The following is a 115,343-nucleotide window of genomic DNA, read 5'->3' as shown; positions in this document are numbered from 1 at the left end:
GCGGCCGGTCATGCGTTGCCGCCGCTCGTGGTCGTGACGATCGGCATCGTCGCGGCGCTCGTGCTCGGTGCGCTGTTCGGCTGCGCGCATGGGCTGCTGATCACTAAAGGGCGCATCGAGCCGTTCATCGTCACGCTCGGCACGCTCGGGATTTTTCGCGCGGTGCTGACATGGCTCGCCGATGGCGGCGCGCTGACGCTCAATGATTCGCTATCCGATCTCTACGGTCCCGTCTATTACGCGAGCCTGTTCGGCGTGCCGGTGCCGATCTGGGTGTTTCTCGTGGTCGCGGCGGGCGGCGCGCTGATCCTCAATCGCACCGCGTTCGGCCGGCACGTGCAGGCGATCGGCTCGAACGAACAGGTCGCGCGGTATGCGGCGATTCGCGTCGATACGGTGAAGATCGTCACGTATGTGCTGCTCGGGATTTGCGTGGGCGTGGCCACGATGCTCTACGTGCCGCGCCTCGGCTCCGCCACGCCGACCACGGGACTGTTGTGGGAGCTCGAAGCGATCGCGTCGGTGGTGGTCGGCGGCACCGCGCTGAAGGGCGGCGAGGGACGCGTGATCGGCACCGTGATCGGCGCGATCCTGCTGTCGGTGATCGCGAACATCCTGAACCTGACCAGCATCATCAGCGTGTATCTGAACGCGGCGGTGCAGGGCGTGGTGATTATTTTCGTCGCGTTCGTGCAGCGTGGGCGGCGCTAGCCGCGCGCTTCCAGGCGGCGCGAGCGCAGTGAAAAAAGCGCGGTGAACAAATCGCAGCAAAGCAGGCACAGTAAAGCAGGCGCGGTAAACCAACGGCAGGTCCGAAAAATCGGGGCGAGCGAACGCCTCATGATTGGAGACACACACCATGAAGCAAGTCATTCGAGCGATCGGCGCCGGCGTGCTGGCGTTGGGGATACTGGGCACGAGCGGCGCGGCGCACGCCGACGACAAGGTCACGCTGGGCGTCGCGATTCCGACGGCCGATCACGGCTTCACCGGCGGCATCGTCTGGTGGGCGAACAAGGCGAAGGCGGATCTCGAGAAGGCGCATCCCGATCTGAAAGTGATCGTGAAAACGGCCGCCAACGCGCCCGAGCAGGCGAACCAGTTGCAGGATCTCGTGACGGTCAACAAGATCAACGCGCTCGTGATCTTCCCGTACGAATCGGCGACGCTGACACAGCCGGTCGAGCAGGTGAAGAAGAAAGGCGTCTACGTGACGGTGGTCGATCGCGGCCTGACGAACACGAGCGCGCAGGACGCCTACGTGGCCGGCGACAACACCGCGTTCGGCAAGATTCCGGCCGAGTACCTGGCGAAGGCACTTGATGGCAAGGGCAACGTCGTCGCGCTGCGCGGCATTCCGACCACGCTCGACAACGAGCGCTGGACCGCCTTCACCGGCGTGATGAAAAACTATCCGGACATCAAGATCCTCGACGCGAAGTACGCGAACTGGAATCGCGACGACGCGTTCAAGGTGATGCAGGACTACCTGACGCGCTTCAAGCACATCGACGCCGTGTGGGCCGCCGACGACGACATGGCGGTCGGCGTGTTGAAGGCGATCGATCAGGCGAAGCGCAACGACATCAAGATCGTGTTCGGCGGCGCGGGCTCGAAGGGCATGGTGAAGAACGTGATGGACGGCGCGCCGATGATCAAGGCCGACGTGTCGTACTCGCCGAAATTCATCTACGACGCGATCAAGCTGACGGCCGAAGCGCGGCTGAAGGGCGACAAGCTGCCGGCCACCACGATCATTCCGTCGGTGCTGATCACGAAGGAAAACGCCCAGCAGTTCTATTTCCCCGACTCGCCGTTCTGAGCGGCGCGCCGAGCATCGTCTAGCACGCGCGGGCGCGGCCCGCGCGCAAAGTTCGAGGAACCGTACGATGAAAACCATCAAAGGGCCGGCGATTTTTCTCGCGCAGTTCATGGGCGACGACGTGCCGTTCGACAACCTCGCGCATCTCGCGGATTGGGCCGCGGGTCTCGGCTTCAAGGGCATCCAGGTGCCGTGCGACCCGCGCCTGATCGATCTCGACAAGGCGGCCGCGAGCGACGCGTATTGCGACGAACTGCGCGAGACCGTCGACAAATCGGGCGTCGCGATCACCGAACTATCGACCCATCTGCAAGGGCAACTGGTCGCCGTGCATCCGGCTTACGACACGCTGTTCGACGGCTTCGCCGCGCCGCAGGTGCGCGGCAATCCGGCGGCGCGCACCGAATGGGCGATCGCGCAGATGAAGCTCGCGGCGCAGGCGTCGCGTCGTTTGGGCTTGAGCACGCACGTGTCGTTTTCGGGCGCGCTCGCGTGGCCGTATCTGTACCCGTGGCCGCAGCGGCCGGCCGGTCTCGTCGAAGCCGCGTTCGAAGAGCTCGCGCGCCGCTGGACGCCGATTCTCGATGCGTTCGACGCGGCCGGCGTCGACGTCTGCTACGAACTGCATCCGGGCGAAGACCTGCACGACGGCGTGACGTTCGAGCGTTTTCTCGCAGCGGTCAAACAGCATCCGCGCGCGAACATCCTGTACGACCCGAGCCACTTCGTGCTGCAACAGCTCGACTATCTCGCGTTCATCGACATCTATCACGAGCGCATCAAGGCGTTTCATGTGAAGGACGCGGAGTTTCGTCCGACCGGCAAGCAGGGCGTGTACGGCGGCTATAGCGGCTGGGTCGAGCGCGCGGGGCGCTTTCGCTCGCTCGGCGATGGGCAGATCGACTTCGGCGCGATCTTCTCGAAGATGGCGCAGTTCGATTTTCCGGGCTGGGCCGTGCTCGAATGGGAATGCGCGTTGAAGCATCCGCACGACGGCGCGCGCGAAGGCGCCGAGTTCATCCGCCGGCACATCATCCGCGTGGCCGAGCATGCATTCGATGACTTCGCCGGCAGCGGTGTCGATACCGCGCAGCTAAAGAGCGTGCTGGGCATCTGACCGATGGGCGGTACCTGTCGGTGCAACGGACGACGCAAAAGAGGGGAGCGCAAGCGATGCAGCGAAGAAGGCTCAGGCTGGGCATGGTCGGCGGCGGGCAGGGCGCGTTCATCGGCGCGGTGCATCGGATCGCGGCGCGGCTCGACGATCGTTTCGAACTGGTGGCGGGCGCGTTGTCGTCCGATCCCGAGCGCGCGCGGGCGAGCGCGCTCGAAGCGGGCGTCGCGCGCAGCTACGCGGACTGGCGCGAGATGGCGCGCGCCGAGGCCGCGCGCGACGACGGCATCGACGCGGTCGCGATCGTCACGCCAAACCATCTGCATGCGCCGGTCGCGACGGCGTTTCTCGAAGCGCAGATCCACGTGATCTGCGACAAGCCGCTCGCGGTTTCGCTCGCTGAAGGCGAAGCGCTCGCGAAGCTTGCGCAGTCAAAAAAGCGGCTGTTTGCGTTGACGCATACCTATTCGGGCTACCCGCTGGTGCGGCATGCGCGCGAGCTGGTCGAACATGGCGAGCTGGGCGAGATACGCGTCGTGCAGGTCGAGTATGCGCAGGACTGGCTCGCCGAGCCGGTCGAAACCGGCGGCGCGAACAAGCAGGCGGGCTGGCGTACCGATCCGGCGCTGGCTGGTCCGGCCGGGTGCCTCGGCGATATCGGCACGCACGCGTATCAGCTGGCCGCTTTCGTGACGGGAATGACGCCGCGGGCGCTGTGCGCGGAGTTGCACACGTTCGTGCCGGGACGTCGTATCGACGATCACGTGCAGGCGATGCTGCGTTATGCGAACGGCGCGCGCGGCATGTTGTGGGCGAGCCAGGTGGCGAGCGGCGCGGAAAACGCGCTGCGCTTGCGCGTGTATGGCACGAAGGCGGGACTCGCGTTCGATCAGGAGGAGCCGAACGCGTTGTGGTTCACGCCGTTGGGCGGTGCTGCCGAGCGCTTGACACGCGCTCGTGTGAAAAGTCCGGTTGCCGCGCATGCGACGCGCGTGCCGGCCGGGCATCCGGAAGGCTATCTGGAAGCGTTCGCGCAGTTGTACAAGGATGCGGCATTGCAGATCGATGCGCTGAACGAAGGTCGCGCGCTGCCGCCGGAAAGCCTGTTGTTGACGACGGTCGATGATGGCGTCGACGGTTTGCGGTTTATCGAGGCGGTGCTGAAAAGCAGTGCGGCGGATGGACGGTGGGTGGAGATCGCAAGGGCGTGAAGCGTTGAACTGAAGCGCAAGGCCGGCGAAGCTGCCGAAGCGTCAACCGCCCTTGCTTTTCTTGATCTGCGCTTCGAATGCGATATCGAACTTGCTGGCCTTGCGCGGTTTCTGCGGGCCATAGGCATCGACGAACTTGACGAAGTCGTCGAGTGTCAGCGGGTCGGACACTTTCTTGTCGACCCCGCCCGATTTGTCGACCAGATAGAACAGGCCGCCGGACAGACTGATCGCGGCGAAGCGCGGGTTGCCGGTACGCGTTTTCAGGCGCTCGACGGCGTGAATGGCTCGGGTAGTGCGCATGATGGGGCCGCGGGTGCTGATTGGGTAGAGCGCTACTTTAGCAGTTCAACTCCCGATGCAACGCCCGATACTCCTGCGCCAGCTTATGCCCCGGATCGAGATGAATGACGGGTGTCGCCAGCTGATGCGATTCACGGATCTTCACCGACGATGACAAGCGCGACCCCAGCACCGGCAACCCTTCGCCGATCAGTTCGTCGACGAGCTTCTGCGGCAGGCTCGCGCGAGGCTGGAACTGGTTGATGACGATGCCTTCCACCTCCAGCGCGGCGTTGTGATCCTGCTGGATCTCCTTGACGTTTTCGAGCAGCGTATAGAGCGCGCGACGCGAAAAGTCGTCGCAGTCGAACGGAATCAGGCAACGCTCGACGGCGATCAGCGCCGAGCGCGTGTAGAAGTTCAGAGCGGGCGGCGTGTCGATGTAAATCGCGTCGTACATGTCGAGCTCGTTCAGCGCGTCGCGCAGCTTATAGATCTTGTAGCGCGATTCGAGCTTGCCGTGCAGCGTGTCGAGGTCGGGATGGGCGGGCATCACGTCGAGATTCTCGAAGCGCGTCGGATGGACGAACGAGGTGGCTTCCACAGGCCTGAAGCTGAAGCCGAGCGCTGTTTCGAAGAAGCCGGCGACGGTGGGGTTGACCTCGCTCGCCTGCGCGCCGAGCAGGTACTGGGTCGAATTCGCCTGGGCGTCGAGGTCGATCACCAGCGTGCGCAATCCTTCGCTCGCGCTGATGGCCGCCAGGTTGCAGACGATGGTCGATTTGCCGACGCCACCTTTCTGATTGAATACAACGCGCCGCATGATCTCCCCTTGAACGGAAGCGATTACAAAGCGCCCAGCATACCTGAGTCGGGTGACGGCAAAGATTTTGACGGGTCGCGAGGCTCCGATGCAAGATTACTGGCTCAGATAGACAAACTTGCCATTCTTGATGGTGCCCATCACGCTCGCCCGCTGATCGAGACCGACGTGATCTTTCGGGCTCGTATTGACGACGCCGTTCGGCACCACCAGTTCATGCGCGTGCTCGAGTTCGTCGCGCAACGCGACGCGAAACGCCGGCGTGCCCGGCTGGGCGATCTTCAACGCGCGCGCGACGGCGTCCTGCAGGCGCGGGTATACGCCGGCCGCGTCGCCCGCGAACTGCGTGACGCTGCCGGGACCGTACTTCGCCTCGTACGCGTCGACGAATGCGAGCGCCGCCTTCTTCGACGGATGATCGGCGGGCAGCGTGCGCGCGACGACGACCGGCTGCGTCGGGAACAGCGTGCCTTCCACGTCTTTGCCGCCGAGCCTGATGAACTCCGGCGTCGCAATGCCGTGCGTCTGATAGATCGGCCCCTTGTAGCCGCGCTCGATCAGCGTGCGCTGCGGCAGCACCGTCGGCGTGCCCGCGCCGGCGATCAGGATCGCGTCGGGTCTGGCGGCCATCAGCTTCAGGATCTGGCCGGTCACGCTGGCGTCGGTGCGGTTGTAGCGCTCGGTGGCGACGAGCTGGATATGGCGCAGCGCCGCGAACTTGCTGAACTCGTTGAGCCAGCTTTCGCCATAGCCATCCGCGAAGCCGATGAAGCCGACCGTCTTCACGTTGTGGTTCGACATGTAGCGCGTCATCACATCGGCCATCGCGCGATCGGTCTGCGCCATCTTGTAGGCCCAGATTTTTTTGCCTTCCTGCGGCTCGACGACGCTTGCCGAGCCGATCAGCGTGATCATCGGCGTCTGGCTCCCGGCGACCGGATCGAGCGCGGCCATCGCGGCGGGCGTGATGTTCGGGCCGACGATCACGTCGACGTGGTCTTCGTTGATCAGCTTGCGGATGTTGCGCACCGCGTTGCCGGGGTCGGACGCGTCGTCGAGGAAGATGTAGTCGGCTTTCTGGCCGGCGATCGTCTGCGGCCACATCAGCATCGCGTTCTTGCTCGTGATGCCGATGACGGCGGCCGGCCCCGTATTCGACAGATCGACGCCGACTTTCAGGTCGGCGTGCGCCGCGCTGGCGACGAGCAGCGCCGCGGCCGCGAGGCCGCGCAGGGTGTTGCGTACTTTATTGTTATGCAACTTCATCGGAAGGTCTCCGTAGCGAGAGAGCGGTATGGAAGCGGTTCAAAGTTCGTAGGTTTCGTGTTCGCCCTTCAGCGCCTGCTCGATCAGCTTGCGGTTCAGGCTCGGCGACAGCAGCTCGACGAGCGTGTACACGTAGCTGCGCAGATACGCCCCCTGTTTCAGTGCGACGCGCGTCACGTTGCTGCCGAACAGATGGCCGACCGGCATCGCGCGCAATTGGCGGTCGCGCTCGGCGTTGAACGCGATGTCGGCCATGATGCCGACGCCGAGACCCAGCTCGACATAAGTCTTGATCACGTCGGCGTCGATCGCCTCGAGCACGATGTCCGGATGCAGACCGCGCAGGCGGAACGCCTCGTTGATCTTGGTGCGGCCGGCGAACGCGTTGTCGTAGGTGATCAGCGGGTACTGGGTCAGGTCGTCGATTGACAGCAGCTTGCGCTCGAGCAGCGGATGGTCCGGCTGCATCACCGCGACGTGGTGCCACTGGAAGCAGGGCAGCGACACCAGATCCTTGTAGTTCGAGATCGCCTCGGTTGCGATCGCGAGGTCGGCCTGGTCGTGCAGCACCATTTCGGCGACCTGGGTCGGGCTGCCTTGCAGAATTGAAAGGTGGACCTTCGGAAAGCGCTTCTTGAACTCGGCGATCGCCGCGGGCAGCGAGTAGCGCGCCTGCGTGTGGGTCGCGGCGATCGTCAGGTTGCCCTGATCCTGCGCCGCGAAGTCCTTGCCGACCCGCTTCAGGCTTTCCACTTCCTGCAGGATTTTTTCGACCGACTCCAATATGATGCGGCCCGGCTCCGTGAGTGAGCGCACGCGCTTGCCGTGGCGGGTGAAGATTTCGACGCCGAGTTCGTCCTCCAGCTCGATGATCGCCTTCGAGACGCCCGGCTGGCTCGTATACAGCGCCTTGGCGGCTTCGGTGAGGTTGAAGTTCTGCCGCACAGCCTCGCGAACGAAGCGGAATTGGTGCAGATTCATATATAACCTCGCCGCATATAAAAAGAATTTTTTAGTCGTTTGAAATATAAGGCGAGTTTATTACGATCTGTCCATCTTTTTCAATATGGATATCTGTATTTGTTATAAGCAAATGAGCTATGGGTCTAAACGCTTGCTTGCGACAGCTGACAAACACGGATATTCAAGCCGCGGCGGTACCGGACCGCCGTGTGTCAAGCAAGTTTCGAAAAATTGGGGTCCCCGAATGTACCAATACGATCAGTACGACCAGACCATCGTCGATGAACGGGTCGCGCAGTACGCCGATCAGGTTCGCCGCCGCTTGTCGGGCGAATTGAGCGAAGAGGAATTCCGTCCGCTGCGTCTGCAGAACGGCCTGTACTATCAGCGCCACGCGTACATGCACCGCATCGCGATTCCGTACGGCAACTTGCGCAGCGACCAGATGCGCGTGCTCGCGCAGATCGCGCGTGAACACGACCGCGGCTACGGCCATTTCTCGACGCGTTCGAACATCCAGTACAACTGGATCAAGCTCGAAGAAACGCCGGAGATTCTGCGCAAGCTCGCGTCGGTGCAGATGCACGGCATTCAGACCTCGGGCAACTGCATTCGCAACATCACCGCGGATCAATTCGCCGGCGTTGCGCCCGACGAAGTGGTCGATCCGCGTCCGTGGGCCGAAATCCTGCGTCAATGGTCGACGTTCCACCCCGAATTCGCGTGGCTGCCGCGCAAGTTCAAGATCGCCGTGTCGGGTTCGAAGGAAGACCGCGCGGCTGTGCAGATCCACGACATGGGCGTGTATCTGCGCAGGAACGAACAGGGCGAACTGGTGGCCGACATCCTCGCGGGTGGCGGTCTGGGCCGCACGCCGATCGTCGGCGCGGTGATCCGCCGCGATCTGCCGTGGCAGCACCTGCTGACCTATAGCGAAGCCGTGTTGCGTGTGTACAACCGCTACGGCCGCCGCGACAACATGTACAAGGCGCGTATCAAGATTCTGGTGAAGGCGCTGTCGCCGGAGAAGTTCGCCGCGCAGGTCGAAGAAGAGTGGCAGCACCTGAAGGACGGCCCGTCGACGCTCACGCAGGCCGAAGTCGATCGCGTGACGCAATACTTCGCGCCGCCCGCTTACGACAAACTGCCGGACACCGACACGTCGTTCGAAAAACATCTGCTCGAAAACCGTGCGTTCGCGCGCTGGGTCGAGCGTAACGTGCGTCCGCACAAGGTGGCGGGCTACGCGTCGGTCACGCTGTCGCTGAAGCCGACCACGGTCGCGCCGGGCGACGCGACCGATGTGCAGATGGAAGCGGTCGCCGACTGGGCCGACGAGTACTCGTTCGGCAAGGTTCGCGTGTCGCACGAACAGAACCTGATCCTCGCCGACGTCAAGAAGCGCGACCTGTTCGCGCTGTGGGAAAAGGCCAAGGCGCAGGGTTTCGCGACGCCGAACATCGGCCTGTTGACCGACATCATCTCGTGCCCGGGCGGTGACTTCTGCTCGCTCGCGAATGCGAAGTCGATTCCGATCGCGCTCGCGATCCAGGAACGCTTCAACGACCTCGACTACGTGTACGACCTCGGCGACGTGTCGCTGAACATCTCGGGCTGCATCAACGCGTGCGGTCACCATCACGTCGGCAACATCGGCATTCTGGGCGTCGACAAGGACGGCTCCGAGTGGTACCAGGTGACGCTCGGCGGCGAGCAGGGCACGGGAGCGACCGGCGCTCACCTTGGCCGTGTGATCGGCCCGTCGTTCTCGGCCGAGGAAATGCCCGACGTGATGACGAAGGTGATCGATACGTTCGTGGAAAACCGCCACGAAGGCGAACGTTTCATCGATACGTACACCCGCATCGGCATCGCGCCGTTCAAGGAGCGCGTGTACGCCGCGCGTCAACCGGCTCACGCGTAACCGCGAAAAGGATACTGAACAGATGGCTTCTATCATCAAGAACCGCGCGATCGTCAACGACGACTGGAGCGTCGTGCGTCCCGCGGAAGATGGCGCTTTGCCCGCGGTGAGCGAACTGCCGGCCGGCAAGGTGATCGTGCCGCTGGCGCTGTGGCAGGCCGAGCGCGACGCGCTCGTCGCCGCGCGTCAAGCCGCCGACATCGGCGTGTGGCTCGCGCCGGATAACGAACCGGCGGACATCGTCAGCGACTTCGACAAGCTCGCGCTGATCGCCGTGGACTTCCCGGTGTTCCGCGACGGCCGCGGCTACAGCATCGGCCGTTTGCTGCGCGAGCGCTATGGCTACACCGGCGAACTGCGCGCGATCGGCGACGTGCTGCGCGACCAGATCACCTTCATGTTCCGCTGCGGCTTCGACGCGTATGCACTGCGCGCCGACAAGGACATCAACGACGCGTTGAAAGCGTTCGACGACTTCAGCGTGCAGTACCAGGGCGCCGTGGACACGTCGCCGCTATTCCGCCGCCGTGCGACGCAGACTGGCGCCGCCAAGGTGCCGGCATGAGCGCCGCCCAATCGTTGAGCCCGGAGTTCGCAGCGAAGGTCGAGCGTCTCGACGCGCTGCTCGACTCGATCGCTGCGCGTCACGCGAACGTCAAGCTCGCGAGCAGCCTCGCGGCCGAAGACATGCTGCTCACGCACGCGATCCTGTCGCGCGGCGTGCAGATCGGCGTCTTCTCGCTGAACACGGGGCGTCTGCATGCGGAAACGCTGGGCATGCTGGATCGCGTGAAAGAGCGCTACGGCTACGACATCGAGCAGTTCCATCCGCAGGCGGCCGCGGTCGAGCAATATGTGAGCGAGCACGGCCTGAACGCATTCTATGAAAGCGTCGAGCTGCGCAAGCGCTGCTGCGAGATCCGCAAGGTCGAACCGCTCAATCGCGCGCTCGCCGACGTCAGCGCCTGGGTGACCGGGCAGCGTCGCGAGCAGTCGGTCACGCGTACCGAGCTGCACGAGGAAGAGCACGACGGCGCGCGCAACATCGCCAAGTTCAATCCGCTCGCGGACTGGACCGAAGCCGAAGTCTGGGATTATCTTAAAGCGTTCGATGTGCCGGTCAATCCGCTGCATGCGCGCGGTTATCCGAGTATCGGCTGCGAGCCTTGTACGCGCGCGATCCGCCCAGGCGAAGACAGCCGGGCGGGGCGCTGGTGGTGGGAGTCGCGCGATACGAAGGAATGCGGCTTGCATATCACGGCGATTACTCCGATTGCGGTCGAGCGCAACGAAAACGCGTCGGCCTGAGCGCCGCGTACCGAGCTTGCGGCGCACTACCGCCGAAACCGATCTGAATACTTTCGCCCGTGCGAGAAGCGCTTGCCGGGCGAACCAACGAAGGACCCGCTATGAGCACCACGCTCGATTCCACTGTCAACGCTCCGCTTGCCAACACGGTCAACCGGATGGATCACCTCGATTGGCTCGAGGCCGAGTCGATTCACATCCTGCGCGAACTGGTCGCCGAATGCAGCAAGCCGGCGCTGCTGTTTTCGGGCGGCAAGGATTCCGTCGTGGTGCTCGCGCTCGCACTGAAGGCGTTCGGCCTCGGTGCGAACCGCAAGACGCAGCTACCGTTCCCGCTCGTGCATATCGACACGGGCCACAATTACGACGAAGTGATCGACTTCCGCGATCGTCGCGCGCAACAGATCGGCGCGGAACTGGTGGTCGGCCACGTTGAAGATTCGATCAAGCGCGGCACCGTGCGTCTGCGTCGCGAAACGGATTCGCGCAATGCCGCGCAAGCGGTCACGCTGCTCGAGACGATCGAGCAATACGGCTACACGGCGATGATCGGCGGCGCGCGCCGAGACGAAGAAAAGGCCCGCGCGAAAGAGCGTATCTTCTCGTTCCGCGACGAATTCGGCCAGTGGGACCCGAAGGCCCAGCGCCCGGAACTGTGGAGCCTCTACAACGCTCGTCTGCACAAGGGCGAACACATGCGCGTATTCCCGATCTCGAACTGGACTGAGCTAGACGTGTGGCAGTACATCGCGCGTGAACAGCTCGAACTGCCGTCGATCTACTACGCGCACCAGCGCGAGATCGTGCGCCGCAACGGCCTGCTCGTGCCGGTCACGCCGCTCACGCCGATGCGCGAAGGCGAGACGAGCGAACAGACGCTCGTGCGCTTCCGCACGGTCGGCGACATCAGCTGCACGTGCCCGGTCGAAAGCGACGCGGACGACATCGAGAAAATCATCGCCGAAACGGCCGTCACTGAAATCACGGAACGCGGCGCGACGCGGATGGACGATCAGGTGTCGGAAGCGGCGATGGAGCAGCGCAAAAAGCAGGGTTATTTCTAAGCACGACAGAGGGACAAGGAAAATCATGAGCAGTATTCATCAACCAGAAGACCTCGGCGTGCTGCGTTTCATCACCGCGGGCAGCGTCGACGACGGCAAGAGCACGCTGATCGGCCGCCTGTTGTACGACAGCAAGGCCGTATTGAGCGACCAGCTGTCGGCGCTGTCGCGCGCGAAAAACAAGCGCACGGTCGGCGACGAAATCGATCTGTCGCTGCTGACAGACGGCCTCGAAGCCGAGCGCGAGCAGGGCATCACGATCGACGTCGCGTACCGCTACTTCGCGACCGCGAAGCGCAAGTTCATCATCGCCGATACGCCGGGCCACGAGCAGTACACGCGCAACATGGTGACGGGTGCGTCGACCGCGCATGCCGCGATCATCCTCGTCGACGCGACGCGCGTGACGTTCGAAAACGGCGTCGCGCAACTGCTGCCTCAAACCAAGCGTCATAGCGCGATCGTCAAGCTGCTCGGTCTGCAGCACGCGATCGTCGCGATCAACAAGATGGACCTCGTCGACTACAGCGAAGCACGCTTCAACGAGATCCGCGACGCGTACGTCGAGCTCGCGCGTCACCTCGGTCTGCAGGATGTGCGCTTTGTGCCGGTGTCGGCGCTGAAGGGCGACAACATCGTCACGGCGAGCGAGCGCATGCCGTGGTACGCAGGCGAGCCGCTGCTCGACGTGCTCGAAGCGCTGCCGGTCGAAACCGCGAGCGGCGAGGCGCTGCGCTTCCCGGTGCAGTGGGTTGCGCGTCAGGACGGCAGTCAGGCCGACGATTTCCGCGGCTACATGGGCCGTGTTGAATCGGGTGAAGTGAAGCTCGGCGACACGATCGTCGTGCTGCCCGCCAATCGCGAGGCGACCGTCGCCGAGATCATCGCGCCGGTGGTTGGCGGCACCGCCCAGGTGGACCGCGCGTTCGCCGGTCAGACGGTGACGATCCGTCTTGCGGAAGATGTCGACGTGTCGCGCGGCGACACCTTCGTGCTGCGCGAAGCGGCACCGGAACCGGCGAAGAAGCTCGAAGCGGACCTGTGCTGGTTCGACGACACGCCGCTGTCGACGCAGCGAAAGTATCTGCTGAAGCAGACCACCAGTACGGTGTTTGCGAAGATCGGCGCGATCAAGGAAGTGCTCGACGTGCATACGCTGTCGCAGGCGACCGATCGCAACGAACTGGCGATGAACGACATCGGTCGTGTCGCGTTGACGCTGCAGAAGCCGCTCGTGTGCGACGCGTACGACTCGCATCAGGGTACCGGTGCGTTCGTGCTGATCGACGAGGCGACGAACCACACGGTCGCGGCCGGCATGATCCGGGCGTTTTCCGCCTGAGCACGACATAAGCAAGGCAAGGGCGACGCAGGCGGCGCAACGCGCGGCCGCGTACGCTCCAATGAACAGGTTGATGCCAATGGGTAAGGTTTATCTGATCGGCGCGGGACCCGGTGCCGCGGACCTGATTACGGTACGCGGCGCGCGGCTGCTCGGCGCCGCCGACGTCGTGCTGCACGACGCGCTGGTCGAGCCGGCGATGCTCGACTACGCGCCCACGCGCGCGAAGCGCATTGCGGTCGGCAAGCGCTGCGGCCAGCTATCGACGGCCCAGCAGTTCATCAACAAGCAGATCGTCGATGCGGCTTTGGAGCACGACGTGGTCGTGCGTTTGAAAGGCGGCGATCCGATGCTGTTCGGCCGCGCCGACGAAGAGATGCGCGCGCTCGAAGCCGCGGGCATCGAGTATGAGGTCGTGCCGGGCATCACCGCCGCGCTGGCGAGCGCGGCAACGCTGAAGCGTTCGCTGACGCTGCGCGGCGTGTCGCGCAGCGTCGCGCTGGCGACGTTTAGCCGCGCGCCTGGTTCCGATGAGATCCGCGAGCAGGTCAACGCCGATTCGCTAGTGTTCTACATGGGGCGCGACAGCGGCGTCGAAATCGCGCAGCAACTGATCGACGCCGGCAAGCCCGCGACGACGCCCGTGGCGATCGTCGAGGCGTGCAGCACGCCGCGCGAACGCATGCTGACGTTGACGCTGGAAGATCTTGCGGCCGGCGAAGCGCAGCGCTGGGTCGATGCGTCGCAGCCGAGTCTGTTGATGATCGGCGAGGCGTTCGCAGAGCGGCAGATCGACGCGAAGTGCCCGTCGAGTGGGATGCTGGTCGCGGCCTGAATTTTCCCGGCAGGGCCGGCCTGGCAGCGGCGAATGAGCCAAGCAGAACGAAAAAATCAGACCTGCCGCAAGCAATACTGCGCGAGCGCATCCAGCACCGAATCATCCTCACCGACCGCCACCGCGCAGCGAATCTCGACACCGGGGTGCGCGGCGCGGCATTGATCGACGATCGCGGGCAAGTCCTCGCGGACATGTCCGCCTTGCCCGAAGAACACCGGCACCACGGTGATCGCATCGCAGCCTTGCGTGGCGAGTTGCGCGACGGCCGTCGGCAGATCGGGCTCCATCAGTTCGAGAAAGGCGAGCATAACCGCCTGAGCTTCGCCCGTCGCCGCGCGCGCGGCGCGCAGCTTGTCGGCGAGCCGCTCGAACGGCTCGCGCCAGCGCGCATCGCGCGCGCCGTGACCAAACAGAATCAGTCCGTGCATAGCCATCACGTCAGCTCCTGACGATGCCCCTCAACGCACTGGCGTTAGTGCCGGTCGACCCACTTCAACCCGACGAGTCCCAGCACCAGGTAGACGAGCCCCGGCGTCGCGGCGGTCAACGGCGCGGGCCACGTGTTGAGCGTGCCGATGTGCGAGAACAGCGTGTTGAACAGCTGGAAGCTCATACCGAGCATGATGCCGCCGAACACCTTCATGCCGACCACGCCCGCACGCGTATGCAGATATGCGAACGGCAGCGACAGCACCAGCATCACGAACACCGCGAACGGATACAGCACCTTGCGCCACAGCGCGATTTCATAGCGCTGCGTGTCCTGATGATTTTCGGTCAGATGCTGGATATAGCGGAACAGATTGAACATCGACATCCGGTCCGGCGACACCAGCAGCACCGACAGGATCTGCGGTGTCAGTTCCGAGCGCAGCGAATACTCGGGCAGCGTGACCTGATTCGCGCGATAGACCGGATTAAGCACATCGGCCGGCGTGCCGGGAGCCGGGGCCACGTCGAGCAGTTGCGTGTCGGTCACGCCGGTCAGCAGCCAGTGGCCCGGCGGCTGATAATGGCCGCTTTGCGCGATGCGAATGTTCGACAGACGGAACTTCGAATCGAACTCGTAGATGCGCACGTTGCTGATCGTCGCGTCGGGCTTCAGCTCGCCGACGTTGACGAAGCGCGTGACCTGCTCGCCGTCGGCGCGCTCGGTCAGCGTGTCCTTGACCCAAACGCCCGACTGGAAGTTGCTCGACACCGACGAGCCGAGCGCCTCGAGCCGTACCCGCTCGGACAGCTGATCCGTGTACGGGCCGACTACTTCGCCGATCAGATAGGTGAGGATGACGAGCGGAATGCCGATCTTCAGCAGCGAGCGCAGCGCCCGGTTGGTGGCGAGGCCCGACACGCGAAAGATCGTGTATTCGGAGTTCGCCGCCATCTGCGCGAACACGTAAATCGCGCTGATCAGCGCCGCGACCGGAATGATTTCGTAGAAACGCGACGGCGTTTGCAGAGCGACGCGCAGCACCGCGTACTGAAACTTGTAGTTGCCGTGACCGACCGAGTTCAGTTCATTGATCAGGTCGAAGAAAAAGAACAGACCTGAAAAGGCAAACAGAATGAACACGAACGTGAGATAGATCTGACGCGCGAAATACCTTTCATAAATGCGCATCGCTCAGGCTCCCTGCGAACGGCTGAACATGGCGCGCGTGAACAGCGGCCGGTTGCGCACGCGCAGCCAGAAGATGAACGCGACGATCCCAAGCACGATCACGTGCAGGATCACGAGTCCGACGCCGAACGACATCTTGCCCTGCTCGATCCATGCCTGCACGACGTTCAGCAGATTCGAATAGGTGAGGTAGATCAATACGGCCATCACGAGGTTGATGGTGCGGCTGCGCCGCGGGTTCTGGTGCGCGAGCGGAATCGCGAGCAGCATCAGGTTGATTGCGATCAACGGAAGACCCGCGCGCCACGCGAATTCGGCGAGGTTCTCTTTAGTGGGATTGCGCAGCAGCGTGAGCGTCGGCAAGCCGGTGGTGGTCGGCGTATTGACGACCGGCTGGCTCTGGATCTTCACGCCGTAGCGCTCGAACTCCATGATGCGGAAATCGGGGTGGCCCGGCTCGCCGTCGTAGCGGCGGCCGTTTTCCAGCACGACGAAACGGTCACCATTCTTGTGCGTCTCGATGTGGCCGTTCTTCGACACGACGACGTTGACCTTGCCGCCCTCGGTGCTCGTCACGAACACGTTCTCGACGTGCCCCTGGTCGGGCGACATCTTCTCGATGAAGAACACGCGGTGGGTGGTCGGCGATTCGCGGAACTGCCCCGGCGCGAGCAGCGAGACTTCGTCGCGCTGCTGGAAGCGCGCGCGGATCAGCTTGCTCTGCTGGTTCGACCAAGGCCAGCCAACGAACACGAAGAACATGATCAGGATGATGATCGGCGTGGCGAAAATGCCGATCGGCTTGATGAATTGCGCGAGACTGACGCCCGAGGACAGCCACACGACCATCTCGGAGTCCTTGTACCAGCGCGTGAGCACGAACAGGATCGACACGAACAGCGTCGCGACGAGCATGATGGCCAGATAGCCGATCACGGTGAGGCCGATCAGGACCAGCACGTCGCGCGGGTCGATCTCGCCCGAGGCCGCGAAGCCGACGATGCGGATCATCATCGTCGTCAGCACTAGCGTGAGGAGAACCATGAACACGGCGCCAGCCGTGTACGCGAGCTCGCGCTGGAGGGAGCGTTCAAAGATCATTATTGATGACGAGAGGGGGCGCTCACGGCGACGCGCGGGTTCGTTCCCGTCACGCCTCCGGTGCAGCCGCCGCGGGAAAAATAGCGGATAATTGCGGCTTTCATCCTAAGCCCAGATTTTATCCGAGGACAAGCGCGATGGACTTTAGCATAAAAGCCTGTGATTGGACCAAAGGCTCGACGAACGGTTTCCTGACCGGCAAATCCGATTGCATCGTGATCGGCGTGTTCGAGTCGCAAACGCTGTCGGGCGCCGCGCTGGAGATCGACGCGGCCACCAAGGGCCTGCTCACGCGCATCATCAAGGCGGGCGACATGGACGGCAAGGCGGGCACCACGCTGTTCCTGCACGAAGTGTCGGGTATCGGCGCGTCGCGCGTGCTGCTCGTCGGTCTCGGCAAACAGGACGCTTTCAGCCAGAAAGCTTACGGCGAGGCGGTCCGCGCCGCGTGGCGCGCGCTGCTCGGCACGAAGATCGTGCAGGTCACGTTCACGCTCGCGCAACTGCCGGTGCTCGAGCGCACCTCCGACTGGTGCGTGCGCGCCGCGATCCTCGCGCTGCGCGAGCTGACCTACCGCTTCACGCAGATGAAGAGTAAGGCGGACAACGCGCCACGCGCGTTGAAGCGCGTCGTGTTCAGCATCAACACCGGCGACGAGAAAGCCGCCAAGCTCGCCGCGAAGCAGGGCGCCGCGCTCGCCAACGGCATGGACCTGACGCGCGACCTCGGCAATCTGCCGAGCAACGTCTGCACGCCGACCCATCTGGCGAACACCGCGAAGAAGCTCGCGAAAGACTGGAAGCTGAAAGTCGAGGTACTCGGCGAGAAGCAGTGCGAAGCGCTGAAGATGGGCTCGTTCCTGTCGGTCACCGCGGGCGCGGTCGAGCCGGCGCAGTTCATCGTGCTGCAGTACCAGGGCGGCGCCGCGAAGGCCGCGCCGGTCGTGCTGGTCGGCAAGGGCGTTACGTTCGACACGGGCGGCATCTCGCTGAAGCCGGGCGAGGGCATGGACGAGATGAAGTACGACATGTGCGGCGCGGGCTCGGTGCTCGGCACGCTGCGCGCGGTCGCCGAGATGGGCCTGAAGATCAACGTGGTCGGCATCATCCCGGCCGTCGAGAACATGCCGTCGGGCACGGCCACCAAGCCGGGCGACATCGTCACGAGCATGAAGGGCATCACGATCGAGGTGCTGAACACCGACGCCGAGGGCCGCCTGATTCTGTGCGACGCGCTCACCTACGCGGAGCGCTTCAAGCCGGCCGCGGTCATCGACATCGCGACGCTGACGGGCGCCTGCATCATCGCGCTCGGCCATCACAACAGCGGCCTGTTCTCGAAGAACGACGCGCTCGCGGGCGAGCTGCTCGACGCGTCGCGTGAAGCGGCCGACCCGGCATGGCGTCTGCCGCTCGACGACGAGTACCAGGAGCAGCTGAAGTCGAACTTCGCGGACGTCGCGAATATCGGGGGGCGTCCGGCGGGCAGCGTGACGGCCGCGTGCTTCCTGTCGCGTTTCACGGATTCGTACCCGTGGGCGCATCTGGACATCGCGGGCACCGCGTGGAAGAGCGGCACCGCGAAGGGCGCGACGGGCCGTCCGGTGCCGCTGCTCGCGCAGTTCCTGATCGACCGCGCCGGCCAATGACGCGCTGCGGTAAGCGCGCGCACGGCGCGCGGCAAGCGGGGCGGAGCGGCCGATGACGAGAATCGACTTTCACTCGAACGTCGGCGATTCGCTGCTGTACGCCTGCCGCCTCGCGCGCAAGGCATATCTGGCGGGCCAGCCGCTCGTCGTGCTGGCCGAGTCCGCGCGTCTGCTCGCCTTCGACGAAATGCTGTGGACCTTCTCGCCGCTCGACTTCGTGCCGCACTGTATGGCAGCCACGCCGCTTGCCGCCGACACGCCCGTCGTGCTGGCCACGAATCTCGACGACGTGCCGCATCATCAGGTGCTGCTCAATCTGGGCGCAACGGTGCCGGCGCAGTTCGCGCGCTTCGAAAGATTGCTCGAAGTGGTCGGTAACGCACATGAAGAACTCGCCGCGGGCCGCGAGCGCTATCGCTTCTATCGCGATCGCGGCTATGCTTTGAATAACTACAAGCAGGGCGGCTAGTTCGTTGCGCTGCGCGTCATTGCCGCGAGGAACGCGGCATGCGGACCGCCTGCCCTGTCTTCGACTCACGGAGAGCGCACGTGTCCGATCCCCACGACAATTCGATTCCGGTCCTGAACGAGGTCCTCGTGCCGGGCCGCGCGCGCGAGACGCACGAGGCGTCGGCCGATGCCGCCGCGCCCGCGCCCCAGCCCGGCGCCGAACCCGCAACCCCACCCGCCGCGCAACCGGCGGCGGCGCGCGAACCTGCTTCCCGCACGGAACCCGCGTTCGTGCCGACGCCCGCGCACCAAGCCGACCCGACGCTGGCGCCCGAGCCGCTACTCGCGCCCCAACCGGTGCCCACGCCCGAGCAACTGAGTTCGCCGGAGCCCGTGCTCGTGCCGGAGCCGATGCCGACGCGAGAAGCCGCGCATGCGGCGGAGCATGAGCCTCTCGCGCAGACCGAGCTTCATCAGCCGCGCGTGGCCGATCACACGCACCCGAAGAAGCACGCACGGCCGCATCACGGCGTTCATGTGCGACATGGGCATGATGACTTGCAAGAGGACGTGGAGGTGTCGCCCGGCGTGTTCGATCGAACCGAGCCCTTCATACCGCTCGAAGCCGGCGCGACCGTGCCGCCGGATATCGGCCATGACGGCGCGAACGGAGCCGCGCCCGCGCAGCCCACATTCGATGCCGACGCGATCGCCGCACGTTTGCACGGACGCTTCCAGGGTTTTCTGACGGGCGAGGGGCGCGGCATCATCGAGGCGCGCTGCCGCGATGCGGTGCAGCAGCACACAAGCCTGCTCGTGAGTCAGATCACGCGTGAGGTCGCGCAGTCGCTCGAAGTCGCGATGACCGATTGGGTACGCGAAGCGGTGGAAGAAGAAATTGCGCGGCGCTCGAATTGATGCCGCGCTGACGGCAGACGTCCGTTATTTGAGCGTCAGCACCCAGGCCGCCAGTGTGGCCGCCTGATCGGGCGTCAGTTGCGTGTTCGCGGGCATCGGCACGGTTCCCCATACGCCGGTGCCGCCATCGAGGATCTTGTGCTTCAGATAGGTGGCGGCGTCGTTGCGTCCCGCATAGCGGGCTGCAACGTCGTGCAGCGCCGGTCCCATGAACGGGCGCGTGACCGAGTGGCAGCTCATGCAGTTCTTCTGCTGTGCGAGCGCGAGGCCGGCCGCTTCGGCACGGGCTGCGGGACTGGCGGCGCTCAATGCGGCGGCGAGCGCAACAGCGGCTGCTACGGCCGCGTACGACATCGATTTCATTATGGTCTCCGCCAGTGCAGATGCCCGGCTCGTGGTGCACGCATTATAAGAGCAAAGGGGCGCACGGCTTTTCGTGCGCCCCTTCGCGTTTTTTGCATAGCGCGGCCGGCGGGTTCATCGGTCGAGCCGGCCACGCCCGCCGCGGTGATCAGCCCGTCACCGCCCCCCGGTTCGCCGGCTGCGCAAGCGCGAAATACTTCGCCATCACGCCGCGTGTGTAGCGCGGCCTCGGCGCCTGCCATGCGGCGCGGCGGCGCTGCAGTTCGGCGTCGTCGATGTTCAATTGCAGCAGCAGCCTGTGCGCGTCGATCGTGATCGAATCGCCTTCCTGCACGAGCGCGATCGTGCCGCCGACGAACGCTTCCGGTGCGACGTGCCCGACCACCATGCCCCACGTGCCGCCCGAGAAGCGGCCGTCGGTGATGAGCCCGACCGACTCGCCGAGCCCCTTGCCGATGATCGCCGAGGTCGGCGCAAGCATTTCCGGCATACCGGGGCCGCCCTTCGGGCCAAGATAGCGCAGCACGACGACGTCGCCGGCGACGATCCTGTCGGCGAGGATTGCCTCGAGCGCGCTTTGCTCGTCGTCGAACACGCGCGCGGGACCCGTGATGACCGGGTTCTTCAGCCCCGTAATCTTGGCGACCGCGCCGTCTTCGGCGAGATTGCCTTTCAGGATCGCGAGGTGCCCTTCGGCGTACAGTGCCTTATCGATCGGGAAGATCACCTGCTGATCGCTGCGCGGTTTGGCTGGCACGTCCTTCAGTTCCTCGGCGATCGTTTTGCCGGTGATCGTCATGCAATCGCCGTGCAGAAGTCCGGCGTCGAGCAGGATCTTCAGCACCTGCGGGATGCCGCCCGCCTTGTGCAGATCGGTGGCGACATACTGGCCCGACGGTTTCAGGTTGCAGATCACCGGCACTTTCTTGCGTATGCGCTCGAAGTCCTCGATCGTCCATTCGACCTCGGCCGCGTGCGCGATCGCCAGATAGTGCAGCACCGCGTTGGTCGAGCCGCCGGTCGCCATGATCAACGCGACCGCGTTTTCGATCGACCGCTTCGTGATGATGTCGCGCGGCTTCAGATCCTGCTTGACCGCTTCGACGAGCACGCGCGCCGATTCGGCGGCCGAGTCGACCTTCTCCTGATCGGGGTTCGCCATCGTCGACGAATACAGCAGCGACATGCCGAGCGCCTCGAACGACGAGCTCATCGTATTGGCCGTGTACATGCCGCCGCACGAACCGGTCGACGGACACGCGTTCTTCTCGATGCCCTCGAAATCTTCCTGCGACATGCGGCCCGCCGTGAATTCGCCGACCGCCTCGAACGACGACACGATCGTCAGATCGGTGCCTTTCCAGTTACCCGGTCGGATCGTGCCGCCGTACACGTAGATCCCCGGCACGTTCATGCGCGCGAGGCCGATCATGCCGCCCGGCATGTTCTTGTCGCAGCCGCCGATCACGACCACGCCGTCCATCCATTGCCCCTGCACGCAGGTCTCGATGCAGTCGGCGATCACCTCGCGCGATACGAGCGAGTACTTCATGCCCTCGGTGCCCATCGACATGCCGTCCGAGATCGTCGGTGTGCCGAAGGTCTGCGGGTTCGCGTCGGCGTGCCTGATCGCGGTGACGGCCGCGTCGGCGAGAGGCTGCAGGCCGGCGTTGCACGGCGTGATCGTCGAGTGGCCGTTGGCGACGCCGATCATCGGTTTGTCGAAATCCTCCTTCTGGTAGCCGAGCGCGTAGTACATCGAGCGATTCGGTGAACGCGCGATGCCTTGCGTGATGTTCTTCGAACGACGGTTGTAGGCCATGGGAAGCTCCATGTCTGGCTGTTCTGATGAATGCGCGCGGTGGCGTTCGCGCGCGCACCCGTTCAGTGTAGTTCCGCCGGACCGTGCGAACCGGCGGTTTTGCGTGACACGCGTCGTGTGTATTATTCGCGGTTGTTCAGGTCGTAAAATATATTAATCATGCTGCCGACGATTCCCGACCTGCGCCAGTTGCGCTATTTCGTCACCGTCGCCGAGGAAAAACACTTCGGGCGCGCCGCCGCGCGTCTGTCGATGACGCAGCCGCCGCTGTCGCAGGCGATCCGCGCGCTCGAGGAGACGCTCGGCGTCGAGCTGTTCGCGCGCACCAAGCGCTCGGTCGAGTTGACGGCGGTCGGCGCCGATCTGCTGCCGGAGGTGCAGCGGCTGTTAGCGGCCGCGGAAGGGCTGAGGCCGCTCGCGCAGAGCCTCGCGCGTGGCGAGGCGGGTGTGCTGTCGCTCGCGTTCGTCTCGACCGCCGATTACGGCCTGCTGCCGCTGCTGCTGCGCGATTTCGGCGCGCGGCATCCGCGCGTGCGGCTCGAACTGACCGAGGCGACCAGCGACGTGCAGGTCGAGGAACTGGTGGCCGGGCGTATCGACGCCGGTCTGGTGATCGCGCCGCTGCCGTCCCGGCATGCGGCGCGGCTGTCGTGGCTGCCGATCGCGTGCGAGCCGCTCGTGATCGCGATGTCGACGGAGATGGCGCAGCGGGTGCCGGGCGGCATGAACGCCAACGGCAACGCCAATGAAGACGCCGCCGCCGAATGGCTCGACACGCCCGTCAGTCTGCGCGATCTCGCCGACGCGCCGCTCGTGATCTTCCCAAGGCGTCTCGCGCCAGGCTTTTATGACATCATTATGGATTGCTACGGCGTCGCGGGCCTCGCGCCGCGGATCGGCCAGGAGGCGATCCAGATGCAGACCATCGTGAGTCTCGTGTCGGCCGGCATGGGCGTCGCACTGGTGCCGCAATCGTTGCGTAACCTGCGCCGCACCGGCGTCGTATACCGGCCGCTGTCCGAGTCGGTGCCCGCGATCGAGACGGGCCTCGTCTGGCGCACCGACGAGGTCAGTCCGGTGCTGGCGGGCTTCATCGATATCGTGCGCACGCATGCGGCGAACGTGGCGTCGCGCGTGTGATCCGCTGTAAAAACTGCTTCCGAACCTGAACTGCCCATAACTACACGATGCTCATTCACCCCAATTTCGACCCTGTCGCCATTCATCTGGGGCCGCTCGCCGTGCGCTGGTACGGCTTGATGTACCTCGTCGCGTTCGTCGCGGCGATCGTCGTCGCCCGGCTGCGTCTGCGTCTGCCGTACGTCGCCGCGCAAGGCTGGAGCGCGAAGGATATCGACGACATGCTGTTCTTCGGCGTGTTGGGCACGATCCTCGGCGGCCGGCTCGGCTATGTACTGTTCTACAAGGCGAGCTTTTATTTCGCGCATCCGCTCGACATCTTCAAGGTGTGGGAAGGCGGCATGTCGTTTCACGGCGGCTTTCTCGGCGTGACGCTTGCGATGATGCTGTTCGCGTATCAGCGCAAGCGCTCGTGGCTGCAAGTCACCGACTTCGTCGCGCCGATGGTGCCCACGGGCCTCGCGGCGGGGCGTCTCGGCAACTTCATCAACGGCGAGCTGTGGGGCCGCGTGACCGAGCCGTCCGCGCCGTGGGCGATGCTGTTTGGCGCCGCGCCTGACGACGCCGCGTGGCTCGCCGCGCATCCGCAACTGGCCGCGCAATGGCATCTGAACGAAGTGTTCGCGCAATATCACATGCTGCCGCGGCATCCGTCGGAACTGTACGAGATCGCTCTCGAAGGTGTGGCGCTGTTCTTCGTGCTGATCTTCTTCTCGCGCAAGCCGAAGCCGCTCGGCGCGATTTCCGCGATGTTCCTGATCGGCTACGGCCTCGCGCGCTTCACGGTCGAATTCGCACGCGAGCCGGACGACTTCCTCGGCCTGCTCGCGATGGGGCTGTCGATGGGTCAATGGCTGTCGCTGCCGATGATCCTCGCGGGCATTGGCCTGATGGTGTGGGCGTATCGCCGTGGGCGTCGCGAGCCGGCGCAGGCGGTTGGCGCGAACTGAGCCGCGCTCCGGTAGCGTGGCGAGCGCCGCATGAAAAAACGCCACGGCATCGACAGATGCCGTGGCGTTTCCCTTTGAGCTTGCGTTCGCGCTTGCGCGTCACTTCATCTGCACCGACCCCGACACGTTGACGGTCACCGTCGACGTGCCGCCTTCGAGCGACAGCGGCGAGCTCTTCGCGTCGGCACCCATCGCGCGCGCGCTCATCATCATCATCGGACGCGGCATCGCGCCGCTGTGATTCACGTTGACCTCGCGAATCGAATAGCCGCTAAAGCCGAACGCCTGCGAGGACGACGCGGCCTGCTCGCGAAACGATTTGATCGCCTCGCCGCTGAGCCGCTGCTCGGCCGCGCGCTGCGCTTCCGGCGACAGCGAGAAACGCACGTTGCCCACCTGCATGATCGATGCCATCTGTCCGGCGAGCTTCGATGCCGCGGCGAAGTCGCGCGATTCGAGCACGACTTCCGTACGGCCGCGCCACGCCGAGATGCGTCCGTCCCGGTCCGTCGACGGAAAGATCGAGAACGCGCCCGAGCGCGCGGTCACGCCGCTGACGCCGCGAGCTTTCTGCAACGCCGCGTCGGCGCGTTCGTTCAGCGTCGACGTCAGCGACGACGGCTCGCTCGCCTCCTGCTCGTAAAACAGCGTGATCTCGACCTCGTCCTGCGGCACTTCCGCGCTCGCCTGCGCATTCAGCGACAGCACACCCGAAGGCTGCTGCATCATGCTCTGCGCTCGCGCTGGAGCCGCGTTCAGCGCGAGCGCCACAGGCGCGCCAAAGGCGAGCGCGAGTGCGAGGGCCCGTGCGGTTCTTTTCGTCATGGCTGGACTCCTGGTTTGAACAGGTTGTGCACGTTCGATGCGAGCACCGCGTGGCGGCGCACGGTTTGACGGATGCGTTGGCGAATGGCTTCGAGTGCTGGAGAGCGGTCGGATTGAGCCCACGCTTTCGTCGACCGATTAGGCGCGCTCGACTGGCGCTTGGTTCCCCAATTAGTGTTTTGCCGCCGGATCGGCTGATGACCCGCGCGCGCACGACACGTGCCGCGCCGCGAGTTCACCTTTAAACGAGCCGTTTAGTGATGAATCGCCATTCGGCGTCGGTCACCGGCGTGATCGACAGACGGTTGCCTTTGGCGAGCACGCGCATGTTCTGCAATTCGGCATGCTCGCGCAGCGCGGCAAGCGGAATCAGCGCAATTTTCTTCTTGAACACGACGTCGACGAGCAGCCAGCGCGGCGTTTCCGGCGACGATTTCGCGTCGTAGTACGGACTCTTTTTATCGAACTGGCTCGGGTCCGGATACGCGGTCGACGAGACCTCCGCGATGCCCGCGATGCCGGGCTCCGGACAGCTCGAATGATAGAAGAGCACACCGTCGCCGATCTGCATCACGTCGCGCATGAAGTTGCGCGCCTGATAGTTGCGCACGCCGGTCCACGGCAAGGTGCGATGCGGTGCGTTGGCGAGGTCGTCGATGCTTGCTTCGTCCGGTTCGGACTTCATCAGCCAGTAGCGCATGAATCGGAGTCAGCGTGTGAGATTGAACGACGCGCAACAACAGCAGGCGCGTGCGGAAAAGCCCCTGAAAAAGGCGCTCAAACGAAAAAACGACGACCAAAGAAAAACGGCATCGAACCGAAGTCCGATGCCGTTCCAGATAAGGTCCCCGCCTTAGCCGCTAGGCCGGCATCCTGAACCGAGGGTTCAGAATTGGTCGCAGTTAGCAACACTTCGGGTACATCAGACTGAGTGACGCGCACGCCCGTGCTACAAATTTCCGCAACCGTGCACATGGCATTGGTTCAAGGAATATATGACCTTGGCGAACCAGGCAGGGAAGCTAAACCGATGAAGCTACAACACATACCTTTGAACTTGCGACCGGTTCGAAACCGGCCCACTACTAACTAACCCAATACTGCTTACTGCACGCTGTACTGCTCAATCACAGTACCTAGCTGTTCGTTCATTTGCTGCATTGTACGCCGGATTTCTTCAGCGGGAAATGCTTCTCCGTGTCGCACGCTGCTTTGCAATTTAAGCAGTTCCGATGCCAGCGACAGCGCAGCCATCACCGCGATGCGATCCGTGCCCCGGACGTTGCTGTTACCGCGGATTTTCTTCATCTCCGCGTCGACGCGCGCGACCGCCTCGAGCAGCGCGCCTTCCGTTTCCGGCGAACAGGCGAGACGATAGGGTACTTCGAGAATCGATACCTCGATCTGCTTGGTGGTCATGCGCTTTCTCCGTGTCGGCTCACGTCGCTTTCCGCTTCCTCGTGTTCGGGCTGGGCGGGCTCGAGCAGATCGAGCTGGTTATCCGGTTCGCTGCTCGCGCGTGCGCGCGGCAATTTTTCGAGAATCGCATTCAGGCGCACCTGAGCGTCGTCGATCTTGGCGGACAGTGCGTCGCGTTCGGCCTGCAGTGTGTCGCGCTCTTCGCGCAATTGCGCGAGCTCCGCGTGCGTGGCTTGTACCTCGGCACGCGTTTGCGCGAGTTGCTCTTCTAGCGCGAGCCGCGCTTCGTTGTGGCGCTGGCTGATCGCAATCAGTTTGCCGATGTTCTGGGAGAGTGATTCGAGTTCGGTGAGCATGTGCTGCGTCCTCTAAAGACATCGCATTTTAGCGCGGAATATTACAGGTTCCGACAATTGTCTCGTTTCGAGACGTAACAGCATCGCTTCATGCACGTTCGTTGCATGTCGTGTCGTCGACCATAAGATAAAAAACCGGCAATCCATCGGACAATAACCTGCATTCAGCAGAACGGATTGCGCTCCGAATGACCTCTCTTGACGCTCCGCGAGGCCGCTCCTAAACTTCCCGCACTCTGGTGCCCGCGCGCGCTTATCGGCGCGCGCAGTTAAACGGGAAGCAGGGCGCGCGCGGTGCCAAAACCGGATGCGCGAACCTGCGCTGCCCCCGCAACGGTAAGCGACCGCATGTGATGTGCTCATGCAGGTCGGTCCTGATCGCAAGGTTGGAAGTTCAACGTGCGAGTGTGCCACTGCGCGTCACGCGTGGGAAGGCGGGATCGATGTGTCGTAGCCCGGATACCGGCCAGAAAAGAGGGACGTCCCCGCGAAAACGTTAAACAAGGGACGCCTCGTGACGCGTCGGCCTGCGGGGAAGCAGGCCGCGCACGCTAGCCACAGGAATGTCATCCCATGTTGTCCCCCATCGCCCGCGCGATGCTCTTCGCGTTCGCGAGCCTGCCGCTCGTCGTGCATGCGCAAAGCGCCGAGCCCGCGTCTTCATCGTCCGCTTTGGATGCAACCGCTGCGAATGCCGCAAACGTCATCAACAACGCCGCCAATATCACCTCAGCCGATGCCGCGGACACCGCGCTGTCGCCGATCGTCGTGACCGCGCAACGCGGACCGCAAGCGCTGACCGAGGCGATCCCGCAGACCACGCGGTTCGATCAGCAGGACATCGCCGACACGAGCGCGACCGATCTGCCCGGCCTGCTGCAATTCGCGCCCGGCGCGCAAATCTCGCGTACGGGTGGCCCCGGTTCGACCACGAGCCTCTTTTTGCGCGGCGCGTCGGCGACGCAATCGTTGCTGCTGATCGACGGCGTGCGCGTCGATTCAGTGAGCCTCGGCTCCGCTCAGCTCGCGCAGATTCCGCTCGATCAGGTCGATCACGTCGAAGTGGTGAACGGCAACGTGTCGGCGTTGTACGGCTCGGGCGCGATCGGCGGCGTCGTGCAGGTGTTCACGAAAGACGGCGGCGATCATCCGCCGCGGTTCAATTTTTCGGTCGGCTACGGCAGCTATCACACGCAGACGCAAACGGCCGGCGTGAACGGTGCGCTCGATCAGGACGGCCGCACGACTTTCAGCATCGCGCTTGCGCGCACCAAAGACGACGGATTTTCGTCGCTCAATCCGCTCGAGGCGCCGAACGCGAATCCGAACCCGAACGGCAATCTGAACGAAAGCATCACCGCGTCGCTGCGTCACACGTTCAACGACAAGTGGGACGCGGGCGTCAGATACTTCCAGTCGAACAACAACAACAGCTACGACAATGCGTACGGCGAGCCCACCGATCTGAACAACCTCTACAGCAAGGTGCGTCAGGTGTCGGTATTCGCGAACGGCAAGTTGACCGACTGGTGGACCACCCACTTCACGCTCGCGGAGGGCGACGACCGCAGCGTATCGAACACCAATGGCATCGACAACGGCCGCTTCAATACCGACAATCGCCAGTACACGTGGCAGAACGATTTCGCGCTCGCCGCGAACCAGAAGCTGCAACTCGGCTACGAGCATCTCGACCAGACGCTCGACTCCGACACGTTCGCCGCGCCCGAGCGTCACGTCGATTCGGTCTTCGCGGGCTACAGCGCGCGCTTCGGCCGCAACCAGATTCAGGCCAACGTGCGACGCGACCAGTACTCCGATTTCGGTGGAGCGAACAGTTACTATCTCGGCTACGGTTTCGACATCACGTCGCACTGGAAGGCAACCGCAAGCTATTCGGATGCGTTCCGCGCGCCCAGCTTCGACGATCTGTACTATCCGATCAGCGGCAATCCGTCGATCCAGCCCGAGCGCAGTCATTCTGTCGAAGCCGGTTTGCAGTACGCGACCGATGCGCTCGGCGTAATGCGGTTGAACGCCTTCCAGACGCGTTATACGAATCTGATCGACTACGTGCAGACGATCCCCGGCATCTATCTCGCCGAGAACGTCGGCCATGCGAAGGTGCAGGGACTCGAAGGATCGTGGAGCGGTCATGTCGGCAAGACCGACGTGCGCGCAACGGTGACGCTGCAGAATCCGGTCGATCTCGACAACGGCACCGACCTCGTGCGGCGCGCGCGACGGTTCGCGTCGTTCGCGGTGAATCGCGGCATCGGTGGATGGCGCGTTGGCGGCGAGTGGATCGTCAGCGGTCCGCGCACGGACAGCACTGGCAACCTCGGCGGTTATGGCATCGTGAATCTGTCGGCGCGCTACAACATCACCAAAGCGTGGTACGTCAGCGCACAAATCGACAATCTGTTGAACAAGGATTATGAAACGGCCTACTCGTACAACTCGCCGCGACGCGGTGCGTATCTCACGCTCGGCTGGCAGCAGCAATGACGCGCGCGCCGGATTGGCCGCGTGCGTGAGCGCCCGCGGATGAGTCGCGCGTCCACTTCGCTGTCCGCCGCGATGGCGACGCCGCGCCCGATGAGCGCGAAGCGCGCGGCCGCGATCTGGCTCGGCCTCGCGCTCGCCGCCGTCACGGTGCTCGGCGCGTCGCTGGTGCTCGGCAGCGTGCCGCTCGCGCCGTCGCGCGTGCTGGCGGCGCTCGCGCCTACACACACGTTCGGCGGCACGGGCAGCGACGATCTCGCCGGCGAAATCGTGCGCACGTTGCGTTTGCCGCGCGCACTCGCGGGCTTCGCGTGCGGCGCGTTGCTCGCGCTTGCCGGCGCGCTGCTGCAGGTGCTGCTGCGCAATCCGCTGGCCGAGCCGTACGTGCTCGGCGTGTCGGGCGGCGCGGCGACGTTCGCGCTCGTCGCGATGATCGCGGGCGGCGCATGGTGGATCGTCGATGCGAGCGCGTTCGCGGGCGCGTTCGTGTCGATCCTGCTGGTGCTCGGCCTCGCGCGTCGCGAGCTATGGCGCGGCGAGCCGCAGGACACGTCGCCGCGTTTGCTGCTGACCGGCGCGGTGATCGCGGCCGGGTGGGGCGCGTTGATCACGCTGCTGCTCAATCTCGCGCCCGATAGCCGCCTGCGCGGCATGCTGTTCTGGCTCACCGGCGACCTCAACGGCGGCGCGCTGCCGTGGACCGCGCTGATTGCGCTCGCGCTCGTGTTGCTCGCGATCGTCCCGGCCGCGCCGCGTCTGAACGTGCTGCTGCGCGGCGACGCCGCCGCGCAGGCGTTGGGCGTCGCGGTGATGCCGCTGCGTTTGCGCGTGTACCTGGTCGCGTCGCTGGCGGCGGCCGCGGCGGTGACGACCGCCGGCACGATCGGCTTCGTCGGTCTCGTCGTGCCGCACGTGCTGCGGCTCGCGTTCGGCAACGATCAGCGCATGCTGCTGCCGGCGGCCGCGCTCGGCGGCGGTGTCGCGGTGATGGGCGCGGATCTGATCGCGCGGACCGTGATCGCGCCTGCGCAATTGCCGGTCGGCGTGATCACGTCGCTGGTCGGCGTGCCGGTGTTCCTGTGGATGCTGCTCAAACGCCGCCGATGATACGAGCCAAACCCAGCCCCACCTGTTCGATGCTGAGCACGCAGCGCCTGACGTTGCGCGCCGGCGCGCGCACCTTGCTCGACGCGTTCACGCACACGTTCCATGCGGGCGAAATCTGGTGCATCGCCGGGCCGAACGGCGCGGGCAAGACCACCTTGCTATCGACGCTGGCGGGGCTGTTGCATCCGGCGGCGGGCCATGTCGAACTCGATGGCGTGCGCGTGGCCGACTGGCAGCCGCTGCCGCTCGCACGGCGCCGCGCGCTGATGCCGCAAAGCGCGGCCGATGCGTTCAACGCAAGCGTGCTCGACATCGTGCTGCTGAACCGCTTCCCGCATCTGGGCGGCTGGGGCTGGGAGCGCGACGAGGATCGCGCGGCCGCGCGGGCGGCGCTCGAACGGCTCGGCCTCGCGGACTTCGCGGCGCGCGACGTGCTGTCGCTGTCGGGCGGCGAGCGTCAGCGCGTTGCCCTCGCGGCGGTGCTGTGCCAGGACGCGCCGCTGTTGCTGCTCGACGAACCGTTGTCGCATCTCGACCTGCATCATCAGATCGACTGTCTCGAAGCGCTCGTCGCATGGACGCGCGAACCGCGGCGTAGCGTGCTGTTCTCCTGCCACGACCTGAACCTCGCGCGCCGCTTGGCGACGCACGCGTTGCTGCTCGACGGCGCGGGCGGCGCGTACGCCGGTCCGGTGCGCGACGTGCTGACGCCCGCGTTGACGAGCCGCGCGTTCGGCTATCCGCTGATTCTGATTCGCGACGGCGAGCACGAGGCGCTGATTCCCGCGCCGCGCGCGCGTCACGAATCGCCTGCCGGTCATGACGCACAGTCAGGCTGATTATTGACTCCTATTACCCCTATTCCTATTCGACCGCACCTATGACTCACATCCCACTCCCGACCGGTTTGCCCGAAGTCGCCCCGCTCGATCAAACGCTGTGCGCCGAGTTGCAACGGATCATCGATACGCGCACCAAACCGCCCGGCAGCCTCGGCCGGCTCGAAACGCTGGCGCGCCAGATGGGCCTGATCCAGCGCAGTACGCGTCCCACCGTGCAGCGTGCCGCGATGATCGTTTTCGCGGGCGATCATGGCATCGCCGCCGAGGGCGTGAGCCCGTATCCGCAAGCGGTGACCGCGCAGATGGTTGCGAATTTCATCGCGGGCGGCGCGGCGATCAACGCGCTCAGTCGTGTCGCGGGTCTCGAACTCGAAGTGGTCAACGCGGGCATCGCGACGCCGCTGTCATCGACGCACGGACTCGTCGACATTCCGGTCGGACCCGGCACGCGCAACTTCGCGCACGAAGCCGCGATGACGCACGCCGAAGCGCTCGCCGCGATGCAGGCGGGCGCCGCGCGCGTGCGTCATCACGCGGCGCTAGGCACGAACGTGATCGGCTTCGGCGAGATGGGCATCGCGAACACCTCGGCGGCCGCGTGTCTGATGAGCCGTCTGTGCGGCGTGCCGATCGACGACTGCGTCGGCCGCGGCACCGGTCTCGACAACGCCGGCCTCGCGAAGAAGCGCAACGTGCTCGCGTCGGCGCTCGCGCGTCATGCGGACGCAAGCGCGCCGCTCGACGTGCTCGCGACCTTTGGCGGCTTCGAGATCGCGATGATGGCGGGCGCGTATCTGGCCGCCGCCGAGGCGCGCATGACGATCCTCGTCGATGGCTTCATCGCGACATCCGCTTTGCTGGTGGCCGATGCGTTGTCGCCCGACGTGCGCGAGTACTGTGTGTTCGCGCATGCGTCGAACGAGGCCGGGCATCGGCGCATGCTCGATCATTTTGGCGCGCAGCCGCTGCTATCGCTCGACATGCGGCTCGGCGAGGGCACGGGCGCCGCGCTCGCGGTGCCGTTGCTGCGCGCGGCGGTGGCCTTCGTCAACGAGATGGCGAGCTTCGATTCGGCGGGCGTCGCGGATCGCGAACCGTGAAGCGCGCGAGCACACGCTTCGCGAGAACGCGAAGCTCGGCCTGCATCGCTGTGAACCTGCACTCGCCACGTCCATGAACCCGCTCTCGGAACTGCGCTATTTCTTCACGGCGCTCGGTTACTTCACGCGCGTGCCCGTGCCGCGCTGGGTCGGCTTCGAGCCGCATTATCTGAATGCCGCGGCGCGCTACTTTCCGCTCGTCGGCGTGTTGGTCGGCGGCTTCAGCGCGCTTGTCTATCTGGCCGCGCTGCGCGTATTTCCGGCGAGTGTCGCGGTGCTGCTGTCGATGGCCGCGTCGCTCGTCGTCACGGGCGCGTTTCACGAGGACGGTCTCGCCGATTGCATCGATGCGTTCGGTGGCGCCTATACGCGAGAAGATGCGCTGCGCATCATGCACGACTCGCGCATCGGTGCTTTCGGCGCCATCGCGCTGGTGATCGCTCTGACGATCAAGTGGCAAACGCTCGAGGCGTTGCCACCGCTGCGCGCCGCAAGTCTGATGCTTGCGGCGCATGGCGCGAGCCGCGCGTGCGCGATCAGTTACCTGGCCACGCTCGACTACGTGCGCGCGGCCGGCAAGGCCAAGCCGGTCGCGCAGCGTTTGAGCGGACCGGCGCTGCTGTGCGCCGTGCTGTTCGGGCTGCCGTGGCTGCTGTGGCCGAACGGCCCCGGCGCCCCCGACTGGCGTTTCGCTGCGCTCACGTGTGTCGTGCTGTTCGCGTTGCGCTTCGCGATGGGCCGTTATTTCGCCCGACGCATTGGCGGCTATACCGGCGATTGCCTCGGCTTCGCGCAGCAGATCTTCGAATTGAGCATCTATCTGGTGGGGCTTGCATGGATATCGTCCTGATTCGACATCCCGCTGTCGCGCTCGAGGCGGGTGTCTGTTACGGCCATAGCGACGTCGCGTTGGCGGAAGACGCCGAGCTCACATCCAATGCGCTGGCGGTAAAGCTCGCGAACTTGCAGGTGCCGGCGCCGCGCGTGTTGATCACGAGTCCGCTCACCCGCTGCGCCGCGCTCGCGGCCGAGATCGCGAACGACTTCGGCTGCGTGGTCAGCCACGACGAGCGTCTGAAGGAAATGGATTTTGGCGCCTGGGAAGCGCAGCGCTGGGACACGATCGATCGCGCGCTGCTCGACGACTGGGCCGCCAATTTCGAACATGCGCGCTCGCATGGCGGCGAGAGCGTCGCGCAATTCGTCGCGCGTGTGCGGGCGTGGTTCGATGCGTTCGCGCAGACGCGCGAGTTGTCGCCCGCGTACGTGGTCACGCATGCGGGCGTGATGCGCGCGATCGCGTCGTGGGTGCTGGAAGTGCCGCTCGCGCGTTGCCTGCAGTGGTCGCTCGATATGACCGGGATCGTGTGGTTGCGACGTAACGACGAGACGCTGCAGTGGTCGCTCGTGCGATGGAATGCGTGAGCCGCGTTGTCATGCTGAGAACCGCTCGGTTTTTGCACGACACGCGGCGCATTATGGCGCGGGCGGCTTTCTGCGCGAGCGCGCGAGTTCGAGGTCCTCGCAGAGTTGCCGCGCGCCTTGCGCGATGCGCGGTGCGGGGCGGTTGATCAGATCGCCGTCGATCGCAAACAGGTTGTGGTTCGCGACGGCCGCGAGACCCGGCCACGCGCGCCATGTGTCGAGTTGCGGCAGCGTCGTGTCGGGCCGCGTCGCGCCCGGTGCGGCCGTGACGATCGCCTCCGGGTTCGCCGCGAGCACCGCTTCGGTCGACACGGTCGGCACCAGCGGCTGCAGGTCCGCGAATACGTTGCGGCCGCCGCATAGCGCGATCACGTCGCTGATCATGTGCTCGCCGTTGAGCGTCATCAGCGGCCGGTCCCATACCTGATAAAACACGCTGACGATCGGGCGATTCGCATATCGCGCGCGCAGACGGGCGATGTCGTCGCGATAGGCGGCGGCCGCCGCGTCCGCGCTCGCTGATGTGCCGAGCAGCCGGCCGAACCTGGTCAGCGATACGGCGACGTCGTCGAGACGGCGCGGCTCGCTGAAAAAAAGCGGCACGTGTAGCTCGCGCAAGCGATCGAGCTGACGCTGCGCATTGCCATGCCGCCACACGACGATCAGGTCCGGTTTCAGCGCGACGATGCGTTCGAGGTCGAGCGCCTTGTTGTCGCCGACGCGCGGGAGTTGCTTCGCTTCGGGTGGATAGTCGCTGTACGACACCGCGCCGACCATCTTCGGGCCGCCGCCAGCGGCGTAAAGCAACTCGGTCACGTGCGGGGCGAGGCTGATCACGCGCTGCGCGGGCGCGGCGAGCGTGACGGTCGCGCCGCTGTCGTCGGTGACGGTGATCGCGGCGTGCGCGCCCAGCGCAGTCAGCGCGAACACTGCAACGCCGAACCGACGGAGGACGCGACGCGCGGGCGCGGCACAGGGGCTGGAGCGAGTCAAGCGGATCATCGGGCGAGGACGGGTCACGAAGCGTTGAGCGGCTGGGTTTGAAGGACAGTGTGCTAACCCGACCGCGCGACATCGAGCGCGTGAACCGCCTGTTGCAACTGCTGTTCGAAGCGGGTCCATTCGGCATCGTCGCCCGGTAATCCGAAGCGGACACTGGCCGATGGCACACCGGGCGATGGCGGAAAAAGACGCGTCCACACGCCGCGCCGCGCGAGCGCTTCATGCAGCGCGGCGGCGCGCGCATCGTCGGTCCATGCGAAGAGCGGCGTGCCGCGTGTCGCGAAGCCGTGCCCCTGCAACAGCCCGGCAAGCCGCGTGCTCTCGCCACTGAGCCGCTCACGCATGCGGGTCTGCCACGCGGCGTCGGCGAACGCGGCGCTCACTGCATGACGCGCGGGACCGCTGACCGTCCACGCGCCCAACCGGTCGCGAAGCGCGGCGAGCAATGCGGGCGCGCCCAGCACGAACCCGGCGCGCACCCCCGCGAGTCCGAAGAACTTGCCGGGCGAGCGCAACACGACGAGCCCGTTCCGATGCGTGTGCGCCACCAGCGACGCGAACTGCGCGGCCGGCAGCGTATCGGCGAACGCTTCGTCGACGAGCAGGGTGCCGCCTCGCTCGCGTAACTGCGCGTGCCAGTGCAGCAGCCTCGCGGCGTCGACATGCGCGGCTGTCGGATTGTCGGGATTGACGATCGCGACGTGCGACAGCGCGGCGGGCAGCGTGTCGCTGTGCACGTCGAGCGGCGCGACCTCGTGTCCCGCGCGCGCGAACGCGGGCGCGTACTCGCCGTAAGTCAGCGGTGCGATGCCGACCGTCGCGCGCGGCAGCAACCCGGGCAGCGCGCGAATCGCCGCCTGGCTGCCGGCCACCGGCAGCACGTGCGCGGCATCGGGCGCGCCATAGTAGCGCGCGGCGCGTTCGGCGAAGCCGTCGCCTTCGTCGGGCAAACGGCGCCATGCGTCGGCGGGGAGCGGCGGCACCGGATAGCCGTGCGGATTGATGCCGGTCGACAGATCGAGCCACTGCGCGTACGGAATGCCGTAGCGCGTCGCCGCTTCGTGCAGGTTGCCGCCGTGCGCGATCGGGCCGCTTGCGGCGTATTCAAGCGGCGGTATCGGGTCGGTCATACGCTCATCCCACTCCAACGCGCGTCGTTCCGCTCAGCCATGAAACGGCACGCTCAATAACGCCAGCACGATCAGCACGGCCAGCCACAGAATCACCGTGCGTTCGACCAGCATCAACGCGGCGCCCACATGACGCGCCTCGGCGGGATGCCCGAAGCCCAGCGTCGGCCGATGCTCGAGTGCGCCGTGATACACGGCCGGCCCGCCGATCAGCACGTTCAGGCTGCCGGCGCCGGACGCCATCACCGGGCCCGCGTTCGGGCTCTCCCAGCGTGGCGCCTGTTCGCGCCAGCAGCGCCAGGCGGTCAGCGTGTCGCCAAGCAGCGCGTAGCTCGTGGCGGTCAGGCGCGCGGGAATCCAGTTCAGCACGTCGTCGATGCGCGCGGCGGCCCAGCCGAAGCGCAGATAGCGCGGCGTGCGATAACCCCACATCGCGTCGAGCGTATTGGCGAGGCGAAAGCCGAGCGCGCCTGGGCCGCCCGCGAGCGCGAACCAGAACAGCGCGCCGAAGATCGCGTCGTTGCCGTTTTCGAGCGCCGATTCGACCGCGGCGCGCGCGAGCGCGGCCTCGTCGGACTGGGCGGTGTCGCGCGAGACGATCCGCGCGGTCAACTCACGTGCCGTGGCGAGATCGCGTTGCCCAAGCGCTCGCGCGATCGGCTCGATGTGGTCGCGCAGGCTGCGCGCGCCGAGCGCGAACCACAGCAGCGCGACGTGCAGCGCGCAGGCCGCGAAAAGCGGCAGGACGACGACGAGCCACCACGCGATCAGCACCGGCGGCAGCACCGCGAGCACCCATGCGAGCAGACCTTTGAGCCGCAGACGCCTGTCGTGATTGAAGCGCGCCTCGATGCGCGCGGCCCAGTTACCGAAGCCGACGAGCGGATGCCGGCGGCTCGGTTCGCCGAGCCAGCGATCGACGGCGACGCCCGCGACCGCGAGCGTCGCGACGAGCGGCATCGTCAGCGGCGGCATCACGCGCGGCGCGCGCTTTTCAGCGCCAGCGGCAGACCCGCGACCATCAGCGTGGCCGCGCTGCTCAACGCGGCGATGCGCTGATTCAACCGCCCGAGTTCGTCGACGTAAAGACGCGTGGCTTCGCCGAGCGGCACGACGCCGAGGCCGATCTCGTTGCTGACGACGATGAGCTTGCCGCGCGCGCCGACGAGCGCCGCTTCGAGCGCGGCGGCCTGCGCGTAGTAGTGCGGCAGCGGCGGCGTGACGCCGTCGGCCGGACACAGCAGGTTCGCGAGCCACAGCGTCAGGCAGTCGATCAGCAGACACTGGCCCGGTGCGTCGTGCTGCGCGAGCGCGCCCGCGAGGTCGTCGTCCGATTCGACGAGCCCCCAATGCGCGGGCCGCCGCTCGCGATGATGCGCGATGCGCGCTTTGAATTCGGCGTCGTCGGTGATGCGGGCGGTGGCGATGTAGGTGACGGGGAGGGCGCTGTCGCTGGCGAGCCACTCGGCGTGCGCGCTCTTGCCCGAGCGGGCGCCGCCGAGGACGAAGGTGAGGTCGGGGGGAGTCATCATGCGATTGTACCGGCGCGATGGGATAATGCCGCTCGATTGCATCGCACTGCGCAGCGTGCGCCATGCGCTGCATGGCAACGCCACTGTCCACATTCCACCTGCATCCCCGACCCGAATGGCCGCTCTCCCCGACCCCCTGCCCGTGCCGCGCGGCACGCTGATGATCCAGGGCACCACGTCCGACGCGGGCAAGAGCACGCTGGTCGCGGGACTGTGCCGGCTCGCGCGGCGCGCGGGCGCGCGGGTTGCGCCGTTCAAGCCGCAGAACATGGCGCTGAACAGCGCGGTGAGCGTCGACGGCGGCGAGATCGGCCGCGCACAGGCATTGCAGGCGCTCGCCGCGGGCATCGACGCGCATACCGATCTGAATCCGGTGCTGCTGAAGCCGACCAGCGATCGCGGCGCTCAGGTGATCATCCACGGCAAGGCGCGCATCAATCTCGACGCGCGCGCGTATCACGACTACAAGCCGGTCGCGTTCGAGGCGGTGCTGGAGTCGTATGCGCGGCTGCGCGCGTCGTACGACACGATTTTCGTCGAAGGCGCGGGCAGTCCGGCCGAGATCAATCTGCGCGAGCGCGACATCGCGAACATGGGCTTCGCGGAGGCGGTCGATTGCCCGGTCGTGCTGGTCGCCGACATCGATCGCGGCGGCGTGTTCGCCCATCTGACCGGCACGCTCGCGTGTCTGTCCGACAGCGAGCAGGCGCGCGTGCGCGGCTTCATCATCAACCGTTTTCGTGGCGACATCGGCCTGCTAAAGCCCGGGCTGGACTGGCTCGAGGCGAGGACCGGCAAGCCGGTGCTCGGCGTCGTGCCTTACCTGCATGGCCTGACGCTCGACGCCGAGGACATGCTGCCGCCCGAACTGCGCGCGGCGGCAAGCGGCGATTCGCGCCGTCTGCTGCGCGTGGTCGTGCCGGTGCTGCCACACATCAGCAACCACACCGATTTCGACGCGTTGCGCGCGCATCCGCAGGTCGATTTTCACTACGTGCGCGCGGGCGCGCCGGCGCCGTCCGCCGATCTGATCATCCTGCCGGGTTCGAAGAACGTGCCGGACGACCTCGCGTTTTTGCGCGCGCAAGGCTGGGGCGACGTGCTCGCGCGGCATCTGCGCTACGGCGGCCGCGTGATCGGCATTTGCGGCGGCATGCAGATGCTCGGCCATGAGATCGCAGATCCGGATGGCGTCGAGGGCGCGCCGGGCACCTTCGCCGGCTTCGGCTGGCTCGACTATGCGACGGTGCTCACGCGCGACAAGACGCTGAAGAACGTGACCGGGCGCCTTGCGCTGCCCGGTGCGCCGGACGTCGCCGGCTACGAGATTCATATGGGCGAGACGGGCGGCCCGGCATTGGACACGCCGGCGCTGCGACTAGACAGTGCGGTCGCAGGCGAGGGCGGCGTCGACTGTGGCCGTCCCGATGGCGCGTTGTCCGCCGATGGCCAGATTCTCGCGACCTACGTGCATGGCCTGTTCGACACGCCGGCCGCCTGCGCGGCGCTGCTCGCGTGGGCGGGTTTGAGCGATGCCGAGGCGGTCGACTATCCGGCGCTGCGCGAGGCGTCGCTGGAGCGGCTGGCCGATACGCTTGCCGCGCACGTCGATATGGGCAGACTGTTCGCGGCGATGGGGTGACGCGTTACGCCGGGCTGACTCAGCGGATCGAATGCAACGGCCGCGCGGACCGTGCGCTTAGTACAACACCATCTGCGTGCAACGAAACAGTGCGATGGTCTTGCCATCCGCAGCGGTGACCGTCGCGTCCCAGACCTGCGTGCTGCGCCCAAGATGCACGCCCTTCGCGACCGCGCGGATCGTGCCCTGCGTCGCGGTGCCGAGGAAGTTGCTCTTCAGCTCGATCGTCGTGAAGTTGCGCGCGTTGTCGGGCAGATGCGCGAGGCACGCATAGCCGCAGGCGGTGTCGGCGAGGCCGATCACGGTGGCCGCGTGCAGGAAGCCGTTCGGCGCGAGCAGCGCCTCGCGCACGGTCAGCTCGGCGAGCAGCGTGCCCTGGTCCACGGTCAGCACGCGCAGGCCCAGCAGGTCCGGCAGCTTGCCCTTCTGGCGCTCCTGCAGGCGTTCGACGGTGTATTCCGGGCGCAGTTTGCTCATCAGATTCAGGTCCTTGTTAAAAAAAACGGTGCGTCGGAGCGGCCGATTCGCGATGCGGGGGCTTCGGCCGCGCTGGATTTGTCGATATTATCAACGGCTGGACCGGGGGCGTACCTGAAAGGACCGGGGGCGTACCTGAAAGCCGAACTTCGAACGGCAGCGACTGTGGAGCCCGCCGGCGCCGGTCACAGTGGATCGGCGGGAACAGAGCAATAACGCGGCAAACCGGCTGGCAGCGTCCAGCCTTCTTTCCGGGAGATTTCATGTCGGTGATCGTGGTGGCGAATCCGAAGGGCGGCGTGGGCAAGAGCACGCTATCGACCAATCTGGCCGGCTATTTCGCCGCGGAGGGCGAATGGGTCGCGCTGGCCGACCTCGACAAGCAGCACTCCGCGCAGGCGTGGCTCGATTTACGACCCGCCACGTTGCCGGTCATCGAGACCTGGGAGGTCAATCCGGATACGCCGGCCAAGCCGCCGAAGGGCCTCGAGCACGCGGTCGTCGACACGCCAGCCGGCCTGCACGGCAATCGCCTGAACCTCGCGCTCGATCTCGCCGACAAGGTGATCGTGCCGTTGCAGCCGTCGTTGTTCGATATTCTTGCGACCCAGGAATTTCTCGAGCGGCTCGCGAAGGAAAAGGCGGTCAGGAAGGGTGCGATCGAGATCGGCGTGGTCGGCATGCGCGTCGATGCGCGCACGCGCTCGGCCGAGCAGCTGCATCGCTTCGTCGAAGGACTGAAGCTGCCGGTGCTCGGCTTTCTGCGCGACACGCAGAACTACGTGCAGCTCGCGGCGCACGGCCTGACGCTGTGGGACGTCGCGAAAAGCCGCGTCGAGAAGGACCTGGAGCAGTGGCAGCCGATCGTCGAGTGGACGAACGGCGCGGGGAAGAAGGGCTGAGGCGGGAGGTGACTACCCGCCATCAGTCCGGCCGCAAACCGGCCTCGCTCAGCTCCAGGCCTGCGTGGGCACGTGGTCGCGGCTGCCCTTGATCTTGTTGTTTTCATCGACGAATACGAGGTCCGGCTTCCAGCCCGCCTTCAGCTCCGCCTCGTCGACCACCGCAAACGCCGCGATGATGACCAGATCGCCCAGTTGCGCGCGACGCGCGGCCGAGCCGTTCAGCGAAATCATGCCGCTGCCGCGCTCACCCTTGATCGCGTAGGTCGAGAAGCGCTCGCCGTTGTTGATGTTCCAGATGTCGATGCGCTCGTTTTCGACGATGTTCGCCGCTTCTAGCAGGTCTTCGTCGATCGCGCACGAGCCCTCGTAGTGGAGCTCGCAGTGCGTGACCGCGACGCGGTGAATCTTCGACTTCAGCATATTGCGTTGCATGATCAATCCTGTGTGGCTGCGGTGGCGCCGACGGTTGCGACGTCAGATTTCGAGGTTGTCGATAAGCCGGGTCGTGCCGAGCTTCGCGGCGGCCAGCACGACGAGCGGTGCGTCAGCGTCCTGCGGGCCCGGAGCGATCAGGTTCGAGCGCTTGCGGACCGCGATGTAATCGGGATTCCAGCCGCGCGCCGCCAGCGTCGCCTTGGCCGCCTGTTCGAGCTTCGCGAAGTCGCGCTCGCCCGCGAGCACCGCGTCGCGCACGCGATTCAATTCGGCGGCCAGCATCGGCGCCTCGGCGCGCTCGACGGGCGACAGAAACCGGTTGCGCGAGCTGAGCGCGAGGCCGTCGGTGTCGCGCACGGTTTCGGCGGCGATGATGTCGGTCGGCAGCGCGAACTGGTGGCACATCTGGCGCACGATCATCAGCTGCTGGTAATCCTTCTTGCCAAACACCGCGACGCGCGGCTGCACGCACGACATCAGCTTCATCACCACGGTACAGACGCCGTGGAAGAAGCCGGGGCGGAATTCGCCCTCGAGGATGTCGCCGAGATCGTGCGGCGGATGCACGCGATACTCCTGCGGCTCCGGGTACATGTCCCGTTCGGTCGGCGCGAACAGCACGTAGACGCCTTCCTTCTGCAGCTTCTCGATGTCGGCTTCGAGCGTGCGCGGATATTTGTCGAAATCCTCGTTCGGGCCGAACTGCAGGCGGTTGACGAAGATGCTCGCCACCACCGGGTCGCCGTGTTGGCGCGCGAGGCGCATCAGCGACAGATGGCCGTCGTGCAGGTTGCCCATCGTCGGCACAAAGGCCGTCCGATTCTGGCCGCGCAACTGGTCGCGCAATTCATGGATCGAGCTGATGACTTTCATGATCGGACAGGGATAGGCTCGCGCGGCGCGCGAATCCGGTTGGCGCAAGACCTGCCGGAATCGCGCGGGCCATCGCCTCACCGGCAATGACGGGTTCGGAGCGCGGATTGTAGTGGATTTGGGCAGCGGGCGCACCGAAACGCGGTTGCGGTCCACAGCGGCGCGCCACGCGCTCGCCACGCACTTCCCGCTGAGGCCCGCCAGGCTTCGCTGCGACGGTTGGTAACGATTTTCCCACGGTCCAGCCGTCGTGCGTCCGTCATTCAGCACTCAGGCCGGCAGATACGCCAGCCGCACATAGATCGGCGCGAACGGCTCCGCCTGGGTGATTTCGACGAGCGATTCACGGCACAACTCGAGCACGGCGATGAAGTTCACGATGACGACCGGCACGCCGCGGCTCGTGTCGAACAGATCGGAAAACTCGATGAAGCGCGCGTTCTGCAACTGCCGCAGGATCATGCTCATGTGCTCGCGCACCGACAGCTCCTCACGTGAAATCTTGTGATGCTGGACCAGCTTCGCGCGCTTGATCACGTCGGCCCAGGCGGCGCGCAGGTCTTCGCTGTTCACGTCCGGGAAACGCGGCGTGACGCTCTGCTCGATGTAGACCTCGGCGCGCAGGAAATCGCGCCCGAGCTGCGGCAACTGGTCGATGCGTTGCGCGGCGAGCTTCATCTGCTCGTATTCGAGCAGGCGGCGCACCAGTTCGGCGCGCGGATCTTCGGCTTCCTCGCCGGTGTCGGCCTTCTTGACCGGCAGCAGCATGCGCGACTTGATCTCGATCAGCATCGCGGCCATCAGCAGATACTCGGACGCGAGTTCGAGATTGGTCTTGCGCAGTTGCTCGACGTAGCCGAGATATTGCCCGGTGACATCCGCCATCGGGATGTCGAGCACGTTGAAGTTCTGCTTGCGGATCAGGTAGAGCAGCAGGTCGAGCGGCCCCTCGAAGGTCTCGAGGAACACCTCGAGCGCGTCCGGCGGGATGTACAGGTCGTTCGGCAGCTTGAACAGCGGCTCGCCATATAGGCGCGCGAAAGCGACGCCGTCGACCGTGTCGGGCGTCGAGTCGGTGGCGGGCGTGGACAGCGCGGCGTCGGACGGTGCCGGCGCAGGGCCGTAAACCGGACCGTGAGCCGGGCCGTGTAGCTCGTCAGCGTGACTCATCGTCGGCGCGACTGGGGGACTTAGAAGTTCTGGTAGTACGAGTAAGGCGTCTGCTGCACGCGCGAAGCCTTCTGCTCGGCGCGCTCTTCCAGATCGATCGGCTGTTTGTCCCACAGCAGTGCGCGGCCTTTGCGTTGCTCGGTCTCCAGATCGGGCTTCTGTTGCTTCAGCTGGTTCAGGAACTGGGTGATGTCCGATTGATACATGGCTCGACGTCCGTGGTGGGTAGGGTGGCGGCTCTTGGGCCGCTGCGGGGCGCCGCGAGGAGGGCACCGTCGTCCGCGATTTTAACGCATGCGCCGCGCGCGGTCGAACAACGCCGCGGGCGGATCATTTTTGAGACCAGGCGCGGGGCTCCGCCGGGGGCACGAGAGAGGCCGGCGAGGGTCGCGTTGTGGTCAAATAGCATGCCTCGATCGCTTGCGCGGCCGGGGGCGCGAGAATTCACTCATTGAGGCCGGAGGTCCTGTTTGGCGGGAGGTACGATCGACACGCCGCGTGCGTCGCGCGGCGAGACCGGCCAGGCGCGAGGGCGCGGGCACGCGCGTGAGCGCGAGGCGCTCGCGCGGCGCTGGCTGCGCGTGTCGCTCGCCTACGGCATCGGTCTGCTGATGCTGCTGCTGGCCGCGGGCCACGCCCACGCGGCGCGCACGGCGCCGAGCTACAAGATCGAGGTAATAGCCGAGCCGCGCTCGCTGCGCCGGTTGCTCGAACAGCACCTCGATATCTCCCGTTTCGCGAAGCGGTCCGACGTCACCGACGACCAGTTCTCGTTCCTGATCACCGCGACGCCGCAACAGGTGCGCGATCTCGCCGCGACGCAGGGCTATTTCTCGCCGCTGGTCAGCACCGACGTGCGCACCGTCGACGACGTGCGGCAAGTCACCGTGCGCGTCGAGGCGGGCCCGCAGACCAAGGTCACGTCGGTCGATCTGTCGTTTCGCGGCGCGGTGTTGACCGAGGACCCGTCGCGCGAAAACGCCACGCGCTTCGCGTTCTCGTTGCACGAGGGCCAGCCGTTCTCGCAGGGCGACTGGGACGACGCGAAGAACGCGTCGCTGCGCGAGCTGCAATCGCGCCGCTACCTCGCCGCGAAGATCTACCACTCCGAGGCGCTGGTCGATCCGCGCACGCACACGGCGAAGCTCTCGGTGATCTACGACAGCGGGCCGACCTTCACGATGGGCGAACTCGACGTGCAGGGCACGAAGCGCTACCCGGAGCGCATCGTCCGTAACGTCAATCCGATCTCGCCGGGCGACATCTACGACACACGCACCGTCGCCGAGCTGCAGCGACAACTGCAGAACACGCCGTACTTCGCGAGCGTCGCGATCGACCTCGACAACGACCCGACCAAGCCCGTGAACACGCCGGTACACGTGAAGGTGTCGGAGTTTCCGTACCACAGCTTCCGCGGCGGCGTCGGCTATTCGACCGACAACGGCGCGCTCGTGCAGGGCGGCTACACGTATCTGAACACGTTCGGCGCGGCGTGGCCGTTCACCGTCGAGGGACGCGCCGACCAGACGCAGCAATACGGGCAGATTCAGCTGTCGATGCCGCCGGGCCAGCGCGGGTGGACCAATAGCGTGCTCGCGTCGTACACGACCACCGACGTCTCCGACACGCGCATCTACAGCATCCGCGGCGGCGTGCAGCGCTCGCGCACGTCGCAGTTCCTCGACTACAGCTACTCGCTGCTGTTCTACGACGATAAGCTCGACCAGAATGCGGCGCCGCCGACCCGCGCGCACGCGTTGGTGCCGGCATGGTCGTGGACGCGGCGCGACACCGACGACCCGCTGTTCCCGCGCCGCGGCAACCTGGTCCACGTCGAGGCGGGCTTCGCGGTCAAGGGGCTGCTCGCCGACCAGTCGTTCATCCGCGGTTACGCGCGCGGCCAGCAGTATTTCCCGATCGGCGAGAACGACATCGTGCTGATCCGCGCGGAGCTCGGCGGCGTCTTCACCAGCGGCAGCTCGAGCGGCATTCCGGCGTCGCTGCTGTTCCGCGCGGGGGGCTCGAACTCGGTGCGCGGCTACGGCTTCCAGAGCATCGGCAACGACGTCGCTGGCTCGATTCTGCCGACCAAATACCTGCTGACGAGCGCGGCCGAATACCAGCACTGGTTCTCGCACAACTGGGGTGCGGCCGCGTTCTTCGACATCGGCACGGCGACCGATACCTGGGGCGAAAAAATCTTCTATCCGGGCGTCGGTGTCGGCGCGCGCTGGCGCAGCCCGGTCGGCCCGGTCAACCTCGATCTCGCCTACGGCATCCGCAACAACAGCGTGCGGCCGTATATCACGCTCGGCATCGCGTTCTGACGTCTCGACGACAACCCGCTACCTCATCCGCCACCTTATTCGCCACCGCATTCACGCATGACCACCGACGTCACCGACCCGCCCTCCGCGCAGCCGCCAGGCGCCACGCCGCCAGGACCGCCGGATGGCCAACAGCCGCCCGACACGCCGCCGCCGAAGCAGCGCTGGGGCCGGCTGCTGCTGAAAACGGTCGCTGGCACGGTGGTCATGCTGGTGCTGCTCGCCGCGCTCGCGCTCGGCCTGCTGTACGGCGCGCTGACGACCGAGCGCGGCACCGCCTATGCGTGGCACGCGGCCGTCAAGCTGCTCGGCGGCCGGCTTGCCGGCACGCTCGACGGCGGCACGCTCGCGCACGGCGTGCAGCTGCGCGACGTGCGCTGGCGCAGCCTCGACGGCAGCGGCACCGACATCGAGATCGACCGCGTCGCCGGCAGTTGGGCGCTCGCGCGCGAGCCGTGGCGGTTCACGATCGATTACCTGCACGTCGGCACGATCGAGGCGCGGATCGGCGCGTCGTCGAGCAGCAATGAGCCGCTGAACCTGCCGCAGGATCTGCAACTGCCGATGCAGCTGGAGATCCGCGACGTGCAGGTCGAGCGGCTACTGCTGCACCAGGGCGCATCGACGACGGAGCTGTCGCGCTTCGCGTTTCATGGACGCAGCGACGGGCGTCATCACGAGGCGGCGATCGATCGGCTCGATACGCCGTTCGGGGCGTTGACGGCTGCGGCGAAGCTCGATGGCGTGCGGCCGTTTCCGCTCACGGGCGAGGTCGGTTATTCGGGCAAGGTCCGCGATGAAGCGGTGCAGGTGGCCGGCCACCTGAGCGGCACGCTCGAACAGCTGGTCGCCGAACTCGATGCGGGCGGCATGAAGCTCAACGGCCACGCGCGGGTCGAGGCGGCGCCGTTCGCCGCGGTGCCGCTGCAACGCGCGACGCTGAGCTTCGATCATGTCAACCCGCAGGCTTTCGCGCCAGCTGCGCCGCTGGCCGATCTGGCGGTGCGCGCGGAGTTGCAGCCGGTGGAGCCAGGCGCGGCGGCGGCCGGCGGCGCCAGCGCGGCCGGACCTGCCGCCGGCAGCCATCCGCACCACGGCATCGGGGGCGACCACGCGCCGGCCGAACCGGCGACAGGTTTCGCCGTCGCCGGCCACATCTCGATCGTCAACGCGAAACCCGGCGCAATCGACCAGAAACTGCTGCCGCTGATCGACGCGAACGCGGACGTGCGCGTGGACGCCCGCGCGCAGAGCATCTCGAACCTGAACGTGCGGCTCGTGCGCAACGCGACGCTCACCGGCGGCGGCGCGCTGAGCGGCCGGCACGGCCAGCTCGATCTGAAGGTCGCGCGGCTCGACCTGAACGCGCTGCAGAGAACCGTGCGGCCGACGCAACTATCCGGTCCGATCGGTATCCGCCTGAACGACGACATCCAGACCCTGACGCTGGATCTCGCCGACCCCGCCGCCGCGCTGCGCGCCCAGGGCAAGATCACGTTCGACCCGGCGCGCATCAGCTTCAACGACGTGCGTATCACGTCGGGCCGCGGCCGCATCGACCTGTCCGGCGCGCTGAAGCACGATGCGAACTCGACTTATAACCTGAAGGCGCAGCTGACCGATTTCGATCCGCTGTCGCTGGCTTCGCAGATGCCGGCGCGCGTGCCGGTCGCGACATCCGGTGCGCCAGGGGCGAGTGGCGCGCAGCGCGAGCGGCACGCGCGGGCCGCGGCGCTCGTGGGTAGCACCGCTGGCGCGAAGAGCGCGGCGCCCGGCGATCAGGCCGCGGCCATCGCGAAGAACACCGCGCAAGCCGCGGTGCAGACCGAGGTGCTCGAGCGCAGGACGCCACCGCCCGCGCATCGCGCGACCCCCGCGCCACGCGCAGCCGCGCATGCAGCGGCGCACGCAGCCCCGCACGCAGCCCCGCCAGCGCGCAGGATCGAGGCGCGCGTGAACGCCACGCTGACGGCGGTCGGCGTGCTCGCGCCGGTCTTCACGACGCGCGCCGAATTCAAGCTCGGTCCGAGCGTCTACGACGACCTGCCGCTCACCGGCGGCGGCACGATCCAGCTGGCCGGCTCGCGAATCCTGCCGAGCCGCGCGAATCTTTCCGTGGCGGGCAACCAGGTGAATCTGCAAGGCAGCTTCGGCGCGGCCGGCGACCGGCTGCGCTTCGGCATCGACGCGCCGCAGCTCGATCGGCTCGGCTTCGGCCTCGCGGGCGCGGTCGCGGCCGACGGCGACCTTACCGGCTCGTTCGCGCATCCGAACGTCGCGCTGAATTACAAGGCCGACAGCGTCGTATTCGCGAGCAACCGCATCGGCCACGCGCAAGGCCATGCCGAGTTGCGCGACGGCGCGAACGGCGCGCTCGCGTTCACGACCGACGCGCGCAATGTCAGCGCGGGCGGTGTCGACCTCACCACGCTGAGCGCCCGCCTGTCCGGCACGCGCGCGAATCACACGCTCGAAGCCGCCGCGACCGGCAAGCTGCAGGAGCGTCCGCTCGACCTGACGCTCGCCGCCAACGGCAGGCTGACCGACACGCGCGACGGCTCGCGCTGGGACGGCACCGTCACGCGTCTGCAGAATCGCGGCACGCCGGCGGTCAATCTCGAAGCGCCGCTCGCGCTCAGCGCCGGGCCGGGGCATCTGACGCTCGGCGCGACGCGCCTGACGATCGAGGGCTCGGTGCTGACGCTGAAGTCGTTCGCGTTCGATCGCGGCCGCATCCAGTCGGCCGGCAGCCTGACCGACGTGTCGCTCGCGCGCTTGCAGGAACTGCGTCAGGAGATCACCGGCGAGCCGCCTGCCGCGCGCACCGACCTTGTGTTCGACGGCGACTGGGACTTTTCGCTCGGCGCGATGGCGAGCGGCCACATCGAACTGCGCCGGCGCAGCGGCGACGTGACGGTCGAGATCGGTCGCGGGCTCGCGTCGATGGGCATCGGCGACATCCGCGCGCGCGCCGAATTCACCGGCGGCGACCGGCTGAACGCAACCGTGCATGCGCAGGCGAGCCGCGTCGGCGTGATCGACGCCGACGCGCACACCCCGCTCGTGATGCGCGACGGCATGCTGAGCTTCGATCCGCAAAGCGCGCTGTCGGGCAACGTCAACGCGAACGTGCCGTCGCTGCGCACGACGGGCGGCCTGCTCGGCCCGAGCTATCTGCTCGAGGGCCGTCTCGCGCTGAAGCTCGCGCTCGGCGGCACGGTCGCGAAGCCGAACTTGACCGGCGCGCTGACCGGCGACGGTTTGTCCGCGACGGTCGTGAGCCAGGGCGTGCAACTGAAGGACGGCGTCGTGCGCATCGCGTTGTCGCAGAACGTGGTGGACTTCCAGCAGGTCGAGTTCCACGGCGCGAGCGGCACGCTGCGCGCGACCGGCCGCGTGCGCCTCGACGGTTCGGAGCCCGATCTGAGCGCGAGCATCGTCGCGGACAAGCTCGACGTGTTCGCGTCGCCGGACCGTCATCTGTCGCTGTCGGGCAGCGCGAACATCGCGAACGGCGGCGCGGAGCGCGGCCCCGTGATCGACGGCAAGTTCGTGGTCGACAGCGCGCTGTTCGATATGCCCGAGCAGGCTGCGCCGAGCCTCGGCGACGACGTCGTGATCATCCGTCCGGACGGCACACGCACGGGCGGCCGGCCGCGTCCGAGCGAAGGCCAGCAGCGGCCGGCGAGCCCGTTCGCGCCGCGCGCCAACATCGAGATCGGCCTCGGCAACAACTTCCGCTTCCGCAGCCAGGGCGCCGATCTCGGCCTCGCGGGAGCGATCACCGCGACGAGCGCGCCGAACACGCCGCTGCGCGCCGTCGGCAACGTCCGCGTCACGCCGGGTTCGACCTATACCGCGTTCGGCCGCAAGCTCGCGATCGAGAACGGCTTCTTCACGTTCAACGGTCCGGTCACGAATCCGGGCATCAACATCCTCGCGATGCGCCGCAACCAGCAGGTCGAGGCGGGCGTGCAGGTGACGGGCACGCTGCAGGCGCCGGTCGCTCGGCTCGTGTCGGAGCCGAGCGTACCGGACAACGAGAAACTCTCATGGCTGCTGTTCGGCCACGGCACCGACCAGGGCAATAACCTCGGCCAGCAGAGCACGATGACGACGGCGCTGGCGCTGCTCGGCAGCGCGACCGGCAAGCGGATCGCGCAGACCGTCGGGCTCGACGAGTTTTCGATCGGCCGCAGCGACGTCGGTCTGACCGATCCGCAGGTCGTGATGGTGTCGAAGGCGATCAACGAGTGGCTCGTGATCGGCTACGAGCAGGGGCTGCAGTCGGCCAGCAACGCGATCAAGGCGACGATCAATCTGACGCGGTACTGGTCGCTGGTCGTGTATGGAGGCACGTTCTATGGCACCGACGTGTTGTATACGCGGCGCTTCGATCGGATCAAGTGGTGATGTGGGCGGCGTAAAAAAGCATAACGGCACGCTTTGCAGCGTGCCGTTATCGTCATACTTGCTTGTCGAGGTGCGAGGTGCGAGGTGCGAGGTGCGAGGTGCGAGGTGCGAGGTCCGAGGTGCGAGGTGCGAGGTGCGAGGTGCGAGGCGTGAGGCGCCAGCGGGCGCCTCACGTCGGCGTTACTTCACGCGCATGCCGGGCTTCGCGCCGCTATGCGGCTCGAGCACGTAGAGGCCCGGTTCTGCCTTCTCGTCCACCGCCGATGCCGCCAGCACCATGCCCTCGGACATACCGAACTTCATCTTGCGCGGCGCCAGGTTCGCGACCATCACGGTCAGCTTGCCGATCAGCTGCTCGGGTTGATACGCCGACTTGATACCCGAAAACACGTTGCGGGTCTTCTCTTCGCCGACGTCGAGCGTCAGTTGCAGCAGCTTGTCGGAGCCTTCCACGGCCTTGCAGTCGACGATCTTCGCGATGCGCAGATCGACCTTCGCGAAATCGTCGATCGTGATGATGGCGGGCTCTTCTTCCTTCGCGGCGGGGGCCTTGGCGGTTTTCTTCGAGGTGGCCTTCGCGTCGGCCGGCGCGGCTTCCGGCGTGGCCTGCAGCGAGTCACGATTGGCCGCGAGCAGTGCCTCGATCTGCTTCGGATCGACGCGCGTCATCAGATGCTTGTACGCGTTGATCGGGCGCGCCGAGCTGAGCGGCACGGTGGCGTCGGCCCACACGAGAGGCTCGATGCCGAGGAAGGCCTCGACCGCTTCGGCGAGCTTCGGCAGCACCGGCTTCAGTGCCAGCGACAGCAGACGGAACGCCTCGATGCTGACGCTGCAGGTCTCGTGCAGCGCGACCGCGTTGGCCGGGTCTTTCGCCTGATCCCACGGCTTCGCGGTATCGACGTAGGCGTTGACCGAGTCGGCGAGCTCCATGGTCTGACGCAGCGCGCGGCTGTACTCGCGCGCCTCGTAGTGCGCGGCGATCTGCGGAAGCGCCGCGCGCAGCGTGCCGAGCAGCGGATGATGCATCGCGCTGTCCTGCACGCGGCCGTCGAAGCGCTTGATCAGGAAGCCGGCCGCGCGGCTCGCGATGTTCACGTATTTGCCGACCAGATCGCTGTTCACGCGCGCCTGGAAGTCGTCGAGGTTCAGGTCGAGGTCTTCCATCGTGCTGTTCAGCTTGGCCGCGAAGTAGTAGCGCAGCCATTCCGGGTTCAGGCCGGTGTCGATCACGCTTTGCGCGGTGATGAAGGTGCCGCGCGACTTCGACATCTTCGCGCCCTCGACCGTCAAAAAGCCGTGCGCGAACACGTTGGTCGGCGTGCGATGGCCGGAGAACTCGAGCATCGCGGGCCAGAACAGCGTGTGGAAATACAGGATGTCCTTGCCGATGAAGTGGTACTGCTCGGCCATCGAGCCCTTGCGGACCCACGCGTCGAAGTCGATGCCGCGTTTTTCGGCGAGGTTCCTGAAGCTCGCGTAATAGCCGATCGGCGCGTCGAGCCACACGTAGAAATACTTGCCGGGCGCGCCCGGAATCTCGAAGCCAAAGTACGGCGCGTCGCGCGAGATGTCCCAGTCGGCGAGTCTGGCTTCGCCGGCGTCGCCCAGCCACTCGCGCATCTTGTTGGTCGCTTCCGGCTGCGCGAGGCCGCCGACCCACGCGCGCAGGAAGTTCTCGCAGCGCGGATCGGACAGGCGGAAGAAGTAGTGTGTCGAAGTCTTGCGAATCGGCGTTGCGCCCGAGACGACCGAGTACGGATTGATGAGCTCGGTGGGTTGGTAGGTCGAGCCGCAGACTTCGCAGCTGTCGCCGTATTGATCTTTCGCGCCGCACTTCGGGCACTCGCCCTTGATGAAGCGGTCCGGCAGGAACATTTCCTTGACCGGGTCGTACGCCTGTTCGATCTCGCGCGCGTCGATCAGCCCCGCTTCCTTCAGCGCGAGGTACACGTTTTCGCTGAGCACGCGGTTTTCGTCGGAATCGGTCGAGTAGTAGTTGTCGAACGAAATGCCGAAGCTGTCGAAGTCGCGCCTGTGTTCCTGCCACACGCGATCGATCAGCTGTTTCGGTGTCAGGCCTTCCTTTTCCGCGCGCAGCATGACCGGCGTGCCGTGCGTGTCGTCGGCGCCGACGTAGTAGACCTCATGACCGTGCATTCGCAGCGCCCGGACCCAGATGTCCGTCTGGATATATTCGACCAGATGGCCGATATGAATCTGGCCGTTCGCATACGGAAGGGCCGACGTGACGAGAATCTGACGACGGCCGGAGAGCGCGCCTGCTGGGAGATCGGTGGCGGGTGCTGACATAGGGATCGAGGGTGCCTGCGATGGGACGAAACGGTGATTTTAGCAGGGCGCACGCCGCAGGCGGGCCGGGCGCGGCGGGCTGGACGAGGGCAGCAGAAGGGACGGGCGCTGGGGTGGCGGACGGCCAGCGACGCTTTGCGAAGCAAGTGCAAAACCGCGCGGGCAAAAAAAACCGGGGTCGCTAAACCCCGGAGCAACAACGACAAGAGGAGAATGGTGCCGTGACGGCTTCGCCAGCCACGTACCGTAAAGAGAGACCGCGGATTTTCGGCAGAGTTCGAAATTTTTTTCGAACCGTCGACAAACCAGTGCAGCGGCCCGCTCCGCCCGCCAGGCCTGCGCGGCTGAAAAGCCCGGCCAGCCCGGCCGCTCCTGCTCCTTGAGACCTGCCCTTATTGCGTCGCGTGTTGGGCGGTGGCGCGCAGATAGATTTCGACGCGACGGTTGGCCGCGCGGCCGGCTTCGGTGTTGTTATCGGCGATCGGCTGGTTCGGGCCCATGCCGGTGGCCGACAGGCGCTGCGGCGCGATGCCGCGTTGCGCCAGATAGCCGGTCACGCTCTGCGCGCGATTGACCGACAGCGTCTCGTTGTATTGCAGCGAGCCGGTGCTGTCCGTGTGGCCGACGACCGATGCGACCACTTCGGGATTCTGCTGCAGCGTCTGCGCGAGCTGGTCGAGCACCGGCGCGAACGACGGCCTGATCGCGTAACTGCTGGTGTCGAACGTGACCGAACTCGGGATGTTCAGCTTGAGCGAGCCGTCCGGCTGCTCGGTGATCTGCGTGCCGGTGCCCTTGGTCGCGCCCGACATGCGGTTGCGAATGTTGTCCCAGTTGTAGCCGGTGACGCCGCCGACCGCCGCGCCGGCAGCCGCGCCGATTGCCGCGCCCTTGCCACCGCCGAAGATCGCGCCGAGCGCCGCGCCGGTGCCGGCGCCCACGCCGGTGCCGACGGCGGTGTTCGTGCCCTGTTGGGTCGCGCAGCCTGCCATCAGCGAGCCGGCGACTGCGAATACGGCCATGCGAGTCATGATTTTTGCGTTCATCTTCGTTTCCTTTTTAGTGCGAATAAACCAGCGGGTGGCGATCAGCCTATGCAGCGAATATGACGGCCCTGCAGCGACCACCCAGAAAGTTCGGTGATGACTGCTGCGCCTTGCTCCGCGCGGTCCGACAGCGAAGAAGGGTCTTCGGGCACCGTCTGCCGTCAGACACTACAATAATGCCTGAACCGCGCAGCGATGCGACCCCACGGCGTCCCGGTGCCCCGAAGGGTGCCCGGCCCGTCCGGTTTTCGCAATCCTGCATAACAATTTCTTGCAAATTCCGCCGCGTGGCCGATCGGTCCATCTCGCCGCGCCGCACCTATTCCCCACGGAGTTTCAATGAGCATTGATCGGGCTTTGGTCGACGCCGCCATCGCGGCCATCGCTGACCCTAACACCGGCGCGCCGTACGCGGCCGCGAAGAGCATTCGCAACGTGGCCGTGGAGGGCGACGCGGTCAGCCTTCAGGTGACGCTCGGCTACCCGGCGAAAAGCCAGTTCGACGCGATCCGCCAGCAGTTCGCCGACGCGCTGCGCGCGGTGCCCGGCGTCGCGAACGTGCGCGTCGAGGTTTCGCAGCAGATCGCCGCGCACACCGTTCAGCGCGGCGTGAAGCTGCTGCCCGGCGTGAAGAACATCGTCGCGGTTGCCTCGGGCAAGGGCGGGGTCGGCAAGAGCACGACCGCGGTGAATCTCGCGCTCGCGCTCGCGAGCGAGGGCGCGTCGGTCGGCATTCTCGACGCCGATATCTACGGCCCGTCGCTGCCGACGATGCTCGGCATCGAGGGACGCCCCGAATCGCCCGACGAAAAATCGATGAATCCGATGACCGGCCATGGTGTGCAGGCCAACTCGATAGGTTTCCTGATCGAGGCGGACAACCCGATGGTGTGGCGCGGCCCGATGGTGACCTCGGCGCTCGAGCAACTGCTGCGCCAGACCAACTGGCACGAACTCGATTACCTGATCGTCGACATGCCGCCCGGCACCGGCGACATCCAGCTGACGCTCGCGCAGCGCGTTCCGGTCACGGGCGCCGTGATCGTCACGACGCCGCAGGACATCGCGCTGCTCGACGCGAAGAGGGGCCTCAAGATGTTCGAGAAGGTCGGCATCCCGATCCTCGGCATCGTCGAGAACATGGGCCTGCACATCTGCTCGAACTGCGGCCACGAGGAGCACATCTTCGGCGCCGGCGGCGGCGAGCGCATGGGCAAGGAATATGGCGTCGACGTGCTCGGCAGCCTGCCGCTCGACATCACGATCCGCGAGCAGGCCGACTCGGGCAAACCGACGGTCGTCGCGGACCCGAACGGGCGCATCGCGCAGATTTATCGCTCGATCGCGCGCAAGGTCGCGGTGCATATCGCCGAGCGCGCGCGCGACATGAGCTCGAAGTTTCCGAACATCGTCGTGCAGAACACCTGAGCGGCCGCTCGGACAAGGGATTAGGGGCGATCTCGATCCCTATTTTCATGGGCTCTCGCGGTATCATGTCGACTTCACAAGTCCGGCTCGGCGGCCGCAGGGGCGGCCGCCAGGCCGACAAGAGGATCGCATGGGAAAACGAATCGACGGGCACGCGGTACATGCGTTCATCGTCCTGACTGCCAGCTGTGTGCTGTTCAGCGGCTGTGGCGTCTTCCTGAGGCCACAGGAAAAGCGCGCCGACGCGCAACTGCTGCCCACCGTGGGCAATCAGGCGCACGGCCTCGTGACCTTTATCGAGCGCTCGGACGGCGTCCAGGTCACCTACAATCTCACCGGCTTGCCGCCCAATAGCGACCACGCGCTGCAGGTGCACGAGCGCGGCGACTGCAACGCCGCCGACGGCTCCAGCGCCGGTCCGGTATTTTCGCCGGCGGCCGAGCGGCTCAAGGCCGGCGCGCGCGTCGAGGGCGATCTCGGTAACATCCATGCGGACGCGAACGGCGTGGCCACCGGCTTCATCGTCGCGCCGGACGTGTCGCTCGACGGCATCCGCTCGGTGCTGCAGCGCGCGGTGCTGCTGCACCACGACGCGACCGATCCCTACGCGTACCCTCAGCATGGCGCGGGCGCGGCGATCGCCTGCGGCGTGATTCGTCAGCAGTGAACGGCGAGCGCGCTTTGGCCGCTCTGCCAACGGGCAGCGGCGGCAGCATCTCCGTGATCGCGTAAAATAGCGGCCTTCGCCGGCTGGGCGCCGAAGCGCCGGCCGGCCGTTTTTCATCTATCTTTCGTCACACCTGATATTCACGCCGAGCAGCGTTCACCTATGACCATCAAATCTGACAAGTGGATCCGGCGCATGGCCGAGTCGCACAATATGATCGAGCCGTTTGCGCCCGATCAGGTTCGCGTCTCCGAAGACGGCCGGAAGATTGTCAGCTTCGGCACGTCGAGCTACGGCTACGACATCCGCTGCGCCGACGAATTCAAGATCTTCACCAACATCAACTCGACGATCGTCGATCCGAAGAACTTCGACGAGAAGTCGTTTGTCGATTTCAAGGGCGACGTCTGCATCATCCCGCCGAATTCGTTCGCGCTCGCACGCACGGTCGAGTATTTCCGCATTCCGCGCAGCGTGCTGACCGTGTGTCTCGGCAAATCGACGTACGCGCGCTGCGGGATCATCGTCAACGTGACGCCGTTCGAGCCGGAATGGGAAGGGCACGTCACGCTCGAATTCTCGAATACGACACCTTTGCCTGCGAAAATCTACGCGAACGAAGGCGTCGCCCAGGTGCTGTTTTTCGAAAGCGACGAGATTTGTGAAACGTCGTACGCGGATCGCGGCGGCAAATACCAAGGTCAACACGGCGTCACGTTGCCGAAAACGTGACGTCGGCAGCGTCTTGACCGACCAGTTATTCGGGTGACCGCTGCGCTTTCCACGTAACGCAGCGGTCGTTTTCTTTTTGGAGAATCGCCCATGAAGTTCCGTTTTCCCGTCGTCATCATCGACGAAGATTTCCGCTCCGAGAACATCTCGGGTTCCGGCATCCGGGCTTTGGCCGAAGCCATCGAGAAAGAAGGCGCGGAAGTGCTCGGGTTGACGAGCTACGGCGATCTGACCTCGTTCGCGCAGCAGTCGAGCCGCGCGTCGTGCTTCATCCTGTCGATCGACGACGACGAACTGCTGCCGTACGTCGATAACGTGGTCGTCGAAGGCGAGACGCCCGAACTCGCGGCCGCGATCGTCGCGCTGCGCGCGTTCGTGACCGAAGTGCGCCGCCGCAACGCCGATATCCCGATCTTCCTGTACGGCGAAACGCGCACCTCGCGGCATCTGCCCAACGACATCCTGCGCGAACTGCACGGCTTCATCCACATGTTCGAGGACACGCCGGAGTTCGTCGCGCGCCATATCATCCGCGAGGCGAAGGTCTATCTCGACTCGCTGGCGCCGCCGTTCTTCAAGGAGCTGGTGCAGTACGCGGAAGAGGGTTCGTACTCGTGGCACTGCCCGGGTCACTCGGGCGGCGTCGCGTTCCTGAAGAGCCCGCTCGGCCAGATGTTCCACCAGTTCTTCGGCGAGAACATGCTGCGCGCCGACGTCTGCAACGCGGTCGACGAACTCGGCCAACTGCTCGACCACACGGGTCCGGTCGCAGCCTCGGAGCGCAACGCCGCGCGCATTTTCAGCGCCGACCACGTGTTCTTCGTGACCAACGGCACCTCCACGTCGAACAAGATCGTCTGGCACGGCACGGTCGCGCCCGGCGACATCGTGCTGGTCGACCGCAACTGCCACAAGTCGATCCTGCACGCGATCACGATGACCGGCGCGATTCCCGTGTTCCTGACGCCGACCCGCAACAACTTCGGCATCATCGGCCCGATTCCGCGCAGCGAGTTCGAACCGGAGAACATCCGCAAGAAGATCGAGGCGAACCCGTTCGCGCGCGAAGCGCTCGCGAAGAACCCGAACCTGAAGCCGCGCATTCTGACGATCACGCAAAGCACCTACGACGGCGTGATCTACAACGTCGAGATGATCAAGGAGATGTTGGGCGAATGGCTCGACACGCTGCACTTCGACGAAGCGTGGCTGCCGCACGCGGAATTCCACGAGTTCTATCAGGACATGCACGCGATCGGCGCGGGCCGCCCGCGCATCGGCGCGATGGTGTACGCGACGCACTCCACGCACAAGCTGCTCGCCGGCATCTCGCAGGCATCGCAGATCGTCGTGCAGGATTCGAAGAACAGCCGCTTCGACAAGCACCGCTTCAACGAGGCATATCTGATGCATACGTCGACGAGCCCGCAGTACGCGATCATCGCGTCGTGCGACGTGGCCGCCGCGATGATGGAAGCGCCGGGCGGCACCGCGCTCGTCGAGGAGTCGATCGCTGAAGCACTCGACTTCCGCCGCGCGATGACCAAGGTCGACACCGAATACGGCGACGACTGGTTCTTCAAGGTGTGGGGCCCGGACCAGTTCGCCGAGGAAGGCATCGGCTCGCGCGAGGACTGGATGCTGCGCCCTAACGACGCGTGGCACGGCTTCGGCCCGCTCGCCGAAGGCTTCAACATGCTCGACCCGATCAAGGCGACGATCGTCACGCCGGGTCTCGACATGGACGGCGGCTTCGGCGAAACCGGCATTCCGGCCGCGATCGTCACGAAGTACCTGGCCGAGCACGGCATCATCGTCGAGAAGACGGGCCTGTACTCGTTCTTCATCATGTTTACGATCGGCATCACGAAGGGCCGCTGGAACTCGATGGTGACCGAGCTGCAGCAGTTCAAGGACGACTACGACAACAACCAGCCGCTGTGGCGCGTGCTGCCCGAGTTCGTCGCGCATCATCCGATGTACGAGCGCGTCGGCTTGCGCGACCTGTGCCAGCAGATCCACAGCGTGTATCGCGCGAACGACATCGCGCGTCTGACGACCGAGATGTACCTGTCGAGCATGGAGCCGGCGATGAAGCCGTCCGACGCGTTCGCGAAGCTCGCGCACCGCGAGATCGACCGGGTTCCGATCGACGAACTGGAGGGCCGTGTCACGTCGATCCTGTTGACGCCGTATCCGCCGGGTATTCCGCTGCTGATCCCGGGCGAGCGTTTCAACCGGACCATCGTCAACTATCTGCGTTTCGCGCGCGAGTTCAACGAGCGCTTCCCGGGCTTCCACACGGACATCCACGGGCTGGTCGGCGAAATGGTCAACGGACGCATCGAATACTTCGTCGATTGCGTGCGCATTTGACGATGCGGCGGATGAAGTTCCTGACGGGCCTGCCAGCGATCGGCCGCTGGCGGCGCGGGGCCGGCGTGCTGGCCTTCGCGCTGGTGGCCGGCGCTGTGGTGTTCGGCGGCATCGTGAGTCCGGCCGCGCATGCCGAGGTGGCCGCCGCCGATCCCATCGACGCGTCGATGCGCGCGTGTCTCGCGCGCGCCGACATGTCGACGACGATGGGGCAGGTGCAGTGCATGGACAATGCGCGCATCGGCTGGAAGGCCGCGGTCGATAACGCGTACCAGCAGTTGCTCGCGAAGCTGCCGCCCGCGCGGCGCAGGCTGTGGGAAAAGAACCAGTCGAGCTGGCTCGCGTCGCACGATGCCGAGAAGCAGTTGCTCGCCGCGGTCTTCGCCACGACCCAGGGTTCGACGTACGTGCTTTCCGAAGCCGACATGCAGCTGCAGCCGGTGCGCGACCGCGCGCTCGTGCTGCGCAGCGCGCTCGCCGATGCGAGCGGACCGGTGCCGCGCCGGCCGCGCGCGTGCAACGCCGATGCGCGTTGCGAACACGCGATGTTCGACCTGAACCGCTACTACCGTGTGCTCGAATCGAAGATGCCCGCGCAATCGCGGCCGACGCTCGCGCACGCGCAACGCGCGTGGAGCGCGTATCTGAGGACGTCGACGCCGCTCGTCGACGAGCACGGGCGTATCGACATCATCGGCGCGCGCGTCGCGACGATCAAACGGCTCTCCGAAACGGCCGGCAACCACTGACGGCAGCGTCCCCCAAACAGAAAAACCCACGGCGGGCGCATCGAAGACGATGCGCTCGCCGCGGGTTCGTTCACCGCAAGCGGACCGGCACGGCCGCTAACGCAGCCTCAGTCGCGCGCCGACGAAGCCGCGCCGTGGCTGAGCCAGTCGAGTACGGCCGTCGCGTCGTCGTCGGCGCCTTCGCGCGCTTTCTCGACGGTCTCGGCTACGTCGTCGCTCGGCATCGCGCGCCGAATCGCCACACCGACAGCGAGAATGTCGATCATCACGAGGTGCAGGATGCGCGAGATCATCGACAGCTGCGACTCGCGAATCTCGATGTGGTCGGTTTCCAGCGCGACGGTCGCGCGCTTCGCGAGCGGTGTGTTGCTCGACGTGATCGCGATCACCTGCGCGCCGGCCTGCATCGCGACGTCGAGCACGCGCAGCAGCTCGGGCGCACGCCCCGACTTCGACACCGCGACGATCACGTCGCCCTTGCCGAGCAGCGCTGCCGAGGCCGCCTGCATGTACAGGTCACCGTACGCGATGGTCGGAATGCCGAAGCGGAAGAACTTGTAGTGCGCGTCCTGCGCGACGATGTTCGAATTGCCGAGCCCGTAGAACTCGATGCGCCGAGCGCCGTTCAGCAGGTCGATGGCGCGTTCCACGTGCTCGAAGTTCAGATGCTCGCGCAATTGCAGAATCGCGGACACGGTGTTGTCGAGCACCTTCGCGCCGAAGTCGGTCGCGGTGTCGCCGAGATGCACCTGGCTGTGGCTGACCGGAATCGTGCCGGTCAAACCGGTCGCGAGCTTCAGCTTGAAATCCGACAACCCCTGGCAGCCGAGCGAACGGCAGAAGCGGATCACGGTCGGCTGACTGACGTCGGCCTTGCGCGCGATGTCGACGATCGGATCGTTGATGATCGAACGCGGATGGTTCAGCGCGAGTTCGGCGACGCGGCGCTCGGCCGGCGTCAACGCGTCGCGCATCTGGCGAATCCGCTCGAACACCGCCGACGAGCTGCCGCCCGCGCGGTTCGACAGCTGCTCCGCGAGAATCGCCGATACGCCGAGAAACGCCGGATATTCGGCGGTGATCACATAGGTCGGCACGTTCTGCAGATACGCTTCGAAGCGGCCCTTCGCCTCGAAGCGCTGGCGGAACGACGAGCGCACGAAGAACTCGCCGAGGCGTGGCACGACACCGCCGCCGATGTAGATGCCGCCGAGCGCGCCGAGCGTCACCGCGATATTGCCGGCGAAGGTGCCGAGAATGCCGCAGAACACGTCGACCGATTCGGCCGCGAGCGGCTCGCCATCGAGCGCGCGCTTGACGACCTCGGCCGTATCGACGCTGGCCGCCACGCGCTTCTTGTCGCGGCCCGCCAGCGCGCGATAGATGACCTCGATGCCCGGACCCGCGGCCACCCGTTCGAACGACACGTGCGACCACTTCTTGCGCGCGTACTGCAGCACGATATCTTCACGCTCGTCGGCGGCCGCGAACGTGGCGTGGCCGCCTTCGCTGCCGAGCGCGATCCAGCGGTCGTCGGCGGGGATCAGACCCGACACGCCCATCCCGGTGCCGGGCCCGAGCAGGCCGATCACGCTGTTCGGCCGGCGCTGGCCGCCGCCCACCTGCACGCGCTGCGCTTCGGTGAGGCCGGGCAGCGCCATCGCGAGCGCGGTGAAGTCGTTGACGACGAGTAGCGTGTCGAAGCCGAGCGCGCGGCGCGTCGCTTCGATCGAAAAGGTCCAGTCGTGATTGGTCATGCTCACCTGGTCGCCGTCGACCGGGTTCGCAATGGCGATCGCCGCGTGATTGACGCGGCCGATCTTCATGTCCTTCAAAAACTTGTTGATGACGTCGGCGACGCTCGGGTAGTCGGCGCAAGGATAGACCTGCACCGAGCCGATTTCGCCGGGGCCTGTCTCGAGCGCGAAACGCGCATTGGTGCCGCCGATGTCGGCCAGCAGTCTCGGTCCGTCGGCGTGCTGGCCCGCGCCCGGCACAGCTTTAGTTTGCACACCAGTAGACATCGAGTCTCACTCCCTTGTCGTTTGCCAGCTGCGAGATGGCATTTTTTTGTAGCGCAGCGGACGCGGCGTTGAGCACGTCCAGCTTGCGCGGTCCTGCGATCAGCAGAAACAGATGCTTCACGTCCTTCAGCGCGGACAGCGACCAGCTCACGCGCGCGTGCGGTGCCGCGCCCGGATGCACGGCGACGAAGCGCTCGCTCGTGGTGATCGCGTGATCCCATTCGGGCGCGTCCGCGAAGATCGACGCGGTGTGGCCGTCTTCGCCCATGCCCAGCACCGCGACGTCGGGCGCCGCGGCAAAGCGCGGGTCCGCGTTCAGCGCGGCGACGTGCGAGTGCAGATCCTGCGTGGTGTCGACGAGCGGCCAGAAGGTCGCGTGTTGCGCGGCGTTCTGCAGCAAGGTGGCGCGCGCGAGCTGCGCGTTGCTCGCGCTATCGGTCTGCGGCACCCAGCGGTCGTCGACCAACGTGATCGCGATACGGGTCCAGTCGAACGTTTGCGTCGACAACGTTTGCAGGAACGGACGCGGACTGCTGCCGCCGGACACGGCTAGCATGGCCGGGCGCGCGAGTGGGGTTGACGCGCCGGTGCCGGCCGCCTGTGCGGCAAGCGACGCATGTAACGCGTCGCCCACCGCTTTCGCCAGCGCGTCGGATTGGGCGCGCTGGTCGTCGAAAGCGTGAAGCTCGATCACTTCTCCTCCGTGCTGCATTCTTGTTAGGTCTGCGGAATCAGCCTGACTGCTCTCGCGCGATGCCTGCAAGGCGGGGTGGCCCGCAGACGCCTGACGCGATACCGGCGCGACTCCGTTCAGTTCGTCGGTGGTGTTGCCGGCGCCGCGCGCCCAGGTGTTCATCGCGCGCGGCACCGTCCGTCAATTCATCAAACTCAATTCTCTTCCTCGAGCCAGCAGGTGTCGTGCTGGGCGAGCATCGCGCTCGCCGCGGCCGGTCCCCACGTGCCCGCCGCGTACGGCTTGGGCGGCTTGGTCGAGGCCTTCCATTCGTTCAGGATCGGCTCGACCCAGCGCCACGCGGCTTCCTGTTCGTCACGCCGCACGAACAGCGCGAGGCGCCCGTTGATCACGTCGAGCAGCAGGCGCTGATACGCCTCCATCTGAGCTTCGCGGAAGAACTGGTCGAACGCGAGATTCAGGTGCACGCTCGCGAGGTTCATGCCCTCGCCGGGCTGCTTCGCGAGACAGTACAGACGGATCGTCTCGTTCGGCTGCAGACGCAGCACGAGGCGGTTCGCACCGGCGCGCAGCGCCGATGCGCCGAGCGCCGAATGGGGCACCGGGCGGAAATTCACGACGATCTCGGCGACGCGATCGGCGAGCCGCTTGCCCGTGCGCAGGAAAAACGGCACGCCGGCCCAGCGCCAGTTCTCGATCTCGACCTTCAGCGCGACGAAGGTTTCGGTCGAGCTATCCGGTTTCACGCCGTGCTCGGTCGCGTAGGCCGGCACCGCGTTGCCGCGGATCACGCCAGAATGATACTGGCCGCGCACCGCGACCTTGCCGATTTCGCGTGGATCGATCGGTTTGAGCGCGCGCAGCACGCGCAGCTTTTCGTCGCGCACCGAGTCGGAATCCATCGAGTGGGGCGGCTCCATCGCGACGATCGACAGCAACTGCAGCAGGTGGTTCTGCACCATGTCGCGCAGCGCGCCGGTATTGTCGTAGAAGTCGCCGCGCGCTTCGACGCCGAGTTCCTCTGCGATCGTGATCTGGATGCTCTCGACCCACTCGCGGCGCCACAGCGGCTCGAACAGCGCATTGCCGAAGCGCAGCGCGAGCAGGTTCTGCACCGGCTCCTTGCCGAGGTAATGGTCGATCCGGTAGATCTGTTCTTCCGCGAAGATTTCGCCGACCGCATCATTAATTGCGTTCGACGACTTCAGGTCGTAGCCGAGCGGCTTCTCGAGCACGATGCGCGCGTTGTGGTTCAGACCCACCGCGGCCAGCGCATGGCAGATCGGCACGAACAGCGACGGACCGGTCGCCAGATAGAACACGCGGATGCCGGGCAGGTCCTGAATCGCGTCGCGCAGTTGCGCGAAGTCGTCCGGGTTGCCGAGATCGATTTTCACGAACTCGATGCGCGCGAGGAAACTCGTCCACGCGACTTCGTCGAGGCCGTTCTTCGATACATACGGCTTGACGTGCGCGTCGACCCACTGCAGGTACTCGCCGCGATCCGCCACGTGCCGCGCCACCGCGACGATCTTGCCGCTGTCGGCGAGCATGCCGCCCGCGCGGTGCGCCTCGAACAGCGCGGGCAGGATCTTGCGCATCGACAGATCGCCGGTTCCGCCGAAGAGAACGAAAGTGAAGCTAGAGTCGGTTTGCATGAGTCTCCGTCGATGTCCTGAAGGGCCGCCGCGCTGATGGACACTGCACACGCAGCGTCCCGGAAGAGCGACCGTAGTCCGATAAAATATTTTTTGACACTGAATTGTAGTTTAACTACAATCCAAATCAAGAGGTAGCGTTAATTCGATGAAAAAAGCGTGCGCTGTAGAGGCGGAATACACGTTTTTGCGAATCGGCGGGCGTCCCCGGTCAAGCTACGGACAATGGGACAACGCCTTCCGGTGCGTATCAGGCACCTCGAGTCTGCAGCGCGATGCGGGCAGGCAAAAATCAAAAGAGGAGACAGTCAGTTGCATCCCGAATCACTCACCTCTTGAGCGTCCAGCGGCCGGACAACGGTCCGCCGGCACATGCCGTCGCGCATGCGCCCGACCGTGCTCGATCGCCCAGTGTTTTGCCTGTTTGAACCAACCACAGCACCCTGGCGACATCAGGGGCCATTCGTTTTTTTGTTCAGGTGTCTGGAGGAGATAAGCAATGAAATTTCGCGCGATCATGGGCGCTCTGTGCGCTGCGGGTCTGATGTCTGGCGTGTCGGCCGTGCAGGCGGCCGAGTCGGTCGAAGTGCTGCACTGGTGGACTTCGGGCGGCGAATCCAAGGCCGTCGGCGTCCTCAAGGACGACATGACGAAGCAGGGTTACACGTGGAAGGACTTCGCGGTCGCGGGCGGCGCTGGTGCTGCTGCCATGACGGCGCTGAAGACGCAGGTGATCTCGGGCAATGCGCCGAGCGCCGCGCAGATCAAGGGTCCGCTGATCCAGGACTGGGCTTCGCAGGGCGTGCTGGTGCCGATCGATTCGGTCGCGGGCGACTGGAAGAAGAACCTGCCGCCGCAAATCGACAAGATCATGCAAGCGGACGGCCACTACGTCGGCGCGCCGTTCTCGGTGCATCGCGTGAACTGGCTGTACATCAACAAAGCAGCGCTGGACAAGGCGGGCGGCAAAGTGCCGGCCACGTGGCCTGAGTTCTTCGCGGTGGCCGACAAGATGAAGGCCGCGGGCATTCAGCCGATCGCGATGGGCGGCCAGCCGTGGCAAGACCTGACGCTGTGGGAAGACGTCGTGCTGTCGCAGGGCGCGGACTTCTACAGGAAGGCGCTCGTCGACCTCGACGAGAAGACGCTGACTTCGGACAAGATGGTTGGCGTGTTCGACACGGTCCGCAAGATCCAGGGCTACTTCGACGCGGGCCGCACGGGCCGTGACTGGAACCTCGCAACGGCCATGGTCATCAACGGCAAGGCCGGCATGCAGTTCATGGGCGACTGGGCGAAGGGCGAGTTCACCAACGCCGGCAAGAAGTCGGGCACGGACTACATCTGCGCCGTGGTGCCGAACACGGACAAGGCCTATACGTTCAACGTCGACTCGTTCGTGTTCTTCCAGCAGAAGGGCCAGAAGGCCGCGACGCCGGGTCAGCTCGCGCTCGCGAAGACGATCATGTCGCCGGAGTTCCAGGAGCAGTTCAGCCTGTACAAGGGCTCGATCCCGGTGCGTCTCGGCGTGCCGATGGACAAGTTCGACGACTGCGCGAAGAAGTCGTACGCGGATGAGCAGACCGCGATCAAGGCCGGCGGTTATGTGCCGTCGCTCGCTCACGGCATGGCTCAGCCGGATGCCGCGGCAGGCGCAATCTCCGACGTCGTCACGAAGTTCATGAACTCGCAGCAAGATTCGAAGACCGCGGTTCAGGCACTCGCGAAGGCAGCGAAGACCAAGTAAGCGTCAGTACGAGGCGTTGCGCCCGGCGGCTTGCATCTGAAGCACCGGGCGCACCCTTCGGGCCGTGTCGGGTCGGACCTCGAGCTGCTCTCGTTGGCAGCGCAGTCCGGCGTCACGCGGCTCACCCTGGTTTCATGGAGTCACACCCAGGCCGTCGCGGTCCCGCGCCATGCGCGCACGGCAAGCCGGACGGTACAGTCTCAGCAGGAGTCGAGTAGTGACTGCTTCCATCAGCGGGAACGGGAAAACGGCCACCGCCACCCGCCGCACGTCGCCCATGGCGGCCCTTGCCGATCGCTGGATTCCGAAGCTGGTGCTCGCACCCAGCGTCGTCATCAGCCTGATCTTCGTGTATGGCTTTATCGCGATCACCGGCTATCTGTCGCTGTCTACTTCGCGGCTGATGCCTCGTTTCGAGTTCGCCGGTCTCGACCGCTATCGCGAGCTGTTCCAGAACGACGTGTTCTGGACCTCGGCCGCGAACCTCGGCTGGTTCGGCATCCCGTTCATCGGTTTCTGCATCGCTCTGGGTCTGTTGCTCGCGATCCTGCTCGATCAGCAGATCCGCAACGAAGGCGCGCTGCGCGCCGTGTTCCTGTATCCGATGGCGCTGTCGTTCATCGTGACCGGCACCGCGTGGCAATGGATTCTGACGCCGAGCATCGGGATCGAGAAAGTGTTTCACGACTGGGGCTGGACGAGCTTCTCGTTCAACTGGCTCGGCGATCCGGACAAGGCGATCTTCTGTATCGTGATCGCGGCGGTCTGGCAGTCCACCGGCTTCGTGATGGCGCTGTTTCTCGCCGGTTTGCGCGGCGTCGACAGCGAAATCTTCAAGGCCGCGCAGATGGACGGCGCGAGCCTGCCGACCATCTACCGCAAGATCGTGATTCCGAGCATGCGGCCGGTGTTCTTCTCCGTGCTGCTGATTCTTTGCCACATCACCATCAAGACGTTCGACCTGGTCGTCGCGCTGACCGCCGGCGGTCCGGGCACGTCGTCGTCGCTGCCGGCCATCTTCATGTACACGTTTTCGTTCAATCGCGGGCAGCTCGGCGTCGGCGCGGCATCGTCGATCATGATGCTCGCCACCGTGGTGGCCGTGCTCGTGCCGCTGATGTACCTGGAATCGAGGAGCACCCGCAATGCAGCCTAAGATGACGATTAGCCGTGCCGTCATTTACGCGGCCCTGGTCCTGTTCGCCCTGTACTTCCTGTTCCCGCTGTACGTGATGCTGTCGACGTCGTTCAAGGACATCGACCAGCTGCGCACCGGCAACCTGCTGACGCCGCCGACCAGCTGGACCGTCGCTCCGTGGCTCAAGGCATGGAGCGGCGCCTGCACGGGCGTGCGCTGCGACGGCATGCAGCCGTTCTTCATGAACTCGGTGCGGATGGTGATTCCCGCCGTGCTGATCTCGTCGATCATCGGCGCGTTCAACGGTTATGTGCTCACGCACTGGCGTTTCCGTGGCGCCGATCCGATCTTCACGATGCTGCTCGTCGGCTGTTTCATTCCGTTCCAGGCGATCCTGCTGCCGATGGCGCGCTTCGAAGGCTCCATCGGCCTGTCGAACACGGTGAGCGGCCTGGTGCTGGTGCACGTGATCTACGGTATCGCGTTCACCACGATGTTCTTCCGCAACTTCTACGTGAGCGTGCCGGCTGAACTCGTGAAGGCCGCGCGTATCGACGGCGCGGGTTTCTTCATGATCTTCACGAAGATCCTGCTGCCGGTGTCGCTGCCGATCTTCATGGTGTGTCTGATCTGGCAATTCACGCAGATCTGGAACGACTTCCTGTTCGGTATCGTGTTCTCCGGCGTCGATTCGATGCCGATCACCGTCGCGCTGAATAACCTCGTGAACACCTCGACCGGCGTGAAGGAATACAACGTGGACATGGCCGGCGCGATCATCGCGGCGCTGCCGACGCTGCTCGTCTACATCATCGCCGGACGTTACTTCGTGCGCGGCCTGACCGCGGGCGCGGTGAAGGGCTAAATCATCGTAGAGCGACGGCGTTTCACCGAACGCGTGCCGCCGTCACCTGACAAGACGTTTTCAAGCAGTACCAGAGACTAGAGGATTCACAGCATGGCAAGCCTTTCCATCCGTGACGTGTACAAGACCTACCCGAACGGGGTGCCGGTTCTGAAGGGTGTCAACATCGACATCGAAGACGGCCAGTTCCTGATTCTGGTTGGCGGCTCGGGCTGCGGTAAGTCGACGCTGCTCAATATGATTGCCGGTCTCGAAACCGTGACCAAGGGCGACATCCAGATCGACGGCAAGACCGTCAACAACCTGTCGCCGAAAGATCGCGACATCGCGATGGTGTTCCAGTCGTACGCGCTCTATCCGTCGATGACGGTGCGCGAGAACATCTCGTTCGGCCTGAACATCCGCAAGGTGCCGAAACCGGAGCAGACGCAGATCGTCGAGCGCGTGTCGAACACGCTGCAGATCAAGCATCTGCTCGATCGCAAGCCGGGCCAGCTGTCGGGCGGCCAGCGTCAGCGTGTCGCGATGGGCCGCGCTCTCGCGCGCGATCCGGTGATGTTCCTGTTCGACGAACCGCTGTCGAACCTCGACGCGAAGCTGCGTATCGAGATGCGTTCGGAAATCAAGCTGCTGCATCAGCGCCTCGGCACGACGATCGTCTACGTCACGCACGACCAGATCGAAGCGATGACGCTCGGCGACCGCATCGCGGTGATGAAGGACGGCATCGTCCAGCAGTTCGGCGCGCCGCAGGAAATCTACGACTCGCCGTCGAACCTGTTCGTGGCGGGCTTCATCGGCGCGCCGCCGATGAATTTCATCGAAGGCAAGCTGGTCGAGCAGGGCTCGGGCGTCGGCATCGAACTCGATACGGGCGTCGCGCGCAAGGTGCTGGTGCTGCCGTTCGATTCGGCGAAGGTGCGCTCGCACGTCGGCAACAACGTGATCCTCGGCCTGCGTCCGGAGCGCATCACCGACGCGCGCGGCGCGCATGGCGACGACTCGAAGCTGCAGCCGGTCGAAGTGAAGGTCGACGTGATCGAGCCGACGGGTCCGGACACGCTGGTGTTCGCGCAGATCAACGGCAAGCGCATCGTGAGCCGCGTACACCCGGCGTCGAACCCGCAACCGGAGTTGAACGCGACGCTGTTGTTCGATACGTCGAAGGCGGTGCTGTTCGATCCGGCGAATGAAGAGCGGATTGCATAAGCGCTGAATCCGTCGCGCAGAAAAGCCCCATGCGTTGAGTTGCGCACGGGGCTTTTGTTTTCGCAGCCGCTAAGCTGCCTTGGGCAAGCGCAAATCCGGATGACTGCGCGCAAGCTCGCCGACCCAATCGATGAACGCGCGCAACCGTGAACTCAGATTGCGGCGATGCGCATACAGAATCGACAGCGGCGTGCCGGGGCTCGTGTAGTTGCCGAGAATTTCCGTGAGCGCGCCTTGCTCGATCAGCTCGGCGACCATGAAGCGCGACGGCTGGATGATGCCGTGGCCCAGCACGCCCGCGGTGATGTACACGGAGCCGTCGTTCACGGCGAGCGTGCCTTGCATCGCGACGCGCTGAATTTCGCCGTCCACTTCGTATTCGAACGGGAAGGTCCTGCCGCTGCGCGCGGACACGTAGTTGACGGCGCGATGCTCGCCCAGCTCCGCCAGTGTGGTCGGCGTGCCGAACTTGCGCAGATACGCGGGCGATGCGCAGGTGACGATGCGCGCAAGCCCGATGCGCTTTGCGACGAGGCTCGATTCTTCGAGCGTGCCCATGCGGATCACGCAATCGACACCGTCCTGGATCAGATCGATGTTGCGATCCGCGAGACCGAGGCGCACGTCGATCGCGGGGTATTGTTCGTAGAAGTTATCGAGCGCGGGCAGCAACAGCGAGCGCGCGAGCGTGCCGGACGTATCGACGCGGATCGTGCCGGCCGGATTCTCGCGCTTGTTCGATAGCGACGATTCGGCATCGGCGACGTCGGCGAGAATGCGCACGCAGCGCTCGTAGAACGATGCGCCGTCTTCGGTCACGCTGACCTGGCGCGTCGAGCGGTTCAGGAGCCGCACGCCGACGTGTTCCTCGAGCGCCTGGATCGTACGGCTGACCTTCGCGCGCGGCAGATCCAGCGATTCCGAAACCTTGGTGAAGCTGTTCGCTTCGACCACGCGCGTGAAGATCTCCATCGCTTCAAAGCGGTCCATGGTGTGCCTTGTGAGTGGTGAGCCGAAAGAAGGGCGGGGCAGGCTTGCGACACGACAGGAAGTCTACAGCCAGCTAAACGGGTTGTCTGCCGGCGCGCCTCGTTCGCGCGAACCTGCCGCCGCCGCTCGCGGCTCAGTCCCGCTCCGGCGCGCCCAGTGGAAATAGCGGCCGATACGGCCGCGCCTCGTCGACCGCGCGTGCGAACGAGGGCCGCGCGAGCAGCCGCTGCCGGTACGCGCGCACGTGCGCGAACGCGGGGTCGATCGGATGCGTCCAGTCGGCGTAGAAGAGGGACGGGGCGGCGCCGCAGTCGGCGAGGCTGAAGCTGTGGCCGGCGGCCCATTCGCGTTCGGCCATGTGCCGGTCGAGCCATGCGTACGCGGTGTCGAGCAGCGCGCGCGCATCGGCGACGCCGCGCGTGTCGCGCTCGGTCTCGGCGCGCAGACTATCGAAGACGATCTTCTGCTGCGGCGTCGATATGTAGTTGTCGAAGAAGCGGTCCATCGCGCGCACGTCGAGCGCGGCGCGCGGATCGGCCGGCAACAGCGCGACGGGCCCCGGATAATGCAGGCCCAGGTATTCGATGATGATGCTCGCCTCCATCACCGTGCGCCCGCCGTCGACCAGCACCGGGAAGCGCTTGATCGGCCACAGCGCGGCGAATTCGGCCATGACGAGCGGGTCGTCGTGCGCGAGCACGCGCATCTCGAACGGCGTGCCGTTTTCGTACAGCGCGGTCAGGGCCTTCTGGCAGTAAGACGAGAACGGATGGGCATAAAGTTGCAGGGGCATCGCGATCACCTTGGACGGTTGCGCAGCACGAGTGCACGGCGACGCCGATGGTCACCGCGCGACGGCCAGGCTGGCCGTTTACCCCACGACGAACGACGGCCGAAAAAATCGACCTCAGACCTTCACGTTCGCCCCATGCGGCGGCAACGACCCCGGCTGCAACAGCACGACCACCGCGCCGGCGCCGCCGTCGTGCGGACGCGCCTGACAGAACGCGATAACTTCGGATTTTTGCACGAGCCACGCGCGCACCTTGCCCTTCAGCACCGGCTCCTTGCCGATCGACCCCAATCCCTTGCCGTGAATCACGCGCAGGCAGCGCAGGCCACGCTTGACCGATTCGCGGATGAATTCGGCGAGCGCCTCGCGTGCTTCCTCGCGCCGCATGCCGTGCAGGTCGATCTGCGACTGCACGATCCAGTCGCCGCGCCGCAGCTTGCGCACGACGTCGCGGCTCACGCCGGGGCGGCAATACGACAGCGTTTCGTCCGTTTCGAGCAGCACTTCGGGGTCGAACTCGTCGGAGATCGCTTCGTGAAGCACCGCTTCCTCGTCGAGCAGCGTCTGCACCGGCAGAGGCGGAGGGGGATTGCGCGTGAGCGTCGCGCGCGGCGGAATCGCGAGCGGCGCAACTTCGCCGATCTCGCGACGGAACAGATCGGCATCGGCGGCCGCTTCGCGCTGCGCGGCTCGCGCCGCCGCCTGTTTGCGCGCGCGCCGCTCGGCGTCGCCCTTCAACGCTTCGCGCAACGCGCCAAGTCCGGCGAGCCCCGACGCGCGATCGAGCTTCGGCGCGACGGCGGGCACGGCCGCTGCGGGCGCGGAACGCGCGGCGGCTTGCGGGCGTTTCGGTTCGTTCGGATGGGGCTGATTCTTCGGCATATCGGCAAACAGGCGGAAAGGTCGATCGGTGGTACGAGGCTGGGCGGCAAAAACGACGAAGGCCGCGGGCATTGCAGCCGCGGCCTTCGTGAGCCGATCACGGCTGCGCTGCGCGCCACCGTCATTTTACTGTCGCGCCTGCTGTCGCGACCTGGCGTCGCCATACGGCAGCGCGCTGCGGATCAGCGCTCCGCTTCCGCGCTCATCGCGTGCTCGCCGGCCATCTCGTTGATGGTCTCGAGATAGCGCTGCGCGTCGAGCGCGGCCATACAGCCGGTGCCCGCGCTCGTGATCGCCTGGCGATAGATGTAGTCCTGCACGTCGCCGGCGGCGAAGACGCCCGGCACGCTCGTCGCGGTCGCGAAACCGTTCAGACCGCCCTTCGTGATGATGTAGCCGTTCTTCATCTCGAGCTGGCCTTCGAAGATGTCCGTGTTCGGCTTGTGGCCGATCGCGACGAACACGCCCTGCAGCGCGATGTCGGTGGTCTCGCCAGTCTGCGTGTGCTTGATGCGCAGGCCGGTCACGCCGGAGGTGTCGCCGGTCACTTCGTCGAGCACGTGGTTCCATTTGATCTCGACGACGCCTTCCTTTTCCTTCGCGAGCAGACGGTCGATCAGGATCGGCTCGGCGCGGAACTTGTCACGGCGATGGATCACCGTCACCTTCTTCGCGATGCCGGCGAGATACAGCGCCTCTTCGACGGCCGTATTGCCGCCGCCGATCACGGCGACGTGCTGCTGACGATAGAAGAAGCCGTCGCAGGTCGCGCAGGCCGACACGCCCTTGCCCATGAACGCCTCTTCCGACGGCAGGCCGAGATACTGCGCCGATGCGCCGGTCGAAATGATCAGCGAGTCGCACGTGTATTCGCCCGAATCGCCGATCAGGCGAATCGGCTTCTCGTCAAGCTTCGCCGTGTGGATGTGGTCGAAGATGATCTCGGTATTGAAGCGCTCGGCGTGCTCGAGGAAGCGCGCCATCAGTTCCGGGCCTTGTACGCCGTTGGCGTCGGCGGGCCAGTTTTCGACGTCGGTCGTGGTCATCAGCTGGCCGCCTTGCGCCAGGCCGGTGACCAGCACCGGCGCGAGGTTGGCGCGCGCTGCGTAAACCGCCGCCGTGTAGCCGGCGGGACCGGAACCGAGAATCAGAACTTTGGCGTGTTTCGTTGCAGTTGCGGGCATGATCGAATCCTTGTACGGCGCGCGGCTCGCCGCTGCGTAGCCGTGCGTTTTGAACTGAAACTGTAGATGGGTATCAGCCCGGCATTATAAAGGGCGGGGCACACGGCTGCGCCATCAAGCTTTCTGATCGCTGCGATAGCGTGGCCGGAAGGGGCGCGGCGCGGGCAGGCGGCGCAATACGACGAATTCAGCGCGCCTCGCGCATGCATCTGTGGCCAAACAGCCAGGTTACCGTCATTTACAGCCTCGCGCGGGGCACAGCGTTTACAATAGCCCGGATCGAAGTTTCCGGTAGCCGGGATCGGGCCCGAAGCCGCGCGCGGCGAGGCTCGAGCCGCGTTCCCGGCGGCAGTTTCAGCCTGAACCGGCTACCCCAGGCAACAGGATCAATGGCAAAAGCTCCTTATACCGCGAGCGCGCAGGCATTGCCGCACCGCATGTCGCGCCTCTTCACCGAAATCCGCTGGATTCTGCAGGTGGCCCTCGGCGTCTTCCTTCTGATGTCGCTCGTCAGCTACAGCAGGCACGATCCGAGCTGGACCCACGCCGCGCAGGTCGACCATATCTCGAACTGGGCGGGCCGCGTCGGCGCGTGGACCTCCGACATTCTGCTGCTGCTGTTCGGCCTGTCCGCCTACTGGTGGATCGTGCTGCTCGGCCGCCACATCTCCGCGAACTACAAGCGCATCACCCGCAACGAAGAGCCGCGGGGCGACGGCGCGCCGCGTGGCGTGAGCTGGCTCGCGGACGCGTTCGCGTTCATGCTCGTGCTGCTGTCGTGCAACGGCCTCGAGGCGCTACGCATGTGGTCGCTGAAAGTGCAGTTGCCACGCGCGCCTGGCGGCGTGATCGGCGAGGCTGTGGCGCGCGGAATATCGCATGCGCTCGGCTTCACCGGCGGCACGCTCGCGCTGTTGCTCGGTCTCGCGATCGGGCTGTCGCTGTATTTCCGCTTTTCGTGGCTGTCGGTCGCGGAGAAGGTCGGCGAGTCGATCATTTCGGCGGTGACGTTCGCGAAGCTGCGCCGCGAGGCCGGGCGTGATCGCAAGCTCGGCGAAGCGGCCGCCGTGAAGCGCGAAGGCAAGGTCGAAAAGGGCCGTGTGCGCATCGAGGAGCACGAGCCCGTGATGATCGTGCCGCCTCTCGTCACGCCGGCGAAGTCGGAGCGCGTCGAAAAGGAGCGCCAGGTTCCGCTCTTCACCGATCTGCCTGGCGACTCAACGCTGCCGCCCATCTCGCTGCTCGATCCCGCGCCCGCTGCGCAGGAAACCATCTCTGCAGACACGCTCGAATTCACGTCGCGTCTGATCGAGAAGAAGCTGAAGGATTTCGGTGTCGATGTGAGCGTGGTCGCCGCGTATCCGGGTCCCGTCGTCACGCGCTACGAAATCGAGCCGGCCACGGGTGTCAAGGGCAGCCAGATCGTCAATCTCGCGAAGGACCTCGCGCGTTCGCTGTCGCTCGTGTCGATCCGCGTCGTCGAAACGATTCCGGGTAAGAACTACATGGCGTTGGAGCTGCCGAACCAGCGCCGTCAGACCGTGAGCCTTTCCGAAATTCTCGGCTCGGCCGTGTATGCGGATGCCGCGTCGCCGCTCACGATGGGTCTCGGCAAGGACATCGGCGGCAAGCCGGTGTGCGCGGACCTCGCGAAGATGCCGCACCTGCTCGTCGCCGGCACGACCGGTTCGGGCAAGTCGGTAGGTATCAACGCGATGATCCTGTCGCTGCTGTACAAGGCGAGCGCCGAGCAGGTACGCATGATCCTGATCGATCCGAAGATGCTCGAAATGAGCGTCTACGAAGGCATTCCGCATCTGCTGTGTCCGGTCGTCACCGACATGCGGCAGGCGGGCCATGCGCTGAACTGGGCGGTCGCCGAAATGGAGCGCCGCTACAAGCTGATGAGCAAGGTCGGCGTGCGTAACCTCGCCGGCTACAACAACAAGATCGACGAAGCGGCCAAGCGCGAAGAGAAGTTGCCGAATCCGTTCAGCTTGACGCCGGACGATCCGGAACCGCTGACGCGTTTGCCGAACATCGTGATCGTCATCGACGAACTGGCCGACCTGATGATGGTGGTCGGCAAGAAGGTCGAAGAGCTGATCGCGCGGATCGCGCAGAAGGCGCGCGCGGCGGGTATTCACCTGATTCTCGCGACGCAGCGTCCGTCGGTCGACGTGATCACCGGCCTGATCAAGGCCAACGTGCCGACGCGCATGGCGTTCCAGGTATCGTCGAAGATCGACTCGCGCACGATTCTCGACCAGCAGGGCGCCGAGTCGTTGCTCGGCATGGGCGACATGCTGTATTTGCCGCCGGGCAGCGGTTTGCCGGTGCGCGTGCACGGCGCGTTCGTGTCGGATGATGAAGTGCATCGCGTCGTCGACAAGCTCAAGGAGCAGGGCGAGCCGAATTACATCGAGGGCATTCTCGAAGGCGGCGTGAGCGGCGAGGGCGACGAAGGCTCGGCGGGAACCGCGTCCACCGAAGGCGAGTCGGACCCGTTATACGACCAGGCGGTCGATGTCGTGCTGAAGAATCGCCGCGCGTCGATTTCACTCGTGCAGCGGCACCTGCGCATCGGCTACAACCGGGCGGCGCGTCTGCTGGAACAGATGGAGAATTCGGGCGTAGTGTCGGCGATGTCGTCGAACGGCAATCGCGAGATTCTGGCGCCGGCGCGCGAGGCGGAATAGCCGTAGCCATAGCAGCCATCGCGTGCACCGTCGTGTGCACCATTGCGACTCGATGCCGGGCCAGTCACTTTGTGTCTAACGAGTGCATTGACCCGGCGCGGCTCACCACCGAATTCAATCAACGGAGAAAAACCTATGCAAGCAATCGCGCAGCAGCATGCCCGAGAGCGTCAAATGGGCCGCCTCGGTCGGCTCGCGGGCAAGCTCGCGCACACTGCGGGCAGTGTCGCGATCGGTGCGTCGCTGCTGGTCGCCTCGCATGCGTTCGCGAGCGGCACCGAGCAACTGAAGGCATTCGTCGCACAGGTCCATTCGGCGCGCGGCACCTTCGTGCAGCAGGAAGTGCGCGCGCCGAGCAAGGCGCCGGGCGCGAGCGGCGCGCTGTCCACCGCGAACCCAGGCAAGCCGACCACGTCGAGCGGCACCTTCATGTTCGCGCGACCCGGTAAGTTTATCTGGCAATACGAGAAGCCCTACTCGCAATTGCTGCAGGCGGACGGTGACAAGCTTTACGTCTACGACAAGGATCTGAACCAGGTCACGGTGCGCGCGCTCGGCAATGCGCTCGGCGCGAGCCCAGCGGCGATCCTGTTCGGCAGCAACGATCTGGACAAGAACTTCACGCTGCGCGACGCGGGCGTGAAGGCCGGCATCGACTGGCTCGAACTGACGCCGAAGGCGAAGGACACGCAGTTCGAACGCGTAGGCATCGGCTTCAAGGAAGGCAATCTCGAAGCGATGGAATTGCACGACGTGTTCGGCAACGTGACGCTGCTGACGTTCTCGAACATTCTGAAAAATCCGCCACTGCCGCCCGATGCATTCAAGTTCACGGTGCCGAAGGGCGCGGATGTGATTAACGGATAAATCGCGTGTAGGCGTCGACGCGCAGCGTCTTCGCAAGGGCCCGCAAAGCCGCACTCGTCGAGTGCGGCTTTTTATTTCGCTCTGCGCGTGGCGCATGGATTGCTAAAGATGCGCGCGCCGAACGCGAAATCGCCTCGCCGGCAGATGTAATGATTTAGTGCGAGACTAGAAGCATGGGCATCGCTGATGGGCTCGAGTTAGCACATCGATCATTTCCAAAGATTTGGTAAACACTCTCTAACAATTTTTTGCTGCGGCGCAACAAAATAACGCCTAAACTGGTCGAAGCTGGTTGTCGCTTCGGATGTCTGGAAAGGTGAGGCATGTCATGAGATTGTCTTCTTCACACGATTCGCGCGTGTCCCCGTCCCTCCATGTGTTCGAACAGGAGGGCGGATGGCATTGGGGAATCACGGTTCCAAGGTCGGCAGGAAGTGGTTTCAAGGTCGTTGCATATAGCGAAAAAACCTTTATCGATGAGGCCGAAGCCCATCGGGAAGGCAATCGCGCGCTTGCACGTTTCGCCGATGTGCCGGCGGTTTCGCATGAACGGCAATAACGCCACGAGATTTTTGACGCATGTAACAGCCCATTATGTGGGTTCTGAGCAACCGCACGCTTACCCGCCGTTATTAATTCGCTTTGCAAGTTTGCAAACTTTTCCGAAAAATCGTAGCGATAATGTCTCGTTGGCGGTCGGCGATCGGCGGTCATAAAAAAGACCTGCATTCGCATTGCAGGTCTTTTATATTTTCTGGCATCTGCGTCTAAAGCGACGCGCTCAGGACAACGCGCTCACGCATACGCGGTCTTGCGCGCCGATACGAACACGCAGTAGCACACCGCGCCGATCGCGAGCGACGGCAGCGTCGCGCCGAGATTCGGCAGCCATTGATTGATCACCTGGTATGAAGCGATGCCGATCGCCCACGCGACGAACGCGCTCAGGTGCCAGCCACCCGAGAAGCCGTAGCGGCCGCGCACATCGGCAAGCACCGCGGCGTCGATGCGGCGCTTGCGCACGATGAAGTGATCCATCAGCACGACGCCGAACAGTGGTGCGAACACCGAGCCGATCAGCAGCAGGAAGTTCTGATACTTCGTCATCGGCACGAGCAGCGCGATCAGCGTGCAGAGTGCGCCGAACGCGGCCGACAGCAACGGCACGCTCGCACGCGTCCAGAACGTGCCAGTCGACACCGCGGCCGAGTGGATGTCGGCGAACGCATTGTCGATCTCGTCGATCAGGATCAGCAGCAGCGCAAAGCCGCCGCCCGCTTGCGCGAGCGCGCCGGTCAGCAGCGCATCGCCGCCGCCGGCCGTGAGGCCATAGACCGCGCCGAGCGCATAGAACCAGATGTTCGCGATGCCGTAGCCATACAGCGTGCCGCGGAACGTCTCGCCGGCGCGGCGGCCGAAGCGCGTGTAGTCGGCGATCAACGGCAGCCACGACAGCGGCATCGCGACCACGAGGTCGACCGCGCCGCCGAACGACATCTCGCCGGTGCCCGGACGATGCATCAGGTCCGCGAGATTGTGGCGCGCGAGCAGGTTCCACGTGAGCCACGCGGCGCCCGCGAGCAACAGCCAGATCCCCCATTTGCGCAGAAAGCGCCGCACGAACGACAGCGGGCCGCTGATCGCCAGCAGCGTCGCGAGCAGGCCGAAGATCACGGTCCACACGAGCGGCATCGACAGGCCAAACGCCTGTTTCGCGAGCGCATCGGCGGAATCGCGCATCACGATCACCTCGAACGAGCCCCAGCCGACCAGTTGCACCATGTTCAGCACGGCCGGCACTGATGCGCCGCGCACACCGAGCGTCGGACGCAGCGACGACATCGCCGCGAGCCCGGTGTCGGTGCCGATTACGCCCGCGAGCGCGAGCAGCACGACGCCGATCACGCTGCCGAGCACGATCGCGACGAGCGCATGCGGCAGCGACAGCCCCGGCACCAGCAGCGCGCCCGCCTGGGCGACGAGCAGCCCGATGCCGAGCGAGAACCACAGCGCGAACGCATCGCCGGTACGGAACGCGCGGCGCACGTCGGGCACCGGCGTAAGCGGCGCGTAGGTGGAGCCGGCGTTGCCGGCGACAGAATCTTGAGCCATCTGAAGTGGGTTCCCTCTCGGTGGTGCTGTGAGCTCTTTTGCTGTGATTGTTTGCGCTGCGCGCGCGTCGTGCGCAACCAGCGCGCCGGGTCGGCCATCGCGCCGCCGCCGTCACTGTCATAATGCAGGACGTTGTTCGCGTTCGTGCCTGTGCCTGCGGCCGTGCGCGGCCTTTGCGCATGTGCCGCGAAGCGTCGCTCGGCAGCGGCGCGCGACCGGAAAGCCGAGATTATCCCCAAAACGTCATGTTTGAAGAAACCCGTGCCAATGTTCCGCTCGCCGAACGCCTGCGGCCACGCAATATCGACGAAGTGATCGGCCAGACGCATCTGCTCGGTCCGAACAAGCCGCTCAGGGTCGCGTTCGAATCGGGCGAGGCCCATTCGATGATTCTGTGGGGCCCGCCCGGCGTCGGCAAGACCACACTCGCGCGGCTGATGGCCGATGCGTTTCACGCACAGTTCATCGCGTTGTCCGCGGTGCTGTCGGGCGTGAAGGATATCCGCGAGGCGGTTGAGACCGCGCAGATCCATCGCGCGAACGGCCATCAGACGCTGGTGTTCGTCGACGAAGTGCATCGCTTCAACAAGAGCCAGCAAGACGCGTTCTTGCCGCACGTGGAGTCGGGCCTGTTCGTGTTCGTCGGCGCGACGACCGAGAACCCGTCGTTCGAGGTCAATAGCGCGCTGCTGTCGCGCGCCGCGGTCTACGTGCTGAAGAGCCTGACCGACGACGAACAGCGCGAGTTGCTCGAGCGCGCGCAGAAGGAGCTCGGCGGCCTCACGTTCACCGATGAAGCGCGCGCCGCGCTGATCGGCTCCGCCGACGGTGACGGCCGCAAGCTGCTGAACAACCTCGAGATCGTCGCGCGCGCGGCGGCCCAACAGAAGACGACTGAAATCGACGGCGCGTTATTAGGCAGCGCGCTTGCGGAAAATCTGCGCCGCTTCGACAAGGGCGGCGATGCGTTCTACGACCAGATCAGCGCGCTGCATAAATCCGTGCGCGGCAGCAATCCAGACGGCGCGCTGTACTGGTTTTGCCGCATGCTCGACGGCGGCGCGGACCCGCGCTACCTCGCGCGGCGCATCGTGCGTATGGCGTGGGAAGACATCGGCCTCGCCGACCCGCGCGCCGCGCGCATCACGCTCGACGCCGCCGAAACCTACGAGCGTCTGGGCTCGCCCGAAGGCGAACTCGCGCTCGCACAGGCGATCATCTATCTGGCGGTCGCGCCGAAATCGAACGCCGGGTACAACGCGTACAACGAGGCGCGGCGCTTCGTCGGCAAGGATCAGTCGCGCGCGGTGCCGGTGCATCTGCGCAACGCGCCGACGAAGCTGATGAAGGAACTCGGCTACGGCCACGACTACCGCTATGCGCACGACGAACCCGATGCGTACGCGGCCGGCGAGACCTATCTGCCGGACGGCATGCGCGAGCCGCATTGGTACGAGCCGACACCGCGTGGTCTCGAAGGCAAGATCGGCGATAAGCTCGCGCGCCTTGCCGAGCTCGATGCCCGGTGGCGCGTCGAAAACAAGCCGAAGAAGGCTTGAGGCGTTTCGCCTTTGCCGGTGCGCTAAAATCGCGTTTTCATACAACGAACATCCGTCCCATCCCATGCTCGACATCCAGTTGCTGCGCAAAGACCTCGACGGCGTCGCGAAACGCCTCGCCGACCGCGGCTATACCCTCGACGTCGCGGCCTTTACCGCGCTCGAAGCGGAACGCCGCGATACTCAGACCCGTACCGAAGAACTGCAGGCGCGCCGCAACAGCCTGTCGAAGCAGATCGGCGCGATGAAAGGGCGCGGCGAAGACACGTCGGCGGTGATGGCCGAAGTCGGCGGCATCGGCGACGAGATGAAGGCGTCGGCGGTCAAGCTCGAAGAGATCCAGAAGCGTCTGTCGGATCTGCTGCTCGGCGTGCCGAACCTCGCGCACGAAAGCGTGCCGGTCGGCAACGACGAAACCGGCAACGTCGAAGTGCGCCGCTGGGGCACGCCGCGTCAGTTCGACTTCGAGGTCAAGGATCACGTCGACGTCGGCACGCCGCTCGGTCTCGATTTCGAGACCGGCGCAAAGCTGTCGGGCGCGCGCTTCACGGTGCTGCGCGGCCAGATTGCGCGGCTGCATCGCGCGCTTGCGCAATTCATGATCGACACGCACACGCAGCAGCACGGCTATAGCGAGATCTACACGCCGTACATCGTCAATCCGGACATCCTGTACGGTACCGGCCAGCTGCCGAAGTTCGCGGACGACATGTTCCGCGTCGAAAAGGGCGGCGGCGAACACACGGTCACGCAGTACCTGATCTCCACTTCGGAAATATCGCTGACCAACACGGTGCGGGAGAGCATCGTCGAAGCGGACGCGCTGCCGATCAAGCTGACCGCGCATTCGCCGTGTTTCCGCTCGGAAGCGGGCTCGTATGGTCGCGACACGCGTGGCATGATCCGCCAGCATCAGTTCGACAAGGTCGAGATGGTGCAGGTCGTTGCGCCGGACGCATCGTACGATGCGCTCGAGCAGATGGTCGGCCATGCCGAGGCGATTCTGCAGAAGCTCGAACTGCCGTATCGCGTAATCACGCTGTGCACCGGTGACATGGGCTTCTCTGCCGCAAAGACCTACGACCTCGAAGTGTGGTTGCCCGCGCAGAACACGTATCGCGAGATTTCGAGCTGTTCGAATACCGAGTCGTTCCAGGCGCGACGCATGCAGGCGCGTTTCCGCAACGCGCAGGGCAAGCCTGAACTCGTGCATACACTGAACGGCTCGGGGCTCGCGGTGGGGCGCACGCTCGTCGCGGTGCTCGAGAACTTCCAGAACGTCGATGGCTCGGTGGCGGTGCCGCCGGCACTGCGGCCTTACCTCGGCGGCGTGGAGCGACTGGAGGTGCCGGCGTCCAGGCTCCGAGAAAGAACTTAGAAGTTTTTTGCGGAGGGGCTTGGAAAATTAATTCGAGCTGTTCTATAATCTTGTTCTCCCAAGCAGCGGCCCGCTTGGATCCGACGAAGCGGTAGCAAGTTGGGATACCCGGAAAGGTGGCAGAGTGGTCGAATGCGCTGGACTCGAAATCCAGTGTACCTTTAGGGGTACCGTGAGTTCGAATCTCACCCTTTCCGCCAAATTCTGAAAACCCCTTGATTTCACCGAGATCAAGGGGTTTTTTGCTTTAAGTTACTGTATTGCTTTGCCAGGGCAATACGAGGTTGTTCAAGCATCATTTCTATTGGCGAAATCCATTGTTTCGATTTTGTGTACGCGAGCTAATTCGTTGCTCGCGTTCATTTTTATTCTGTTTCCATACAAATACCTTAAGCAATACCTGCTGCACTGTCCCCCTATTCATATGCCGGACATACCAGGAGCTTGGCGGTCCCGTGCTATTGGGGGTCGAAGTACGAAAATTTTCGGGCGACCTGCCCCCTGATCGACTTCTGAAAGTGCGAATCTTCGCCGACCCCACAGGTCTCGGCAAGATCTGCCTTTTTTTACAAATAAATACGATTTTTAGTTGGGCTCAGTCATTCATTCAGGGTACGATTTACGCCGTCAGCAGCTTTTACGGGAAGAATTTTCCTAAGAACGACATCTGCGGCAGCAATCGGTAAAAGGTTCGCGGGGCAAACAATCGCGATCCGACACGCACCCGGCCCTGTCAATCTGGACCACCGCGAGAAGCACCTTCGCGAGCATCGGTTCAATCGGACATCACAAACGTGCGTTCAAGGCACTTCAGGACAGCTGTTTTTAAGGACTGCAAATCTGTCTTTGCACGAATCCTTATTGTCCGTCCGAATCAAGGCAAATCCTTTTTGGTCTTTTTATCGGGAATTTTCCCGACATTTGGAATTACTCCGCATGTTAAAACGACGTCAATTTCTCGGCGGCCTGACGGCCCTCAGCGCAAGTTATCTTTTGGCCGCATGTGGTGGCGGCGGTGAATCCTCAAACGCGAGCGGCAAGGCTGCCGCCGCGACTGGCGCTTCCGGTGCTGCTGCAGCTTCGGGTGCGTCCGGTACCTCGAGCAATACAACGCCGACTGCGAAGACGAGCGATCCGAACAGCATTTCCATGCCGCCCGCCACGTCCATCACGGACAACTCCGGCAACGTCTGGACCCTTTCCGGAGGTTCGGTCTACCGCAACGGGTCGGCGGCAGGCAACACCTTCAACGTCTCGCTCGTGCTGTTTTACGGCGGCGTGATTTATCACGAAGGTACGGGTGGTCAGTTCTACGAATGGACGGGCTCGGGCTGGGTGGGCTGCAACGACCCGCGCCTCGGCGGCACCTCAGCCGATGGCACCTCGCTGCCCGCTTCGCCGTACATCATCGACAAGTCCGGCGCAATCTGGACGCTGACTAACGGCGTCATTTACCGCAACGGGGCGACGGTCGGCGACACGTACAACGTCTCGCTCGTGTTGTGGTACGGCGGCAAGATCTGGCATTGCGGCACGGGTGGCCAGTTCTACGTGAACACCGACACCGCCGGCCATTGGCTGAACTGTAACGATCCGCGCACCGCGATCGCACCTCCCGCTGGCATGTTCTACGGCATGAACGGCCACTTCGACTACACCTACACGCCCCAACAGATCGTGTCGATCCTGAAGGGGATGGGTTGCACGAGCTATCGCGTCGGCGGCACCAACACGTCGAACGAGTTGAACGCGCTGGTCGGACTCGCGCAGGCTTTCCAGTCGGCGGGGATGACGCTGATCGTGCTGATCAACCAGGGCGTCTACGACTCCAACGGCAACCTGCTGGCTGGCGAGAATGCCGCTTACAGCCAGGGTTACGCGGTAGCTCAGGGCATCGCGAACGCACTGAAGCCGTATGGCGTCACGATCTACGAATGCGGCAATGAGCTGACGCGGACGAACGCCACCGTGCTCGACTTCACCGCTGCAGGCACGAGGGCGTCGGACTTCAACAACGCGAACTGGCCGGTGATGCGCGGCGTGATGCGCGGGATGATCGACGGCGTGAAGTCGGTTCAGTCCAACGCCAAATGCGGCATCAACTTCTGCGTGAACGATGTCGGCGCGGCGGACGCGCTCTGGGACGGTATGCAACCGGATGGTAGCGGCGGTCACCCGACCGTGCGCTGGGACATCACCACGTGGCACAACTACGAGGTGTACGGCGATCTGTTCGACGTCGGGACGGACGGCGCGCAGCCGGGCTTCGATCTGCCGACCTATTGCAAGGCCCGGTATGGCGTGCCGTTCATCGTCACCGAGTGGAACACCGGACCGGACCGAACGCAAGCCTATCGTTCCAACTACATCTCGACGAAGCTCGGCGAGTACTATCAGAACCGCAAGACGCACAATATCCAGTCCGTCATGTATTACGTGCTCGACAGCGGCGACCAGACGTACGGCATCATGATCAACGGTTCACCGTTGAATCCGTCATACAGTGCTTTCCAAAGCTTCACGGCGGCCCATCCCGACAACTAGGCCGCGGCTGTCGACGCAAGCAGTTCCGTCCGTCCGTAGTCAATGCTGCCCGGTGCCAGGAGCGGCATGTCGCCGGGCCTGACGGCGGCGCCCAATCTTCCCTTCAGAGTATCGAGGCGGGGGTGCGGGCGCCTCATCCACCCCGAACCCCTCCATCACCTCCCTCAACGCTCGCGCCTGATCCGCGAGCGACGCGGCCGCCGCCGCACTTTTCTCGACGAGTGCCGCGTTCTGCCGCGTGACCTCGTCCATCTGCGTGATCGCGATGCCCACCTGCTGAATCCTGGCGATGCCGTCGTGGTGCACCGCTTCAGCCGGTTTTCGAGGGATTCATTGGCGTTCCTCTGTACAATTGCCCGAAATCGCCCGATCGAGCGGCGGTTGCGGGCCGCCGGGCTCTCGGGCGCGGCGGGTCATCTCGCGCTTGACCCCGCGACTCACATCGACTGAATTCATGGCCATTACCTACAAGACCTCCGACGATCTCGCGAAGCTGCGCATTGCAGGCCGCCTCGCGGCTGATGTGCTGGCCATGATCGGCGAGCACGTCAAGGCAGGCGTCTCCACCGACGAGCTCGACGCGCTGTGCAACGACTACATCGTCCACACGCAAAAAGCGATTCCGGCCAACGTCGGCTATCTGGGCTTTCCGAAGACCGTCTGCACGTCGGTCAACCATATCGTGTGTCACGGCATCCCGAATCGAAGCGAGGTCCTGAAGGACGGCGACATCATCAACATCGACGTCGCGATCATCAAGGATGGCTATTTCGGCGACACGAGCCGCATGTACTGCGTCGGCCAGCCGAGCACGGTCGCGCGCGCGCTGATCGACACGACCTACGAGGCGATGGTGGCCGGCATCCGCGAGGTGAAGCCGGGCGCGACGCTCGGCGACGTCGGCCACGCGATCCAGAAGGTCGCGCAGCGCGAGGGCTTCTCGATCGTGCGCGACTACTGCGGGCACGGCATCGGCAAGGTCTATCACGAGGACCCGCAGGTGCTGCACTACGGACAGCCGGGTCAGGGTGTGCGCCTGAAGCCGGGCATGGTCTTCACGATCGAGCCGATGATCAACGCGGGCCGCGCCGGCACGTCGGTGCAGCGCGACGGCTGGACCGTGATCACGAAAGACCGCTCGCTGTCGGCGCAATGGGAGCACATGGTCGCGGTCACCGACGACGGCTATGAACTGCTGACGCCATGGCCGGACGGCACTGGCGACTATGAGGCGCCGTGAGCGAGACCGCATGTTCGGGTCAATAATAATTTGACTCGCCGGCCGGTTCGGTTAAAGCTATGCGTTAGGGTTTCCAGGGGTTTTCGTCTGCATGAGTCCGTCATTGACCGTTCGCCGCATCACCGCTGATCAGGGCGCCGTTTTTCGCGAACTCCGCACGGCCTCGCTGCGGGAGGCGCCGTATGCCTTCGGCGCGACGCTCGAGGACGCGTTGTCGGCCGATGCCGCCAGTTTCGACGCGACCGCGGCGGTCCACGCGGTTTCGCAATCCGTCGGTACGTTCCTCCTCTACACCGAGGGCCATCCGGCAGGCCTGATCGAGGCGCATTTCGACGACACCGCGGCGCGGCGCGCGTTCGTCTGCGAATTGTGGGTGGCGCCGGCCGTGCGTCATCTGCGCGCCGGCGAGTTGCTCGTCGATACCGCGAGCAGCTGGCTCGCGAATGCGGGCGCCACGGAAATCTACGCCTGGGTCTCCGACGCCAACCGCAACGGGATGCGCTTTTACGAGGCGCTCGGCTTTGGCCCGACCGGCGAACATCGGCGCGTCGAGCGCGCACCCGAGCAGGTGGAAAGTCTGCTGGTGCGGCACGTGCCGGCCACCTCGCGGGTGTTTCAGCAGTGATCGCCCAGGCGGCGCGTCGCGCGCGCCGCTCGTGTTCGCCGTCCCTTCATCGCGGTCTTTTCCCGCCAGCATTTCTTTCGCGCCGTCGCGCGTCGATCGCCTCGACGGCACGCATTGCGTCCGCGCGCGAGCACCGATTCTCCCGGGAAAAATAGTGGCCGCACGCGTGTACGCCTGTAAAATACGCAAAATTTTTTGCCGAACCTATGTCGCCCAAGAAATCGCCCTTTTTCGAACTGCGCAGCGGCTCTGTCGACACGCTGATGTTCGTGGTCAAAACGACCGACCTCGATTCGATGCGTGCCGAACTGACGCGACGCTTCGAGGCGACCCCTGAATTCTTCGCTAACGACGTCGTCGCGATCGACGTGCGGCGTCTCGCCGACAACGAGCGCGTGCCGCTCGCCGACATCGCGCAACTGCTCGACAGCGTGCGCATGCGTCCGGTCGGCGTGGTCGCGAATGCGGAGCAGGGATGGGCGTCGGAGTTGGGATTGCCGCTGCTCGAAGCGCGCGACCGCCGCGGCGCGCCGGCGAAGCAGACCGATGACGACAGCACCGCGACGGCGGCGGACACGGCACCTGCCACCGAGACGAGCCCGGGGACGAGCACTGCGTCCGCAACCGCCAGCGCGGCAGCCGGCACGGCCGCGGCCGCCGCCGATTCCACATCCGCCGCCGAGCCGGTGCGCCTCGCCACGTCGCCGCAAACGATGGTGGTCGACAAGCCGCTGCGCTCCGGTCAGCGCATCTACGCAAAAGGCGATCTGGTCGTGCTCGGTCTCGTCAGCAATGGCGCCGAGGTGATCGCGGAAGGCAACATCCATATTTACGCGCCGCTGCGCGGCCGGGCATTGGCCGGCGTGCAGGGCAATCATGACGCGCGCATCTTCTGCACGTGTCTCGAACCGGAACTGATCTCGATCGCGGGCATCTATCGAACGACCGAGAACCCTCTGCCCGCCGACGTGCTCGGCAAGCCGGTGCAGATCTGGCTCGAAGAAGAAAAACTGATGATCGAACCGCTGCGGCTCACGTAAAGCGCCGCGAAACGCGCGCTGCCTCGAGCGATTGCGGCAGGTGGCGTTTCACGGCGACGCGGGCCGTGCATCAATTGACGCATTTGACGAACACAAGGTAAGGGTAATGGCAAAAATCATTGTGGTGACTTCGGGCAAGGGTGGCGTGGGCAAGACGACCACGAGCGCGAGCTTCGCGTCGGCCCTCGCGTTGCGCGGCAGCAAAACCGCCGTGATCGACTTCGACGTCGGCCTGCGCAACCTCGACCTCATCATGGGCTGCGAGCGTCGCGTCGTGTACGACCTGATCAACGTGATCCAGGGCGAAGCGAATCTGAACCAGGCGCTGATCAAAGACAAGAAATGCGAGAACCTGTTCATCCTGCCGGCCTCGCAGACGCGCGATAAAGACGCGCTGACGATGGAAGGCGTCGAGAAGGTCATCAACGATCTGATCAAGATGGACTTCGAATACATCGTCTGCGATTCGCCGGCCGGTATCGAGTCGGGCGCGCTGCTTGCGATGCACTTCGCAGACGAAGCGCTGATCGTGACGAACCCGGAAGTGTCGTCGGTGCGCGACTCCGATCGCATTCTCGGCATCCTGTCGTCGAAGACCAAGCGCGCGATCGAAGGCAAGGAGCCGATCAAGGAGCATCTGCTGATTACCCGCTACAACCCGAAGCGCGTCAGCGAAGGCGAAATGCTGTCGCTTACCGACATCCAGGAAATTCTGCGCATCGATCTGATTGGCGTGATTCCGGAATCGGAAGCGGTGCTGCACGCGTCGAACCAGGGTCTGCCGGCCGTGCATATGGACGGCACCGATGTGGCCGAAGCCTATAAGGACGTCGTGTCGCGTTTCCTCGGCGAGCAGAAATCGCTTCGCTTTGTCGATTACCAGAAGCCCGGGCTGCTGCAGCGCCTCTTCGGCACCAAGTAAGGGGAGCGCACGTAATGTCGATTCTTTCGTTTTTGCTGGGCGAGAAAAAGAAGTCCGCGTCGGTAGCGAAGGAACGCCTGCAGTTGATCATCGCGCACGAGCGCGCCGGCGGTCATCCGCCCGCCGATTATCTGCCTGCGTTGCAACGCGAACTGGTGGCCGTGATCTCGAAGTACGTGAAGATTTCCGATGACGACATTCGCGTGAGTCTCGAGCGTCAGGACGATCTCGAGGTGCTCGAAGTCAAGATCGAAATACCGCAGGCCTGAGCTTCGGATGGACCGCGGTCCATCTCGCATCATGTGCAGGACGTCGCATGGCGTCGCGTCGGAGCGACGCGATGCCGTGCGGCGTTCGGCTCGTTCTCTGGCTTCTGTCTGAAGCCGTCTCTTCGCATCTCCACGGCGCTCGCCATTTCCCGGTCGAAATGAACCGTTGCACTCCAGCGGTGCCGTTACACGCGCAACGTCAGCCTAGCGTCGCCCTCGCGCATTTAACCGGTTACGCCGCATAAAAAGATTCTGCTCGCGCTCGCCGCCCTGGCGGTGATGCTGGCCGGCTGCGTCGTCGTGCCGGCGCGGCCGCCGTATGTGCATGCGCCGCGCGTGGTCGTCTACTGACGCGGCGAGTCGGAGGTATCCGTCTTGATGCCGTCTGCGGCATCGTCGGCGCGCGGCTCGCCGTCCTCGCTTTCCGCTTCAGGCGCCTCGACCTCGGGCACTTCCGGCACTGGCGCGGGCGCGGGCTGTGGCAGCGGCGCCATGTAGCGCTTGGCGAGCGACTCATAAAGCGGCGGCGCGAACAGGCGCGACACGCGGCTCGCGATCAACGCGGTGGCCATCAGCGAAATCACCAGCGCGTGGCCGTCGATCATCTCCATCACGATCACGAACGACGTGATCGGCGACTGCGTGACCGCGGCCAGATAGCCGACCATCGCGAGCGCGATCAGCATCGGCAATTGCATCGAATCGAACACCATGTGCAGCAGATTGCCGAAGCCCGCGCCAATCGACAGCGACGGCGCGAAGATGCCGCCCGGAATGCCGGGCAGGTACGAGCCGACCATCGCGATCATCTTCAGGAACGGATAGAACACCGACAATTGCTCGTGTCCCTCGAGCAGGCCGCGCGCTTCCGTATAGCCGCTGCCGAACGTCGTGCCGCCCGAGATCACGCCGACCACCGCGATCGTGAAGCCGCACAGCGCGGCGAACACGACCGGCCGCTCGCCATGCAACTGACGCAGCGGCGCCGGAATCCAGCGCGCGGTATTGAGCAGCAGCCAGCCGAATACGCCGCCCGCGATTCCCGTGACGTTCGCGGTGAGCACCACCGCGACGGCGAGCAGATCGGGAAAATGCGCGCCGATCTGGATCGTGCCGAAATACGTGTAGTTGCCGTTCAGGCCAAGCGCGACCACGCCCGCGACGATGATCGCCGTGATCAGCACGCCGCTCGTGCGAGCCTCGAAGCTGCGCGTCAATTCCTCGATCGCGAACACGACGCCCGCGAGCGGTGTATTGAACGCCGCCGATAAACCCGCTGCCGCGCCCGCCAACGCGAGCTGCCGCTCGATCTGCGCATTCGAGCGCGGATAGAACCGGCGCAAATTGAACATCAGCGCGGCGCCGACCTGCACGGTCGGTCCTTCGCGGCCGATCGTGAAGCCGCCGAGAATCGCGAGAAACGACACGCCGATCTTGCCGAGCAGAAGCCGCAGCGACAGCAGCCGCGTGCCGTACCCGCGCTGCTTCGTGTGCAGCGTCGCGATCACCTGCGGGATGCCGCTGCCCTCTGAGCCGCGAAAGAACTTGCGCGTGAGCCAGACCGCGAGCGCGGCGACCGCGGGTGTGATGATGAGCGGCGCCCACGCGTACCGATGCTGGACGTCGAGAAACGCGTCATACCCCCAGTCGATCAGACGCGCATAGAGCACCGCGACCAGACCGACGGCGATCGCACCGAGCCAGAAGATACCGTATTGCCGCCACAGGCGTTTCGCGCGACGCACGACGGCGGGCGAACGGGAAAGGAAGGGCCGGGACATGAATGAGAGTCGTGCAAAGAGCCAAGTATAAAACGTGGGCGCCGACCAGAAGGCGTGGAAGATGATTGAAATAACCATGTACGATGGATCGTCAGGCGATTTTCTTTGCTGTAACGCGCCGTATTGAGAACCGGACCGCTGGCGATGCCCATTTGGCAGGGATCGGTAAATACGTCAGCTAGAATAGTTTCAACTTCGAACAACGAAAAACCTCAATGAAGCGAATCCTTATCGTCAAGGTCACTTCACTAGGCGATATCGTGCAGGCGTTGCCAGTCGTTGCCGATATCAAACGCGCGTTTCCTGGCGTTCAGGTGGATTGGGCGGCGGACGAAGCATTTGCGGAAGTCGTGCGTTGGAGCCAGGGCGTCGATCGCGTGCTGTGCGCGCCGCTGCGCCGCTTCAAGCAGACGCGCCGCTGGAGCGATCTGAAGGCGATCTGGGCATCGATCGCCGAGTTGCGCGCGTATCGCTACGACTACATCATCGATATCCACGGCGTCTACAAGAGCGCGATCATCGCCTTCCTTGCGCGCTCGTCGCGGCGCATCGGCTATCAGTCGCAGAATCTGGGCGAGCGCGGCGCCGCGTTCGCCTACACCGGGCGTTTCGGCCCACGTCCACCAGGCAGCGCGTGGCACGGCATGCGCATCAGCGCCAGCGAGGCGCTCGGCCACGAAGTGGCAGGCCCGCCCATCTACAACCTGCAGCTACCCGAACCCGTCACGCAGCCGTTCGCAACGCAGGACGGGCCTGTCACGGCGCTCTTTCACGCCACCTCGAAAGCCGACAAGAAATGGCCGCTCACGCACTGGGTGGCGGTGGGGCGCGAGTTGAGCGAGCGTGGTTTTCGTGTCGTGCTGCCGTGGGGTTCGGACGGTGAGCTTGCCGAAGCCGGGCAAATCGCCGCGCAGGTGCCGGGCGCGAGGGTGCTGCCGCAAATGAGCGTGACGGAAGTCGCGCAGATGATCGACGCGTGCGCGCTCGTGGTTGGTACCGATACGGGCTTCGTGCACCTCGCGCATGCGCTGCAGAAGCGCACCGTGATGATCTTCGTCGCGACGTCGCCATCGCATTGCGGCATCGAGGCGCCGCATCGCTCGACCTCGATCGGCGACGGCCACTCGGTGCCGCCCATCAGCGCGGCGCTCGAAGCGATCGACTACGTGCAAGCGGCAGAGCCGGTGCTTGCGATGCAGCAAAGGTCAGCCGCCGCCTGAGTTGGTTCGCGCGATCGCGCAATCGTTTGCGCCAAAGAAAAGAGGCGCGACGCGCAGTCCACCCTTACGGGCAGCGAGCGCATCGTCGCGCCTCGAAGAACGCCCGTGTCGGGGAACAGCGGGCGGAGAGGAATCGATTACACGTCTGTTAAAACTGTCGCTTTTCGTTGGACACCGAAGCGTCAGGTGCGCAGACGCAAAGGCGGCAGGCTGGCATGCCGCGGTGCGTCGAGGCTTGCGCGGCGCGCCTTGAACCGCTCCATTGCGGCGAGGCTGGCACGGCCAGCAAGGCTTCCATCGCGCTAGTGCGCTCAATGGAGTATAGGCGGTGTTTTCCGCCATGGCGGCGCGATCCGGCGGCGAGCGAGGCGCGTCGATCATACGCGTCGATCCAGTGCGTAGATCCTGTAACAGCTCGGTGATCTTCCCTTACAAATGGCAACGTTCGCCGCGGCGCGCATCGTGTCCAATCGGGTCATTCGGGGTTTGCGCTCGAATCAATCTGACTCGATGGAGAACAACATGAAACGCTTGATCCTGACTCTCGTGGCGGGCACGCTGCTCGCATCGGCACTCGGCGGCTGTGTCATCGCGCCGGCGCCGGGTTACTACTACGGCGGCGGTGGCTACTATCATCACGGCTACTACCGCTAAGCCGCGCGCCGCGCTCAGGCTCGAAGCAGCGGCCTCAGGCGACGAGCATTTCGAACGCGACCACCGCGGCAATGGCCGCGGCGTTCGCGGCCAGCGCCTCGACGACGATGCCTTTCCATGTCGACGGACGGAAGCGCAGCGCGAGCAGCAGCGAGCCGAGCAAGGCGAGCGCGATGATCAGGACGATATCGGCATTGTGAAGATGGACGTTCATGCGAGTCTCCCTGCTTTTTATAGGATTATGCAGGGAGTATAGGCAAGTCAAAAAGTCGCGCAAGGCAGGGGATATACCGGACCGGCTTGCGGAAATAGCGAGGACGGCATCGAGCCGGCATCGCCTGGGCATCGGCAAACGCGCATCGACGGAAGCGTTTCCCCGTCGATGCGTGTTGCATCACTTCATCAGACTCTCATTGCGCGTTTCGCGCATGCACAGCACGCCGACCAGGCTCACGGCCGCCGCGACCGACACGTACGCGCCGACCCACGGCAACCCGCCGTGCGCGGCGAGCACCTGCGCGATGTACGGCGCGACCGACGCGCCGAGAATCCCGCCGAGGTTATACGCGACGCCGGCGCCCGTATAGCGCACGTTGGTCGGAAACAGCTCCGGCAGCAGCGCGCCCATCGGCGCGAACGTCACGCCCATCAGGAACAGCTGGATCACGAGGAACAGCAGCACCAGCAACGGCTCGCCGCTGCCGAGCAGCGGCGCCATCGTGAAGCCCGACAGGATCGCCGCGATGATGCCGACGATCAGCACCGGCTTGCGCCCGAAGCGGTCGCTCGCGCGGGCCGACAGCGGTGTCGCGAGCGCCATGAACACGACGGCGATGCACAGCAGGCCAAGGAAGGTTTGCCGCGGAATATGCAGCGACCCGACGCCGTACGACAGCGAGAATGTCGTCGCGTTGTAGAACAGCGTGTAGCAGACCACCATCGCGAGCGCGCCGAGCACGGTCGGCACCCAGTGCTGCGAGAACAGCGTCGCGATCGGCACGCGCACCCTTTCCTTGCGCTCGATCGCTGCCTGGAACGCGGGCGTCTCGGCAATCTTCAGCCGCACGTACAGGCCGAGCGCAACCAGCACCGCGCTGACGATGAACGGCACGCGCCAGCCCCAGCTGCGGAACTGCTCGTCGGACAGCGACAGCGCGAGCGCGAAGAACAGGCCGTTGGACGCCAGAAAGCCGATCGACGGGCCAAGCTGCGGGAACATGCCGAACCAGCCACGCTTGCCGGCCGGCGCGTTTTCGGTGGCGAGCAGCGCGGCACCGCCCCATTCGCCGCCGAGGCCGATGCCCTGGCCGAAACGCAGCACGCACAGCAGGATCGGCGCGAGGCTGCCGATCGCGTCGTAGCCCGGCACGAAGCCGATCAGCGTGGTCGACAAGCCCATCACGAGCAGTGATGCAACCAGAGTCGATTTGCGGCCGATGCGGTCGCCGAAGTGGCCGAACAGGAACGAGCCGATCGGTCGCGCGACGAATGCGATGCCGAACGTGACGAACGCCGACAGCGCCTGCGCGGTGGCCGAGCCATGCGGGAAGAATACCGGTCCGATCACGAGCGCCGCGGCGGTCGCGTAGACATAGAAATCGTAGAACTCGATCGCGGTGCCGATGAAGCTCGCGAAGATGATCCGCGCGCTGCTGTTTTGCCCGCTTGCGGGCTGGGCCGCGGAAATCGGCGAAGTGGACATGCAGGGTCTCCATTTGTCGTGACGCCGCGCGGCGCTGTGCCGTGCTTCGCAGACACGCGGCGCGCAAACGCGGCATCCTCGTTGAGGTATAGGTTTGGTGGGCGCCGCGCGCGGGTGGCGGCGCAGCACTGCAGTCGGCTCGTGCGCCGCGCCGGCGGGTGTGCGGACGGCGTGAGCCATGCCGGAAGGCTCCGGCGCGGGGAATCGGAAAATTATAGCGAGCGTGCTTGTCGCGCAGCAATGGCGGCGTAAGCTTGTGCGGCAACGAAGGGCGTGCCATGCGCTATGCGCGATGGCCTGACTGGGTCATGCGTGGCCGACCCATGCGGTGATGCGCGGGGCGGTGCTTGTGATCGCACGCGCAAACCGCGCTCAGTTGAAGGTTTCCGCTTGCGGCGAGGCGAGTTCGCGCAACTGGAATTTGCCGTTATCGTTGAACAGCCAGTCTTCGAACAGCTCGAGCTGGCCGCGGCCGTTCAGCAGCTTGCCGGGCGGTTGCGGCAGCGGCGCCGAGCGGCGCAGCGACGCGAGCGCGGTGCTCTCGGCTTCGTCGTCGCCGTTCGTGCGATACACCGACGACTCGATGATGTGTCCATTACCGTCGACCGTGAACGACACCACCACGAGCGAGCGCAGCATCGCCTGCGGCTTGCCTTGCAGCACGTACGACGGATTGCGCTCGACGATCCGCCGCGCGACCGCATCGCGGTATTGATCGAGCGTCGCGCTGTTGATCGCGGCCACCGGTGTGTTGACGGTTTCGCGCGGCGCCGGCGGCGTGATCGTGCAGCCGGCCACGGCGGCAATCCCGAGCGCGCAGAGCCATAGCCGATACGGGCGCGCCGCCGTGGCGAAGTGCCGAGCCACACGGCGAGGAACGGGAGGGGGAGAAGTGCGAGTGAGCATCGTCGACGAACCGCAATGAGAGCCTGATTGAATGGTAGTCAAAAACCGCTGGTATTCAATTGGCGTTCGCCCATGTAAGGGCGGGAAATATGCGCGCATTGGTCGCCGGACGAAACCCGCTTACACTCTGATGGCCTCTTGATGAGGCATCGGTGGAAGTCTTTTCAGCCCGCTTCTGGCGGGCTTTCTTTTGCCTTCGATTTCCCATTCACGCGCGTGCAATAAAAAAGGCGAACCCGTCAAACGGATCCGCCTTTTCGATCCCGGTTCAAGCCGCGACGCCGCAAGCCCAGGCTCACAGCGCTGGCCAACCATCGATCACTTCAACGCCGCACGCGCCGCCTTCACCGCGGCGAGTACTTGCTCGGGCGCGGTGCCGCCCGGATGATTGCGGCTCGCCACCGAGCCCTCGAGCGTCAGATACGAGAACACGTCGTCGCCGATCAGATGCGCGACGTTCGGCAGTTCGCCGCGCATTTCGTCGATCGTCAGGTCCGCGAGATCGCAGCCGCGATCGGCGCACACGCGCACCGCGAGCGCGACTGCTTCGTGCGCGTCGCGAAACGGCAGGCCGCGCTTGACGAGATAGTCGGCGAGGTCGGTCGCGGTCGAGAAGCCTTGCAGCGCGGCGTCGCGCATCGCCTGCGGCTTGACCGTGATGCCGGCGACCATTTCAGCGAAGATGCGCAGCGTGTCGGCGACCGTATCGACGGTGTCGAACAGCGGCTCCTTGTCTTCCTGGTTGTCCTTGTTGTACGCGAGCGGCTGGCCCTTCATCAGCGTCAGCAGCGCCATCAGATGGCCGTTCACGCGGCCGGTCTTGCCGCGCGCGAGCTCGGGCACGTCCGGGTTCTTCTTCTGCGGCATGATCGACGAGCCGGTGCAGAAACGGTCGGCCAGATCGATGAAGCCGACGCGCGGGCTCATCCACAGCACGAGTTCTTCGGAGAACCGCGACACGTGCGTCATCACGAGCGCGGACGCAGCCGTGAATTCGATCGCGAAGTCGCGGTCGGAGACGGCGTCGAGCGAGTTCGCGCAGATGCCGTCGAAGCCGAGCGTTTTCGCCACGGCATGACGGTCGATCGGATAGCTGGTGCCGGCGAGCGCGGCCGCGCCGAGCGGCAGACGGTTCACGCGCTTGCGGCAGTCGATCATCCGCTCGGCGTCGCGCGAGAACATTTCGACGTACGCGAGCAGGTGATGTCCGAACGTGACCGGCTGCGCGACCTGCAGGTGCGTGAAGCCCGGCATGATGGTCGCGGCGTTCTTCTCCGCGATCTCGAGCAGCGCCACGCGCAACCCGGTGAGCAGTTCGCCGATGCGGTCGATCTCGCCGCGCAGCCATAGGCGGATGTCGGTCGCGACCTGGTCGTTGCGCGAGCGGCCGGTGTGCAGGCGCTTGCCGGCGTCGCCGATCAGCGCGGTCAGGCGCGCTTCGATGTTCAGGTGCACGTCTTCGAGATCGAGCTGCCATTCGAACTCGCCACGCTCGATTTCGCCCTTGATCTGCACCATGCCGCGCTGGATCGCGGCGAGGTCGTCGGCGGAAATGATCTTCTGCGCGGCGAGCATCGACGCATGCGCGAGCGACCCTTCGATGTCGACGAACGCCAGACGCTTGTCGAAGAAAACCGACGACGTATAGCGTTTGACGAGTTCCGACATCGGCTCCGAGAAGCGAGCCGACCAGGCTTCGCCTTTTTTGTGCAGTTGGGACGTCATGGTGTTGGGCGGTAAAAACGAGCGGTGAAGAGGCTGGCAACGCGAGTGCGCGAATCGTTCAAAAGCGCCGCCGCAGCGAAGAAAGACGAAGATTTTAACACCGGGTGAGGGCGGCCAAAGCGCTGCCGCCCATCGCGGAGCTATTCGCGCACCAGCACCACCAGCTTCAGATCTTCGCGATGTGCGGGCTTGAACGTGATCTGGTCATAGACGATGCGCCCGTCGCGCGGATGGTTGAACTCGCGCCTGCCGCCCTCGCGGCCGCCGACATCCTGCGAGGCCCAGTAGCGCGCGAACTCGTCGCTCGCGGCCGACAGCGAATCGATCAGCCCACGCGTCGGCGCATCGTTCAGATGGCGGATCGAGTCGGCGCGGAACTCGGCGGCGAGCCGCCGCGCGCGCGTTTCCCAATCGACGATCAACGCGCGCGCGACCGGCTCCGTGAACGTGTAGCGCAGCAGGTTGCGGTCGTGCGCGCCGTCGAGCCAGCCGACGAACAGATCGGCCGCGCGGGCGTTCCACGCGAGCGCATTCCACTGCCGGTCGAGCACGTAGGCCGGCGTGTCGACGAGCTGCACGGTTTGCAGCAGCGTGGCGGGCGCATCGGCGGCGGCGGGGTCGGGCTCGGCCGGATCGCGTTGCGCGGCCAGCTCGAACAGATAGGCGCGCTCGGCGCGCGACAGCTGCAACGCGACCGCGATGCGCGCGAGCGCATCGGCCGAAGCGGACACCGGCCGACCCTGCTCGATCCACGTGTACCAGGTCGGGCTCACGCCGCACAGCTGCGCGACTTCCTCGCGCCGCAGACCGGGCGTGCGGCGGCGCGGTCCCGGCGGCAGACCGACCGCCTGCGGCGACAGCCGCTCGCGATGGGCGCGGATGAAGTCGCCGAGCGCGCGGGCCGGCGTGGCGTCGAGCGGCGGCGGGTGATCGGCGGAGGACGGCGTCGTCATGCTATCGGCTGCGCGTGGAGGGGTAATAGAGATACCAGAATACTTGCCTGGTTTGTACTGGTACATGGCGGGCTCCATTGTAGCGGCTGGGTGGGCGCAATGAAAAAAGCCGGGTGTGGCCTTCGTCGGCCACACCCGGCTTGGGTCCGCTTCGGCGCCAGCCTCAACCGGTATTGCGCAACCCCGCCGCGATCCCGTTGATGCTCAAATGAATGCCGCGCCGAACGCGCGCATTCGTGTCGCCCGCGCGATAGCGTTTGAGCAGTTCGACCTGCAGATGATTGAGCGGATCGAGATAGGGGAAGCGGTTCTTGATCGAGCGCGCAAGCAGCGGATTCTCGGCGAGCCGCTCGCTCCTGCCGGTGATCTCCGACAACACTTTCGACGTGCGCTCCCATTCCGCGACGATGCGCTCGAACACGTGCTTGCGCAGCTTCTTGTCGCTCACGAGCGCAGCGTAACGCGACGCGACCGCGAGGTCGGTCTTCGCGATGACCATGTCCATGTTCGACATCAGATTCGAAAAGAACGGCCAACTCTTGTGCATCTTCTTCAGCAGCGCGAGACGGCGCGCGCGTTCGGCGTCCGACGGCGCGCTGTCCAGATGCTCTGCGACCGCGCTGCCGAAGCCGTACCAGCCCGTCAACAGCAACCGGCATTGACCCCACGAGAAGCCCCACGGAATCGCGCGCAGATCCTCGATCTTGCGCTGCTTCGGATCCTGCAGCTTGCGCGCCGCGGGGCGGCTGCCGATGTTCAACTCGGCGATCTCCGCAATCGGCGTCGACTCGAAGAAGTACTCCTTGAAGCCCGGCGTTTCATAGACGAGCGCGCGATACGTGGCCATCGCCGTATCGGACAACTGCTGCATCGTTTGCTCGAACACGGGCAGCTCCGCCAACGTGTGGTCGTGCGGCAGCAGCGACGCTTCGAGCGTCGCGGCCACGACGGTTTCCAGGTTGCGCCGGCCGATTTCCGGATTCGCGAACTTGCTCGCGATCACTTCGCCCTGCTCGGTCAAACGGATCTGACCGTCGACGGTGCCCGGCGGCTGTGACAGGATTGCCTGATAGGTCGGGCCGCCGCCGCGGCCGACGGTGCCGCCGCGTCCATGGAAAAGACGCAGCGTCACGCCACGTTCGTTGAACAGCGACACCAGCGCAAGCTCTGCGCGATACAGCTCCCAGTTCGACGTCAGGAAACCGCCGTCCTTGTTGCTGTCCGAGTAGCCGAGCATGACTTCCTGCTCATTGCCCTGATGTTCGATCAGCGCGCCGATGCCCGGCAGCGCGATCAGATCGCGCATGATGTGCGGCGCGTTGCGCAAATCGGGGATCGTCTCGAACAGCGGGATCACCATCAGGTCCGCGCGCGCGGGGTCGTGCTCGTCGCCGAGACGTCCGCGCAACAGGCCGGCTTCTTTCTGCAGCAGCATCACCTCGACCAGGTCGCTGACGGTCTCCGTGTGCGAAATGATGTAGTTGCGCACCGCGCGCGCGCCGAATTTCTCGCGCGTGACGCGTGCTTCCTCGAGCACCGCGAGCTCGCTCTTCACGAGCTCGGAGTACTCGGCGTAGGGCACGCGCAGCGCGCGCGGCTGCGCGAGTTCGGCGAGCAGCACGTTCAGCTTGTCCGCTTCGGACAGCGCCGCGTAATCGGCCTCGACGCCGGCGCGCTTGAGCAGCTCGGCGATCACCGCTTCGTGGATGTCGGAGCTTTGCCGCAGATCGATGCTGGCGAGATGGAAGCCGAACACTTCGGCCGCGCGCGCGAGCGGCGCGAGACGCGGCGCGGCGAGCGGCGCGCCGTGATGCTCGGCGAGCGAAGCCATCAGCACGTGCAGATCGCGCGCGAAGTCGGCGGCGTCGTCGTAGGGAATCGCGCGGATCGGCGCCGCGCCGCGGCCGGCGCTGCGCAGCGGCACGGTGCCTTCGCCCAGGCGCACGCGCGCGCTCGCCGCGAGCCGCGTGTAGATGCCGATCAGCGCGCGACGGTACGGCTCGTCGGTGCGATGCGGCGAACGGTCGGGCGAGGCGGCCGCGAGCTCATTGAGCGCATCGCTCGCCCCGGCGAGCAGGTTCGATACCGACAGCTCGGCGCCGAGCTTGTGCACCTGCTCCAGGTAGTGCTCGAAGATCACCGCGGCCTGACGCGTGATCGCGTTTTCGAGCGTTTCGGCGGTGACGTTCGGATTGCCGTCGCGATCGCCGCCGATCCAGCTGCCCATCTGGAAGAATGGTGGCAGGCGCGCCTCGAGGCCATGCTCTTTGAGCGCTTCCTCGATGTCGGCGTACAGCGCCGGCAGTTCTTCGAGAAAGGTGCTTCGGTAGTACGACAGCGCGTTTTCGATTTCGTCGGCAACTGTCAGACGCGAGTCGCGCAACATCCGCGTTTGCCACAGCGACGTGACGCGCGCGCGCAGCATCGCTTCGTTGTGCGCGCGCTCGCGGTTCGTCAGCGGCTGGTCGCGCTCGGCGAGCAGTCGCGCGATGTCGTGCTGTGCGTCGAGGATGCTCTTGCGCTGCACTTCGGTCGGGTGCGCGGTCAGCACCGGCATGATCAGCGCGTCGTCGAAAAACCGCTGCAGCACCGGCGTCGCGGCGGCACCGGCCGCGCTGAGCCGCTCGAGCGCATGGGCGATCGTGCCCGGCTGCGAGGCCGAGCCCGCGAGCGCGTGAATCCGGTGACGGCGGTTGCGGTGACGGTCCTCGGCGATGTTCGCGAGATGCGAAAAGTAGCTGAACGCGCGCACGACGCTGACGGTCTGCTCGGGCGTCAGCGTGCGCAGCTTCTTGTCGAGCGTCTGCGCGGCGGCGCTGTCGTCCTCGCGACGAAAACGTACGGCGGTCTGCCGGATCGTCTCGACGACGTCGAACACCGCGTCGCCTTCCTGCTCGCGCAGCACGTCGCCGAGCAGACGCCCGAGATAGCGGATGTCCTGGAACAGCGGGTGGTCCTTGTCTTCGCGCGTGCGGCCGCCGCTCTTCACGGCGGGTGCGGCGGCGGACGCGGCCTGCGACACGGTTTGCAGCTTCGGCGTTTTCGCGGCGCGCGGGCGCATCGCGTCGCCCTCGGGCTTGGCCTTGGCCGGCTTGCGCGTGGTGGCCGATGTCGCGGCCTGCTGGGCCTTGGCGGCTTTCGTCGCTTTATACGCCTTGTCCTGCTTGACGGGCACTGAGGCTTGCGCGGCCTTCGGGGCCTTGCTTGCTCGCGCGGCGAGGGCGCGGCGCTTCGCTCGCCGGTCGGCGCGCGTGTCGCCGGGTTGAGCGACGCTCGACGACAGACCGCGCGCGGCTGCGTCGAACAGGGCGTCAGGCGCGGCGGCGTCGGCCGGGCGAGCGGTGGGCAAGGCAGTGTTGCGGCGCTCAGGGCGCGCCGATCCGGAAGACGTCACGATCAGTTTCCTCAGGGAAGCCAGATTCTGTTGATTGATGAACTGCGACTGCGGAACTGCAACCAGCAATGTGCAACGGAACTGCGTGCAACAGGGACTGCGGGGCGTACCACAAGACGGACTACGCTTCCAACTGCAAAAGAGACTCGAAACGGCGACTGCAAACGGCGATTTCCCGGCCCAGCCGCGAGGCCACCTGCGCGTGATGTGCCACGGACGATGGAACGACGCACGCGCTGCCGATCGCGCGACGCGCCGACGACCGAGGAGGGAGCCACGGGCCGCCAGCCCGTACCGGGACCGAACACGCGGCACGCACTGCCGCAGCATGTTCGCCGCATTGCATCATCGCGCATGCCGCCGCGCGGTGCGCGAACGACCGTGCGTGACAGGCGGAATGGGAGCCTACGCGCGCTGCGCGAAGCCCGTCTCCTCCGTCGATACCGCCTCTGCACAACGCCCCGCTATGCCTTGGAAGCCAACGGCGAGAATGAGGGCGCGTGCTAACATTGATTGTTATTCCATCCCGAATTCAAGCAGCAAGCTAATGAACACCGAGACGTTTTCCACGCCACCCCACACGCTTGTGATTGCGTCGCGACAGAGCCGCCTTGCGATGTGGCAGGCCGAGCATGTGCGATGTGCGCTGCACAAATTATATCCATCTTGTGACGTAAAAATCCTCGGAATGACGACACGTGGCGATCAGATTCTCGATCGCACGCTGTCGAAGGTGGGTGGTAAAGGGCTGTTCGTCAAAGAGCTCGAAGCCGCGCTCGCCGATGGCCGCGCCGACCTCGCGGTGCATTCGCTCAAAGACGTGCCGATGGAACTTCCGGCGGGCTTCGCGTTGTCCACCATCATGGAGCGTGAGGACCCGCGCGACGCGCTCGTGTCCAACCAGTACGACTCGCTCGCCGCGCTGCCGGCCGGTGCCGTGGTCGGCACCTCGAGCTTGCGGCGTGAAGCGATGCTGCGCATGCGCTATCCGCATCTCGACGTGCGGCCGTTGCGCGGCAATCTCGATACACGACTCGCCAAGCTCGATCGCGGCGACTACGCGGCGATCATTCTGGCCGCGGCCGGTCTGAAGCGCCTGGGTCTCGCCGATCGCATCCGCGCGCTGCTCGATCCCGACGATAGTTTGCCCGCGGCGGGCCAAGGCGCGCTCGGCATCGAGATTCGCGCCGATCGCGCGGACCTGGCCGCATGGCTCGCGCCGCTGCATCATCAGCACACCGCGGCGGCCGTCGAAGCCGAGCGCATGGTGTCGCGCGCGCTCGGCGGCAGCTGCGAAGTGCCGCTCGCTGCCTACGCAAGCTGGCGCGATGGCGCGCTGCATCTGCGCGGCATCGTCGCGACGCCGGACGGCCAGCGCGTGCTGAGCGCTCAGGCGTCGGCGCCGGCGCCCACGGTCGAAGGCGCGCTCGCGCTCGGCGAGCAAGTGGCGCACTCGCTCGCGCTGCAGGGCGCGCTCGACATCGTGCGCGCGCTCAGTACGGCGAGCGGTCCCGCGGCCGGGCCCGGCGCGGCGGCCAGCGAGTGATGGCCGCCACGCCGCCGCAGAAGGCGCCTTTCACGGTCGTGATCACGCGGCCGGCCGGCCAGTCGAGCGAACTCGTCGAACAGCTCCACGCAGCCGGCCTCGCGTCGCTCGATTTCCCTCTGATCGACATCGCGCCCGTCAGCGACGACGCGCCGTTGTGCGACGCGCTCGCATCGCTCGAACGCTATGCGCTCGTCGTATTCGTGTCGCCGAATGCGGTCGATCACGCGTTCGCGCGCCACCACGATATCTGGCCGCACGCGTTGCCGATCGGCGTAGTCGGCCCGGGCAGCGTGCATGCGCTCGCGCGCCACGGCGTCAGCGCGCCCGAGCATCGCGTGATCAGCCCCGTGGCGGGCGCCGACGACGAATCGACGAGCTTCGACTCCGAGAGCCTGTTTGCCGCGATCGATGCGCAACTCGGCGCCGCGAACCTCGAAGACAAGCGCGTGCTGATCGTGCGCGGCGATGGCGGCCGCGAATGGCTCAGCGAGCGCTTGCGTGAGGCCGGCGCCGAAGTCGACGCGGTGGCCGCCTACCGACGCATCGTGCCGGAGCCGTCGATCGCCGCATGGGCGCGCGTGCACGAACTGCTCGCGGGCGCGCCGCACGCGTGGCTTGTAACCAGCTCCGAAGGCGTACGCAATCTGCACGAACTCGCGCACGAGCATCTGACCGTCAGCGAGATCGCGCAGCTCAAACACGCGCCGCTCGTCACGCCGCATCCCCGCATCGCGCAGACCGCGCGGGCATTGGGTTTTGATAGGATTACGGTGTCCGGCGCGGGCGACGAGCGCATAGTCCGAGCCCTCGTTGTTGCCGCCGTGCCTCCCGCCGTCCAACCGGTATCGTCCAACCCGGCTCAACCACGCATGACTGAAACGAACGCATCCACGAACGCCTCATCCCAGCCGCCGGCCAGCGCCGCGTTGCCGCCGAACCAACCCTTCACGCCGTACGAAGCGCAAAAGCGCCGCAGCACGAGCGGACCGCTGCTGTGGTTTGTCATCGTGGTCATCGCGTGCGCGGCAGGCGTGGGCGGCTTCGCGATGAACCGCAAGCTGGTGCGCACCGAGCAGCAACTCGCGCAGCGTCAGCAGGCCAACGACACGCAGAGCAACGAGCTGCGCATCAAGATCGACCAGGCGCTCGCCACCGTGCATCAATCGGACTCGCAGGTCGCGCAGCTCGAAGGCAAGCTCGCCGATGCGCAGGCCGCGCAGCAGGCGCTGCAACAGCAATACGCGGATCTCGCGCGCAATCGCGACGACTGGACGCTCGCCGAAGTCGGGCAGATGCTGTCGGCCGCGAGCCAGCAGTTGCAGCTGACCGGTAACACGCAGCTCGCGTTGTTCGCGCTGCAGAGCGCCGATACGCGCCTCGCCGCGTCGGACAGCCCGCAGGCGCTCGCGGTGCGCAAGGCGATCGCGCAGGACATCGACAAGCTGAAGGCCGCGCCATCCACCGATCTCACCGGCTTCGCGATCAAGCTCGACACCGCGATCGATCACGTCGACAGTCTGCCGCTGTCGGGCGAAGCACCGGTGCCGCATGCCACGCCGCAAGCGACCACGTGGGCCGACACCGCGAAGGTGGCCGCCGCCACCGGCAAGCCGCGCTGGCAAGTGTGGATCGACGAGGTCACGCACGGCATCGGCGAGCAGCTGACGAGCCTCGTGCAGGTGCGCCGTATCGATAACGCCGACGCGATGCTCGTTACGCCGGATCAAGGCTACTTCGTGCGCGAGAACCTGAAGCTGCGTCTGCTGTCGGCGCGCCTCGCGCTGCTGTCGCGCAACCAGACCACGCTGAAGTCCGACCTGCAGGCGGCGCAGTCCGCGTTGACGCGCTACTTCGACGCGTCGTCGAAAGACACGCAGACGGTCGTCGATCTGGTCAAGCAGGTGGACGCCGGTTCGGCCGCGGTGGAACTGCCGAACCTCGATACGAGCCTGCAGGCCGTCAATCAATACCGGAACCGGGGTTAATCATGGCGATCCGGGGACTTCTATGGCTCGCGGCGCTGTTCGCCATCGCGGTCGCGCTCGCGGTGGGCGGGCGCTTCGACGCTGGGCAGGTGTTGCTGATCTATCCGCCGTATCGCGTCGACATATCGCTGAATCTGTTCGTCGTCGGGCTGGTGGTGCTGTTCATCCTGCTCTACGCGCTGCTGCGCATCGTCCGCAATATCTGGCGCATGCCGCAGCGCGTCGCCGCCTACCGGGCGCGCGCGCGAGTCGCGAAGGCGCACGCGGCGTTGCGCGACGCGATCGGCAACCTGTACGCGGGGCGTTTCTCGCGCGCGGAAAAGGCTGCCAGGGACGCGCTGTCGAACGGCGACAACAAGGGCGCGGCCGGCTTGATCGCGGCGAGCGCCGCGCATCGCATGCATGAGTACGCGCGGCGCGACGAATGGCTCGCGCAGATCGATGAAGCCGACTGGCAGGACGCGCGCCTGATGGCCACCGCCGACATGCGCGCCGACGGCCGCGACGCCGACGGCGCGCTCAATGCGCTGACCGAGATGCAATCGCAGGGCGCGCGGCGCATCCACGCGCAGCAGATCATGCTGCGCGCGCAGCAGCAGCTGAAGAACTGGGGCGAAGTGCTGAAGCTCGTGAAGACGCTGGAGAAGCGCGAGGCGATCCATCCGGCGGTCGCGGTGCGGCTGCGTCAACTGGCGGCGGAGAATCTGCTGCGCGATCGTCGTCACAATGCGGACGCGTTGCTCGAATTGTGGCATTCGCTGTCGGCGACCGAGCGTCATTCGCCGCGCCTTGCCGACACCGCCGCGGAACTGCTGGTCGCGCTGAACCGTCCGCAGGAGGCGCGCAAGATCGTCGAGGAAGCGCTCGCGCAGAACTGGGATGCGCGCCTGCTGCGCCGCTACCCGGACACGGCCGGCGGCGATGCGCTGCCGCTGATCCAGAAGGCCGAGGCGTGGCAGAAAGACCGGCCGGAAGATGCGGACCTGATGTTCGCGTTGGGGCGCCTGTGCCTGCATCAGCAGTTGTGGGGCAAGGCGCAGTCGTTCCTCGAACGCGCGCTGAAGCTGGCCGACAACGAGACGCTGAAAATCCGCTCGCATCGCGCGCTCGCGCGTCTGCACGAGCAGCTAGGAGACACCGACAAGGCGAGTCAGCACTATCGCGAGAGCGCGTTGGCAATGAACGTGACGTGAGTCCGGCGGTTTCGGTCACGCGCTGAGCCGCGAAAGCCTGTGAAACCGCTTGATGGCCGCAGCCTCGCGCTGCGGCCATTTGTTTTTCCGGCGGCCGGCGTTCCGGCGGCCGGCGCCCGGCTCGAATCGGCGGGTCTGCGCTTTGCTTCGCCACGTCACTGGATGCGCAACATCGGAGGTGTTCAAGTGGCCAGCGACGCTATGACGGTGCATACCGATACCGGCAGCGGCGACGTCGAGCGCAAGGGCGTCGTCGTAATTACAGGAGCAAGCGCCGGCGTGGGGCGCGCGAGCGCGTCCGAATTCGCGCGGCAAGGCTATGACGTTGGGCTGATCGCGCGCGAGCCTCGGCGGCTCGCGCGTGCCGCCGTTGAGATCGCCGCGACCTATGGGGTGCGCGCACTCGCCTTTGCGGCCGATGTCGCCGATGCCGACGCGATCGAGCGCGCCGCGCAGCACGTGAATCGCGAGCTGGGCGGCATCGACGTGTGGGTCAACGTCGCGATGGCGACCGCATTCGCGCCGGTGTCCGCGCTCAGCGCGCGCGATGTCGAACGAGGCACGCAGGTGACCTACCTGGGGCAGGTCAACGGCATGCTGGCCGCGCTCGGCGTGATGCGTCCGCGAGGGCGGGGGACGATCGTCAATGTCGGCTCGGCGCTCGGGTACCGGTCGGTGCCGTTGCAGTCGATCTATTGCGGCGCGAAGTTCGCGGTGCGCGGCTTCACCGATTCATTGCGCTCCGAGTTGCTGCACGATGGCATCGATATCCATCTGACGATGGTCGACCTGCCCGCGGTCAATACGCCGCAATTCGACTGGGCGCTCAATCGCACGGGGCGCAGGGCACGGCCGGTAGCGCCGGTTTTTCAGCCGGAAGTGGCGGCGCGGGCGATCTACTTCGCGGCCACCCATCGGCGGCGGCAGGTGTGGGTCGGGTGGTCGACGGTCAAGGCGATTCTCGCGAACCGGGTCGCGCCGACGCTGCTCGATCGCTATCTCGCGCGTGCGGGTTACGACGGTCAACTGACCGACGAACCGTTGCCAGCCGATGCGCCCGCGAATCTCTATGAGCCGGTACCGGGTAACTACGGCGCGCATGGTCGCTTCGATGATGAAGCGCGTGCGTACTGCTGGCAGATGTTTACCGATCGGCATCGCGATGCGGTGTACGGCGCGGCGGTGCTGGCGCTGGCCGGCGGTGTTGCGTGGCTGGTGAGGCGCAGGCAGCCTTGATGCGCAGCCGCTCGGCCGGTTCGCTGTCGCCGACGAGACGACTGGACTATTCTACGAATGACAGTACCGCCCACAATCCGTGGCGCGGCGTCTCGACGCGAACATTCCAAATGGAAGCGCACAGGCCAGTTCCTCCCAAGGAACAGACTGCTGTGATCAGCGCGCGCCGCTGGATGCGCTGGCTGCCGGGGCTGACGGTGCTCAAGGCGTACCGTTTGAGCTGGCTGCCGAGCGATCTGACGGCGGGCCTGGTATTGACCACGATGCTGGTGCCCGTCGGGATCGCCTACGCGGAGGCATCCGGCGTCCCTGGCGTGTACGGCCTCTACGCGACGATCGTCCCACTGTTGGCGTATGCGCTGTTCGGCCCGAGCCGGATTCTCGTGCTCGGCCCTGACTCTGCGCTCGCGGCTCCGATTCTCGCGGTCGTCGTGCAAATCGCGGCCGGCGACCCGTCGCGCGCGATTGCGGTGGCCAGCATGATGGCGATCGTGTCCGGCCTGTTCTGTATCGTGATGGGCTTGCTGCGGCTGGGATTCATCACCGAGTTGTTGTCGAAGCCGATCCGGTACGGCTACATGAACGGCATTGCGCTCACCGTTCTGATCAGCCAGTTGCCCAGACTGTTCGCCATCCGGATCGAAGAGCGCGGGCCGTTGCGGGACATCGTGAGCCTCGTGCAGGGCGTCGCCGCTGGCCACGCCAACTGGTACAGCTTCGCGGTGGGCGCGGCAAGCCTTGCACTGATCCTGTTTCTGAAACGCTTCGAAAAGCTGCCGGGCATCCTGATCGCCGTGATCGTTGCGACGTTGTGCGTGACCGTCTTGCACCTCGATAGCGTCGGCGTGAAAGTGCTCGGCAAGATTCCTCAAGGCCTGCCGACCTTTGCGCTACCCTGGATCAGCGACGCCGATCTGGTCAAGATACTGCTCGGCGGCTGCGCGGTCGCGTTGATTGCGTTCGCTGATACCAGCGTGCTGTCGCGGACTTTCGCGGCACGTTTTCGCAGCCGCGTCGACCCCAATCAGGAGATGGTCGGGCTCGGCATGGCCAATCTGGCGGCCGGCCTGTTCCACGGCTTCCCGATCAGCAGCAGTTCGTCGCGCACGCCGGTCGCCGAGGCCGCGGGCGCGAAGACGCAACTGACGGGCGTCGTCGGCGCGCTTGCGGTCGCGGCGCTGCTGATGGCCGCGCCCAATCTGATGCGCTACCTGCCCAACAGCGCGCTCGCCGCGGTCGTCATTGCGGCGGCGCTCGGTCTCTTCGAGATCACGGACCTGAAGCGGATATTTCGCATCCAGCAATGGGAGTTCTGGCTGTCGATGGCCTGCTTTGCCGGCGTCGCGGTGTTCGGTGCGATTCCTGGCATTGGCTTCGCGGTGGTGATCGCGGTCATCGAATTTCTGTGGGACGGCTGGCGACCGCATTATGCGGTGCTCGGTCGCGTCGAGGGTTTGCGCGGCTATCACGACGTGCAGCGCTACCCGGATGCCGAGCGTATCGCTGGACTCGTGCTGTTTCGCTGGGATGCGCCGCTGTTCTTTGCGAACGCCGAGCAGTTTCAGCAGCGCCTGCTCGAAGCCGTCGCCGAATCGCCGTCACCGGTACGGCGCGTGGTGGTGGCAGCCGAACCGGTGACGAGCGTTGACGTCACCTCCGCCGACATGCTGCGGGATCTGACGCGCACGCTCGACGAGCGCGGGATTGCGCTGCACTTTGCGGAGATGAAGGATCCGGTTCGCGACAAGCTCAGGCGCTTCGAGTTGACCGATCTGATCGGCGATGCGTGCTTTCATCCGACCGTGGGCAGTGCGGTTGATAGTTATGTCGAGATGGTTGGGAAGGAATAGTGTTCGAATCCGGCACGACCTCACCTGCTTCAAGACTGGCTCTATTCACCGCGTTGCCGTTTCAACTCGGAATAGTCACGATTGAGGAGAACGTCCATCAGGACCGGCGTTTTCGATTCGTCCGGAGCTGGATTCTGTGGGTCGGGGTCGCCGAAAGCAAATTCGACGTCCACCGGAAATCGGCTCGTCGGCAGGTTCGAAGCACGATAGCGATAGTGATGCAGACGAACCTGCGGCGGCACTGCTCCCATATCATTGCCGGGCCGCCGCTCGCCGTTGCCGTCGACCCAGTAACCAATATCGACCTGGAGGAGATCTTCCAGCGTCGAGCGGCTAATGTCTGTCAATAGTGGATTGAAGCGGATCGTGAAGTGCGTCGCGACTTGCTTGGCCTTCGTGCGGTCGGCGGAGGGGTCGAGCGGATCGGGTACCACAACTACGATGATTTGCGTCCGCGGGAAAGCCGGATTCACGAAGGAATACTCCGTAACACCTACGACGCCGCGCTCGGGTCGCGCCGCGAGAATGCGGCCGAATATCGTATGTGCGGGATCGAAGGGCTGGTCGTCCCGCAGCATCGCCATTGCCGTGGTCAATATCCTGAAGGCCATATCGCGCTGAGCGTCAGTCACAGTCGGTCTCATTTCAGCTCCTGGCCCCGACGCTTCCGACAGCGTCGGCGTACTGAGCTGTGCATGTGCCGGGATTGCGAACAAGAGGATCACCAGGATTGCGCCAGTAGGCCTGAACCACCTCCGCGCAAGCGTAGGCATCTTCTTCATGAGGTTGGCTCCTAAAGCCGGTTTCGAATTGCGCCATTTTTTGTGCTGTTTCAGCGGAGACGTTCAGCAGCTCGCTACCGTCCTTGATCCCCTTCTGGGGCGGAAGCGTCGGGCAGGACCTCATCTGCTTCAAGACTGGCTCTATTCACGGCGTTGCCGTTTCAACGCGGAATAGTCACGATTGAGGAGAACGTCCATCAGGGCCGGCCTTTTGGATTCGCCCGGAGCTGGATGCTTTGGATCGGGGTCGCCGAAAGCAAATTCGACATCCACCGGAAATCGGCTCGTCGGCAGATTCGAAGCACGATAGCGATAGCTATGCAGCCGAATCTGCGGCGGCGTCGCTCCCATATCGTTGCCGGGCCACCGCTTGCCGTTGCCATCGACCCAGTAACCGATATCGACCTGGAGGAGGTCTTCCAGCGTCGAGCGGCTAATGTCTGTCAATAGTGGACTGAAGCGGATCGTGAAGTCCAGCATGACTTGCTTGACCTTCGTGCGGTCGGCGAAGGGGTCGAGCGGATCGGGTATCACAACTACGATGATTCGTGTGTCCGGCAACACCGGATTCTCGAAGGAATACTCCGTAACACCTACTACGCCGCGCTCAGGCCGCGCCGACAGAACGCGGCCGAATATCGTACGCGCGGGATCGAAGGGTTGGTCGTCCCGCAGCATCGCCATTGCCGTGGCCAAGATCCGGAAGGCCATGTCGCGCTGAGCATCGGTCACAGTCGGTTCCATCTCAACTCCTAGCCCCGACGATCCTGAGAGCGTCGGCGTACTGAGCTGTGCATGTACCGGGATTGCGAACGAGAGGATCATCAGGATTGTGCCAGTAGGCCTGAACCACTTCCGCACAGGCGTAGGCATCTTCTTCATGAAGTTGGCTCCGATAGCCGGTTTCGAATTGCGCCATCTTTTGTGCTGTTTCAGAAGAGACATTAAGCAGCTCACATACCTTCCTTTCGGCAAGGGGAAGATCTCGCCTGACGAACTCCCAGCCCGGCTTGTCCTGCATGTAGGAAATTAGCCAGTAGTAGTGGAATACAAGCATCCTGTGCAGACCGATGTGAACGCGATGATCGTCGGGCAGCGTCGTGTTTCCAGCCGCTGCATAGGTTTTTTTCAGAGTCGTCGACCTATACACCAATTGGATATTCGGCAGGTCCCTGTAGTCGTCTGGAAAGTGCTGAAGCAAAGAGAACATCCAGAAGTACTGCTGGCAGTGGCGAGACTCGTGATATAGCGTGTCGGCAAATGCCCTGAGACGGTTATCCAGCGAGGCCGGCTGGTCCCTGAGCTCGATGATGCGCGCGATTTCGCTCTCGTTGACGGCGATGAGCCAGTACTTCCCAAGGAATGCGGCGCTGACATCCTGTCGCAGGTTGTACTCCGTTGCCCGCTTTGGATTAGTAATCACAAGCTTTGGCATGGCACTACCATTTTCCGAGTTGGCGGTATCCGGTCGTGGCAATCCAAATGGCCCGGCGCTAAGCGCGTCTTCCAATTTCGGCATGACTGCGTTTTCGATCATCTCTCTCGAACTGAGCGTCAACGGCCACGTCACCCCGGCCCAATCGATTCCCTGCAACACAGTCTTGATCGCAGCCGTATAAGTCTTAGTCACCGGGTATTCGACATCCTTGCGCATCGACATGCCTGCTGGCGTGTCGGCCTCGGTCGCACCGTTGATGAAGTGATAAAAGCGCAGCCCGAAGTTTATCGGATCGCACGAGACGAATTCGGGCGGCTTGTCTTCCGTCGTCGCGCTCGGATCGGGAGAGGCCACGGCCTTTCCGGCGACCCTGGCACTGCGCTTCTCGGCGTTGGGTAGTGCGCCCGCAAACGGCTCGTTCGCCTCCCTGATCACCGCACCTTTGCTCACCGCAATGACTTTGTCCGGCTCACTCGCGGCAAACAGTTCGACCGTCGCGAACGCAAGCATATTACTGGTGACGAGACTCATCTCTCCAAGCGCGTTGGTTACACCCTGAATCAGCTGACCATCGTCGAGTGTGATGCGGTACGGCTGATTCGGCAGTGCGAAGCCCGAATCGTGTTCGATCAGAACATGATGTGCCGCAAGCTTGCCGGGATTGCCTGGTGTAACCGGCACATTGACAGGGCGGGCCGCTGGCCCGTCGGTCCGATGACTACGCGCATGAACCCGATGCTCCCCATCCGTGTAGACCTTGTACCCCTCCGAACTGATGACCACCTTCGTGTTACCGGCATGGAAAACGATTTCCTTGCTGGCCATCAGGTTGATCGAATCGGTTCTACTGATAATGCTGACGACTCGTTGCGCGATAACCTCGACATCATCGCTTTGCGCGTCGATCTGCACCTTGCCTGACGCAGCCTTCAGCCTGATGCCGAGATGTTGCGCGAACACCCGCACGCCGTTGACCGCCGACGCCAGCAGCGATTTCACCGCTGCGATGCTGACGTGTCCGCCCGCGGTGAGCGCGACGTGATCGACACTCGCCACGTGCGTGCTTTGCGCTGCGGTGAGACCGACCCCCGCCGCGCTGGCCAGCACTATGTCGGGCTGGGCGAGTTGCGGAAAGGGCCGCTCCGCGCTCGCCGCACCGCCGCGTATCGCGTCGTTCTGCCGTTTGATGGTCCGCGATACGTCGCTTTGGCTGGTCTGCGGTTCCTGTGCGTCGTATTGTCGAGCGAGACCCGCGAGGTTCTCGTGGATACCGCACGCCTGTGTGAGGCGCGCCACGGTCTCGCCGATATCCTTTGCCGGCCCGGTCGAGCCGTGACGCGCGTCGGTGCTGATCAGCATGCCCCTGTTGGCGCGCGCGACACCCCATGCGTCAGTGGCCAGTTCCCAGCCTTCACCGCGCGCTTGCTGTCGGCCGACCTCGCGCACGACGCGCGTGTTGTAGCCCAACACGAGGCGCGACTGCGCGTGATCGCTGGCGAGCTGCGCCTGGAGTTGGTCCGGTGTGTCGTCCAGTACGACGTGATTGCTCTGGCCGGCGCGGCCATCCTTGAGATCATTGCTCAGGACGCCAGAGAGTGCCTGGTTATCCGGTAGCTTCCAGGGCGGCTGGTTCCGGTCATTGACCATCCTGTCCGATACGTATGGCTTATCCGGGTCCCCTTCGTGGTAGCTGACCGAGACCTCCTGACCGACACGTGGCGGATAAATCGCGCCGAAGCCATTGCCCTGCCACGGTGACGACACGCGCACCCAGCAACTGGCGCTTTCGCTTGTCGGGCCAAGTCGGTCCCATACGAAACGCACCTTCACGCGCGCGTATCCATCGACCCATATCGGCTGATCCTCGGCCGCCACCACGATTGCCGTTTCCGCCGCGCAGCGCGGCTTCTTCTTCGGGCGGTTTCTGAAGAACAAATTGGCGGGTTGAAGCACGAAGTCGGTCATGCACTGGCGCAGCGCATCGTTAGTGTGGTCGCCGGGCGACTGTGTGTTCTGCGGCGCATTGCGAATGTCGAGCGTGGTCGACACTACCAGGTACTCCGCGTTGATCTCCCGCTGTGGATGGTCGTTTAGCCAGAATGTTTTCCCCGTTGTCAGGCCGCGTAGATTTCCTTGCCCCTTCAGACGCAGATGACGGCTGCGCATTGCATCGACGCGCACGCTCGCGAGGTGTTCGGCTTCATTGCGGAAGTGGTTTCGCTTACCTGACAATCCCGCCGCTCCAGCGAGCGGCTGCGAATAGTCGCCCCAGCGGTGTTGCTCGATGTTGTCGTAGGACCAGTCGCTGTGGCTGTTGTACTCGCCCTCGAAGCGCTCGCCGGAGCGCGTGTAGTCGTAATCGATCAGACTGACCTTGCCTGTCGTGATCTGGCGCGAGACCTCGATCTTGTGAATGTGCTCTTCGTCCACGTGCCGGTCAGCGCGCGCGTGATAGCGTAGCGAGTCGTACGCGTTGTCGTGCTGTTTGTGCGAGCCGGGTGAATCGCACAGTACCAGCGTCATACCGTCGAACAGGTAGTAGATTCCCCATTCTCTCCAGACGCGAGTCAGGAACTCGAAGTCGGATTCCCACATCTGCCGGACATAGTCCCGCTTCGGGTAGCCGTCGCACAGGCCGGGCGCGCCGAGTTCCATCAAGACCGGAAAGTGATACCGCTCCTTGAGTATCCGGTCAGTGATGTCCATCACGCTCGCGTCGTGAAAGATCCTGCTTTCGCAGGTTTTCGTGGCCAGCCACAGCCAGGGACGGACGACGAATCGGTAATAAGCGCGCCGGCCGTCGGTGCCTGTCTGTGTGATGCCCGTTATGAGGCCCGAAATCGTGCGGTTGCCCGCGCCCGCGCCCGCGCGTGCCGCGTTGCCGGGTTCCAACACCTGCCGGTCGAATAATCCGTTGCCGTCGAAAGCGATCGAAACATCGATGACCTTGCCAATCAGGCTATCGAGTACAACGAGTTCCTGAGCTTGCCACAATCCGAGCGTCGGACTTTCGATCGTCGCCACGTCGAGCGTGTATCGATAGAGTTTGCCCAGGGCTTCGGTACCGCGTAGGCGTAGCGGGGCCAACAATGGCTCATCGCCCCATGTGGGCAGCGCGTCACTGGAAAGACCTAAAGTGCGGTTCTGTGCGGTTTTGAACATGCTTGCACGAATGCGAATGGGTGGCGGCAATCAGCAAGCGATCAGCACGCAATCAGAATCGCGCCGCAACCAGTGCTGTCGCCGGCATAGCTGACGCGCCTGCCGTGATGGGTTCGCTGGCCGGTCGCGATGATCGGATAGACACCGCCACACCTCGGACAATCGACGCCGTGCCCATCGAGTGCAACGGGGACGCCCATATGCGTCAGGTCTGGCGCGGCCTCGATGACCGTGCCGTCGTGGGTCGTCTTGTCTGCGAGTCGCGTCATTGGTTGGCCGTTGCCGTTCTTCATCGCTCTTCCCTTGTTATGTGCGAACGACAGTATCGGGAGTGGCGTGGCCTGGGGCTTTCGGAATTGGATGAATTTTAGCCCGAATAGGATAATTATTTAATTTATCGGGCGAACAGGGCCTTGGTGCGCGTTGCGCTTGCTGGCCGGGCCCGTGTTGTCTGCTGTGGATCGTTATTCCGCGGTTTTTGCGGAAGACACAGGGGAAGGGGATGCCCCGAGTGACAAGCGGGGAGCCGCGCGTACGTAATATGTGAAGCCCGCGCGGGGGTTACAACATGCATCGCGAGTTGACGACGCGCGCCTCGGCAGCGGTCAGCACCGCGCTCCTCGGGCGGCATTCGCGGGGCAAGCGCCCGAGGCGGCGGCCGTCAAGGCCGCTTAAGGTTTAAAAGGCTTGATCGTGAAGTGCTCGCCATGCGCGGCACAATCGTTGACTACCGCGTACCACCAGGCGCGGGTGACCACGTCATTTCTGCCGTTGATGTCGTTGGGCGTCGCCACGGTGTTTTCTTCCAATGCGAAATCAGCTTGCGCCGTGATCAGACCAGCTTCGCGTCTTTTCCGGTCAGAAAATCCACGCCATTGCAGTAACCGCTTCTCGTCCGCCCAATACACCCAGATATCAAGACCATTGTTTGGCCACGCGTAGCCAACGACACAAAAGTGGTTGGTGCCTCGATTCTTCTTCTCAGATGACAGCAATTTCCTGATCGCAACTTCCGGCGGCCCGTAGTAAGGATCGTTGTCCGGGAGGGTGCGCTTCAACGGTTTTGGGTCGAATTCGGGCGGGAAGTTATCCGTTGCCTGGGCAGGCGATACAAGTACCAACAGGAAAAAACAGAAAAGATGTACAAGCTGTTTCATGCCTGAGTTCCTTCAGGGTAGGGCTACTCGTGTGAGCGCAGTAGCGGATCTTTTATGAAGGCGTCGCTCAATGTGTAAAAATCTTGGCCACCTCTGGTCTCGTATAAGACGAAATTCGCTCCCGGCGACCCTCTACCACTCGTCCGCCACGCGAATAAGCCAGTGGGGCAGGGATCACTTCCCAACTTAACACCTCTGGCGACATCGACAGCGTTTTGAACATATTGTCGATAGACGAGGAAACTTGTGTTGGTCGAGTCGTTGGCCATCTTCAGAACGTCGTCGATTACCATCTTTTGTCCCGTCTCGATGGACGGATAGCGCTCGAAGCCTTTTACCTGATTAGGGGCCTTGATCAATTCAGTGAGCGTTGTTGCCGCCTTGCTTGAGCCGAAATGCGCCGAGCCAAAGCGCAAGCGATTCGCCAACACCCAGCGCATCCATTGCATACTGGTCAATGTCTGATCCACGGAAACGAAACTACGCTGTCCCGGCGTGACATTCTCCACAATCAACATGCTGGCCAAGATATTCTCCTCCGTGCCCACGGGCGGGAGTTCAAGGCGGGGCTCGACGGTCACGAAAATGTCTGAGACCGCCTTCTGGCCAGGTTGACTGGCTAAATAGGTGGACAGCGTGCTCCGCTCACTGGCACGGATGACGGATCGCGCGTCGAGCCTGAGTGTTTGCTCTCTATTGTGCGGGTTGGCGCTTACCACAACGACTTTCACGCAAGAGGACGAGGACTTGACGACTACGTGTCGGTGGTCTGAACCGAAGCCCGATACCTTGAAAGGAAATGCATTGCCTGCAACTAGCGTGAGATTGCGCGGCAAGGGAGCGCGGTTCATTCGTTGGAGCGTGGGAGTAGACATGGTGTTCGTGGTCAGATTGTCATGTGTTCAAGGGCATGATAATCGGCGGGTGCATATCCCAACTAGAACGCCTGTCTCAGATTTCACAGCTTTAGTCGGGAGAATCAACCATTTTTTGCTGATTTGATGAATGGTTACAGGGCAGACGTGCTGAAAGGAGGATAGTGGCGAATTAATTTATGGTTAAAAAGAGTTAACTCCGATTCATCTCGAATTGAGTTGATGTCGCGCTGACTGATCGCAGCATGTGGGGTGTCGCGCCCTGGAGCCAACTTTGTTGCTGCCGGAGACGAGTCTCCGCAACGAGCGAGTCGCTAGACGAAGTACTTTCCTGGATTCGTGCGCGGATGCTTCCGGTCTTAGAAAGACTGATGACGGAATGCGGGTTTGGATGAGAAGTTGAGGCAGACTAAAGTCTGAAGCGAGCTTCGTAATCGCGCATCGAGGGGGTGTCCGGAATTTTGTGTAAACGGGTTGAGGTTTAACCCGGCACTAGCCGCTCTTCGAACTGGATTGTGAAGCGGTTCAGGGCCGCTTTCCAGTCGCGGATAGGCATCGTCCACTTCTTGCTG

98 protein-coding genes, 1 tRNA gene, 1 other RNA gene and 1 riboswitch (1 of these 101 running past the window's edge) are annotated in these 115,343 nt (G+C 64.9%); of the genes, 53 read left to right on the top strand and 47 right to left on the bottom strand.

Translation table 11 applies throughout. From position 1 onward, the window contains the following. The 4 genes from F6X42_RS24485 to F6X42_RS24470 form a co-directional block, all read left to right on the top strand. Positions 1–711 carry the 3' portion of an ABC transporter permease gene (locus F6X42_RS24485; RefSeq protein ID WP_187636664.1) on the top strand. It extends 303 nt beyond the left edge of the window, so the window shows 711 of its 1,014 coding nt (coding positions 304–1,014); its start codon lies beyond the left edge, outside the window; its stop codon occupies positions 709–711. 148 nt (positions 712–859) lie between these two features. Further along, complete coding sequence (locus tag F6X42_RS24480; protein WP_187636663.1) at positions 860–1,822, top strand: substrate-binding domain-containing protein; 963 nt, start codon at positions 860–862, stop codon at positions 1,820–1,822. A gap of 67 nt (positions 1,823–1,889) precedes the next feature. Continuing rightward, a complete protein-coding gene (locus F6X42_RS24475; protein ID WP_187636662.1) occupies positions 1,890–2,939 on the top strand; it encodes a sugar phosphate isomerase/epimerase family protein in 1,050 nt (349 codons plus the stop codon). Between the two features lie 56 nt (positions 2,940–2,995). Next, positions 2,996–4,147, top strand: a complete 1,152-nt coding sequence (locus F6X42_RS24470) for a Gfo/Idh/MocA family protein (protein WP_187636661.1) — start codon at positions 2,996–2,998, stop codon at positions 4,145–4,147. A 42-nt stretch (positions 4,148–4,189) separates the two neighbouring features. On the opposite strand, the gene F6X42_RS24465 is transcribed toward F6X42_RS24470, so the two are convergent. The 4 genes from F6X42_RS24465 to F6X42_RS24450 all read right to left on the bottom strand — a co-directional run bounded on the left by F6X42_RS24465 (position 4,190) and on the right by F6X42_RS24450 (position 7,499). Next, entirely contained in the window at positions 4,190–4,450 is a 261-nt protein-coding gene (locus F6X42_RS24465; protein ID WP_027196949.1) for a hypothetical protein, read from the bottom strand. 37 nt (positions 4,451–4,487) lie between these two features. Continuing rightward, a complete protein-coding gene (locus F6X42_RS24460) occupies positions 4,488–5,252 on the bottom strand; it encodes a ParA family protein (protein ID WP_187636660.1) in 765 nt (254 codons plus the stop codon). Between the two features lie 96 nt (positions 5,253–5,348). Beyond that, positions 5,349–6,518, bottom strand: a complete 1,170-nt coding sequence (locus F6X42_RS24455; RefSeq protein WP_187636659.1) for an ABC transporter substrate-binding protein — start codon at positions 6,516–6,518, stop codon at positions 5,349–5,351. Between the two features lie 39 nt (positions 6,519–6,557). Next, positions 6,558–7,499, bottom strand: coding sequence for a CysB family HTH-type transcriptional regulator (locus F6X42_RS24450; RefSeq protein ID WP_187636658.1), 942 nt, complete (start codon positions 7,497–7,499; stop codon positions 6,558–6,560). Positions 7,500–7,725: 226 nt separating this feature from the next. Between F6X42_RS24450 and F6X42_RS24445 the strand changes: the two genes are divergently transcribed. The 6 genes from F6X42_RS24445 (at position 7,726) to cobA (ending at position 13,954) form a co-directional block, all read left to right on the top strand. Further along, positions 7,726–9,405, top strand: coding sequence for a nitrite/sulfite reductase (locus F6X42_RS24445; protein WP_187636657.1), 1,680 nt, complete (start codon positions 7,726–7,728; stop codon positions 9,403–9,405). 22 nt (positions 9,406–9,427) lie between these two features. After that, on the top strand, positions 9,428–9,970 hold the full coding sequence (locus tag F6X42_RS24440) for a DUF934 domain-containing protein (RefSeq protein WP_187636656.1): 543 nt from the start codon (positions 9,428–9,430) through the stop codon (positions 9,968–9,970). Then, positions 9,967–10,713: a phosphoadenylyl-sulfate reductase gene (locus F6X42_RS24435; protein ID WP_187636655.1), complete on the top strand. Its 747-nt coding sequence runs from the start codon at positions 9,967–9,969 to the stop codon at positions 10,711–10,713. The genes F6X42_RS24440 and F6X42_RS24435 overlap by 4 nt, the downstream gene beginning before the upstream one ends. Before the next feature lie 101 nt (positions 10,714–10,814). After that, the gene (gene cysD / locus F6X42_RS24430) at positions 10,815–11,777 is read left to right on the top strand and encodes a sulfate adenylyltransferase subunit CysD (RefSeq protein ID WP_187636654.1); all 963 of its coding nucleotides are present in this window, start codon (positions 10,815–10,817) and stop codon (positions 11,775–11,777) included. Positions 11,778–11,802: 25 nt separating this feature from the next. After that, positions 11,803–13,119: a sulfate adenylyltransferase subunit 1 gene (locus tag F6X42_RS24425; protein WP_187636653.1), complete on the top strand. Its 1,317-nt coding sequence runs from the start codon at positions 11,803–11,805 to the stop codon at positions 13,117–13,119. A gap of 79 nt (positions 13,120–13,198) precedes the next feature. Beyond that, positions 13,199–13,954, top strand: coding sequence for a uroporphyrinogen-III C-methyltransferase (gene cobA / locus F6X42_RS24420; protein WP_187636652.1), 756 nt, complete (start codon positions 13,199–13,201; stop codon positions 13,952–13,954). Positions 13,955–14,010: 56 nt separating this feature from the next. On the opposite strand, the gene F6X42_RS24415 is transcribed toward cobA, so the two are convergent. From F6X42_RS24415 to lptF, 3 genes are read right to left on the bottom strand one after another with little or no spacing between them, the layout of a single operon-like run. Then, entirely contained in the window at positions 14,011–14,391 is a 381-nt protein-coding gene (locus F6X42_RS24415; RefSeq protein WP_187636651.1) for a sirohydrochlorin chelatase, read from the bottom strand. Between the two features lie 38 nt (positions 14,392–14,429). Then, a complete protein-coding gene (gene lptG / locus F6X42_RS24410; RefSeq protein ID WP_187636650.1) occupies positions 14,430–15,578 on the bottom strand; it encodes an LPS export ABC transporter permease LptG in 1,149 nt (382 codons plus the stop codon). 3 nt (positions 15,579–15,581) lie between these two features. Further along, positions 15,582–16,679 (bottom strand): LPS export ABC transporter permease LptF, encoded by a 1,098-nt coding sequence (lptF, locus tag F6X42_RS24405; protein ID WP_187636649.1) that lies wholly within the window; start codon positions 16,677–16,679, stop codon positions 15,582–15,584. Between the two features lie 137 nt (positions 16,680–16,816). On the opposite strand from lptF, the gene F6X42_RS24400 reads away from it, so the two are divergent. The 3 genes from F6X42_RS24400 to F6X42_RS24390 all read left to right on the top strand — a co-directional run bounded on the left by F6X42_RS24400 (position 16,817) and on the right by F6X42_RS24390 (position 19,696). Continuing rightward, positions 16,817–18,328, top strand: coding sequence for a leucyl aminopeptidase (locus tag F6X42_RS24400; protein WP_187636648.1), 1,512 nt, complete (start codon positions 16,817–16,819; stop codon positions 18,326–18,328). A gap of 52 nt (positions 18,329–18,380) precedes the next feature. Continuing rightward, positions 18,381–18,797, top strand: coding sequence for a DNA polymerase III subunit chi (locus F6X42_RS24395; RefSeq protein ID WP_187636647.1), 417 nt, complete (start codon positions 18,381–18,383; stop codon positions 18,795–18,797). An 80-nt stretch (positions 18,798–18,877) separates the two neighbouring features. Next, positions 18,878–19,696 (top strand): DUF2486 family protein, encoded by an 819-nt coding sequence (locus F6X42_RS24390; RefSeq protein WP_187636646.1) that lies wholly within the window; start codon positions 18,878–18,880, stop codon positions 19,694–19,696. 24 nt (positions 19,697–19,720) lie between these two features. Here the strand turns inward: F6X42_RS24390 and F6X42_RS24385 are convergent, their stop codons facing one another. Together F6X42_RS24385 and ilvD are read right to left on the bottom strand one after the other, a co-directional pair. After that, positions 19,721–20,059 (bottom strand): c-type cytochrome, encoded by a 339-nt coding sequence (locus F6X42_RS24385; RefSeq protein WP_187636645.1) that lies wholly within the window; start codon positions 20,057–20,059, stop codon positions 19,721–19,723. 148 nt (positions 20,060–20,207) lie between these two features. Further along, positions 20,208–21,881 carry a dihydroxy-acid dehydratase gene (ilvD, locus tag F6X42_RS24380; RefSeq protein ID WP_187636644.1) on the bottom strand — a complete coding sequence of 558 codons (1,674 nt, stop codon included), beginning with the start codon at positions 21,879–21,881 and terminating at the stop codon, positions 20,208–20,210. Positions 21,882–22,040: 159 nt separating this feature from the next. Between ilvD and F6X42_RS24375 the strand changes: the two genes are divergently transcribed. Continuing rightward, positions 22,041–23,021, top strand: a complete 981-nt coding sequence (locus tag F6X42_RS24375; RefSeq protein WP_187636643.1) for a LysR family transcriptional regulator — start codon at positions 22,041–22,043, stop codon at positions 23,019–23,021. 47 nt (positions 23,022–23,068) lie between these two features. Beyond that, complete coding sequence (gene lgt / locus F6X42_RS24370; RefSeq protein ID WP_187636642.1) at positions 23,069–23,971, top strand: prolipoprotein diacylglyceryl transferase; 903 nt, start codon at positions 23,069–23,071, stop codon at positions 23,969–23,971. A gap of 99 nt (positions 23,972–24,070) precedes the next feature. Here lgt and F6X42_RS24365 read toward each other — a convergent pair whose 3' ends face one another. From F6X42_RS24365 to F6X42_RS24345, 5 genes are all read right to left on the bottom strand, one after another. Then, a complete protein-coding gene (locus F6X42_RS24365; RefSeq protein ID WP_187636641.1) occupies positions 24,071–24,796 on the bottom strand; it encodes an SIMPL domain-containing protein in 726 nt (241 codons plus the stop codon). Positions 24,797–25,037: 241 nt separating this feature from the next. Then, positions 25,038–25,496: an EVE domain-containing protein gene (locus tag F6X42_RS24360; RefSeq protein ID WP_187636640.1), complete on the bottom strand. Its 459-nt coding sequence runs from the start codon at positions 25,494–25,496 to the stop codon at positions 25,038–25,040. A 141-nt stretch (positions 25,497–25,637) separates the two neighbouring features. Continuing rightward, positions 25,638–25,819: non-coding RNA, 6S RNA (gene ssrS, locus F6X42_RS24355), on the bottom strand. 81 nt (positions 25,820–25,900) lie between these two features. Continuing rightward, complete coding sequence (locus F6X42_RS24350; protein ID WP_187636639.1) at positions 25,901–26,215, bottom strand: cell division protein ZapA; 315 nt, start codon at positions 26,213–26,215, stop codon at positions 25,901–25,903. Further along, the gene (locus F6X42_RS24345; protein ID WP_187636638.1) at positions 26,212–26,571 is read right to left on the bottom strand and encodes an ATPase; all 360 of its coding nucleotides are present in this window, start codon (positions 26,569–26,571) and stop codon (positions 26,212–26,214) included. The genes F6X42_RS24350 and F6X42_RS24345 overlap by 4 nt, the downstream gene beginning before the upstream one ends. A gap of 220 nt (positions 26,572–26,791) precedes the next feature. Next, positions 26,792–27,056: riboswitch (cobalamin riboswitch) on the top strand. Positions 27,057–27,144: 88 nt separating this feature from the next. Here F6X42_RS24345 and F6X42_RS24340 point away from each other — a divergent pair. The 6 genes from F6X42_RS24340 to cobC all read left to right on the top strand — a co-directional run bounded on the left by F6X42_RS24340 (position 27,145) and on the right by cobC (position 33,550). After that, complete coding sequence (locus tag F6X42_RS24340) at positions 27,145–29,079, top strand: TonB-dependent receptor domain-containing protein (RefSeq protein WP_187636637.1); 1,935 nt, start codon at positions 27,145–27,147, stop codon at positions 29,077–29,079. Positions 29,080–29,118: 39 nt separating this feature from the next. Then, positions 29,119–30,183 carry a FecCD family ABC transporter permease gene (locus F6X42_RS24335; RefSeq protein ID WP_187636636.1) on the top strand — a complete coding sequence of 355 codons (1,065 nt, stop codon included), beginning with the start codon at positions 29,119–29,121 and terminating at the stop codon, positions 30,181–30,183. 29 nt (positions 30,184–30,212) lie between these two features. Beyond that, a complete protein-coding gene (locus F6X42_RS24330; RefSeq protein ID WP_376776416.1) occupies positions 30,213–31,022 on the top strand; it encodes an ABC transporter ATP-binding protein in 810 nt (269 codons plus the stop codon). 41 nt (positions 31,023–31,063) lie between these two features. Beyond that, a complete protein-coding gene (cobT, locus tag F6X42_RS24325) occupies positions 31,064–32,125 on the top strand; it encodes a nicotinate-nucleotide--dimethylbenzimidazole phosphoribosyltransferase (protein WP_187636635.1) in 1,062 nt (353 codons plus the stop codon). 73 nt (positions 32,126–32,198) lie between these two features. Continuing rightward, complete coding sequence (locus F6X42_RS24320) at positions 32,199–32,975, top strand: adenosylcobinamide-GDP ribazoletransferase (RefSeq protein WP_187636634.1); 777 nt, start codon at positions 32,199–32,201, stop codon at positions 32,973–32,975. Then, the gene (gene cobC, locus F6X42_RS24315; RefSeq protein ID WP_187636633.1) at positions 32,960–33,550 is read left to right on the top strand and encodes an alpha-ribazole phosphatase; all 591 of its coding nucleotides are present in this window, start codon (positions 32,960–32,962) and stop codon (positions 33,548–33,550) included. Before F6X42_RS24320 ends, cobC begins: the two co-directional genes overlap by 16 nt. A 51-nt stretch (positions 33,551–33,601) precedes the next feature. Here cobC and F6X42_RS24310 read toward each other — a convergent pair whose 3' ends face one another. The 4 genes from F6X42_RS24310 to cobU are packed head-to-tail and all read right to left on the bottom strand — an operon-like array spanning position 33,602 to position 37,211. Beyond that, the gene (locus tag F6X42_RS24310; RefSeq protein WP_187636632.1) at positions 33,602–34,552 is read right to left on the bottom strand and encodes a cobalamin-binding protein; all 951 of its coding nucleotides are present in this window, start codon (positions 34,550–34,552) and stop codon (positions 33,602–33,604) included. Positions 34,553–34,605: 53 nt separating this feature from the next. Further along, entirely contained in the window at positions 34,606–35,682 is a 1,077-nt protein-coding gene (cobD, locus tag F6X42_RS24305) for a threonine-phosphate decarboxylase CobD (RefSeq protein ID WP_187636631.1), read from the bottom strand. A gap of 33 nt (positions 35,683–35,715) precedes the next feature. Further along, positions 35,716–36,657: an adenosylcobinamide-phosphate synthase CbiB gene (cbiB, locus tag F6X42_RS24300; RefSeq protein WP_187636677.1), complete on the bottom strand. Its 942-nt coding sequence runs from the start codon at positions 36,655–36,657 to the stop codon at positions 35,716–35,718. Next, entirely contained in the window at positions 36,657–37,211 is a 555-nt protein-coding gene (gene cobU / locus F6X42_RS24295) for a bifunctional adenosylcobinamide kinase/adenosylcobinamide-phosphate guanylyltransferase (RefSeq protein WP_187636676.1), read from the bottom strand. Before cobU ends, cbiB begins: the two co-directional genes overlap by 1 nt. Before the next feature lie 118 nt (positions 37,212–37,329). On the opposite strand from cobU, the gene F6X42_RS24290 reads away from it, so the two are divergent. After that, on the top strand, positions 37,330–38,856 hold the full coding sequence (locus tag F6X42_RS24290; protein WP_187636675.1) for a cobyric acid synthase: 1,527 nt from the start codon (positions 37,330–37,332) through the stop codon (positions 38,854–38,856). 57 nt (positions 38,857–38,913) lie between these two features. Here the strand turns inward: F6X42_RS24290 and F6X42_RS24285 are convergent, their stop codons facing one another. Continuing rightward, on the bottom strand, positions 38,914–39,333 hold the full coding sequence (locus F6X42_RS24285) for a PaaI family thioesterase (RefSeq protein ID WP_187636630.1): 420 nt from the start codon (positions 39,331–39,333) through the stop codon (positions 38,914–38,916). 263 nt (positions 39,334–39,596) lie between these two features. On the opposite strand from F6X42_RS24285, the gene F6X42_RS24280 reads away from it, so the two are divergent. Further along, on the top strand, positions 39,597–40,235 hold the full coding sequence (locus F6X42_RS24280) for a ParA family protein (RefSeq protein WP_187636629.1): 639 nt from the start codon (positions 39,597–39,599) through the stop codon (positions 40,233–40,235). A gap of 48 nt (positions 40,236–40,283) precedes the next feature. Here F6X42_RS24280 and panD read toward each other — a convergent pair whose 3' ends face one another. From panD to F6X42_RS24260, 4 genes are all read right to left on the bottom strand, one after another. Continuing rightward, complete coding sequence (gene panD / locus F6X42_RS24275; RefSeq protein ID WP_018431692.1) at positions 40,284–40,670, bottom strand: aspartate 1-decarboxylase; 387 nt, start codon at positions 40,668–40,670, stop codon at positions 40,284–40,286. A gap of 42 nt (positions 40,671–40,712) precedes the next feature. Next, positions 40,713–41,546 carry a pantoate--beta-alanine ligase gene (gene panC / locus F6X42_RS24270; RefSeq protein WP_187636628.1) on the bottom strand — a complete coding sequence of 278 codons (834 nt, stop codon included), beginning with the start codon at positions 41,544–41,546 and terminating at the stop codon, positions 40,713–40,715. A gap of 270 nt (positions 41,547–41,816) precedes the next feature. Continuing rightward, entirely contained in the window at positions 41,817–42,716 is a 900-nt protein-coding gene (locus tag F6X42_RS24265) for a segregation and condensation protein A (protein ID WP_187636627.1), read from the bottom strand. Positions 42,717–42,736: 20 nt separating this feature from the next. Next, positions 42,737–42,922, bottom strand: coding sequence for a DUF3460 family protein (locus F6X42_RS24260; protein WP_187636626.1), 186 nt, complete (start codon positions 42,920–42,922; stop codon positions 42,737–42,739). Between the two features lie 264 nt (positions 42,923–43,186). On the opposite strand from F6X42_RS24260, the gene F6X42_RS24255 reads away from it, so the two are divergent. Together F6X42_RS24255 and F6X42_RS24250 are read left to right on the top strand one after the other, a co-directional pair. Further along, the gene (locus F6X42_RS24255) at positions 43,187–45,046 is read left to right on the top strand and encodes an autotransporter assembly complex protein TamA (protein WP_187636625.1); all 1,860 of its coding nucleotides are present in this window, start codon (positions 43,187–43,189) and stop codon (positions 45,044–45,046) included. A 57-nt stretch (positions 45,047–45,103) separates the two neighbouring features. Continuing rightward, on the top strand, positions 45,104–49,459 hold the full coding sequence (locus F6X42_RS24250; RefSeq protein ID WP_187636624.1) for a translocation/assembly module TamB domain-containing protein: 4,356 nt from the start codon (positions 45,104–45,106) through the stop codon (positions 49,457–49,459). A gap of 180 nt (positions 49,460–49,639) precedes the next feature. Here F6X42_RS24250 and metG read toward each other — a convergent pair whose 3' ends face one another. Beyond that, positions 49,640–51,772, bottom strand: coding sequence for a methionine--tRNA ligase (metG, locus tag F6X42_RS24245; RefSeq protein WP_187636623.1), 2,133 nt, complete (start codon positions 51,770–51,772; stop codon positions 49,640–49,642). Between the two features lie 392 nt (positions 51,773–52,164). Next, entirely contained in the window at positions 52,165–52,818 is a 654-nt protein-coding gene (locus tag F6X42_RS24240) for a YiaD family glycine zipper/OmpA-like lipoprotein (protein ID WP_187636622.1), read from the bottom strand. Between the two features lie 339 nt (positions 52,819–53,157). On the opposite strand from F6X42_RS24240, the gene apbC reads away from it, so the two are divergent. The 5 genes from apbC (at position 53,158) to F6X42_RS24215 (ending at position 58,770) form a co-directional block, all read left to right on the top strand. Further along, entirely contained in the window at positions 53,158–54,246 is a 1,089-nt protein-coding gene (apbC, locus tag F6X42_RS24235; protein WP_187636621.1) for an iron-sulfur cluster carrier protein ApbC, read from the top strand. A gap of 130 nt (positions 54,247–54,376) precedes the next feature. After that, a complete protein-coding gene (locus tag F6X42_RS24230) occupies positions 54,377–54,913 on the top strand; it encodes a superoxide dismutase family protein (protein ID WP_187636620.1) in 537 nt (178 codons plus the stop codon). Between the two features lie 162 nt (positions 54,914–55,075). Continuing rightward, the gene (gene dcd, locus F6X42_RS24225; RefSeq protein WP_187636619.1) at positions 55,076–55,645 is read left to right on the top strand and encodes a dCTP deaminase; all 570 of its coding nucleotides are present in this window, start codon (positions 55,076–55,078) and stop codon (positions 55,643–55,645) included. A gap of 90 nt (positions 55,646–55,735) precedes the next feature. Then, entirely contained in the window at positions 55,736–58,021 is a 2,286-nt protein-coding gene (locus tag F6X42_RS24220) for an arginine/lysine/ornithine decarboxylase (protein WP_187636618.1), read from the top strand. 11 nt (positions 58,022–58,032) lie between these two features. Continuing rightward, positions 58,033–58,770 (top strand): lysozyme inhibitor LprI family protein, encoded by a 738-nt coding sequence (locus F6X42_RS24215; protein ID WP_376776415.1) that lies wholly within the window; start codon positions 58,033–58,035, stop codon positions 58,768–58,770. A gap of 107 nt (positions 58,771–58,877) precedes the next feature. On the opposite strand, the gene F6X42_RS24210 is transcribed toward F6X42_RS24215, so the two are convergent. The 3 genes from F6X42_RS24210 to zwf all read right to left on the bottom strand — a co-directional run bounded on the left by F6X42_RS24210 (position 58,878) and on the right by zwf (position 63,146). Next, positions 58,878–60,794: a bifunctional transcriptional regulator/glucokinase gene (locus F6X42_RS24210; RefSeq protein WP_187636616.1), complete on the bottom strand. Its 1,917-nt coding sequence runs from the start codon at positions 60,792–60,794 to the stop codon at positions 58,878–58,880. Next, entirely contained in the window at positions 60,772–61,488 is a 717-nt protein-coding gene (pgl, locus tag F6X42_RS24205; RefSeq protein ID WP_187636674.1) for a 6-phosphogluconolactonase, read from the bottom strand. Before pgl ends, F6X42_RS24210 begins: the two co-directional genes overlap by 23 nt. Positions 61,489–61,682: 194 nt before the next feature. Beyond that, positions 61,683–63,146: a glucose-6-phosphate dehydrogenase gene (zwf, locus tag F6X42_RS24200; protein ID WP_187636615.1), complete on the bottom strand. Its 1,464-nt coding sequence runs from the start codon at positions 63,144–63,146 to the stop codon at positions 61,683–61,685. Between the two features lie 499 nt (positions 63,147–63,645). Between zwf and F6X42_RS24195 the strand changes: the two genes are divergently transcribed. The 4 genes from F6X42_RS24195 to F6X42_RS24180 all read left to right on the top strand — a co-directional run bounded on the left by F6X42_RS24195 (position 63,646) and on the right by F6X42_RS24180 (position 68,105). Continuing rightward, positions 63,646–64,893 carry an ABC transporter substrate-binding protein gene (locus F6X42_RS24195; RefSeq protein WP_187636614.1) on the top strand — a complete coding sequence of 416 codons (1,248 nt, stop codon included), beginning with the start codon at positions 63,646–63,648 and terminating at the stop codon, positions 64,891–64,893. A gap of 217 nt (positions 64,894–65,110) precedes the next feature. Beyond that, positions 65,111–66,049, top strand: coding sequence for a carbohydrate ABC transporter permease (locus tag F6X42_RS24190; RefSeq protein ID WP_187636613.1), 939 nt, complete (start codon positions 65,111–65,113; stop codon positions 66,047–66,049). Then, the gene (locus F6X42_RS24185) at positions 66,039–66,896 is read left to right on the top strand and encodes a carbohydrate ABC transporter permease (RefSeq protein ID WP_187636612.1); all 858 of its coding nucleotides are present in this window, start codon (positions 66,039–66,041) and stop codon (positions 66,894–66,896) included. Before F6X42_RS24190 ends, F6X42_RS24185 begins: the two co-directional genes overlap by 11 nt. Before the next feature lie 93 nt (positions 66,897–66,989). Further along, positions 66,990–68,105, top strand: coding sequence for an ABC transporter ATP-binding protein (locus tag F6X42_RS24180; RefSeq protein WP_187636611.1), 1,116 nt, complete (start codon positions 66,990–66,992; stop codon positions 68,103–68,105). Between the two features lie 69 nt (positions 68,106–68,174). Here the strand turns inward: F6X42_RS24180 and F6X42_RS24175 are convergent, their stop codons facing one another. The 4 genes from F6X42_RS24175 to trxB all read right to left on the bottom strand — a co-directional run bounded on the left by F6X42_RS24175 (position 68,175) and on the right by trxB (position 71,954). Beyond that, on the bottom strand, positions 68,175–69,095 hold the full coding sequence (locus F6X42_RS24175; protein ID WP_187636610.1) for a LysR family transcriptional regulator: 921 nt from the start codon (positions 69,093–69,095) through the stop codon (positions 68,175–68,177). Between the two features lie 133 nt (positions 69,096–69,228). Then, positions 69,229–69,888 (bottom strand): glutathione S-transferase family protein, encoded by a 660-nt coding sequence (locus F6X42_RS24170; RefSeq protein ID WP_187636609.1) that lies wholly within the window; start codon positions 69,886–69,888, stop codon positions 69,229–69,231. 114 nt (positions 69,889–70,002) lie between these two features. Next, on the bottom strand, positions 70,003–70,770 hold the full coding sequence (locus tag F6X42_RS24165) for a Smr/MutS family protein (protein ID WP_187636608.1): 768 nt from the start codon (positions 70,768–70,770) through the stop codon (positions 70,003–70,005). Between the two features lie 182 nt (positions 70,771–70,952). Further along, positions 70,953–71,954, bottom strand: a complete 1,002-nt coding sequence (gene trxB, locus F6X42_RS24160) for a thioredoxin-disulfide reductase (RefSeq protein WP_187636607.1) — start codon at positions 71,952–71,954, stop codon at positions 70,953–70,955. 389 nt (positions 71,955–72,343) lie between these two features. Here trxB and F6X42_RS24155 point away from each other — a divergent pair, with 389 nt between their 5' ends. Together F6X42_RS24155 and lolA are read left to right on the top strand one after the other, a co-directional pair. Continuing rightward, positions 72,344–74,653: a DNA translocase FtsK gene (locus F6X42_RS24155; protein ID WP_187636606.1), complete on the top strand. Its 2,310-nt coding sequence runs from the start codon at positions 72,344–72,346 to the stop codon at positions 74,651–74,653. Between the two features lie 135 nt (positions 74,654–74,788). Then, positions 74,789–75,520, top strand: a complete 732-nt coding sequence (gene lolA / locus F6X42_RS24150; RefSeq protein ID WP_187636605.1) for an outer membrane lipoprotein chaperone LolA — start codon at positions 74,789–74,791, stop codon at positions 75,518–75,520. A 795-nt stretch (positions 75,521–76,315) separates the two neighbouring features. Here lolA and cytX read toward each other — a convergent pair. Next, entirely contained in the window at positions 76,316–77,632 is a 1,317-nt protein-coding gene (gene cytX / locus F6X42_RS24145; protein ID WP_187636604.1) for a putative hydroxymethylpyrimidine transporter CytX, read from the bottom strand. Positions 77,633–77,877: 245 nt separating this feature from the next. Here cytX and F6X42_RS24140 point away from each other — a divergent pair, with 245 nt between their 5' ends. The 3 genes from F6X42_RS24140 to F6X42_RS24130 all read left to right on the top strand — a co-directional run bounded on the left by F6X42_RS24140 (position 77,878) and on the right by F6X42_RS24130 (position 80,769). Then, positions 77,878–79,191, top strand: a complete 1,314-nt coding sequence (locus F6X42_RS24140; protein ID WP_187636603.1) for a replication-associated recombination protein A — start codon at positions 77,878–77,880, stop codon at positions 79,189–79,191. Positions 79,192–79,255: 64 nt separating this feature from the next. Next, entirely contained in the window at positions 79,256–80,569 is a 1,314-nt protein-coding gene (gene serS, locus F6X42_RS24135) for a serine--tRNA ligase (RefSeq protein ID WP_187636602.1), read from the top strand. Positions 80,570–80,679: 110 nt separating this feature from the next. Continuing rightward, positions 80,680–80,769: transfer RNA gene (locus F6X42_RS24130), tRNA-Ser, on the top strand. Between the two features lie 786 nt (positions 80,770–81,555). On the opposite strand, the gene F6X42_RS44175 is transcribed toward F6X42_RS24130, so the two are convergent. Beyond that, a complete protein-coding gene (locus F6X42_RS44175; protein WP_246530203.1) occupies positions 81,556–81,720 on the bottom strand; it encodes a hypothetical protein in 165 nt (54 codons plus the stop codon). Here F6X42_RS44175 and F6X42_RS24125 point away from each other — a divergent pair. From F6X42_RS24125 to minE, 7 genes are all read left to right on the top strand, one after another. Then, a complete protein-coding gene (locus F6X42_RS24125) occupies positions 81,719–83,113 on the top strand; it encodes a hypothetical protein (protein WP_246530202.1) in 1,395 nt (464 codons plus the stop codon). The two genes, F6X42_RS44175 and F6X42_RS24125, sit on opposite strands and share 2 nt — an antisense overlap. Positions 83,114–83,179: 66 nt before the next feature. Continuing rightward, entirely contained in the window at positions 83,180–83,563 is a 384-nt protein-coding gene (locus tag F6X42_RS24120; protein WP_187636600.1) for a hypothetical protein, read from the top strand. A gap of 4 nt (positions 83,564–83,567) precedes the next feature. Next, positions 83,568–84,353: a type I methionyl aminopeptidase gene (gene map, locus F6X42_RS24115; RefSeq protein ID WP_187636599.1), complete on the top strand. Its 786-nt coding sequence runs from the start codon at positions 83,568–83,570 to the stop codon at positions 84,351–84,353. A gap of 91 nt (positions 84,354–84,444) precedes the next feature. Next, positions 84,445–84,978, top strand: coding sequence for a GNAT family N-acetyltransferase (locus tag F6X42_RS24110; protein ID WP_187636598.1), 534 nt, complete (start codon positions 84,445–84,447; stop codon positions 84,976–84,978). A 206-nt stretch (positions 84,979–85,184) separates the two neighbouring features. Continuing rightward, entirely contained in the window at positions 85,185–86,018 is an 834-nt protein-coding gene (gene minC, locus F6X42_RS24105; protein WP_187636597.1) for a septum site-determining protein MinC, read from the top strand. Positions 86,019–86,124: 106 nt separating this feature from the next. Beyond that, positions 86,125–86,940, top strand: coding sequence for a septum site-determining protein MinD (minD, locus tag F6X42_RS24100; RefSeq protein ID WP_187613482.1), 816 nt, complete (start codon positions 86,125–86,127; stop codon positions 86,938–86,940). A gap of 14 nt (positions 86,941–86,954) precedes the next feature. Beyond that, complete coding sequence (gene minE, locus F6X42_RS24095) at positions 86,955–87,209, top strand: cell division topological specificity factor MinE (RefSeq protein ID WP_090542927.1); 255 nt, start codon at positions 86,955–86,957, stop codon at positions 87,207–87,209. 344 nt (positions 87,210–87,553) lie between these two features. On the opposite strand, the gene F6X42_RS24090 is transcribed toward minE, so the two are convergent. Further along, on the bottom strand, positions 87,554–88,990 hold the full coding sequence (locus F6X42_RS24090; protein ID WP_187636596.1) for a chloride channel protein: 1,437 nt from the start codon (positions 88,988–88,990) through the stop codon (positions 87,554–87,556). Between the two features lie 215 nt (positions 88,991–89,205). Here F6X42_RS24090 and waaC point away from each other — a divergent pair, with 215 nt between their 5' ends. Both waaC and F6X42_RS45325 read left to right on the top strand, forming a co-directional pair. Then, positions 89,206–90,210, top strand: a complete 1,005-nt coding sequence (gene waaC / locus F6X42_RS24085; protein WP_187636595.1) for a lipopolysaccharide heptosyltransferase I — start codon at positions 89,206–89,208, stop codon at positions 90,208–90,210. Between the two features lie 522 nt (positions 90,211–90,732). Then, positions 90,733–90,864: a hypothetical protein gene (locus tag F6X42_RS45325; RefSeq protein ID WP_281394031.1), complete on the top strand. Its 132-nt coding sequence runs from the start codon at positions 90,733–90,735 to the stop codon at positions 90,862–90,864. Between the two features lie 34 nt (positions 90,865–90,898). On the opposite strand, the gene F6X42_RS24080 is transcribed toward F6X42_RS45325, so the two are convergent. The 6 genes from F6X42_RS24080 to ppc form a co-directional block, all read right to left on the bottom strand. Next, positions 90,899–91,078, bottom strand: coding sequence for a hypothetical protein (locus F6X42_RS24080; RefSeq protein WP_187636594.1), 180 nt, complete (start codon positions 91,076–91,078; stop codon positions 90,899–90,901). Between the two features lie 180 nt (positions 91,079–91,258). Next, positions 91,259–92,566, bottom strand: coding sequence for an MFS transporter (locus F6X42_RS24075; protein WP_187636593.1), 1,308 nt, complete (start codon positions 92,564–92,566; stop codon positions 91,259–91,261). 372 nt (positions 92,567–92,938) lie between these two features. After that, on the bottom strand, positions 92,939–93,472 hold the full coding sequence (locus tag F6X42_RS24070) for an energy transducer TonB family protein (protein WP_187636592.1): 534 nt from the start codon (positions 93,470–93,472) through the stop codon (positions 92,939–92,941). 318 nt (positions 93,473–93,790) lie between these two features. Further along, the gene (gene argH, locus F6X42_RS24065) at positions 93,791–95,197 is read right to left on the bottom strand and encodes an argininosuccinate lyase (protein ID WP_187636591.1); all 1,407 of its coding nucleotides are present in this window, start codon (positions 95,195–95,197) and stop codon (positions 93,791–93,793) included. A 140-nt stretch (positions 95,198–95,337) separates the two neighbouring features. Then, positions 95,338–96,150 carry a helix-turn-helix transcriptional regulator gene (locus tag F6X42_RS24060; RefSeq protein WP_187636590.1) on the bottom strand — a complete coding sequence of 271 codons (813 nt, stop codon included), beginning with the start codon at positions 96,148–96,150 and terminating at the stop codon, positions 95,338–95,340. Positions 96,151–96,313: 163 nt separating this feature from the next. After that, entirely contained in the window at positions 96,314–99,544 is a 3,231-nt protein-coding gene (gene ppc, locus F6X42_RS24055; RefSeq protein ID WP_187636589.1) for a phosphoenolpyruvate carboxylase, read from the bottom strand. 547 nt (positions 99,545–100,091) lie between these two features. Here ppc and hemC point away from each other — a divergent pair. The 5 genes from hemC to F6X42_RS24030 all read left to right on the top strand — a co-directional run bounded on the left by hemC (position 100,092) and on the right by F6X42_RS24030 (position 107,357). After that, a complete protein-coding gene (gene hemC / locus F6X42_RS24050) occupies positions 100,092–101,090 on the top strand; it encodes a hydroxymethylbilane synthase (RefSeq protein ID WP_187636588.1) in 999 nt (332 codons plus the stop codon). Further along, complete coding sequence (gene hemDX / locus F6X42_RS24045) at positions 101,090–103,078, top strand: fused uroporphyrinogen-III synthase HemD/membrane protein HemX (RefSeq protein WP_187636587.1); 1,989 nt, start codon at positions 101,090–101,092, stop codon at positions 103,076–103,078. Before hemC ends, hemDX begins: the two co-directional genes overlap by 1 nt. 2 nt (positions 103,079–103,080) lie before the next feature. Continuing rightward, on the top strand, positions 103,081–104,271 hold the full coding sequence (locus F6X42_RS24040) for a heme biosynthesis protein HemY (protein ID WP_187636586.1): 1,191 nt from the start codon (positions 103,081–103,083) through the stop codon (positions 104,269–104,271). Positions 104,272–104,472: 201 nt separating this feature from the next. Continuing rightward, complete coding sequence (locus F6X42_RS24035; RefSeq protein ID WP_187636673.1) at positions 104,473–105,507, top strand: SDR family oxidoreductase; 1,035 nt, start codon at positions 104,473–104,475, stop codon at positions 105,505–105,507. Positions 105,508–105,617: 110 nt separating this feature from the next. Then, on the top strand, positions 105,618–107,357 hold the full coding sequence (locus tag F6X42_RS24030; RefSeq protein WP_187636585.1) for a SulP family inorganic anion transporter: 1,740 nt from the start codon (positions 105,618–105,620) through the stop codon (positions 107,355–107,357). A gap of 41 nt (positions 107,358–107,398) precedes the next feature. On the opposite strand, the gene F6X42_RS24025 is transcribed toward F6X42_RS24030, so the two are convergent. The 6 genes from F6X42_RS24025 to F6X42_RS24000 form a co-directional block, all read right to left on the bottom strand. Next, positions 107,399–108,001 carry a hypothetical protein gene (locus F6X42_RS24025; protein ID WP_187636672.1) on the bottom strand — a complete coding sequence of 201 codons (603 nt, stop codon included), beginning with the start codon at positions 107,999–108,001 and terminating at the stop codon, positions 107,399–107,401. Between the two features lie 279 nt (positions 108,002–108,280). Beyond that, positions 108,281–108,883, bottom strand: coding sequence for a hypothetical protein (locus F6X42_RS24020; RefSeq protein ID WP_187636584.1), 603 nt, complete (start codon positions 108,881–108,883; stop codon positions 108,281–108,283). 1 nt (position 108,884) lies between these two features. Beyond that, entirely contained in the window at positions 108,885–112,739 is a 3,855-nt protein-coding gene (locus F6X42_RS24015; protein ID WP_187636583.1) for a type VI secretion system Vgr family protein, read from the bottom strand. 41 nt (positions 112,740–112,780) lie between these two features. After that, positions 112,781–113,032: a PAAR domain-containing protein gene (locus F6X42_RS24010; protein WP_187636582.1), complete on the bottom strand. Its 252-nt coding sequence runs from the start codon at positions 113,030–113,032 to the stop codon at positions 112,781–112,783. A 378-nt stretch (positions 113,033–113,410) separates the two neighbouring features. Then, the gene (locus tag F6X42_RS24005; RefSeq protein ID WP_187636581.1) at positions 113,411–113,896 is read right to left on the bottom strand and encodes a hypothetical protein; all 486 of its coding nucleotides are present in this window, start codon (positions 113,894–113,896) and stop codon (positions 113,411–113,413) included. Positions 113,897–113,919: 23 nt separating this feature from the next. Continuing rightward, positions 113,920–114,747 carry a hypothetical protein gene (locus F6X42_RS24000; RefSeq protein WP_187636580.1) on the bottom strand — a complete coding sequence of 276 codons (828 nt, stop codon included), beginning with the start codon at positions 114,745–114,747 and terminating at the stop codon, positions 113,920–113,922. Positions 114,748–115,343 lie beyond the last annotated feature (596 nt).

Source organism: Paraburkholderia podalyriae (assembly GCF_014397785.1).
Classification (GTDB): domain Bacteria; phylum Pseudomonadota; class Gammaproteobacteria; order Burkholderiales; family Burkholderiaceae; genus Paraburkholderia; species Paraburkholderia podalyriae.
This window is presented reverse-complemented; position numbering and strand designations above follow the sequence as displayed.

Bases quoted from the DNA above. Each gene is read 5' to 3' on its own strand.
- F6X42_RS24180 (WP_187636611.1), top strand. From the start codon at position 66,990: ATGGCAAGCCTTTCCATCCGTGACGTGTACAAGACCTACCCGAACGGG.
- F6X42_RS24330 (WP_376776416.1), top strand. From the start codon at position 30,213: ATGCTGAGCACGCAGCGCCTGACGTTGCGCGCCGGCGCGCGCACCTTG.
- F6X42_RS24375 (WP_187636643.1), top strand. From the start codon at position 22,041: ATGCTGCCGACGATTCCCGACCTGCGCCAGTTGCGCTATTTCGTCACC.
- F6X42_RS24240 (WP_187636622.1), bottom strand. From the start codon at position 52,818: ATGAACGCAAAAATCATGACTCGCATGGCCGTATTCGCAGTCGCCGGC.
- F6X42_RS24265 (WP_187636627.1), bottom strand. From the start codon at position 42,716: ATGAGTCACGCTGACGAGCTACACGGCCCGGCTCACGGTCCGGTTTAC.
- F6X42_RS24360 (WP_187636640.1), bottom strand. From the start codon at position 25,496: ATGCGCTACTGGCTGATGAAGTCCGAACCGGACGAAGCAAGCATCGAC.
- F6X42_RS24260 (WP_187636626.1), bottom strand. From the start codon at position 42,922: ATGTATCAATCGGACATCACCCAGTTCCTGAACCAGCTGAAGCAACAG.
- F6X42_RS24140 (WP_187636603.1), top strand. From the start codon at position 77,878: ATGTTTGAAGAAACCCGTGCCAATGTTCCGCTCGCCGAACGCCTGCGG.
- cbiB (WP_187636677.1), bottom strand. From the start codon at position 36,657: ATGCCGCCGCTGACGATGCCGCTCGTCGCGACGCTCGCGGTCGCGGGC.
- F6X42_RS24040 (WP_187636586.1), top strand. From the start codon at position 103,081: ATGGCGATCCGGGGACTTCTATGGCTCGCGGCGCTGTTCGCCATCGCG.
- F6X42_RS24215 (WP_376776415.1), top strand. From the start codon at position 58,033: ATGAAGTTCCTGACGGGCCTGCCAGCGATCGGCCGCTGGCGGCGCGGG.
- ilvD (WP_187636644.1), bottom strand. From the start codon at position 21,881: ATGGCCTACAACCGTCGTTCGAAGAACATCACGCAAGGCATCGCGCGT.
- F6X42_RS44175 (WP_246530203.1), bottom strand. From the start codon at position 81,720: ATGGAAATGCTGTTCGGATCGCTCGTCTTCGCAGTCGGCGTTGTATTG.
- F6X42_RS24110 (WP_187636598.1), top strand. From the start codon at position 84,445: ATGAGTCCGTCATTGACCGTTCGCCGCATCACCGCTGATCAGGGCGCC.
- cobC (WP_187636633.1), top strand. From the start codon at position 32,960: ATGGATATCGTCCTGATTCGACATCCCGCTGTCGCGCTCGAGGCGGGT.
- F6X42_RS24070 (WP_187636592.1), bottom strand. From the start codon at position 93,472: ATGCTCACTCGCACTTCTCCCCCTCCCGTTCCTCGCCGTGTGGCTCGG.
- zwf (WP_187636615.1), bottom strand. From the start codon at position 63,146: ATGCAAACCGACTCTAGCTTCACTTTCGTTCTCTTCGGCGGAACCGGC.
- F6X42_RS24030 (WP_187636585.1), top strand. From the start codon at position 105,618: ATGGAAGCGCACAGGCCAGTTCCTCCCAAGGAACAGACTGCTGTGATC.
- cobD (WP_187636631.1), bottom strand. From the start codon at position 35,682: ATGACCGACCCGATACCGCCGCTTGAATACGCCGCAAGCGGCCCGATC.
- F6X42_RS24290 (WP_187636675.1), top strand. From the start codon at position 37,330: ATGGCCGCTCTCCCCGACCCCCTGCCCGTGCCGCGCGGCACGCTGATG.
- cobT (WP_187636635.1), top strand. From the start codon at position 31,064: ATGACTCACATCCCACTCCCGACCGGTTTGCCCGAAGTCGCCCCGCTC.
- panC (WP_187636628.1), bottom strand. From the start codon at position 41,546: ATGAAAGTCATCAGCTCGATCCATGAATTGCGCGACCAGTTGCGCGGC.
- F6X42_RS24310 (WP_187636632.1), bottom strand. From the start codon at position 34,552: ATGATCCGCTTGACTCGCTCCAGCCCCTGTGCCGCGCCCGCGCGTCGC.
- F6X42_RS24425 (WP_187636653.1), top strand. From the start codon at position 11,803: ATGAGCAGTATTCATCAACCAGAAGACCTCGGCGTGCTGCGTTTCATC.
- F6X42_RS24455 (WP_187636659.1), bottom strand. From the start codon at position 6,518: ATGAAGTTGCATAACAATAAAGTACGCAACACCCTGCGCGGCCTCGCG.
- F6X42_RS24385 (WP_187636645.1), bottom strand. From the start codon at position 20,059: ATGAAATCGATGTCGTACGCGGCCGTAGCAGCCGCTGTTGCGCTCGCC.
- F6X42_RS24025 (WP_187636672.1), bottom strand. From the start codon at position 108,001: ATGAGACCGACTGTGACTGACGCTCAGCGCGATATGGCCTTCAGGATA.
- panD (WP_018431692.1), bottom strand. From the start codon at position 40,670: ATGCAACGCAATATGCTGAAGTCGAAGATTCACCGCGTCGCGGTCACG.
- F6X42_RS24185 (WP_187636612.1), top strand. From the start codon at position 66,039: ATGCAGCCTAAGATGACGATTAGCCGTGCCGTCATTTACGCGGCCCTG.
- F6X42_RS24335 (WP_187636636.1), top strand. From the start codon at position 29,119: ATGAGTCGCGCGTCCACTTCGCTGTCCGCCGCGATGGCGACGCCGCGC.
- lptF (WP_187636649.1), bottom strand. From the start codon at position 16,679: ATGATCTTTGAACGCTCCCTCCAGCGCGAGCTCGCGTACACGGCTGGC.
- F6X42_RS24340 (WP_187636637.1), top strand. From the start codon at position 27,145: ATGTTGTCCCCCATCGCCCGCGCGATGCTCTTCGCGTTCGCGAGCCTG.
- F6X42_RS24000 (WP_187636580.1), bottom strand. From the start codon at position 114,747: ATGAACCGCGCTCCCTTGCCGCGCAATCTCACGCTAGTTGCAGGCAAT.
- F6X42_RS24015 (WP_187636583.1), bottom strand. From the start codon at position 112,739: ATGTTCAAAACCGCACAGAACCGCACTTTAGGTCTTTCCAGTGACGCG.
- F6X42_RS24175 (WP_187636610.1), bottom strand. From the start codon at position 69,095: ATGGACCGCTTTGAAGCGATGGAGATCTTCACGCGCGTGGTCGAAGCG.
- hemC (WP_187636588.1), top strand. From the start codon at position 100,092: ATGAACACCGAGACGTTTTCCACGCCACCCCACACGCTTGTGATTGCG.
- F6X42_RS24120 (WP_187636600.1), top strand. From the start codon at position 83,180: ATGTCGCCGGGCCTGACGGCGGCGCCCAATCTTCCCTTCAGAGTATCG.
- F6X42_RS24005 (WP_187636581.1), bottom strand. From the start codon at position 113,896: ATGAAACAGCTTGTACATCTTTTCTGTTTTTTCCTGTTGGTACTTGTA.
- F6X42_RS24480 (WP_187636663.1), top strand. From the start codon at position 860: ATGAAGCAAGTCATTCGAGCGATCGGCGCCGGCGTGCTGGCGTTGGGG.
- map (WP_187636599.1), top strand. From the start codon at position 83,568: ATGGCCATTACCTACAAGACCTCCGACGATCTCGCGAAGCTGCGCATT.
- F6X42_RS24400 (WP_187636648.1), top strand. From the start codon at position 16,817: ATGGACTTTAGCATAAAAGCCTGTGATTGGACCAAAGGCTCGACGAAC.
- F6X42_RS24345 (WP_187636638.1), bottom strand. From the start codon at position 26,571: ATGCTCACCGAACTCGAATCACTCTCCCAGAACATCGGCAAACTGATT.
- F6X42_RS24365 (WP_187636641.1), bottom strand. From the start codon at position 24,796: ATGACGAAAAGAACCGCACGGGCCCTCGCACTCGCGCTCGCCTTTGGC.
- F6X42_RS24155 (WP_187636606.1), top strand. From the start codon at position 72,344: ATGGCAAAAGCTCCTTATACCGCGAGCGCGCAGGCATTGCCGCACCGC.
- trxB (WP_187636607.1), bottom strand. From the start codon at position 71,954: ATGCCCGCAACTGCAACGAAACACGCCAAAGTTCTGATTCTCGGTTCC.
- F6X42_RS24220 (WP_187636618.1), top strand. From the start codon at position 55,736: ATGAAGTTCCGTTTTCCCGTCGTCATCATCGACGAAGATTTCCGCTCC.
- F6X42_RS24170 (WP_187636609.1), bottom strand. From the start codon at position 69,888: ATGCCCCTGCAACTTTATGCCCATCCGTTCTCGTCTTACTGCCAGAAG.
- F6X42_RS24445 (WP_187636657.1), top strand. From the start codon at position 7,726: ATGTACCAATACGATCAGTACGACCAGACCATCGTCGATGAACGGGTC.
- serS (WP_187636602.1), top strand. From the start codon at position 79,256: ATGCTCGACATCCAGTTGCTGCGCAAAGACCTCGACGGCGTCGCGAAA.
- F6X42_RS24090 (WP_187636596.1), bottom strand. From the start codon at position 88,990: ATGTCCCGGCCCTTCCTTTCCCGTTCGCCCGCCGTCGTGCGTCGCGCG.
- lptG (WP_187636650.1), bottom strand. From the start codon at position 15,578: ATGCGCATTTATGAAAGGTATTTCGCGCGTCAGATCTATCTCACGTTC.
- F6X42_RS24075 (WP_187636593.1), bottom strand. From the start codon at position 92,566: ATGTCCACTTCGCCGATTTCCGCGGCCCAGCCCGCAAGCGGGCAAAAC.
- F6X42_RS24230 (WP_187636620.1), top strand. From the start codon at position 54,377: ATGGGAAAACGAATCGACGGGCACGCGGTACATGCGTTCATCGTCCTG.
- F6X42_RS24440 (WP_187636656.1), top strand. From the start codon at position 9,428: ATGGCTTCTATCATCAAGAACCGCGCGATCGTCAACGACGACTGGAGC.
- F6X42_RS24195 (WP_187636614.1), top strand. From the start codon at position 63,646: ATGAAATTTCGCGCGATCATGGGCGCTCTGTGCGCTGCGGGTCTGATG.
- F6X42_RS24165 (WP_187636608.1), bottom strand. From the start codon at position 70,770: ATGCCGAAGAATCAGCCCCATCCGAACGAACCGAAACGCCCGCAAGCC.
- F6X42_RS24285 (WP_187636630.1), bottom strand. From the start codon at position 39,333: ATGAGCAAACTGCGCCCGGAATACACCGTCGAACGCCTGCAGGAGCGC.
- F6X42_RS24350 (WP_187636639.1), bottom strand. From the start codon at position 26,215: ATGACCACCAAGCAGATCGAGGTATCGATTCTCGAAGTACCCTATCGT.
- F6X42_RS24280 (WP_187636629.1), top strand. From the start codon at position 39,597: ATGTCGGTGATCGTGGTGGCGAATCCGAAGGGCGGCGTGGGCAAGAGC.
- dcd (WP_187636619.1), top strand. From the start codon at position 55,076: ATGACCATCAAATCTGACAAGTGGATCCGGCGCATGGCCGAGTCGCAC.
- F6X42_RS24475 (WP_187636662.1), top strand. From the start codon at position 1,890: ATGAAAACCATCAAAGGGCCGGCGATTTTTCTCGCGCAGTTCATGGGC.
- F6X42_RS24010 (WP_187636582.1), bottom strand. From the start codon at position 113,032: ATGAAGAACGGCAACGGCCAACCAATGACGCGACTCGCAGACAAGACG.
- cobA (WP_187636652.1), top strand. From the start codon at position 13,199: ATGGGTAAGGTTTATCTGATCGGCGCGGGACCCGGTGCCGCGGACCTG.
- lgt (WP_187636642.1), top strand. From the start codon at position 23,069: ATGCTCATTCACCCCAATTTCGACCCTGTCGCCATTCATCTGGGGCCG.
- F6X42_RS24470 (WP_187636661.1), top strand. From the start codon at position 2,996: ATGCAGCGAAGAAGGCTCAGGCTGGGCATGGTCGGCGGCGGGCAGGGC.
- hemDX (WP_187636587.1), top strand. From the start codon at position 101,090: ATGGCCGCCACGCCGCCGCAGAAGGCGCCTTTCACGGTCGTGATCACG.
- waaC (WP_187636595.1), top strand. From the start codon at position 89,206: ATGAAGCGAATCCTTATCGTCAAGGTCACTTCACTAGGCGATATCGTG.
- F6X42_RS24460 (WP_187636660.1), bottom strand. From the start codon at position 5,252: ATGCGGCGCGTTGTATTCAATCAGAAAGGTGGCGTCGGCAAATCGACC.
- lolA (WP_187636605.1), top strand. From the start codon at position 74,789: ATGCAAGCAATCGCGCAGCAGCATGCCCGAGAGCGTCAAATGGGCCGC.
- metG (WP_187636623.1), bottom strand. From the start codon at position 51,772: ATGTCAGCACCCGCCACCGATCTCCCAGCAGGCGCGCTCTCCGGCCGT.
- F6X42_RS24450 (WP_187636658.1), bottom strand. From the start codon at position 7,499: ATGAATCTGCACCAATTCCGCTTCGTTCGCGAGGCTGTGCGGCAGAAC.
- cytX (WP_187636604.1), bottom strand. From the start codon at position 77,632: ATGGCTCAAGATTCTGTCGCCGGCAACGCCGGCTCCACCTACGCGCCG.
- minD (WP_187613482.1), top strand. From the start codon at position 86,125: ATGGCAAAAATCATTGTGGTGACTTCGGGCAAGGGTGGCGTGGGCAAG.
- F6X42_RS24060 (WP_187636590.1), bottom strand. From the start codon at position 96,150: ATGACGACGCCGTCCTCCGCCGATCACCCGCCGCCGCTCGACGCCACG.
- F6X42_RS24435 (WP_187636655.1), top strand. From the start codon at position 9,967: ATGAGCGCCGCCCAATCGTTGAGCCCGGAGTTCGCAGCGAAGGTCGAG.
- F6X42_RS24080 (WP_187636594.1), bottom strand. From the start codon at position 91,078: ATGAACGTCCATCTTCACAATGCCGATATCGTCCTGATCATCGCGCTC.
- F6X42_RS45325 (WP_281394031.1), top strand. From the start codon at position 90,733: ATGAAACGCTTGATCCTGACTCTCGTGGCGGGCACGCTGCTCGCATCG.
- minE (WP_090542927.1), top strand. From the start codon at position 86,955: ATGTCGATTCTTTCGTTTTTGCTGGGCGAGAAAAAGAAGTCCGCGTCG.
- argH (WP_187636591.1), bottom strand. From the start codon at position 95,197: ATGACGTCCCAACTGCACAAAAAAGGCGAAGCCTGGTCGGCTCGCTTC.
- F6X42_RS24250 (WP_187636624.1), top strand. From the start codon at position 45,104: ATGACCACCGACGTCACCGACCCGCCCTCCGCGCAGCCGCCAGGCGCC.
- F6X42_RS24035 (WP_187636673.1), top strand. From the start codon at position 104,473: ATGACGGTGCATACCGATACCGGCAGCGGCGACGTCGAGCGCAAGGGC.
- cobU (WP_187636676.1), bottom strand. From the start codon at position 37,211: ATGACTCCCCCCGACCTCACCTTCGTCCTCGGCGGCGCCCGCTCGGGC.
- F6X42_RS24020 (WP_187636584.1), bottom strand. From the start codon at position 108,883: ATGGAACCGACTGTGACCGATGCTCAGCGCGACATGGCCTTCCGGATC.
- apbC (WP_187636621.1), top strand. From the start codon at position 53,158: ATGAGCATTGATCGGGCTTTGGTCGACGCCGCCATCGCGGCCATCGCT.
- F6X42_RS24320 (WP_187636634.1), top strand. From the start codon at position 32,199: ATGAACCCGCTCTCGGAACTGCGCTATTTCTTCACGGCGCTCGGTTAC.
- F6X42_RS24415 (WP_187636651.1), bottom strand. From the start codon at position 14,391: ATGGCTATGCACGGACTGATTCTGTTTGGTCACGGCGCGCGCGATGCG.
- F6X42_RS24210 (WP_187636616.1), bottom strand. From the start codon at position 60,794: ATGTCTACTGGTGTGCAAACTAAAGCTGTGCCGGGCGCGGGCCAGCAC.
- F6X42_RS24465 (WP_027196949.1), bottom strand. From the start codon at position 4,450: ATGCGCACTACCCGAGCCATTCACGCCGTCGAGCGCCTGAAAACGCGT.
- F6X42_RS24125 (WP_246530202.1), top strand. From the start codon at position 81,719: ATGCCGCCCGCCACGTCCATCACGGACAACTCCGGCAACGTCTGGACC.
- cysD (WP_187636654.1), top strand. From the start codon at position 10,815: ATGAGCACCACGCTCGATTCCACTGTCAACGCTCCGCTTGCCAACACG.
- F6X42_RS24395 (WP_187636647.1), top strand. From the start codon at position 18,381: ATGACGAGAATCGACTTTCACTCGAACGTCGGCGATTCGCTGCTGTAC.
- minC (WP_187636597.1), top strand. From the start codon at position 85,185: ATGTCGCCCAAGAAATCGCCCTTTTTCGAACTGCGCAGCGGCTCTGTC.